This window comes from Streptomyces sp. ME19-01-6 (assembly GCF_033793745.1).
GTDB lineage: Bacteria > Actinomycetota > Actinomycetes > Streptomycetales > Streptomycetaceae > Streptomyces.
The window spans coordinates 1-115,292 of the sequence record NZ_JARAXF010000036.1 but is presented as its reverse complement, the minus strand read 5'-3'; the positions used below and the strand labels follow the sequence as shown (position 1 = coordinate 115,292).

The 115,292-nt window shown below is 72.3% G+C and carries 90 protein-coding genes; 25 read left to right on the top strand and 65 right to left on the bottom strand.

What is annotated here, in order from left to right; translation table 11 throughout:
- The 10 genes from PV419_RS44370 to PV419_RS44325 form a co-directional block, all read right to left on the bottom strand.
- Positions 1 to 182 (bottom strand): flavodoxin-dependent (E)-4-hydroxy-3-methylbut-2-enyl-diphosphate synthase (locus PV419_RS44370; protein WP_319698856.1); only part of this gene is annotated, 182 nt, incomplete at its 3' end.
- A gap of 4 nt (positions 183 to 186) precedes the next feature.
- A complete protein-coding gene (hpnH, locus tag PV419_RS44365; RefSeq protein ID WP_319698854.1) occupies positions 187 to 1,212 on the bottom strand; it encodes an adenosyl-hopene transferase HpnH in 1,026 nt (341 codons plus the stop codon).
- On the bottom strand, positions 1,139 to 1,894 hold the full coding sequence (locus PV419_RS44360; protein ID WP_319698852.1) for a 1-hydroxy-2-methyl-2-butenyl 4-diphosphate reductase: 756 nt from the start codon (positions 1,892 to 1,894) through the stop codon (positions 1,139 to 1,141). Before PV419_RS44360 ends, hpnH begins: the two co-directional genes overlap by 74 nt.
- On the bottom strand, positions 1,894 to 3,834 hold the full coding sequence (shc, locus tag PV419_RS44355; protein ID WP_319698850.1) for a squalene--hopene cyclase: 1,941 nt from the start codon (positions 3,832 to 3,834) through the stop codon (positions 1,894 to 1,896). Before shc ends, PV419_RS44360 begins: the two co-directional genes overlap by 1 nt.
- A 108-nt stretch (positions 3,835 to 3,942) precedes the next feature.
- A complete protein-coding gene (locus PV419_RS44350) occupies positions 3,943 to 5,040 on the bottom strand; it encodes a polyprenyl synthetase family protein (RefSeq protein WP_319698848.1) in 1,098 nt (365 codons plus the stop codon).
- Positions 5,037 to 6,449 (bottom strand): hydroxysqualene dehydroxylase HpnE, encoded by a 1,413-nt coding sequence (gene hpnE, locus PV419_RS44345; RefSeq protein WP_319698846.1) that lies wholly within the window; start codon positions 6,447 to 6,449, stop codon positions 5,037 to 5,039. The genes PV419_RS44350 and hpnE overlap by 4 nt, the downstream gene beginning before the upstream one ends.
- A 203-nt stretch (positions 6,450 to 6,652) precedes the next feature.
- Positions 6,653 to 7,615 carry a presqualene diphosphate synthase HpnD gene (hpnD, locus tag PV419_RS44340; RefSeq protein WP_319698845.1) on the bottom strand — a complete coding sequence of 321 codons (963 nt, stop codon included), beginning with the start codon at positions 7,613 to 7,615 and terminating at the stop codon, positions 6,653 to 6,655.
- Positions 7,612 to 8,577 (bottom strand): squalene synthase HpnC, encoded by a 966-nt coding sequence (gene hpnC / locus PV419_RS44335; RefSeq protein WP_319698865.1) that lies wholly within the window; start codon positions 8,575 to 8,577, stop codon positions 7,612 to 7,614. Before hpnC ends, hpnD begins: the two co-directional genes overlap by 4 nt.
- A gap of 342 nt (positions 8,578 to 8,919) precedes the next feature.
- Positions 8,920 to 9,663: a TetR/AcrR family transcriptional regulator gene (locus PV419_RS44330; protein ID WP_319698843.1), complete on the bottom strand. Its 744-nt coding sequence runs from the start codon at positions 9,661 to 9,663 to the stop codon at positions 8,920 to 8,922.
- A 116-nt stretch (positions 9,664 to 9,779) separates the two neighbouring features.
- Positions 9,780 to 10,109 carry a non-heme iron oxygenase ferredoxin subunit gene (locus PV419_RS44325; protein WP_319698841.1) on the bottom strand — a complete coding sequence of 110 codons (330 nt, stop codon included), beginning with the start codon at positions 10,107 to 10,109 and terminating at the stop codon, positions 9,780 to 9,782.
- Between the two features lie 360 nt (positions 10,110 to 10,469).
- Here PV419_RS44325 and PV419_RS44320 point away from each other — a divergent pair, with 360 nt between their 5' ends.
- The gene (locus PV419_RS44320; protein WP_319698864.1) at positions 10,470 to 11,210 is read left to right on the top strand and encodes a sigma-70 family RNA polymerase sigma factor; all 741 of its coding nucleotides are present in this window, start codon (positions 10,470 to 10,472) and stop codon (positions 11,208 to 11,210) included.
- Between the two features lie 166 nt (positions 11,211 to 11,376).
- Here PV419_RS44320 and fabD read toward each other — a convergent pair whose 3' ends face one another.
- The 12 genes from fabD to PV419_RS44260 all read right to left on the bottom strand — a co-directional run bounded on the left by fabD (position 11,377) and on the right by PV419_RS44260 (position 22,667).
- Positions 11,377 to 12,351: an ACP S-malonyltransferase gene (fabD, locus tag PV419_RS44315; protein ID WP_319698839.1), complete on the bottom strand. Its 975-nt coding sequence runs from the start codon at positions 12,349 to 12,351 to the stop codon at positions 11,377 to 11,379.
- Positions 12,352 to 12,439: 88 nt separating this feature from the next.
- Positions 12,440 to 12,937, bottom strand: a complete 498-nt coding sequence (locus tag PV419_RS44310; protein WP_319698837.1) for a flavin reductase family protein — start codon at positions 12,935 to 12,937, stop codon at positions 12,440 to 12,442.
- 73 nt (positions 12,938 to 13,010) lie between these two features.
- The gene (locus PV419_RS44305) at positions 13,011 to 14,090 is read right to left on the bottom strand and encodes a 3-oxoacyl-ACP synthase III family protein (protein ID WP_319698836.1); all 1,080 of its coding nucleotides are present in this window, start codon (positions 14,088 to 14,090) and stop codon (positions 13,011 to 13,013) included.
- 10 nt (positions 14,091 to 14,100) lie between these two features.
- Positions 14,101 to 14,514, bottom strand: coding sequence for an acyl carrier protein (locus PV419_RS44300; protein WP_319698834.1), 414 nt, complete (start codon positions 14,512 to 14,514; stop codon positions 14,101 to 14,103).
- A 167-nt stretch (positions 14,515 to 14,681) separates the two neighbouring features.
- Positions 14,682 to 15,452 (bottom strand): 3-oxoacyl-ACP reductase family protein, encoded by a 771-nt coding sequence (locus tag PV419_RS44295; RefSeq protein WP_319698831.1) that lies wholly within the window; start codon positions 15,450 to 15,452, stop codon positions 14,682 to 14,684.
- On the bottom strand, positions 15,449 to 17,869 hold the full coding sequence (locus PV419_RS44290; protein WP_319698829.1) for a beta-ketoacyl-[acyl-carrier-protein] synthase family protein: 2,421 nt from the start codon (positions 17,867 to 17,869) through the stop codon (positions 15,449 to 15,451). The genes PV419_RS44295 and PV419_RS44290 overlap by 4 nt, the downstream gene beginning before the upstream one ends.
- A 98-nt stretch (positions 17,870 to 17,967) precedes the next feature.
- A complete protein-coding gene (locus tag PV419_RS44285) occupies positions 17,968 to 19,254 on the bottom strand; it encodes a beta-ketoacyl-[acyl-carrier-protein] synthase family protein (protein WP_319698828.1) in 1,287 nt (428 codons plus the stop codon).
- The gene (locus tag PV419_RS44280) at positions 19,251 to 19,667 is read right to left on the bottom strand and encodes a hydroxymyristoyl-ACP dehydratase (protein ID WP_319698826.1); all 417 of its coding nucleotides are present in this window, start codon (positions 19,665 to 19,667) and stop codon (positions 19,251 to 19,253) included. Before PV419_RS44280 ends, PV419_RS44285 begins: the two co-directional genes overlap by 4 nt.
- Positions 19,664 to 20,971: a beta-ketoacyl-[acyl-carrier-protein] synthase family protein gene (locus tag PV419_RS44275; RefSeq protein WP_319698825.1), complete on the bottom strand. Its 1,308-nt coding sequence runs from the start codon at positions 20,969 to 20,971 to the stop codon at positions 19,664 to 19,666. Before PV419_RS44275 ends, PV419_RS44280 begins: the two co-directional genes overlap by 4 nt.
- Positions 20,968 to 21,447 carry a hotdog domain-containing protein gene (locus PV419_RS44270; protein ID WP_319698823.1) on the bottom strand — a complete coding sequence of 160 codons (480 nt, stop codon included), beginning with the start codon at positions 21,445 to 21,447 and terminating at the stop codon, positions 20,968 to 20,970. Before PV419_RS44270 ends, PV419_RS44275 begins: the two co-directional genes overlap by 4 nt.
- Before the next feature lie 12 nt (positions 21,448 to 21,459).
- Complete coding sequence (acpS, locus tag PV419_RS44265; protein ID WP_319698821.1) at positions 21,460 to 21,909, bottom strand: holo-ACP synthase; 450 nt, start codon at positions 21,907 to 21,909, stop codon at positions 21,460 to 21,462.
- Positions 21,910 to 22,055: 146 nt separating this feature from the next.
- Positions 22,056 to 22,667 (bottom strand): TetR/AcrR family transcriptional regulator, encoded by a 612-nt coding sequence (locus PV419_RS44260; protein WP_319698820.1) that lies wholly within the window; start codon positions 22,665 to 22,667, stop codon positions 22,056 to 22,058.
- A 56-nt stretch (positions 22,668 to 22,723) separates the two neighbouring features.
- Here PV419_RS44260 and PV419_RS44255 point away from each other — a divergent pair, with 56 nt between their 5' ends.
- Positions 22,724 to 23,158, top strand: a complete 435-nt coding sequence (locus PV419_RS44255; protein WP_319698818.1) for a DUF6463 family protein — start codon at positions 22,724 to 22,726, stop codon at positions 23,156 to 23,158.
- 76 nt (positions 23,159 to 23,234) lie between these two features.
- Here PV419_RS44255 and PV419_RS44250 read toward each other — a convergent pair whose 3' ends face one another.
- The 6 genes from PV419_RS44250 to PV419_RS44225 are packed head-to-tail and all read right to left on the bottom strand — an operon-like array spanning position 23,235 to position 31,824.
- Entirely contained in the window at positions 23,235 to 25,544 is a 2,310-nt protein-coding gene (locus tag PV419_RS44250; RefSeq protein WP_319698816.1) for an MMPL family transporter, read from the bottom strand.
- Between the two features lie 11 nt (positions 25,545 to 25,555).
- Positions 25,556 to 26,293, bottom strand: a complete 738-nt coding sequence (locus PV419_RS44245) for a hypothetical protein (protein ID WP_319698814.1) — start codon at positions 26,291 to 26,293, stop codon at positions 25,556 to 25,558.
- Positions 26,290 to 27,435: an ester cyclase gene (locus PV419_RS44240; RefSeq protein ID WP_319698813.1), complete on the bottom strand. Its 1,146-nt coding sequence runs from the start codon at positions 27,433 to 27,435 to the stop codon at positions 26,290 to 26,292. Before PV419_RS44240 ends, PV419_RS44245 begins: the two co-directional genes overlap by 4 nt.
- Positions 27,432 to 28,892, bottom strand: a complete 1,461-nt coding sequence (locus PV419_RS44235) for a cytochrome P450 (protein WP_319698811.1) — start codon at positions 28,890 to 28,892, stop codon at positions 27,432 to 27,434. The genes PV419_RS44240 and PV419_RS44235 overlap by 4 nt, the downstream gene beginning before the upstream one ends.
- Positions 28,889 to 30,247, bottom strand: coding sequence for a cytochrome P450 (locus tag PV419_RS44230; protein WP_319698810.1), 1,359 nt, complete (start codon positions 30,245 to 30,247; stop codon positions 28,889 to 28,891). Before PV419_RS44230 ends, PV419_RS44235 begins: the two co-directional genes overlap by 4 nt.
- 14 nt (positions 30,248 to 30,261) lie before the next feature.
- Positions 30,262 to 31,824 carry an NAD(P)/FAD-dependent oxidoreductase gene (locus PV419_RS44225; protein WP_319698809.1) on the bottom strand — a complete coding sequence of 521 codons (1,563 nt, stop codon included), beginning with the start codon at positions 31,822 to 31,824 and terminating at the stop codon, positions 30,262 to 30,264.
- Positions 31,825 to 32,000: 176 nt separating this feature from the next.
- Between PV419_RS44225 and PV419_RS44220 the strand changes: the two genes are divergently transcribed.
- On the top strand, positions 32,001 to 32,681 hold the full coding sequence (locus PV419_RS44220; RefSeq protein WP_319698808.1) for a class I SAM-dependent methyltransferase: 681 nt from the start codon (positions 32,001 to 32,003) through the stop codon (positions 32,679 to 32,681).
- A gap of 111 nt (positions 32,682 to 32,792) precedes the next feature.
- Here the strand turns inward: PV419_RS44220 and PV419_RS44215 are convergent, their stop codons facing one another.
- From PV419_RS44215 to PV419_RS44185, 7 genes are all read right to left on the bottom strand, one after another.
- A complete protein-coding gene (locus PV419_RS44215) occupies positions 32,793 to 33,626 on the bottom strand; it encodes an ABC transporter ATP-binding protein (RefSeq protein WP_415925517.1) in 834 nt (277 codons plus the stop codon).
- Positions 33,619 to 34,551, bottom strand: a complete 933-nt coding sequence (locus PV419_RS44210; RefSeq protein WP_319698806.1) for an ABC transporter permease — start codon at positions 34,549 to 34,551, stop codon at positions 33,619 to 33,621. The genes PV419_RS44215 and PV419_RS44210 overlap by 8 nt, the downstream gene beginning before the upstream one ends.
- 83 nt (positions 34,552 to 34,634) lie before the next feature.
- Positions 34,635 to 35,519, bottom strand: coding sequence for a glycosyltransferase family 2 protein (locus PV419_RS44205; RefSeq protein ID WP_319698804.1), 885 nt, complete (start codon positions 35,517 to 35,519; stop codon positions 34,635 to 34,637).
- Positions 35,519 to 36,310 carry a CDP-alcohol phosphatidyltransferase family protein gene (locus PV419_RS44200; RefSeq protein ID WP_319698801.1) on the bottom strand — a complete coding sequence of 264 codons (792 nt, stop codon included), beginning with the start codon at positions 36,308 to 36,310 and terminating at the stop codon, positions 35,519 to 35,521. Before PV419_RS44200 ends, PV419_RS44205 begins: the two co-directional genes overlap by 1 nt.
- Positions 36,276 to 37,349, bottom strand: coding sequence for an iron-containing alcohol dehydrogenase family protein (locus PV419_RS44195; protein WP_319698799.1), 1,074 nt, complete (start codon positions 37,347 to 37,349; stop codon positions 36,276 to 36,278). Before PV419_RS44195 ends, PV419_RS44200 begins: the two co-directional genes overlap by 35 nt.
- Positions 37,337 to 38,074 carry a phosphocholine cytidylyltransferase family protein gene (locus PV419_RS44190; RefSeq protein WP_319698798.1) on the bottom strand — a complete coding sequence of 246 codons (738 nt, stop codon included), beginning with the start codon at positions 38,072 to 38,074 and terminating at the stop codon, positions 37,337 to 37,339. The genes PV419_RS44195 and PV419_RS44190 overlap by 13 nt, the downstream gene beginning before the upstream one ends.
- Positions 38,071 to 39,963, bottom strand: coding sequence for a DUF5941 domain-containing protein (locus PV419_RS44185; protein WP_319698860.1), 1,893 nt, complete (start codon positions 39,961 to 39,963; stop codon positions 38,071 to 38,073). Before PV419_RS44185 ends, PV419_RS44190 begins: the two co-directional genes overlap by 4 nt.
- A 271-nt stretch (positions 39,964 to 40,234) precedes the next feature.
- Between PV419_RS44185 and galE the strand changes: the two genes are divergently transcribed.
- The 3 genes from galE to idi all read left to right on the top strand — a co-directional run bounded on the left by galE (position 40,235) and on the right by idi (position 42,986).
- Complete coding sequence (gene galE, locus PV419_RS44180; RefSeq protein ID WP_319698796.1) at positions 40,235 to 41,206, top strand: UDP-glucose 4-epimerase GalE; 972 nt, start codon at positions 40,235 to 40,237, stop codon at positions 41,204 to 41,206.
- Positions 41,207 to 41,385: 179 nt separating this feature from the next.
- Positions 41,386 to 42,309, top strand: a complete 924-nt coding sequence (locus tag PV419_RS44175) for a cation diffusion facilitator family transporter (RefSeq protein ID WP_319698795.1) — start codon at positions 41,386 to 41,388, stop codon at positions 42,307 to 42,309.
- A 56-nt stretch (positions 42,310 to 42,365) separates the two neighbouring features.
- The gene (idi, locus tag PV419_RS44170; protein ID WP_319698793.1) at positions 42,366 to 42,986 is read left to right on the top strand and encodes an isopentenyl-diphosphate Delta-isomerase; all 621 of its coding nucleotides are present in this window, start codon (positions 42,366 to 42,368) and stop codon (positions 42,984 to 42,986) included.
- Here the strand turns inward: idi and PV419_RS44165 are convergent.
- Entirely contained in the window at positions 42,961 to 43,476 is a 516-nt protein-coding gene (locus PV419_RS44165) for an ATP-binding protein (RefSeq protein WP_319698791.1), read from the bottom strand. The two genes, idi and PV419_RS44165, sit on opposite strands and share 26 nt — an antisense overlap.
- A gap of 209 nt (positions 43,477 to 43,685) precedes the next feature.
- Between PV419_RS44165 and PV419_RS44160 the strand changes: the two genes are divergently transcribed.
- The 4 genes from PV419_RS44160 (at position 43,686) to PV419_RS44145 (ending at position 48,293) form a co-directional block, all read left to right on the top strand.
- Complete coding sequence (locus PV419_RS44160) at positions 43,686 to 44,465, top strand: enoyl-CoA hydratase/isomerase family protein (RefSeq protein ID WP_319698789.1); 780 nt, start codon at positions 43,686 to 43,688, stop codon at positions 44,463 to 44,465.
- 102 nt (positions 44,466 to 44,567) lie between these two features.
- Positions 44,568 to 45,431, top strand: a complete 864-nt coding sequence (locus PV419_RS44155) for an SCO6745 family protein (protein ID WP_319698787.1) — start codon at positions 44,568 to 44,570, stop codon at positions 45,429 to 45,431.
- Between the two features lie 227 nt (positions 45,432 to 45,658).
- Entirely contained in the window at positions 45,659 to 45,796 is a 138-nt protein-coding gene (locus PV419_RS44150) for an LPFR motif small protein (RefSeq protein WP_319698786.1), read from the top strand.
- Between the two features lie 100 nt (positions 45,797 to 45,896).
- Complete coding sequence (locus PV419_RS44145; RefSeq protein ID WP_319698784.1) at positions 45,897 to 48,293, top strand: Tex family protein; 2,397 nt, start codon at positions 45,897 to 45,899, stop codon at positions 48,291 to 48,293.
- A 91-nt stretch (positions 48,294 to 48,384) separates the two neighbouring features.
- Here the strand turns inward: PV419_RS44145 and PV419_RS44140 are convergent, their stop codons facing one another.
- Both PV419_RS44140 and PV419_RS44135 read right to left on the bottom strand, forming a co-directional pair.
- Complete coding sequence (locus PV419_RS44140) at positions 48,385 to 50,022, bottom strand: ABC-F family ATP-binding cassette domain-containing protein (protein ID WP_319698782.1); 1,638 nt, start codon at positions 50,020 to 50,022, stop codon at positions 48,385 to 48,387.
- A gap of 128 nt (positions 50,023 to 50,150) precedes the next feature.
- Positions 50,151 to 51,167: an oxidoreductase gene (locus tag PV419_RS44135; RefSeq protein ID WP_319698781.1), complete on the bottom strand. Its 1,017-nt coding sequence runs from the start codon at positions 51,165 to 51,167 to the stop codon at positions 50,151 to 50,153.
- A gap of 65 nt (positions 51,168 to 51,232) precedes the next feature.
- Between PV419_RS44135 and PV419_RS44130 the strand changes: the two genes are divergently transcribed.
- Complete coding sequence (locus PV419_RS44130) at positions 51,233 to 52,189, top strand: FAD-dependent oxidoreductase (RefSeq protein WP_319698780.1); 957 nt, start codon at positions 51,233 to 51,235, stop codon at positions 52,187 to 52,189.
- A gap of 43 nt (positions 52,190 to 52,232) precedes the next feature.
- Here PV419_RS44130 and PV419_RS44125 read toward each other — a convergent pair whose 3' ends face one another.
- On the bottom strand, positions 52,233 to 53,555 hold the full coding sequence (locus PV419_RS44125) for a M14 family metallocarboxypeptidase (RefSeq protein ID WP_319698778.1): 1,323 nt from the start codon (positions 53,553 to 53,555) through the stop codon (positions 52,233 to 52,235).
- Between the two features lie 106 nt (positions 53,556 to 53,661).
- Positions 53,662 to 55,641, bottom strand: coding sequence for a Xaa-Pro dipeptidyl-peptidase (locus PV419_RS44120; RefSeq protein ID WP_319698858.1), 1,980 nt, complete (start codon positions 55,639 to 55,641; stop codon positions 53,662 to 53,664).
- A gap of 206 nt (positions 55,642 to 55,847) precedes the next feature.
- Here PV419_RS44120 and PV419_RS44115 point away from each other — a divergent pair, with 206 nt between their 5' ends.
- Positions 55,848 to 57,383 carry a M1 family metallopeptidase gene (locus PV419_RS44115; RefSeq protein ID WP_319698776.1) on the top strand — a complete coding sequence of 512 codons (1,536 nt, stop codon included), beginning with the start codon at positions 55,848 to 55,850 and terminating at the stop codon, positions 57,381 to 57,383.
- Here the strand turns inward: PV419_RS44115 and PV419_RS44110 are convergent.
- The 4 genes from PV419_RS44110 to PV419_RS44095 all read right to left on the bottom strand — a co-directional run bounded on the left by PV419_RS44110 (position 57,289) and on the right by PV419_RS44095 (position 62,199).
- Entirely contained in the window at positions 57,289 to 58,293 is a 1,005-nt protein-coding gene (locus PV419_RS44110; RefSeq protein ID WP_319698774.1) for an oxygenase MpaB family protein, read from the bottom strand. The two genes, PV419_RS44115 and PV419_RS44110, sit on opposite strands and share 95 nt — an antisense overlap.
- 25 nt (positions 58,294 to 58,318) lie before the next feature.
- Entirely contained in the window at positions 58,319 to 59,854 is a 1,536-nt protein-coding gene (locus tag PV419_RS44105; RefSeq protein WP_319698772.1) for an ABC transporter substrate-binding protein, read from the bottom strand.
- Entirely contained in the window at positions 59,851 to 61,932 is a 2,082-nt protein-coding gene (locus PV419_RS44100) for an ATP-binding protein (RefSeq protein WP_319698770.1), read from the bottom strand. The genes PV419_RS44105 and PV419_RS44100 overlap by 4 nt, the downstream gene beginning before the upstream one ends.
- 81 nt (positions 61,933 to 62,013) lie before the next feature.
- On the bottom strand, positions 62,014 to 62,199 hold the full coding sequence (locus PV419_RS44095; RefSeq protein ID WP_319698769.1) for a hypothetical protein: 186 nt from the start codon (positions 62,197 to 62,199) through the stop codon (positions 62,014 to 62,016).
- Between the two features lie 79 nt (positions 62,200 to 62,278).
- Here PV419_RS44095 and PV419_RS44090 point away from each other — a divergent pair, with 79 nt between their 5' ends.
- Positions 62,279 to 63,058, top strand: coding sequence for a MerR family transcriptional regulator (locus PV419_RS44090; protein WP_319698767.1), 780 nt, complete (start codon positions 62,279 to 62,281; stop codon positions 63,056 to 63,058).
- Here PV419_RS44090 and PV419_RS44085 read toward each other — a convergent pair.
- The 5 genes from PV419_RS44085 to PV419_RS44065 all read right to left on the bottom strand — a co-directional run bounded on the left by PV419_RS44085 (position 63,048) and on the right by PV419_RS44065 (position 70,429).
- On the bottom strand, positions 63,048 to 65,258 hold the full coding sequence (locus tag PV419_RS44085; protein WP_319698766.1) for a 3-hydroxyacyl-CoA dehydrogenase NAD-binding domain-containing protein: 2,211 nt from the start codon (positions 65,256 to 65,258) through the stop codon (positions 63,048 to 63,050). The two genes, PV419_RS44090 and PV419_RS44085, sit on opposite strands and share 11 nt — an antisense overlap.
- A 212-nt stretch (positions 65,259 to 65,470) precedes the next feature.
- Positions 65,471 to 66,685, bottom strand: coding sequence for an acetyl-CoA C-acetyltransferase (locus tag PV419_RS44080; RefSeq protein ID WP_319698764.1), 1,215 nt, complete (start codon positions 66,683 to 66,685; stop codon positions 65,471 to 65,473).
- A gap of 54 nt (positions 66,686 to 66,739) precedes the next feature.
- Positions 66,740 to 67,873, bottom strand: a complete 1,134-nt coding sequence (locus PV419_RS44075) for a CaiB/BaiF CoA-transferase family protein (protein WP_319698763.1) — start codon at positions 67,871 to 67,873, stop codon at positions 66,740 to 66,742.
- A gap of 169 nt (positions 67,874 to 68,042) precedes the next feature.
- Entirely contained in the window at positions 68,043 to 69,440 is a 1,398-nt protein-coding gene (locus PV419_RS44070) for a sialate:H+ symport family MFS transporter (RefSeq protein WP_415925518.1), read from the bottom strand.
- A gap of 50 nt (positions 69,441 to 69,490) precedes the next feature.
- Positions 69,491 to 70,429, bottom strand: a complete 939-nt coding sequence (locus PV419_RS44065) for a dihydrodipicolinate synthase family protein (protein WP_319698759.1) — start codon at positions 70,427 to 70,429, stop codon at positions 69,491 to 69,493.
- Between the two features lie 199 nt (positions 70,430 to 70,628).
- Here PV419_RS44065 and PV419_RS44060 point away from each other — a divergent pair, with 199 nt between their 5' ends.
- The gene (locus PV419_RS44060) at positions 70,629 to 71,123 is read left to right on the top strand and encodes a DUF1203 domain-containing protein (RefSeq protein WP_319698758.1); all 495 of its coding nucleotides are present in this window, start codon (positions 70,629 to 70,631) and stop codon (positions 71,121 to 71,123) included.
- Between the two features lie 70 nt (positions 71,124 to 71,193).
- On the opposite strand, the gene PV419_RS44055 is transcribed toward PV419_RS44060, so the two are convergent.
- Positions 71,194 to 71,925 (bottom strand): endonuclease V, encoded by a 732-nt coding sequence (locus tag PV419_RS44055; RefSeq protein ID WP_319698756.1) that lies wholly within the window; start codon positions 71,923 to 71,925, stop codon positions 71,194 to 71,196.
- 30 nt (positions 71,926 to 71,955) lie between these two features.
- Between PV419_RS44055 and PV419_RS44050 the strand changes: the two genes are divergently transcribed.
- Positions 71,956 to 72,255 (top strand): YciI family protein, encoded by a 300-nt coding sequence (locus PV419_RS44050; RefSeq protein WP_319698754.1) that lies wholly within the window; start codon positions 71,956 to 71,958, stop codon positions 72,253 to 72,255.
- A gap of 186 nt (positions 72,256 to 72,441) precedes the next feature.
- Here the strand turns inward: PV419_RS44050 and PV419_RS44045 are convergent, their stop codons facing one another.
- Positions 72,442 to 73,911, bottom strand: coding sequence for a zf-HC2 domain-containing protein (locus PV419_RS44045; protein ID WP_319698752.1), 1,470 nt, complete (start codon positions 73,909 to 73,911; stop codon positions 72,442 to 72,444).
- A gap of 229 nt (positions 73,912 to 74,140) precedes the next feature.
- Here PV419_RS44045 and PV419_RS44040 point away from each other — a divergent pair, with 229 nt between their 5' ends.
- Positions 74,141 to 74,557, top strand: coding sequence for an SsgA family sporulation/cell division regulator (locus tag PV419_RS44040; protein WP_319698750.1), 417 nt, complete (start codon positions 74,141 to 74,143; stop codon positions 74,555 to 74,557).
- Positions 74,558 to 74,617: 60 nt separating this feature from the next.
- Here PV419_RS44040 and PV419_RS44035 read toward each other — a convergent pair whose 3' ends face one another.
- Together PV419_RS44035 and PV419_RS44030 are read right to left on the bottom strand one after the other, a co-directional pair.
- On the bottom strand, positions 74,618 to 75,094 hold the full coding sequence (locus PV419_RS44035) for a GPP34 family phosphoprotein (protein ID WP_319698749.1): 477 nt from the start codon (positions 75,092 to 75,094) through the stop codon (positions 74,618 to 74,620).
- A 369-nt stretch (positions 75,095 to 75,463) separates the two neighbouring features.
- Positions 75,464 to 76,108 carry a hypothetical protein gene (locus PV419_RS44030; protein WP_319698748.1) on the bottom strand — a complete coding sequence of 215 codons (645 nt, stop codon included), beginning with the start codon at positions 76,106 to 76,108 and terminating at the stop codon, positions 75,464 to 75,466.
- A 279-nt stretch (positions 76,109 to 76,387) separates the two neighbouring features.
- On the opposite strand from PV419_RS44030, the gene PV419_RS44025 reads away from it, so the two are divergent.
- Positions 76,388 to 78,592 carry a helix-turn-helix domain-containing protein gene (locus PV419_RS44025; protein ID WP_319698746.1) on the top strand — a complete coding sequence of 735 codons (2,205 nt, stop codon included), beginning with the start codon at positions 76,388 to 76,390 and terminating at the stop codon, positions 78,590 to 78,592.
- A 43-nt stretch (positions 78,593 to 78,635) separates the two neighbouring features.
- Here PV419_RS44025 and PV419_RS44020 read toward each other — a convergent pair whose 3' ends face one another.
- Positions 78,636 to 82,061 carry a hypothetical protein gene (locus PV419_RS44020; RefSeq protein ID WP_319698744.1) on the bottom strand — a complete coding sequence of 1,142 codons (3,426 nt, stop codon included), beginning with the start codon at positions 82,059 to 82,061 and terminating at the stop codon, positions 78,636 to 78,638.
- A gap of 156 nt (positions 82,062 to 82,217) precedes the next feature.
- Here PV419_RS44020 and PV419_RS44015 point away from each other — a divergent pair, with 156 nt between their 5' ends.
- Positions 82,218 to 83,687 (top strand): aldehyde dehydrogenase family protein, encoded by a 1,470-nt coding sequence (locus PV419_RS44015; protein ID WP_319698743.1) that lies wholly within the window; start codon positions 82,218 to 82,220, stop codon positions 83,685 to 83,687.
- 419 nt (positions 83,688 to 84,106) lie between these two features.
- On the opposite strand, the gene PV419_RS44010 is transcribed toward PV419_RS44015, so the two are convergent.
- From PV419_RS44010 to PV419_RS44000, 3 genes are all read right to left on the bottom strand, one after another.
- Positions 84,107 to 85,108 (bottom strand): zinc-dependent alcohol dehydrogenase family protein, encoded by a 1,002-nt coding sequence (locus PV419_RS44010; protein WP_319698742.1) that lies wholly within the window; start codon positions 85,106 to 85,108, stop codon positions 84,107 to 84,109.
- 132 nt (positions 85,109 to 85,240) lie between these two features.
- Positions 85,241 to 86,230, bottom strand: a complete 990-nt coding sequence (locus PV419_RS44005) for a hypothetical protein (protein WP_319698741.1) — start codon at positions 86,228 to 86,230, stop codon at positions 85,241 to 85,243.
- A 36-nt stretch (positions 86,231 to 86,266) separates the two neighbouring features.
- A complete protein-coding gene (locus tag PV419_RS44000; RefSeq protein ID WP_319698740.1) occupies positions 86,267 to 87,058 on the bottom strand; it encodes an IclR family transcriptional regulator in 792 nt (263 codons plus the stop codon).
- 176 nt (positions 87,059 to 87,234) lie between these two features.
- On the opposite strand from PV419_RS44000, the gene PV419_RS43995 reads away from it, so the two are divergent.
- The 4 genes from PV419_RS43995 to PV419_RS43980 all read left to right on the top strand — a co-directional run bounded on the left by PV419_RS43995 (position 87,235) and on the right by PV419_RS43980 (position 92,819).
- Positions 87,235 to 88,545, top strand: coding sequence for a glucarate dehydratase family protein (locus tag PV419_RS43995; RefSeq protein ID WP_319698738.1), 1,311 nt, complete (start codon positions 87,235 to 87,237; stop codon positions 88,543 to 88,545).
- A 209-nt stretch (positions 88,546 to 88,754) separates the two neighbouring features.
- Positions 88,755 to 89,015, top strand: a complete 261-nt coding sequence (locus tag PV419_RS43990; protein ID WP_319698737.1) for a hypothetical protein — start codon at positions 88,755 to 88,757, stop codon at positions 89,013 to 89,015.
- A gap of 263 nt (positions 89,016 to 89,278) precedes the next feature.
- Complete coding sequence (locus tag PV419_RS43985; RefSeq protein WP_319698735.1) at positions 89,279 to 91,267, top strand: GDSL-type esterase/lipase family protein; 1,989 nt, start codon at positions 89,279 to 89,281, stop codon at positions 91,265 to 91,267.
- Between the two features lie 670 nt (positions 91,268 to 91,937).
- Positions 91,938 to 92,819, top strand: a complete 882-nt coding sequence (locus PV419_RS43980) for a peptidoglycan-binding protein (protein WP_319698733.1) — start codon at positions 91,938 to 91,940, stop codon at positions 92,817 to 92,819.
- A gap of 83 nt (positions 92,820 to 92,902) precedes the next feature.
- On the opposite strand, the gene PV419_RS43975 is transcribed toward PV419_RS43980, so the two are convergent.
- From PV419_RS43975 to PV419_RS43945, 7 genes are all read right to left on the bottom strand, one after another.
- Complete coding sequence (locus PV419_RS43975; RefSeq protein WP_319698731.1) at positions 92,903 to 93,331, bottom strand: lasso peptide biosynthesis B2 protein; 429 nt, start codon at positions 93,329 to 93,331, stop codon at positions 92,903 to 92,905.
- Entirely contained in the window at positions 93,328 to 93,591 is a 264-nt protein-coding gene (locus PV419_RS43970) for a lasso peptide biosynthesis PqqD family chaperone (RefSeq protein WP_319698729.1), read from the bottom strand. Before PV419_RS43970 ends, PV419_RS43975 begins: the two co-directional genes overlap by 4 nt.
- Entirely contained in the window at positions 93,591 to 95,255 is a 1,665-nt protein-coding gene (locus PV419_RS43965; RefSeq protein ID WP_319698727.1) for an asparagine synthase-related protein, read from the bottom strand. Before PV419_RS43965 ends, PV419_RS43970 begins: the two co-directional genes overlap by 1 nt.
- A 171-nt stretch (positions 95,256 to 95,426) precedes the next feature.
- The gene (locus PV419_RS43960) at positions 95,427 to 95,567 is read right to left on the bottom strand and encodes a lasso RiPP family leader peptide-containing protein (protein WP_014175268.1); all 141 of its coding nucleotides are present in this window, start codon (positions 95,565 to 95,567) and stop codon (positions 95,427 to 95,429) included.
- 127 nt (positions 95,568 to 95,694) lie between these two features.
- Positions 95,695 to 96,618, bottom strand: a complete 924-nt coding sequence (locus PV419_RS43955; protein WP_319698725.1) for an MBL fold metallo-hydrolase — start codon at positions 96,616 to 96,618, stop codon at positions 95,695 to 95,697.
- Positions 96,615 to 96,800, bottom strand: a complete 186-nt coding sequence (locus tag PV419_RS43950; protein WP_319698724.1) for a DUF397 domain-containing protein — start codon at positions 96,798 to 96,800, stop codon at positions 96,615 to 96,617. Before PV419_RS43950 ends, PV419_RS43955 begins: the two co-directional genes overlap by 4 nt.
- Positions 96,797 to 97,636, bottom strand: a complete 840-nt coding sequence (locus PV419_RS43945; protein ID WP_319698722.1) for a helix-turn-helix transcriptional regulator — start codon at positions 97,634 to 97,636, stop codon at positions 96,797 to 96,799. The genes PV419_RS43950 and PV419_RS43945 overlap by 4 nt, the downstream gene beginning before the upstream one ends.
- Before the next feature lie 163 nt (positions 97,637 to 97,799).
- Here PV419_RS43945 and PV419_RS43940 point away from each other — a divergent pair, with 163 nt between their 5' ends.
- The 3 genes from PV419_RS43940 to PV419_RS43930 all read left to right on the top strand — a co-directional run bounded on the left by PV419_RS43940 (position 97,800) and on the right by PV419_RS43930 (position 103,805).
- Positions 97,800 to 98,267, top strand: a complete 468-nt coding sequence (locus PV419_RS43940) for an ATP-binding protein (RefSeq protein WP_319698719.1) — start codon at positions 97,800 to 97,802, stop codon at positions 98,265 to 98,267.
- A gap of 479 nt (positions 98,268 to 98,746) precedes the next feature.
- Positions 98,747 to 100,648, top strand: coding sequence for an AfsR/SARP family transcriptional regulator (locus PV419_RS43935; RefSeq protein ID WP_319698717.1), 1,902 nt, complete (start codon positions 98,747 to 98,749; stop codon positions 100,646 to 100,648).
- Between the two features lie 73 nt (positions 100,649 to 100,721).
- Entirely contained in the window at positions 100,722 to 103,805 is a 3,084-nt protein-coding gene (locus PV419_RS43930; protein WP_319698715.1) for an AfsR/SARP family transcriptional regulator, read from the top strand.
- Here PV419_RS43930 and PV419_RS43925 read toward each other — a convergent pair.
- Positions 103,787 to 115,292: amino acid adenylation domain-containing protein (locus tag PV419_RS43925; protein WP_415925516.1), on the bottom strand; the 11,506-nt coding region annotated here is incomplete at its 5' end. The genes PV419_RS43930 and PV419_RS43925 overlap by 19 nt on opposite strands.

Below are 115,292 nucleotides of genomic sequence, written 5' to 3'. Positions count from 1 at the left end.
GCGATCTGCTGCAGCGTCGCACCCACATCCGCCGTCACCGTCGTCGTCATCGACTGCACCGACACCGGCGCGTCCCCGCCCACCGCCACCGACCCGACCCGCAGGCGCCGCGAGACACGGCGCGCCGCCAGAGGCCGGGGCGGCACCGAGGGAAGCCCCAGATCGATCCCCGCTGAGGTCATCACGTCACCCGCGACTTCCCGAGGCCGTCTCGCGGGCCGCGCGCAGCGACTCCTTGAGAGAGCCCATCGTGGCCAGCACGGCGGTCGGCTCATAGCCGCAGTGGGCCATGCAGTTGTCGCAGCGCGGGTCCTTGCCGCGGCCGTACTTCTCCCAGTCGGTCTCCTCGACGAGCTGACGGTAGGTGGGAACGTATCCGTCGGCCATCAGGTAGCAGGGGCGCTGCCAGCCGAAGAGCGAGTAGTTGGGGATGCCCCACGCGGTGCAGGGAAAGTCGGTCTTGCCCTCCAGGAAGTCCAGGAACAGCGGGCTGTGGTTGAGGCGCCAGCGCCGCCGGTTGCCACCCGCGAAGGCCTTCTTGAACAGCTCGCGGGTCTGCTCGACCCCGAGGAAGTGTTCCTGGTCGGGCGCCTTCTCGTAGGCGTAGGCGGGCGAGATCATCATCTCGTCCACCTTGAGCTCGTCGTTGAGGAAGTTGAGCACCTCGACGACGGTCTGCGGGGTGTCGGTATTGAAGAAGGTGGAATTGGTGGTCACCCGGAAGCCGCGCCGCTGCGCCTCCTTGATGGCCTCGACCGCCTCGTCGAACACCCCCTCCTTGGCGACCGACTCGTCGTGCCGCTCACGCAGCCCGTCGATGTGCACCGCGAAAGCGAAATAGGGAGAGGGCTTGAACTTGTGGATCTTCTTGCGCAGCAGCATGGCGTTGGTGCACAGGAAGACATATTTCCGGCGCTCCACCAGCTGCCGTACGATCTCGTCGATCTGCGGGTGCATCAGGGGCTCACCGCCCGCGATGGACACCATCGGCGCACCGGACTCCAGCACCGCGCCCACTGCCTGGGCGACCGGCATCCGCTGCTTCAGCACGCCGGCGGGGTGCTGGATCTTTCCGCATCCCTCGCATTTCAGGTTGCAGGCGTACAACGGCTCAAGCTCGACAATCAGCGGAAACTTGTCACGACGCTTGATCACTTTCTGGTCGAAGAGATATGTCGCGACCCGGATGGTCTGACGGAGCGGCATGGCCATCTAGCTCACCTCCTGGGAGCAGCGAAGAACGGTGCCAGGTAAAGAAAGCGGGAAGGATGGTGCGTAGTACGCGGAATGCCGATATTCCCCCGCGCAGTGTTCCGATACGGACGAGTTCATGTTCAGGAGCGTCCACGACCACTCGTACGGCCGCAACCGGACGTACCCCGGCCGCCACGGCGCTCCGGAGCGTCACGACGGATTCCATGTCCACCGCGATCGCGCCGGTGGCGTGCAGCCGGGCCCGCTCGGTGCCCCGTACGACATGACCGGAGCCGGCAAGCGGTCCGGTGTGGACGGCGCGCCCGGGTCCGGCCCGCGCCAGACGGGTGAGCGCGTCGGCGAGGACCGCGGTGCCGGTGCACGGCGTGCGGCCCGCACCGTCCCGGGTCTCGTCGGCCACCACCAGGTCGCCCGGGTGCATCCCGGGGGCGAGACCGGCGCAGAAGCCGGTGGCGATGACGGCGGCGCCGGCCGCGCCCCCGCCGCGCGGGCCGCTCTCGGCGAGCGCGCGTGTCACCGCCCGCTCGGCGGCCTGCGGCCCCATGCCGGTGCGCAGTACGGTCACCGGTCCGGCGGTCCCGCCGAAGTCGCCGCCGCGCAGGGCGAACCGCTCGATGCCGAGCGCACAGACGATCAGCAGCGGCGCCTGGCCCTGGTGCGGGGCCGGGCCGGGGGCCATCACGACCTCCGCGGCCGGGCCACGGCGGGCTCGCCGTTGACGTATCGTCCCAGCGCGGTGACCGGGAAGACCTGCCGGTACAGGTGGTAGTTGATGGAGAAGTCCCAGGGGAAGCCGGTGCCGGTGAAATACGGCTCGTCCCAGGACCCGTCGTCCTCTTGGGTCTCGGCCAGCCAGGTGACCCCGCGCTCGACCGCCTTGCTCTCCCGCTCCCCCGCCGCCAGCAGGGCCAACAGCGCCCATGCGGTCTGCGAGGCGGTGGACGCGCCCCGTCCGGCCCACTGCCGGTCGGGGTAGGAACGCTGGTCCTCGCCCCAGCCGCCGTCCTCGTTCTGGACGCTCTCCAGCCAGCGGACGGCGCGGCGGATCGCCGGGTGCGAGCCGGGAACCCCGGCGGCCACCAGCGCCGGGACGACGGAGCCGGTGCCGTAGACGTAGTTCGTCCCCCAGCGGCCGAACCAGGATCCGTCCGCCTCCTGCTCGGCCAGCAGCCAGGCGACGCCGCGCCGGGTGGCCGGGTCCTGGGCCCTGCCCTCGTGGGCGAGCATTTCGACGACATGCGCGGTGACATCGGCGGACGGCGGGTCGATGACCTCCCCGAAGTCGCAGAACGGCAGCCGGTTGGGCAGCCGGCTGGTGTTGTCGACGTCGAAGGCGCCCCACGCGCCGTCGCTGGACTGCATGCCGAGCGTCCAGCGCGTCCCGCGCCGTACGGCCGCCTCGACCCGCTCGGGGTCGGGGTGGCGCACCCGGCGCAGCGCCAGGATGACCTCGGCGGTGTCGTCGGTGTCGGGGTAGTTGTCGTTGTGGAATTCGAACGCCCAGCCGCCGGAGGGCAGCCCGGGGCGCCGCACCGACCAGTCGCCGGGCCGGGTGACCTGCTCGTCGAGCATCCAGTCCGCGGCCTTGACCAGCGCGGGGTGGTCCGGGGCCAGCCCGGCGTCGGCGAGCGCGATGGTGGCCAGACAGGTGTCCCAGACCGGTGACTGGCAGGCCTCGACCATCCGGCTGCCGTCCTCGCGCCACACCGCGAAGCGGTCCAGGGAGGCCAGCCCTGCGCGCATCACGGGGTGGTCGAGGTCGTAGCCGAGGAGGTGCAGGGCGATCAGGGAGTACACGGCGGGCGGCTGGATGCCGCCCCAGCAGCCGTCGTTCTCCTGCCGCTCGACGATCCAGCGCGCACAGGATCGCAGCGCGGCCCGGCGCAGCGGCCGGACCGCCACCTTGTGGTACGCGTGCAGCGCCCGGTCCAGGCGCTGGAAGGCGCCGTCCCAGGAGGCGAGGCGGGCGGGCCGGCGCGGGTTGGGCCGCCGGGGGTCGATGTGGAGTTCGTCGAGGGGGAAGGGCGCGGGCCGGACGGGGCGCTTGGCCGAGACGACGGTGAGCGGCACGATGGTCTGCCGCGCCCAGCAGCCGAAGTCGTAGATGTTGAGCGGCAGCCACTTCGGCAAGTAGATGATCTCCGGCGGCAGCTCGGGCAGGTCCTCCCACTTCCACCAGCCGAACAGCGCCAGCCAGATGCGGGTGAACACCCGGCTGCCGGCGATCCCACCGCGCTCGCGCACCCACGCGGAGGCGGCGGCCATATGGGGCGCGTCGGGCCGGTCTCCGGCCAGCCGCAGACCGACGTACGCCTCGATGGTGGCGGAGAGCTCCGGGGGGCCGCCGTGGAAGGTGGCCCAGGTGCCGTCCTCGCGCTGCTCGGAGCGGAGGTGGCGGGCGGCGGCCTCGAGCGTGGCCGGGTCCTGGATGGAGAGGAACTGGCGGAGCATCAGGTCTTCGGCGTCCATGGTGACATTGGTCTCCAGGTCGCCCTTCCACCAGCCCTGTTCGTCCTGACGGTCCAACAGGTGGCGGGTGGCCCGGGCCGTGGCCTCCCGGGCAAGGCTTAAGGTCGCGGGTTCGAGGGGCTCGGGCGGATGGACGGTTGTCGCTGTCATGGCTTCCCCTTTTGCAGTGTGAGATCTCTGCCGTCGTGGGGCTTCCGTCGGCCGGCACCCCGGCTGGGTGCCGGCCGGCGACTGCGAGCTATATGCGGTCGATAGCGATCATCTCTCTCGTACGACGACGAAATCGGCGAGCGCCACGAGCTGCGCCCGGACCCGATCCTCCATGTCCACCTGACTGAGCGCCGCGACAGCGGTGGCGTGCTGTCGGCGGGCCTCCTGCGAGGTCCAGTCGCGGCCGCCGGCCTGCTCGATCAAGGCCGCGCGGGCGGCGAACTCCTCCTCGTCGAAGTCGGCGAACTCGGCCTCGGTCTTCTTCGCGTCGGCCGCGAGCAGCCGGGCGAGGCGCTCGGAGGCCTCCCCGCCCGCGTCGAGGGCGGCCACCACCGGCAGCGACTTCTTGCGCTGGCGCAGGTCGCTCCAGGTCTGCTTGCCCGTGGCGTCCGGGTCGCCCCAGATGCCGAGCAGGTCGTCCACGGCCTGGAAGGCGAGCCCGAGGTGATAGCCGTACCGCTCCAGGGTGTCGGCGGTGCGGTCGTCGGCGCCACCGAGGACCGCACCGATGGAGGCGGCACAGGCGAGCAGCGCGCCGGTCTTGTTGCCCTCCATCTCCAGGCACTCGGCGACGGTGACCCGCTCGCGGTGCTCGTAGCTGATGTCCTGGGCCTGGCCGTCGATGAGCTTGCGGGTCGCGGAGGTGAGCCGGCGGGTGGCGCGCCCGGCCTCCACCGTGCCCAGTTCGAGCAGTATCTCGCCGGCCAGGGCGAACAGCGCGTCGCCGACGAGGATGGCCTGCGCCGGTCCGTGCACCTTCCAGACGGTGTCGCGGTGGCGGCGCTGCTCGTCGCCGTCCATCAGGTCGTCGTGCAGCAGCGAGAAGTTGTGCACCAGCTCCACCGCGACCGCGCCGGGTACCCCCACCTCGGCGGCCTGGCCCGCCACCTCGGCGGACAGCAGCGCGAGGGCGGGGCGGACGGCCTTGCCACCGTCACCCGCGGCCGGGCGGCCCTCGGCGTCGATCCAGCCGAAGTGGTAGGCGGCCACGGTGTCCATGGGCGGAGCCAGCCGGTCCACGGCAGCGCGCAGCATCGGCGTGGCAAGCGTGCGTCCGCGCTGGAGCAGCGCGATCACGCCTGCGGTGTCGACTGCTGGGATCGCCGGGGTCACGGTCTCTCCTTGGTTCTGTGTGGTGGTGCTCATGCCGCCTCCTTGGGGGTCCCCCGGCCGGAGGCGGGGGGCGGGTCGCGCTGCGGGCGGCCGAGGTCGGTCAGGGCCGTGCGGGCGGCGGACAGCCCGCTGCGCACGGCGCCCTCCATGGTCGCGGGCCAGCCGGTGGCGGTCCACGCACCGGCCAGGTACAGGCCGGGCGCGTTCGTGGGGGCGTCGGGACGCAGCCGCCCGACGCCGGGGGTGGGGGCGAAGGTCGCGGTGCGCTCCCGGGTGACGAAGAAGTCGCGCACCGCGGCGCCGCGGGCGGCGGGCAGCAGCCGCTCCAGCTCGGGCAGATAGCGGGCGCGCAGCTCGGCGGCCGGGAGCTCGATCTCCTGGTGCGCCGCGGACTGGGACAGCGCCAGGTACTGGCTGTCCCCCGCCCCGGGGAGCCTCGCCAGGCCGGAGGCGTCGGTACGGTCGAAGACCCATTGGACGGGGGTGCCGATCGCGGCGAAGAAGGGGCGGCGCATGACTTTGCGATCGTAAACCACATGGATGTTGAGGATCGGTGCGGTGCCGATGCGCAGCAGCCGGTCCGGGGCGTCCAGGGCGCCCTCGGGGAGCAGGGCGTGTGCCTCGCGCTGCGGTACGGCCAGCACCACCGCGTCCGCCTCCAGCGGCGCGCCGCCTGCCCTGTGCACACTCCAGCGGCCCTGGGCGGTGCGGCTGACGGCGGTCACCTTGGCGCGCAGCTCGCAGGCCACGCCCGCGGCGTCCAGGGCCGCGCGGGCCAGGGTGTCGTGCAGCTCGCCGAGCGGGGTGCGGGCCCAGCCGATGTCGGCCGCGCCGGGGCGGGAGAGCAGCCCGGTCTTGAAGACCATGGCGGCCAGGCCGAGCGAGACGTCGCGGGCGGTGGCGTTGAGCGTGGCGACCCCGACCAGGTCCCACAGCGCCTCCACGGCGCGCGGCGACTGTCCGTGGCGGCGCAGCCAGCCGGCGAAGTCCACCCCGTCCAGGGCCGGGTCGGCCGGGTCGAGCCGGCCGAGAGCGAGCGCGGCGCGCCCCACCTGGGCACGCTCGGCAAGGGAGAGGTGCGGGTAGGTGGCGAGGCTCGCGGCCAGGTGCAGCGGTACGGGGAGGGCCGCGCGGCGCAGCCGGCCGAGCCGCCGCCCCGGCCGCCCGTCGGCGTCCAGGACGGGCACCTCGAGCCTGTCCTGCAGCGGGGCGAGCCCGGAGCCGCCGACCCGGTCGAGAAACCACCGGTAGGCGGTGCAGCAGCGCAGATACACATGCTGGCCGTTGTCGACGGTCAGCTCGCCGACGGGGGACGGGCGGCGGAAGGAGAAGGCGAGCCCGCCCAGCCGGGGGCGGCCCTCCAGCACCGTCACGCGCAGCCCGGCGTCGGCGAGCGCGAGCGCCGCCGTGGTGCCCGCGAGCCCGCCGCCCACGACGGCCACGGAGCCCCGCGACCCGCCGCCGCCCGCGCCTGGACCGCCTGTCTGCTTCCGCGACGGCGCGGCCGCCCCGAGGGGGCGGCCTGCCGTCTCTCCACCCGGCCGGCCGGGGCCGGCCCGGTGGCCTGGTGCGGGGCCAGGGTCTGAGCTTGGGCGCGGGCTTGGGCTTGGGCGGCGTGGGTGCGGGTGCGGGTCCGCCGGGAGGGTCATGACCGTCCCCCGGCGGCGCGGCGTGCGGCGGCGCGGGCGTCGAGCCCGGCCAGGCCGCGGACGGCGACGTACGCCTTCTCGCGGCCGGAGAGCGAGACCCGGCCGCGCAGGACCGCCGTCGGGTCGCGGGCGATGCGTTCCAGGAGTCTGCGGTAGATGCCGGCCATGGCGGCCACGCAGGCGCCGCTGCGGCGGTCCAGCATCGGCAGCAGCTTGTAGCCCTCGGTGAACAGGGCCCTGGCCCGCCGGACCTCGAACTGCACCAGTCCGGTGAAGTCGGCGTCCGAGAGAGCGACGGAGGTGTGGATGCCCGCGGGGCAGCCGAACTTGGCGAGGTCGTCGGCGGGCAGATAGGTGCGGCCGCCGGCGGCGTCCTCGCGGATGTCCCGGAGGATGTTGGTGAGCTGCAGGGCCAGGCCGAGCGTATCGGCGTACTCGGCGGCGCGCTCGATCTCGCGCGCGCTCCCCCCGGGGGCGCTCACGGTGCCGAAGACGCCGAGGGAGAGCCGCCCGATGGCGCCGGCGACACAGCGGCAGTAGGCCTTGAGGTCGTCCCAGGTCTCATAGGTCTGGCCGGCCACGTCCATCTGGACGCCGTCGATCAGCTCGTCGAGCCCGCCGAGCGGGATCGGAAAGCGGCGCGCGGCATGGGCGAGCGCGACGGCGACCGGATCGGTGTCGTCCTCCTCGATCCCGCCGTTCCCGATGCGTTCGAGCACGGCCCGGGTCTCGGTGAGCCGCGCCCGCTTGGCGTCGGCGTCCAGGCGGCCGTCCCCGATGTCGTCGATACGGCGCGAGAAGGCGTAGAGCGCCGACATCGCCCGGCGCTTCTCGGTGGGCAGCAGCCTGATGCCGTACGCGAAGTTACGGGCCTGCTGCCCGGTCACGGCCTCGCAGTACCGGTACGCCGCGAGCACTGGTGCGGACGCGTGCGGAGCTCCGGTCACGGTCCGGCTCACCCCTCTCTTCGCAGTGTCGCCCCCACCTCGCGCAGCAGGCTGAGCTTGGTGGGTCTGGGCGGTCCAGGCAGTACGTCGTATCCCGCGGCCGCGACCGCCCTCAGGGCGGCCCGTCCCCCTGCCACGAACCCGGCGAGCAACCACTTGAGCCTGCCGTGGACGCTACCCACGAGGGGGGTCCCTTCATTCAGCAGGGTTTCGGCGCGGGCCGCCTCATGGGCGATCAGGGCGCGCACCGGGGCACCGGCCGTGGGGGCGGCGAGATCGGCCTCGGTCACACCGAAGCTCTTCATGTCCTCGGCGGGGAGGTAGACGCGGTCGCGGCGCAGGTCCTCGGCGACGTCCTGCAGATGTTCGACGATCTGGAGTGCGGTGCAGATCGCGTCGGAGCGGCGGACCCGCTCGGGGCTGGTGGTGCCGGTCACGCCGAGCACCAGGCGGCCCACGGGGTTGGCGGACAGCTCGCAGTAGCCGAGGAGGTCCTCGTAGGTGGCGTACCGGCGCACCCGCTGGTCCTGCCGGTTCGCCTCGATCAGGCCGAGGAACGGCTCGGGGGGCAGCCGGTGGCGGCGGACCGTGGGGCGCAGCGCGCGCAGCAGCGGATGGCGGGGGTCCGGGGACGCTCCGCCTGGGCCGGCTGCGCCGCCCGGGTTGCCGAAGACGCGCCACAGGTCGTTCTCGAACGCGTCGAGCATCGCGAGCGGGTCGCCGGCCCGGTCGCGGTGGAGGCCCAGCAGCTCGGCGTCGGAGCCACCGGGGGGAAGGTCACCGTCGCCGATGTCGTCGACCAGACGGGCGTAGCCGTAGATCGCCATGAGGTCGGCCCGCCAGGCGCGGGGAAGGAAGAAGGGGGCGACGGGGAAGTTCTCGTGCGCGGCCTTGTCGAGTACGGCCCGGGCGGCCGCCTGCCCGTCGAGGGGACCGCTGGACGTGCTATGGGACCCGCTGCGCTCGTCCTCCACGGTCACCGTGGACAGCCAGGCGTACGGGCAAGGACCAGGTCTCCGCCCGGGCCCGGGTGACCGGGCCCTGTGGGAGAGCTGGAGATGGGCCGGGTAGCCAATGCCGTCACATCCCCCGTTCTACACCGGTTGCCAGGGCCGACACGATGCGGACACGCCGCGCCCGCCACGTCAAGGGTGCTCGACGCCATATCCCACTCACAGGGGACAGCGACACAGGTTCGGCGCGTCCGGATGGACACCGGTACAGCTTACGCCTCCCGGTGTACAAATATGCCGCGGTGTACCCCGAGGCGGCCCTAGGTGATCCCCTAGGTGATCCACCGGGCGGCCCCTGGCTCCCTACGCCGTGTCCTCCTCGTAGAACTCCTCGATGTCCAGCATCAGGCACAGGTGGCGCAGCTCGAACTCGAAGAAGGACTTCCCCTCCGGCATGGCGAACGACATATGGCCGAGGGCCTCCATGGAGATCACCCCGTACAGCCGCACCCAGCAGCGGAGCATCACGGCGAGCGCGCCCGGGGGCATCTCGACGCCCTGGTCCTCGCTGAGCTCGACAAGCGCCCGTACGAGCCCGGGGTCGAGCTCCTCCTCCGCGGGGGCGGGGAAACCGCGCACCCGCCACAGGTCCGAGATCAGATCGGAGAACACCGAGCCGAAGACCCAGCCCATGTTCCGGTCGGGCTTGGTCTCCTCCCGGCCCAGGCCGGGGGCCCAGGGGCCGAGTATGAGCCCGAACTCATGGGGGTGCTTGATGGCCCAGACACGCAACGCTCTCGCCCCGCCGATCAGCCCGCGGCCGGGCTCCGACTCGGGAAGCCGCCCGATCACCCCGCGCATATAACGGGCCATCTCGGCGAAGATGTCCACGCGCAGCTGGAGGATCAGGGCGTCACGGCTGCTGAAGTAGCGGTAGACGGCGGGCGCGGTCATGCCCATCTCACGGGCGATGGCCCGGATCGTCACATTCTCCGGGCCCTCCTGAACCAGGAGCGTCCGGGCGACATCCTTGATCTCGCGGATGGTCGCGATGCGCAGCCGCTCGCGCCGTGAGTACGGTGCGACGTGCGCTTCCCCTGGCGACACGCGTCCCCCTCCCTGATACTCCCCTGATACTCCGCCGCTCGACAAGAAACCCGGCGTTCAGGCACACGATACAGCGCCTCCGTTTAGTGAACGCCGCCCGCGTCAGTTCCCCACGTTCACTGGCGAGAAAGGAACACCTCTCCGTCCACCACTCGGACCTCGTAGGCCTCCACGGGGTCCACCGCGGGCATCTCCAGCGCCTCGCCCGTGCGGAGGCAGAAGCTGCTGAAGTGCCAGGGGCAGACCACGGTCTCCCCCTCCAACTCGCCCTCCGACAGGGGGGCTTCCTCATGCGAGCAGCGGTCGCGCAGGGCACGGACCGTCCCCCCGACGTTCGCCAGGAGCACCCTGACACCTTCCACTTCCACCGTCGTCATCTCGCCAGGCTGCACATCCTCCAGGCGCGCGACACGGATCCCGCCTCGCTCGTTCACGGTCTCGCTCATCGTGTGGCTCCTCTCTGTCGTGGGCGGGCACGGTGGCCCCACTCCGCAGATAGCGGAATGTCAGCTTCAGATACATCGGACGCATATTCGAAAGGAAATCCGCACCGCGCCCGGATCGATGTATCGGACTCCGCGCCGAGGCGCGCACCCCGGCGCGTCCACCATAGACTGGCTACCCGCCAGTCAACCTTTCCACAACCCCCGGGAGACGGTTGACAGGCGCAGTCGCCGCCGCTCTATAGTAAACACTCGTAGCTGAGGTGAATTTGAGTTCCTGTCACCTCGCGGCGGACCGGCGGAATGGATGGCGATCGAACCCATTCAGCCGGGAGCCAAAAAAGAAAGTTCACGGGGGGATACGTGTACGCACGGTCATTGAACGATCTGGTGGACGGCTGTCTTGCCGGGGATCAGGACTGCTGGAATCAGATCGTGGAGCGGTATGCGCCGTTGATCTGGGCGATCGCCCGCTCGCACCGGCTGAGCCCGGCCGACTGCGGCGATGTAAGTCAGGCGACCTGGCTCCGCGTCGTTCAGCACCTGGACAAGCTCCGGTCGCCGGAGCGGCTGGCACAGTGGATTTCCACCTCGGCCCGCCGGGAGAGCCTGAAGCATCTGGAGAAGTCGGGGCGCAGCGTCCCGGTCGGCGGCACCGAGGCGTTCGACCGCCCGGAGGTCGCCGGGGAGCTGCCGGAGGATGTCGCGCTGGCCCGCGAGCGCGACGACGAGGTCCTGACGGCGTTCTGCGCGCTGTCGCCGAAGTGCCAGGCCCTTCTGGGGCTGCTGGTGACCGACCCGCCCATGTCGTACGACGAGATCAGCGAGACGCTCGGCATGCCGCGGGGCTCGCTGGGCCCGGTGCGTGCGCGCTGCCTGGCTCATTTGAAAAAGCTGTTACAGGATCAGGGTCGCGTCCACAAGAGCGACACCGTACTCGCCTCCCGCATCAGGGCGGCCGGTCTGCGGGCGTTCGCCGTGAGCCGGCGGTCTACGCAGGAGAAGCATGGGCCGTCCGGCTCTCGTGGGCCTGGTCCTTCCGGTCCACCGCCACGTCTTCCGAATCCGCGTCGGCATCACGATGGCGAGACGCGTTTTCTCTGAAGAGCGCTTGCGCGTTTTCCAGCACACTCTTCGGCACCGGACCGAGAGCATCGGACAGGCGTCCCAGCATTTCCGCTTGCTCGTGATCCATGGTTGCGACTCCTTCTCCCCTGGCGGCGGGCGCGCCCTAAAGGCGCGCCTGTCGACCACCGATAGATTCAGCGGTTCAATCTACAACAGGGAGTTCGGGTGCACCATTGCCCGTCAGGGCCTTTATGACCCGGTCGAGTTGGCGGGCGTCACGCGTGGCGTGCTGCGGAATCTCCGGCCGGGTCGCACGAGCGAAGCCGGTGAGCACTTTCCCCGGTCCGACTTCGACAAAGGCCGTGGCACCGTCCGCCGCCAGCCGCTCCAGGGTCTCCGTCCAGCGGACCGACCCGGCGAGCTGGCGGCGCAGCCCGTCCGCCGCCCCGTCAGCGCCACACACATATCCGGCGGTCACATTGGCCACGACCGGAATGCGCGGCTCATGGAAGGTGACCGCCTCCAGGTCGGCCCGGAAGGCGGCCTCGACATCCCGCATCAGACTGCAGTGGAAGGGCGCGCCCACATCGAGGATCACCACCTTCTGCGCGCCCGCCTCCTTCGCGGCGGCCGCCGTCGCCCGGACGGCGGCCGCGGTGCCCGAGATCACCAGTTGCCCGGGGTCGTTGTAGTTGGCCACCTCGACCACCCCGCCCTCCTCGGCGCCCACCGAGGCGCACAGCTTCTCCACGACCGGGGCTTCGAGCCCGATCACCGCGGCCATCGCGCCCGGGGTCCGTTCGTTGACCGCGGCCATGAGCTCGCCCCGCCGCCGGACCAGGCGCAGCGCGTCGCGCCAGTCGAGCACGCCCGCGCACACCAGGGCCGTGTACTCCCCCAGGCTGTGCCCGGCGACAAGCGTCGGCTCGATGCCGCGTGAGCGCAGCACATCCAGGGTGACAAGGCTGGTCAGAAAGACAGCGGGCTGGGTGACACGGGTGTCCCGCAGCTTTTCCAGTGGGCCTTCCCAGCACAGCCGGGAAAGCGGGAACCCCAGCAGTTCGTCCGCCGGCCGGTAGTAGCGGTCCAGCAGCTCCGGGTGGCGCGCGACGAGGTCATGTCCCATGCCCACGCGCTGGGAACCCTGGCCGGGAAAGAGAAAGGCGATCGCGCTCATGAGAACTCCTCAATCGATATGTGAGGTGTGACGCCGAGGCAAAGACACGGGGGCCGTGCGCGGTGTCCCGCACGGCCCCCGCGCTCTGTCAAGGAATGGTGAGAAAGCGCCCCTGATGAAAGGCGAGCGGGGGAATGTCCAGAAATTCCGGCCCCGCGCCGAGATCGAACACCTCGGCGATGAAGAGGGTGTGGTCCCCCGCAGTGACCGTCTCCCTGACCCGGCATTCGAGGTGCGCGAGCGTGCCGGCGAGGACCGGTGCGCCGCTCGCGCCCAGACGGTGCGGTATGCCGGCGAACGCCTCATGGCCCGACGGACGGCCGGAGGCCGCGAACCGAGCGCCGAGCTCGGCCTGGCCCCGGCTGAGGATGTTCACCGTGAACGCTCCGGCTGTCGCGACCACCGCGCCGGTGCGGGAGCCGGCCCGCAGACAGATCATGATCAGCGGAGGGTCGAGGGACAGCGAGGCGAATGAGTTGACGGTGGTGCCGTGCGGACCGTCCTCGGCCCGCGCCGTCACGATCGTGACACCGGTGAGGAACTGGCCCATGACATGCCGGAATTGCGGCTGGGTGATGGATCGCAATCCCGGCGATGCCGATGTGGTAGCCGATGCGGTCTCCATGGTGTCACGCCCCCTGTGTCGTCGGCTTGCGGTGTCAGGCCGGGGCCTCGGCTGTCCAGTCCACGACCGCGCCCGCGTAGATCCACTTGGTGCTCTCCACCCCGACCAGCATGATCCGGTCCCCGGGCTTGACCCGGCCCGTGCGCCATGCGTCGTCCAGGAAGAGCGGGACCGCGGCGCAGCCGACCGCCCCCATGGTGGAGAGGCTGTCGATGATCTTGCCGTCGAGGGCCTTCCACTCGGTGGTGTCCAGGCCCGCCTCCCGCAGCGAGTCGAGCATCCAGCCGACATTGCCCTCCGGCACCAGACACAGATCGACCGTGTCCACGGCCAGGCCGGCGCGGGCCAGCGTGGCGCTGATCGCCTCGGTCACCATCACCGGGGTGAAGTCGCCCGCCCCCACGACATCGACCTTCAGGTCGACCAGCCGCTTGGCCTTCAGCTGCTCATGGATCGGGGCGTGGGTGCCGCCCCCGACCGAGTGGATGCCCGGCTTGCGTCCGCCGCCGATGCACGCGGAGGCCGCACCGCGCAGCCCGCCGGGCCCGTCCTGCGCCCGCAGCACCATGGCTCCCGCCCCGTCGCCGAACATGTACAGCGGCATGCGGTCGCGCATCCGGATGGCTTCGGGGTCCTTGCCGAGGAAGATCGGAGCCAGCACCGGCGAGATCGCCTCGCTGCCGATGACCAGCGCGGTGGTGTGCACCCCGGCGGCCAGGTACATCCGCGCGATGTCCAGGGCCTGCACCACGCCCGCGCCGCCCGAGCGGATCTCCAGCGTCGCGCACCGCTCCAGCCCCAGACGGTCCTGGACGAAGTTGACCAGCGGTGGCAGCGGGTAGTCCGGGGTGCCGGTGGCCAGGATGATCAGGTCGATCTCGCCGGGCTCGATCCCCGCCGAGTCCAGGGCCCGCACGGCGGCCTTGTAGGCCATGTCCGAGTTGTTCTCCCGGTGTTCGCCGGTCGCGGGGTCGATCATCCAGTAACGGCGCTCGATGGACAGGCCCTGGAGGACATCCTCGGGCAGTGGGCCGGCGAGCCGGGCGATCTCGCTGGTGGGTATGGGATCGCCCGGCTGGTAGCCGCCGGTCCCGACGATGTGGATCGCGGTCACCGTGAGCCCCTCACGCCGCCGCGGTGGCGGCGGAGGCCTCGACCTGGGCGACCACCAGATCGACCAGGTTGTCCACCGTGAACAGGCCCATGACCTGGGTGGCCTGGAGCCGGCCGGACAGCTCGGCCATGTCGATCTGCGGCATCACACGCTTGAGCTGCGCCAGCCCGCGCTCGGTGATGATCTCGTTCTCGTCGCCGAACTCGTCGTCCGGGATGCCTCCCTGGACATACTCGGCGAGCTGAGCGGCCTGGATCTTGACGCCGATCGAGCGCTCCAGGCGGAAGAGGATGTCGAGCAGGTCGATCGACTCGGCCCCGAGCTCGTCGAGCAGGGTGGCCTCGGGGACGACCTCCTCCGGCTCGGCGCCCACCGCCTCGACGACGGCCTTCTGGACGGATTCGCTGATCTGGGTACGGTCCATGTGAGGGTCTCTCCTGTGCTGAATGACGAATGACGGTTGAGTGCTGTGGGTCAGCGCGGGGGACACGGGGCGGCCGGGCACCGCCTCGGCGCGGGCGCCCCCGCTCTCACACCCCTACAGATCCGCCGCGCTCCGGCCCGGATACACCCGGCCGGGAAGCATCTGGACTAACTGGGACGTCCGAGGCCCAGCGCGGTCATCGCCCCGCCGTCCACGGTGAGCAGCGAGCCGGTCATATAGCTCGACTCGGGACCCGCCAGAAAGCACACGACGTCGGCGATCTCCTCGACCGATCCGAACCTGCGCTGCGGTATCTGCCGGCGGATCCCCTTGCCGGTGGCCCCCTCCGTGAGCCCCGCCACCAGCTCGGTGGGCGAGAAGCCGGGCAGCACCGCGTTCACCCGGATGCCGAAGCGGGCCGATTCCATGGCGCAGCAGCGCGTGAAGGCATTGACCGCGCCCTTGGACGCGGCGTAGTTGGACTCCCCCACCCAGCCGCGCTCCCCCATCACCGAGGACACATTGACGATGACGCCCTCCCCCTTGGCCATGAAGTGCGGCAGGGCCGCCTGGGTGCAGTTGAAGACGCCGCCGAAGTTGATCCGCATGACGTCCAGCCAGTCGTCCGGCGCCATGTTGTAGATGAGAGCGTCCTTGGCGACCCCGGCGTTGTTCACCAGCACGTGCAGATCGCCCAGTTCCTCGGTGACCCGCCGTACCACCTCCGCGGCCTCGGCGTGCTCGGACACATCGCCGCGGACCGCCAGGGCGGTGCCGCCGGCCTCCTCGATGGAGCGGACCACGTCCTTGGCCTCGCCCTCGGAGGAGCGGTAGTTGACAGCGACCAAGGCCCCTTCCGCCGCGAGGCGGCGGCAGATCGCCGCACCGATGCCGCGGGAACCACCGGTCACCAGAGCGACCTGTCCTGAGAGCTTCACTGGGTTACTCCTTCGTCGTTGTCCGGGCCCCCGGGGTTACCGGTCCCGTGCGGGTCGCCCGCGGCGACCACCAGGGAGACATGACTGCCGCCGAGCGAGGAGCTGTTGACCACCGCGGGGGCGGCGGGCCGGGTGTCCCCCGCCCACAGGGACAGCGCGAGGCACAGCGCGCCACCCACCCCCATCGGCTCGCCCAGCACGCTCTTGGGCGCATGGCTCGGCGGCGGGGCGCCGATGCCGAACACCCGCTCCACGGCGGCGCACTCTGCCCGGTCGGCCGCGGTCAGCCCCGCGGCCGACAGCCACACCCCGCCCACGTCCCGTGGCTCGAGGCCTGCGTCAGCGAGCGCACGGCGTATGGCGAGCTCCACACCGCGGCCGCGCGGGTCCCACAGCCGGGCCCGGCTGGCGTCGGAGGCCATGCCGTGGCCCAGGACTTCGCCGAGCACCGTGGCGCCGCGCGCCCGGGCCGCCGAGAGCCGCTCCATGACCAGGGCCACGCTGCCCTCGGCGAGGGTGAAGCGGCCGTCGGCCGGTGCGCCGGGCGGGCGTGTGGAGGCCGCGCCGGTGGCCGTGTAGGCGCGGGCGACCTGCTCGGTGAGCGTGTCGGCGACCGTGCACACCAGCGCGTCCGCGTGTCCGGCGGCCAGCAGGTCCGCGGTGTACGCGACGGCGGCCGCGCCGGTGGCGTGGCCCACCGACAGGGTGGAGGTGGGGCCCCGCAGCCCGAGGTGGGTGGCCACCTGTCCGGCGGCCTGGTTGTAGACCGTGTTCGGGAAGACGCTCGGGTCGGCGGCCGCGGCGCCCTCCTCCAGCAGCGGAAGGACGAACTTCTCCATGGCCTCCATGGGGCCCGTGCCGGTGCCGAAGACCACCCCGACGCTCTCGTCGGCGGACAGCCCGGAGTCGGCCAGCGCCTTGGCGGTCGCCACGATGGAGAGCACCGCGAGCCGGTCCATCCGGCGGCGCTGGCGCCGTGTCAGATACGGGGCGATCTCCTCCTCGCCCAGCGCCACGCGGCCGAGCCTCAGCCCGCCCTCCAGGGAGCCCGCCTCCTGGCCGTCGCGCAGCGCGCGGCGCGCCGCCCGGACCCCGTCGCCGGCCGGCCCGAGCACGGACACGCCGGTGACCACCACACGGTCCCAGTCGGGGACGGGTGGGGTATGGGCGCCGGGGCGGGTGAGCACCAGGGCGGCGTTGGCCCCGGCGAAGGCGAAGTTGTTGGAGAGCGCGGCATCGGTGTGCAGCGGTCGCGCCGCGCCGGGCACATAGTCGAGCGGGCACTCCGGGGCCGCCCGGGTATATCCGGCGGTGGGCGGGGCCAGCCGCTCGTCCAGTGCGTGCGCGGTGACGATGGCCTCCACCGCCCCCGCCGCGCCGAGCAGATGCCCGATGACGGACTTGGTGCTGCTGACCGGGATATGCGCGGCGCTCTCACCGAGCGCCCGGGCGATGGCCGCGGACTCCGCCGGGTCGTTCTTGGGCGTGCCGGTGCCATGGCCGTTGACATAGCCGATGTCCTCGGGTGCGACACCGGACCGGCGCAGCGCCGAGCCGATCGCCCGGGCCGCTCCGGCGCCCTCCGGGTGTGGCGCGGTGACGTGATAGCCGTCGGCGGACAGGCCGTAGCCGGCCACTTCGGCCAGCGGGCGCAGTCCGTGCGCCGCCGCGAACTCGGTGGAGACCAGCAGCACCATGCCGCTGCCCTCGCCCAGCGAGAGGCCCTGGCGGTCGGCCGAGTACGGCGCGGCGGGCTCGGGCGACAGCGACTCCAAGGCGTTGAACCCGGCGAAGACGACATCCGAGAAGGCGTCGGTGCCCCCCGCCAGCACCGCGTCCGCCCGGCCCTGTCGCACCAGGTCCGCGCCGAGCCCGATGGCGTTCGCCCCGGAGGCGCAGGCGGTGTTGACCGCGAGCACCGGGCCGCGCAGTCCGTATGCCGCGGCCACCGACTCGGCGAGTGCCTGGGGCGTGGCCAGCAGCGGCAGCCTGGGGTCGGGGTCCGCGCCCTGGCGCGCCGCGTCCAGCCAGGCCCGCGCGGAGAGCAGCCCGGCGTTGCAGGTGCCCAGCACCAGCCCGAACCGGGTCGGTGCCACCGCTCCCTTGGGCAGCTCCGCCAGGGCGGCAAGCGCCTCCTCGGCGGCGGCCAGGGCCAAATCGAGCGCCCGCTCGCGGTGGCCCTCGGGCCTGCGATAGCCGCGGGGCGCGGACCGCGCCCCCTCGACCTCGCCGCCCAGCTTGGTGGCGAGCCCCCGCATGTCGATCTGCTGGACGGGCCTGATGGCGACCCGTCCGGCCCGCGCGCCTTCCCACAGGGCCGCCGCTCCCGCCCCCTGGGAGGTCAGCGCCCCGGTGCCCACCACGGCCACCGTGGTGACGGCCCTCGTCACGGGTCCCCGTTTGTTCCGCTTGGCCACCGGCACCTCTCCTTTGTCTGCTGTGCGGCTGCCCGCTGTACGGCTCTGTGTTGTGCGGCTGTCCGCTGTGCTGCCGACGCGGTCGTCGGCTCGGCTCCTCACCGGTCCCCCGGGGCGGTGAGTGCCAGGGCGACCTGCTGTCCTTCCAGGCCGCGCGCCAGCGCCAGCGCATGGCGCACCGGCAGTTCGCGGGCGTGTCCGGGGACCCAGTCCAGCCCCTGGCAGGCCGGGTCGGGCCGGTCGAGATGGAGCGTCGGGGGCACCGCGCCCCCGTCGATGGCCAGCGCACACACCGCGGCGTTCAGCGCACCGGCGGCGGCGACCAGATGGCCGGTCGCGGGCTTGACGCTGCTGGCCACCGGCCGGTGTTCCGGCGCGGTGAAGGTCCGCCGCAGGGCGCGCGCCTCGCTGGCGTCGCCCAGTCGGGTGGCACAGCCGTGCGTGGCGACGTAGTCCACGTCCTCGGGCGGCGTCCGTGCCTCCCCCAGGGCGTGGCTCATCGCCGCGGCGAGCGGCGCCCCGTCCTCGACGGGGGCGAGCAGCCGGGCACTGTCCAGCGTGGAGCCGAAGCCGCGGATCTCGGCGTAGAGGTGGGCGCCGCGGCGGCGCGCCGCCTCACGCTCCTCCAGCACCAGGAAGGCGGCCCCCTCGCCGAGCACGGAGCCGGACCGCTCCGCGTCGTACGGCCGGAAGGCCTGGGCGCCCAGGTCATTGCGGGTGCTGAGCACTCCCAGGCCGTCCATCTTGGAGGTCACCCACCATGAGGCCGCGTCATCGCAGCCGCCGGCGAGCGCCACCTGTGACTCGCCGCGCCGGATGGACCGGTAGGCGCGCCCGATTGCGGTGGCGCCGGCGTCCGCCGTCCCGTGGAAGTAGGCGTTCGGCCCCTTGAGGCCGTATGCGGCCGAGAGGTGGTACAGCGCGGCGGATTGGAGCCCTTCCACGTAGTACAGCGGGTAGAAGGCGGACGAGGCCCGCTCGCCCAGCAGGGCGAGGTCGGCCCGGCCGTCGGGCCTGCGGGCGGCCAGGCTGCCGGTCAGCAGGTGCTCGGGGTTGGAGATTTCCTTGTTGCCGCCGACGAAGGCCGCGGCCCGTTCTGGGTCGTACTCGGCGAAGTCCAGGCCCGAGTCCCGGACGGCGAGGGCCGCACCGGCGATGGCGAGCCGGTCGTTGCGGGTCGTGGTGCGCAGGGCGCGCCGGTGGGCGTATTCGGTGGGCTGGAAGTCCTCGATCTCCGCGGCCAGCCGGGTGCGGAAGGAGGCCGGGTCGAAGCCCCGGATGGGCGCGATGCCGGTCCGTCCCTCCAGCAGCCCCCGCCAGGTCTCCCGATGCCCCTTGCCGAGCGCCGTGAGCAGCCCGACGCCGGTGATCACAACGCGCTTCACGCCGGTGTCCCCTCGCTCGTGGCCGGGGCGCCTTGCGGGTCGCGGCGCGCCATGCGCAGGACGCGCACGGTGGTGACCGGACGGCCGTCCACCCGCACGGTGCCGGTGCACAGCGCGGTGTCCCCGGTGACCTCGGCAATGTCCACCGTGGTCTCCATCCGGTCGCCGGGGGTGACGTAGTGGCGGAAGCGGATCCGCCGCGCCTCCGCGAGCCCCCATCGCTCCGGACCCTCGCCGGCCGCCCCGAGGGCCACGGCGGCGACCTGGGCGAGGGTGTCGAGGATCAGAACTCCGGGGAGCACGGGAAACCGTGGGAAGTGGGTGTCGAGGAGGGGGAGCGTATGCGGGACGCTGGTGAATGCCGTGGCCCGCAGCCCCGGGAACACCTCGACGATCTCGTCGAGCGCGGTCATGCGGCTGTCCTGCCTTCCTGTTCGGACCGTGTGCCGCCGCGGGGGCGCGCGTCGCCGGGGCCGAGGACGAAGGACGCGTTGGTGCCGCCGAAAGCGAAGGCGTTCACCAGCGCGGCCCGCACCGGGCGGCGGCGCGCCACGTTCGGCACATAGTCGAGGTCGAGCTTGGGGTCGGGGTGGTCGAGATTGACCGTGGGCGGTACCACGCCCTCGCGCAGCGCGCCGAGCGCGGCGATGAGGTTCACCCCGGCCGCGGCCGAGGTGAGGTGTCCGGTCATGGACTTGGGCGAGCTGACCGACAGCTCCCGGGCGTGCGAGCCGAACACCTTCTTGATGGCGGTGGTCTCACTGATGTCGTTCCCCGGGGTGCCCGTGCCGTGAGCGGCCACATAGTCGACGGCGGACGGGTCGAGGCGCGATTCGGTGAGGGCGTCCTGCATGGCTCCGATGGCTCCGCCGCCGTCGGGCGGGGAGTCGGTGATGCGGTAGGCGTTGAGCGTGGAGCCGTAGCCGAGGAGCTCGGCGTGGATGCGGGCGCCGCGCGCCCGGGCGCTCTCCCAGTCCTCCAGGACGGCGATGACCGCGCCTTCGCCCAGGACGAAGCCGGAGCGCTGGGCGTCGAAGGGCCGGGAGGCGCGCCGCGGGTCATGGTTCCAGCGGTCGGTCACGGCGCCCAGGAGGGAGAATCCCACCACGTCCATCCAGGTGGTCAGCGCGTCGAAGCCGCCGGCGAGCATCATCCGGCACTCGCCCTCCTGGATCCGGCGGAAGGCCTCGCCGATGGCGTGGGCCGACCCGGCGCACGCGGTGCTCACGCTGATCAGCGGGCCCTGGCAGCCGCCGGCGCGGGCGACGGCCACCGCGCCCACGTTCTGATCGCGGAGCAGGACGTCGCCGGGAGCCTGGCGGTAGAACTCCCGCTGCCCGGTGGACTCCAGCAGGTGGGACATGTCCACCAGCTCCTGCAGCTCGGGCCGGCCCACCGTGCCGCCGACGGCCGCGCCGCGCCGGTACGGATCGGTGTCCTGCCAGCCGTCTCCGGCGTCGCGCAGCGCCTCGCGAGTCGCGGCGAGCGCGAACAGGGCGGCCCGGGACAGATGCCTGCGCTCGCGCGGGTCGGGCAGCGCCCGCTCCGGCACAAACCCCTTGACCTGACCGGCGATCCGGACCGGGAAGGTGCTCGCGTCGAAGGTCTCCAGGCGGCTCACGCCGCTGCGCCCGGCGGCGAGGGCGGACCAGGTGGCGGTCGCGTCCAGGCCGACGGGGGTGACCGCGCCGATGCCGGTGATCGCCACGCGCCTCATGCGGCGGCCTCCTTCAGCGCGCCGCCGGTGATCCGGGCGCCGCGCGTCAGCCGGTCGTACATCCGCCGTACGTCCTGCGGGTCCTCCAGGTCCTCGGTGGGGATGAGGGCGCACATGATCGCGTCGGCGCTCAGCACGGTGTGGCCGCCGGCCGTGACCGTGCCGCTGAGCACGGCGGTGTCGTCCCCGAACGACTCCACCCGGCCGGACATGACCAGGACGTCTCCGGGGCGCACGGCCCCCTGGAAGGAGACGGAGTCGGCGGACAGCAGCGCGGCCCGGCGGCGCAGCCCGGTGGATCCCATGATCAGCCAGGTGCCTGCCTGGCACAGGGCCTCCAGGACCAGCGGGGCCGGCATCTCGGGGCCGCGCCCCTCGTCGCGCCAGAAATCCTCCTGGTGGGAGGTCAGCTTGCGGGCGGTGACCGCGCGGTGGGCTTCGAGAACGTCGATGCGGTCGATCAGATGGAAGCGCATGGTGTTCCTTCGTCAGTGGCCGGTCCGGCGCGTGGCCGGCGGGTCGGCGGCCGGCGGGAGCAGGAGAATCGCCTGCGCCATGGCGTAGTCATCGGTGTGGGTCAGGGAGATCTCGGCCGACCAGCTGCCGGGCGCCCCGGCCGCCTCCGCGGCGGTGCCGTGCAGCCGCAGCCTGGGCCGGCCCAGGGGCTCATTGACCACCTCGACGTCGGTCCACCGCATGCGCGGGCCGAGGCCGGTGCCCAGCGCCTTCAGGGCGGCCTCCTTGGCGGCGAACCTGGCCGCCAGGCGGGCGTACCGATTGCGCTTGCCCGCGCAGTAGCGGATTTCCCTGGTGGTGAAGAGCTCTGTCTCGGCCGCGGGATTGTCCTCCAACAGCGACCGGACGCGGGCGACCTCGACCAGGTCGACGCCGACGGCGACGCGCGGACCCGCGGCCCCTGGCGTCCTGTGTTCCTCCACGAATCCCGCTCCCCCTCCGCAGGCCGCGGCGGCAGTGTGCCGCCTTCCACCCCCACAGATCCGCGGGCGGGCGCGGCGGATACACCGCGGCGGGGAAGAAGGGCGGAGGAAGAGGCGGAAACCGTCGGGAGCGGGCGCGGGGCCGCTCAGGTGGTGGCGCTCCCGGTGGCGTGCCCGCCGTGGCCGACCGCCTGGTCCTCGAGGCGGAGTGTGTCGGCGACCGTGCGGCCCAGCCGCTCGGCCAGGCCGTCCGGACGGCGGCGCTGCAGATACAGAGTGGCGAAGACCGGGCCGGCGAGCAGCGCGTGGGCGAGGTCGACGTCCGGGGGCGCGCCGAGTTCGCCGCGGGCCACCGCCCGGCCCATCAGTTCGGCGACCACCGCCCGCTGGCTGGTGACGAAGCTCGCGTGGAAGCGGTCGGCGAGACCGGAGGACGCCCCGAGGTCGGCGAGCAGGCCGAGGACGGCCGAGGAGGCCGCCGGGTTGCCGAGGGTGGCGACGATGTCCTCGACCAGCCGGGTGAGGTCACCCCGGAGGCTGCCCGTGTCGGGCGGCGCCGCCAGGACGGGACGGTGCACCGCGGCGGCGAACACCATCTCCTGTTTGGTGGCGTAGCGGCGGTAAATGGCCGCCTTTCCGATGCCGGCGTGCTCGGCGACCGCGTCCACCGTCAGACCGGCGTATCCGTTGCGCGCCAGCAGTTCGCGGGTCGCGGCCAGGATCGCCTCGTCCACCCGGGTATCCCTCGGTCTTCCCATGGGCTCATGTTATGGTACCGACAGTTCCGAAACTATTAGTTTCGAAAGGGGCCGCCATGAGGACGCTCTGGGCGGGACGAAGCTTGGTCGTTCTGGGCATCGGGCACCTGGTGGGAATGGGGGCGCAGAACACGGGACACATGGACGACTGGTTCCGCGGGGACTTGTGGGGTCTGCCGCGTGAGCAGTTCGCCCACCCCAGCGGGGCCAACGGCGCGTTCTGGATCGTGCTCGCCAGTTTCGCCGTGCCGCTGCTGCTGCTCGGCGTCCTGGTCTGCCATCTGGCCCGGCTCGGCGTCGTGGTGCCGCAGTCCATCGGCTGGGGGCTGGCCGCGTGGAGCGTGGTGGGCGCGGCCATCCTGGAGCCGACCCCGCTGCTGCTGGGGCTGGTTCCCGCCGTGCTGCTGATCCGGGAAGCCCGCCGCGCCCCTGCCGCCATGGCCGCCGGGGCGGAGCCGGACGAGGTGCGCGAGGGGGCGGCACGGCTGTGAGGCTCGGGCGGCGAACCTGAGGCGTGGGCAAGCCGGCCGGGCCGGGCATCACGGTCATGCCCGGCCCGGGTGTGTCTCAGGAACCGGCCGCCGCCGACACATCGGGCTCCTTCGCCACCGAAGGAGCCTTCGCCGTGCGGCCCTCGCCCGTCCTGCCCGGCGCCTCGCTGAGCCCGAACCTCCGGTGCACCCGGCGCAGCGGACCCGGGGCCCACCAGTTGGCCGAGCCCGCGAGCCGCATAAAGGCGGGCAGCAGCAGGCCGCGGACGACCAGGGTGTCCACCACGAGGGCGACGGTCAGACCGAGGCCGAGCATCTTCTGGAAGGTGATCTGTGCGGTGAACATGCTCACCACCATCACCACGCCCAGCAGCAGTGCCGCCGCCGTCACCAGCCGGCCGGTCAGCTCCAGGCCGCGCGCGACGGCGGCGGGGTTGTCCCCGGTGCGCTCGTACTCCTCCTTGATCCGGGAAAGCATGAACACCTCATAGTCCATCGAGAGGCCGAACATCAGGCAGAACATCAGGATGGGGGTGAGAGTGATCAAGGACCCGGTCACCGTGGCGTCCAACGCCCCCGCCAGGTGGCCCTCCTGGAAGATCCACACCACGGCACCGAAGGTCGCACTCAGACTCAGCGCGTTCAGGACCAGTGCCTTCAGCGGCAACAGCAGACTGCCGGTGAACAAGAAGAGCAGGACGAACGTGGAGAGCATCATGAAACCCAGCACCGTGGGCATCCGGTCGCCGAGCGCGTCCTTGGTGTCGACCAGTGCGGGGCCACTGCCCGCCACCTTCACCGGCCAGGGGGAGTCGGCGCCGCGGATGTCGTGCACCAGCCGCTCACCGGCGGCGGAGAACGGCTCGACCTCCGGGGAGACCCGCAGATAGGTGGCGGACTTCGCGGCCAGTGAAGCGGTGGCGGGTCCGGGCGGCGCCACCCGCGCGCCGCGCGCGAACACACCGGCGGACGAGGCCACCGACTCCACGCCGTCGAGCTTCGAAATCCGCTCCGCGTACGCGCCGATCGCCGCGGTCTGCCGTTTCGGGTCCCCGACCCCGGTGGCCACGATCGCGATCACATCGGCCTCCCGGGAGACGAAGTCCTCGCGGATGACGTCCCCGACCTGGCGGCTCTGCGCCGTCTTCGGCAGCTGACGGTCGTCCGGCAGGCTGTATTTGGCGCCCAGGAACGGAAGTCCGAGGAACAGCAGAGCCGCGGTCGCCACCACGGCGACCGGCGCGGCGAAACGCATCACGAAGGTGGCCAGCCGATGCCACACGCCGCGCTCCAGCTCGGCCCGCGGCCGGGGCGGACGGCCGAGCAGACGCCGCACGCCCTTCCGCAGATCCAGGCTGTCGATTTTCGCGCCGAACAGCGCGAGCAGCATCGGCATCACGATGGTGGCCGCCAGCGCGGCGAACAGCATCACACCGATACCCGCTACGGCGATCGAGCGCAGGAACAGCAGTGGGAAGAGCGCGAGGGCGGCCATGGAGAGCATCACCGTGACGGCGGAGAACACCACGGTGCGCCCGGCCGTGCGCACCGCGGCCACGATCGCCGCGGACCGCACCTCCTTGTCCGTCAGATCGCCGCCACGGTCCCTGATCTCCTCCCGGTACCGGGTCACGATGAACAGGCTGTAGTCGATGGCGATGCCGAGTCCGATGATGGTCGTCACGTTCAGCGCGAAGACCGACACATCGGTGAACAGCGTGATGGTGCGGAGCATGAGCAGCGTGCCGAGCAGCAGCGGAAGGACCATCAGCAGGGGCAGCAGCGCCGAGACCAGACTGCCGAACACCAGCACCAGGATGACGAAAAGCACCGGAAAGGCGATCGCCTCCATCTTCTGGAGGTCCTTTTGGACCGTGTGGTCGGTGTCGAAGCCCATGGCGGTGCTGCCGCCGAGCTTCACGTCCAAGGACCCCTGCCGGCCGGCGAACTCCTCGCGCAGCCCCTCGACACGGTCCGCGGCGGCGTTCTCACCGCCGCCGATGTGCCCGATGACCATCGCATACCGGGAGTCCTCGCTGCGCAGCCGCTGGTCTCTGCCCTGGCTCCAGTAGGAGCCGACCTGGGAGATCCCGGGCTCGGCCGCAAGCCGCCGGGTCAGGGCGGCACCGTCCTCGGCGGCCGCGCCCGAGTCGACCGAGCCGGGTGCCCGGACCAGCAGCACCAGGTTGGAGTCCTTCACCCCGAAGTGCTGATCCAGGGCCTGCTTCGCCAGGCTGGACTCCGACTTCGGGTCCTCGAACCCGCCGTTGACGAGCTTGCCGACGACGGGCCCGCCCAAGGGGCCGGCGATCAGCATGAAGCCGAGGACCGCGATGAGGAACGCCCTGGGGCGCCGGACGATGGCCCGGGCCAAGCGATCGAGCATGGACTTTCTCCTTACCGAGTCTTCGTCAGTGCGTAGTCGTGAATGTCGGCCCAGATGAGCACGGGGCGCGGCATCGCTCCCCCGGCCCGCGGGCGCCTCGGCATCACCCGGCGGCGGGAGGCGTACGGGACGCCGTCGGCGTCCCGGTACTCGCTGGTGAGATGGCAGGCGTGCGCCCAGCTGCGGCCGAAGACCTCGGCGGTGTACTCGTGCTCGGTGACCAGGCCGGTGGCCGGGTCGAGCCGGAAGCGCTGCTGTGGGCAGTGGGTGGCCAGGTGCTCGGGGAAGCGCGCCAGGAGGGCATCGGGGCCGTCGGCGCGCCAGCTCATGTCCTCACGGAGCAGCAGTGCGGGAAAGGCGAGGTAGTTCCACAAGGCGTAGCCCAGGAAATACATCATGTCCAACGAATCCCAGCGCAGCAGGCGGCGGCCACCGGGGAACGGAGCGCGGGCGTTTGTGCGCCGCGCGGCGACCGCGCCGTCCCGCTCCAGCCGCACCTCGTGCCCTTCCAGCACTCCGTCGAAGGGGCCGTCGAAGCCGTGGAACCGGATCCGCTGCCTCGCCACGTCCGCGGTGACGCGCATCCGGTCCAAGGTCCCGGCGCTGCCGCGCTTCCAGCGGAAGAGCAGACCGCCGCAGGAGAGCTCCGCTTCGATCCGCTCGGCGGACGCCCAGCGGCCCGCGCCGCCGTACGTCGCGAGGGTGCGGCCGAGGACCGCCGCGTCGGCCGTCTCACGGGCCCCGGTCATGCCCTCGCCCCCTTGTGTGCGGCGGCGATCCGGCGCGGGGCGGTGGCCAGTGTCGCGGCGAGCCGGGCGAACCACAGGAGATAGCCGGCGGAGCCGGACCCGGGCCGGGGCACCACCCCGAAGCCCAGCATCAGCCCCAGTGCGTCGATCTCCTGCCAGCTCTCCACGATTTTGCCGTCCTCGATGCGGCAGATCACGATCTGCCCGAGGGTGAACGGCCGGCCGGTGGGCGGCAGTCCGCGGTAAGGGCCCAGGTGGGTGCCGGTCATCCGGACCCGGCAGGCGACCCGGTCGCCGACCGGGATCAGGTCCTCGATGGTCGCCTTGGCATCGGGGAAGCCGGTCAGGATCCCGCGGATGAAGCGCTCGTAGCCCTTGGGGCCGCGCAGCGGCTCGGGCTCGGCGTGGGGCGGGGAGTGGCCTCGATAGGTCTCGTGGAAGATCTCCTGGCAGATGTGCACGGCCTGTTCGTTGACGCATTCCGCGATCCAGCGCCGCAGCGGCAGGACATTGGCCTCGAGCAGGTCGGCGGAGGCCGGGGCGGTGCCCGACAGGGCGCCGCGGAATGCGGCGGTGTGCTGCCGGTCGGTGCCCCGCCATGGCCACGGCTGGTCCTGCGGTACGCGATGGTGGGCCCGGTGGTGCGCCGCCGCGATGGCCCAGCCCAGCGCGCGCAGCGCGCTGGTGGTGCCCAGCGGCGGCGCGGCGCCCAGGGTGATCAGGGTGCCCAGCGCATCCGCCTCCTGCCACATCTCGGCGATCCGGCCGCCCGGGCCGTCCTCGACGCGGAAGATCAGCGTCTGCGAGAACTCCACCTCTCGCCCGGTGGCGGGGACGCCCAGCCAGGGCCCTCGGTGGGTCCCCCGGTGGGTGAGCCGGGCCACGACCCGGTCACCGGCGCCGAAGAGGTCATCGACCTCGGCACGCAGGTCGGGGAACGCGCGGTGCAGCAGGACGAGATGGTCCCGGACGCCGGCCGCGCCGCGACCGTCCGGGCCGAGCCAGGGCGGATTGTGCAGCCGGGCCTCCCGGGTCACCAGCCGGTCGGCCAGCGCGTGCTGCCGGGCGCCCACGCATTCATGTAGATAGGCCCATACGGTCTCCAGGCCCGCCCGCAGGGCGGGTTCGGTGGCGAGCGTCATCGCGCTCCACCTCCGTGCACCGGGCAGCCCGCGGCGGCCGCGGCGGCTGCGACGGCCTCGGGGTCCGCGACCGGAAGGGCGCGGGGCGCGGCGGTCGGCGCCTTCTCGCGCAGCGCGACAGTGGCGATCACGCCATGTTCCTGTCCGAGGGTGATCCCGGGGCGTGGGATCACGGGGTGGCCGGGCGCGAGCCGGATCCGTACCCGCTGCGCCATCATGGCCAGCACCAACTTCATCTCCTGCAGGCCGAAGACATCCCCGATGCACTTGCGGGGACCGCCGGAGAACGGCCACCAGGCGTAGCGGTGCGGGCCCTGCTCGCCCAGCGGGATCCAGCGATCGGGGTCGAAGCCCTCGGGGTTGGGCCAGAAGTCCGGGTGTCGATGGGTCACATAGGAGGAGAGCAGCACCATCGAACCCTTGGGGATGTCGTAGCCCTGCACGGTGTCGTCCTGCAGCGGGGTGCGCGAGATGAGCGACACCGGGGGGTAGAGCCGCAGCGACTCACGCACCACCCGGTCCACATAGGGCAGTCGGGGCAGATCCTCGACTCCGGGGAGGCGGCCGCCCAGAGCCTCGTCCACCTCGGTCTCCAGCCGCGCGGCGATCTCGGGGTGGCGGGAGAGCAGATACAGCGCCCAGGTCAGCCCGGAGGCGACGGTCTCATGACCGCCGAACATAAAGGTCATGACCTCGTTGCGGACCTGCTCGACGGTCATGCCCGAGCCGTCGTCCTCGGTGGCGGTCATCAGCGCTTCGAGCAGATCGTCGGGGTGCGGCCCCCGGTCGGCCTGCCGGTCCTCGATGACGCGGTAGATGATCCGGTCGAGCTGCTTCCTGGCCCTGGCGAACCTCAGGTTGGCCGGGGTCGGCACGCTCTCCGGCAGGCTGACGAACTTACCGAACTTCTTGTACGCCTCGCCGATGGCCACCTCGACGGCGTGGGCCATGACCTCGGAGTCCTGCCGCCAGTTGGCGCCGAACAGGGCGCCGCCCAGGACACTCAGCGCCAGCCGGGTCATGTCGAGGGTGACATCCACCTCGCGGTGCGCGCGCGCCGCGACCTCCCAACGGTCCAGCAGCTCGGCGGTGACCTCGGTCATCCCGGTGGCGAAGCTGGTGATCAGGCGGCGGTGGAAGGCGGGCTGGCAGAGCCTGCGCTGCCGCTTCCACAGCTCGCCCTCGCTGCAGATGAGGCCGTCGCCCACCAGGGCCCGCCAGCGGTCGCTGACGAAGGGCGTCTTGGGGAAGTTGCGGTGCTTGTCCTGCAGGATCTCCTTGACCCCGTCGGGGTGGCCGACGAAGAACACCGGGAAGAGCGGGCCGATGCCCTCGAACCGCACGATATCGCCGTACTCCCGGCGCCCCCGCTGCAGGGCCTGCAGGATGTCGGCCTGAAAGGCCCGTGCGTTGCCGAGGACGGGCTCGCCCTTGCGGCCTGGCGCTTGACGGGTCATCGGGAAACCTCCTCAGCGGGCCGAAGCCACATCCACATGGGGTCCCGGGGGCGCAGGGAGATCGCCGGCTCCGGGAAGACTTGCTGGCCCTCCACCAGGTCCAGCCGGAACCGCTGCGCCACCATGGCGACCACCAGGGGCATCTGCAGCATCGCGAACGAGTCGCCGATGCACTTGCGCGGTCCCGCGCCGAACGGGAGATACGCCATCCGATGGCGTCCCGCGCTGTTCTCGGTGGTGAACCGCTCGGGTTCGAAGCCCTCCGGGTTGTCCCAGAACTCGGGGTGGCGGTGCGTCACATAGGGGCAGACCACCACCCAGCGCCCGGCGGGCACGTGATAGCCGCCGATTTCGTCGTCCCGCGCGGCGCAGCGCATATAGACGAAGATCGGCGGATACAGACGCATGGCCTCCTGGAGCACCATGGTCGTGTACGTGAGCTTCGGCAGGTCGTCGACGGTCGGGACGCGCCCGGCCAGCGTCCGGTCCACCTCGTCCTGGAGCCGGCGCCTGCTCTCGGGGTTGAGCGAGAGCAGATACCAGGTCCAGGTGAGCGCGGTGGAGACCGTCTCATGACCGGCCACGAAGAAACCGCTCACCTCGTCCCTGATCTGCTCGTCGGTGAACGCCTCACCGGAGGCGGGGTCCTTGGCGTCGATGAGCATGCTGACCAGGTCGTCCTCGCCGCCCTCCCGGCGACGCGCGACGATCATCGGATAGAGCACGGAATTGATCGTCCCGAGCGCGTCCCGGAAGCGCCCCCGGGCCTTGGAGGGGATGCGCAGCGGGTCCACGGGAGAGGTCATCCGGCGGTGGGTGAAGCTCAGCGCTCCCTGGACGGCCGGCTCGATCCTGGCGATGACGTCGGTGAGATCCGCCTTGAAGAGCGCCCGGGCCAGATTGGCCAGGCTCAGATGCATCATCTCCGACTTGATGTCCAGCGGCCGGCCCTGGCCGCGCCGCCGCTCCCAGTCGTCCAGCATCTCGGAGGTGGCGCGGGTGAAGGTCTCCCCGAAGCGGCGGAGGATGTCGCGGTGGAAGGCGGGCTGGGTGAGCCGCCGGGACCGGAGCCAGGAGCCGCCCTCGGCGGCGACCAGCCCGTCCCCGACGATCGTGCTCAGGCAGCCCTGCACCTTGCGCGGCCGCGGATAGTGCTTGTGCTGGTCGCGCAGCACATGCTGGACATGGTCCGGGTGGGCCAGCAGATTGATCCTCAGCGGGCCGCGGAAGTTGACGATGTCGCCGTGGTGCCGGAACGCGTGCATGAACGCCGACACGTTGTCCCGCTGGATCTCGCGGATGCTGCCGAGCACGGGGTGTCCCCGGGGGCCGGGTGGCACGAATACGGTGGTCATGGGGGGGCTGCCTTTCACCTGTCCAGCGCCGGCTGCGGCACGTCGTCGGGTTTGAAGGTGGGCACGTCCAGACCGGTGCCGAGGTGGCCGAGCACCTCACGGGCGGTGTTCATGCCGGAGAGGACCACCCGGAAGGACGCCGGACCTTCCTCGGTCCAGTGGCCGGAGAGAAACAGACCGGGCACCGGCGTCTCATGGGCGAGCCGCTTTCCTCCGATCTGGTGAGGGCTCAGCGCCCAGCCATAGGTGGCGCCCTCGTGATTGCGCGTGTAGCGCTCGATGGTCACGGGCGTGCCCGCCTGCAGGAACGTCAGATGGTTCCGCAGGCCGGGGATCACGGACTCGAACTCGGCGAGCAGGGAGTCGGCGAACTGGTCCTTGTGCTGCTGCCACGGCCTGTCGCCGGGCAGCCGGTAGGGCGCCACGGCAGTGCCGATCAGCAGATGCTCGCCCGGCGGAGCGAGCCCGGGATCGAGCATCGTCATCACGGACAGCGACATCCCGCCCGGCCGACCGCCCACCAGGTCCCGCCAGGTCTCCTCGTGGTCCCAGTGGTTGTACTTGAAGGTCTCGTGCGCGACGCCGAGGGCGGGCACGTCCTGCGTGGTCGCCGCGTACACGACGCAGGCGGACATCGACGGCCGGAGCCGCCGCAGCCGCCGGGCGTAGGGCGGGGGCAGATGCTCGGCGCCGACCAACTCCTCGAAGGTCTGGCGGGCGTCCGCGTTCGAGATGACCACCGGGGCGGTGCACACATCCCCCTCCGCCGTGCGCACCCCCACGACCCGGCCGTCCTGCAGCAGGATCCGCTCGACGGGGGTGCCGGTGAGGACCTGGCCCCCGTGCCGCTCGACCGCGGTGACAAAGGCGTCCACCAGGTTCTGGAAGCTGCCCTTGCAGTAGTACGGGCCGTCGATGAGCACCCCGATGAACTGGGCGTAGGCGAAGAACGACAGCTGAGAGGGCGGCGCCCCCATATACGGCCACAGGGCCGAGCACATGGCCTTCAGCCGCGGGTCGCGCAGATACTCGTCCATGACCTGCGCGAGCGTCGCCGTCCGGTACTTCATCAGCGTCGGCAGCAGCTCCTCCAGCTGCCCGAGGGCCGACGGGTCGGTCACCCGCATGGGCGCCTGCGCCGTCTCCCAGAACATCTGGCGGCGCAGCTGGAAGAAGGCGCGGATGCCCTCCGCCTCGCCCGGGAAGAGCCGGATGTGGGCCTCCATGAACTCCTCCAGGCCCGTGGGCGCGAAGACGCTCATCCCCGGGAACTCCGCCTGGTAGAGATGGTCGATGACGGTCAGCTCGCACCGGTCCTGGACGCCCAGCCAGTCCAGCAGCCCGAGCACCATCTCGCCCTCGGCCAGCACCCGGATCGCCGAGTCGAAGGTCCGCCCGTCCCGGGTGAAGGCGTGCGCGAGCCCGCCAAGACCTTCGCCCTGCTCACAGACGAGAACCCGCAGCCCCGAGCGCGCCAGGACGGCCGCGGCCGAGACGCCTCCGAGCCCGCTGCCCACGACGATGGCGTCCCACTCCGTGCTTATGACGACGGGCCTGCTGGTGACGGGCTGGCTCATCTGATCTTTCCTCCGCTCGGTATCCGTACTGCCCAACAGATCCGGCGCCGCGTCACGCGGATACATCCCTTGCGCGTGTATCCACCGGCCGCCGGCCGGGATCTGTAAAAGGGAGGAAGGCTGTGCCCTGCACAGGTTCAGAAAGTCCGAGCAGGCCCGGGAAGGGAGCCGATCGTATGGGAGACCAGCGTGACCGCGAGCGTGACAAGGCAAGCGCCGCCGCCGCCGCGGCTGCCGTCTACTCGCGGCCCCTGCTCGCCCTGTACGACACGCTCGTCCTGGGCGCGGTGTGCCGCGCGGTGTGGCGCTGCCCGCCCGAGGAGATGCTCGCCCTCTACGACCGGCATGTATCCGGCCGCCATCTGGACATCGGTCCGGGCACCGGCTACTTCCTCGACCGGTGCCGCTTCCCCAGCCGCCTGCCGGAGATCACCCTGGTCGACCTCAACCCGACGGTGCTGGCGACCGCACAGCGCCGGATCGCGCGCTACGGCCCCACGGCGCTGCGCCGTGATGTGCTGCGCCCGATGGAACTGGACGGGCGGCGCTTCACCTCAGCCGCGTTGAACTTCGTGCTGCACTGCCTGCCGTCGGGATCGCCGGCGAAGTTCGCGGTCTTCGACCATCTGCTGCCGCATCTCGAGCCGGGGGCCCAGGTGTTCGGCAGCACCGTGCTGGCGCACGGAGTGCGCCATACGGCCGTCTCCCGCCTCCACCAGCGCGAGTGTGTGAGGCGCGGGGTGCTCAACAACTCGGCGGACTCGCTGGAGCTGCTGGACGAGGCGCTCGGGTCCCGGTTCGGGCGCCATCACATCCGCGTGCGCGGCACCGTCGCGCTCTTCGACGCCACCGCCTGAGCGCCACCCGTATGAGCCGACAAGCACATGAGCCGACAAGCGCCGCAGGCCCCGCCGGACGGTATCCGGCGGGGCCTGCTGGTGCGCTGGTGGTCTGCGTGCGGAAGTCGGCTACTTGCCGGTCTCCTTCTCGTACGCCTTGATGACCTCGTCCGTCGGGCCGTCCATCAGCAGCTCGCCCTTCTCCAGCCACAGCACCCGGTCACAGGTGTCCCGGATCGACTTGTTGTTGTGGCTGACCAGGAAGACCGTGCCGGCGTCCTTGCGCAGCTCGCGGATGCGGGCCTCCGAGCGCTTCTGGAACTTCCGGTCGCCGGTGGCCAGCGCCTCGTCGATCATCAGCACATCGTGGTCCTTGGCCGCGGCGATCGAGAACCGCAGCCTGGCCGCCATACCGGAGGAGTAGGTGCGCATCGGCAGCGTGATGAAGTCGCCCTTCTCGTTGATGCCCGAGAAGTCGACGATTCCCTCGTAGCGCTCGCGGATCTGCTCTCGCGACATCCCCATGGCCAGTCCGCCGAGGATGACGTTCCGCTCGCCCGTCAAATCGTTCATCAGCGCCGCGTTCACGCCGAGCAGCGACGGCTGGCCGTCGGTGTAGACCTTGCCGCGTTCGGTGGGCAGCAGCCCCGCGACGGCCTTGAGCAGCGTCGACTTGCCGGAGCCGTTGGAGCCGATCAGGCCGATCGACTCGCCGCGGTAGGCCACGAAGGTGACCCCGCGCACGGCGTGCACCTCGCGCATGCCCGGGGCGTTCTTGCGGCCGAGGATGCGGCTGAGGGCGGCGGTGGCGCTGCCGCGGCCACGGGGGCCGCCGTTGACGCGGTAGACGATGTGCACATCGTCGGCGATGACGGTCGGGATGCGCCCCGCGGCCGGGGCCGCCTGAGCGGCCTGGTCCGCCTTGAGCGCCTGGGAGGTCTCGTCAAGGGTCTGCTCAGCCACGGCCGTACTGCTCCTCTGCCTTCCAGAAGTACACGAAGCCGCCGGCGCCGAAGAGCACCGCCCAGCCCAGGGCCAGCGCCCACACGTGCGGAGGCAGGTACGTGTGGCCGTAGCCGTCGATCAGCGCGTACCGCATCAGGTCCATGTAGACGGCCGCCGGGTTCCCCAGCATGACGTCGGAGACCCAGCCGCTCGCCCCCGCCCGCTTGAGCGTGGTCGCCAGCGGGTACATCACACCGGACGCGTACATCCACGTCCGCAGAATGAACGGCAACAGCTGGGCGAGGTCCGGGGTCTTGGCCCCGAGCCGGGCCATGATCAGCGAGAGACCGGTGTTGAAGACGAACTGCAGTGCCAGCACCGGGAGGATCAGCAGCCAGGCCGGGGCCGGGTAGTGCCCGAAGCCGAGCAGGACGATGACCAGCACGATCATCGAGAACATCAGCTGCTGGAGCTGCTGCAGCGAGAAGGAGATGGGGAGCGAGGCGCGGGGGAAGTGCAGGGCCCGCACCAGACCCAGATTCCCCGAGATCGCGCGCACACCCGACATCGCCGAGTTCTGCGTGAACGTGAAGACGAAGACTCCCGTCACCAGGAACGGGATGTACGTGTCATGCTCCATGCCCCTGTTGCTCTTCAGGAGCAGGCCGAAGATGAAGAAGTACACCGCCGCGTTCAGCAACGGTGTGGCCACCTGCCACAGCTGGCCGAGCTTGGCCTGGCTGTACTGGGCGGTGAGCTTGGCCTGCGAAAAAGCCAGAATGAAGTGGCGCCTGCCCCACATCTGCCGGACGTACCCGGACAGGCTCACCCGGGCGCCGCTCACCGACAGCCCGTACTTCGCCGCCAGCTCTGCCGGGGCCAGGCCGTCATCCGGCGACGGCGGGGCGCTGGCGACCGCACTGTTGTGCGTAGTCTCGCTCACAGTTGACACTTTCGTCCTCATCAGGGGTGCGCTGACGGGGGCCGCGCCCCGGGTCGCGCCCGATGCTCTCAGATACGAGCTTGTCAGATGACAGGCGGTCGGCCCAGTCGGGTCAGGCGCCATACCGTACGCCACTTCATGGGGCGGCGTGCACCACACGGAGTCTTCCAGCCTTCCCGGAACCCGCCCAGCCAGGCACGGAGAGCGGCTTTCGAGGGTCGCCGGGCCAAGGTGAGCAGCAGCCAGACGCCGAGATAGACGGGGATGAGCGGGATGGGGAGATTGCGCCGCGCCAGCCAGACCCGGTTGCGGGCGACCATGCGGTGGTAGACCGCGTGCCTGCTCGGCGCGGTGGCCGGGTGGTGCAGCACCATGTCCGACCGGTAATCGATCATCCAGCCGGCGTTCAGGGCGCGCCAGGCGAGGTCGGTCTCCTCATGGGCGTAGAAGAAGTCGTCCGGCAACCCGCCGACCTGCGTGAAGACCTTCGTACGGACCGCGTTGGCACCGCCGAGGAAGGTGGTCACCCGCGAGGACCGCATGGGGTCGGAGGCGCGCAGCCGGGGTACATGGCGGCGCTGTGTGGTGCCGGTCTCGGGGTCGGCGATGCGGAACGAGACGATGCCGAGCTCGGGGTCGGCGGCGAAGGCCTGACGGCACAGCTCGGCGGTGTCCGTGTGGGGCAGCAGGCCGTCGTCGTCGAGGAAGAGCAGTACATCGACCTCGGCGCCGCCGGGGCCGAACGCCTCGATGCCGACGTTGCGCCCCGCCGGGATGCCCACGTTCTCCGGGAGCTCGACGGTGCGCACCCCGTCCGGGAGCTCGGGCAGCGGTGAGCCGTTGCCCACGACGACCACCTCGATCCGGTCGCCGTCCTGCTTGGCGACCGAGTCGAGCAGCGCGCGCAGCTCGTCGGGGCGGTTGCCCATCGTCAGGACGACCGCGCCGACCTTGAGTGTGTCCGTCATCACTTCAACCTGCTCGACGCGAGGATGGACACCAGGTGAAGAAGAGTTTGCAGAAGGGCGATGCCCGCGAGTACGGCGACGCCGAGTCGGGTGAAGAACAGGTCGCCCCGCATCGAGTCCAGCACCGCCAGGACCAGGATCAGCAAGGACGCCTCTATCCCGAGCACCAGCCGGTGGAACTTGAGCGCCGCGGCGGCCCTGCGGGCCATCGCCATGCCGGAGGAGCGCGGCTCGGACGCCGCCTCCTTGACCGGCGGCAGCCCGCCCTGGTGGCGGGCGACGCCGACGAGGTCGGTCTCGGCCTTGATCAGGATCGCGCCGAGGGCGGCCAGGGTGCCCAGGAAGGCCCAGAGCCAGTCGATCCGCCCGCTGCCCCACAGATCGGCGGCGCGCAGGCCGAAGCCGACGAGCACCGCGGCGTCGGTCAGATAGGCGCCGACCCGGTCCAGGTAGACCCCGCCGAGCGAGAATTGCTGCCGCCAGCGCGCGATCTCGCCGTCGACGCAGTCGAGCAGCAGATAGAGCTGAACCATCAGCACGCCGAGCACGGCGCCCGCGATCCCCGGCACCAGCAGGGCCGGGGTCGCGAGCACGCCGCAGACGGTCATCAGGTACGTGAGCTGGTTGGGCGTGACCCGCGTGTTCACCAGGTGCCGGTCCACCCGCAGCGAGATCTCCCGCATGTACAGGCGTCCCCCCCAGTGCTCACCGCTCCGCCGGTCCTTCACACCCGCGGGGTGGACGACCGGGCGGAGTTCAGCCACCGATGGTTTGACTGACTGCTTTGGCATAGTCGGCGTATGCGTCCCTGATCGCGTCGGAGGAGAGGTCAAGGTGCTCGAGGATCGTGTAGCGCCCGGGGCGGGTCTGCGGCGCGTACTCCACCGCCTTGACGAACTCGTCCTCGCTGAATCCGATTTCGGTCGGCAGGACGGGCAGGCCGTGCCGCCGCAGTACGTCGACCATCAGCGCGGATTCCTCGTGCGAGCCCCGCAGGTGCATCGCGAAGGCGGCGCCGAGGCCGACCTGCTCCCCGTGGAGCGCGGAGCGCTTGGGGTAGAGCAGGTCGAAGGCGTGGCTGATCTCATGGCAGGCGCCGGAGGACGGCCGGGTGTGACCGGCGATCGACATGGCGATGCCGGACAGCACCAGGCCCTCTGACAGCACGGTCAGGAAGTCGTCGTCCCCGCAGCCGCCGGGGTGCCGGAGCACCGACTCGCCCGCCGTACGGGCCATGGCCGCCGCGAGGCCGTCGATCGGCTCGCCCGTCTCGCGGTGCGACAGCTCCCAGTCCGCGATCGCGGAGATGTTGGAGACGGCGTCGCCGACGCCGGAGCGGACGAAGCGCACCGGGGCGTCGCGGATCACATCGAGGTCGATGACCAGCGCGATCGGGGTCGGCACACCGTATGAGCCACGGCCCGCGTCGTTGTCCAGGATGGACACCGGCGAGCAGATGCCGTCGTGCGACAGGTTCGTCGCGACGGCGACCATCGGCAGGCCGATGCGCGCGGCGGCGTACTTGGCGGCGTCGATGATCTTCCCGCCGCCCAGGCCGACGACCGCGTCGTAGTGCCCCGACTTCATGGCGTCCGCCAGCTGGATGGCGCCGTCGATGGTGCCGTCGGCCAGCTCGAACCAGTCGGCGCCCGGCAGCACCGGGGCCAGCCGGTCGCGCAGTACGGCGCCGGAGCCGCCGCTGATCGCGACCGCCAGCTTGCCGGAGGCCGAGATGCGCTGGTCGGCCAGCAGGCCCGCCAAGTCGTCCAGGGCCCCGGCGTTGATGTCGACCGAGACGGGAGACGGGATGAGGCGGGTCAGTACTGGCATGCGATCTCACGGCCCTTCGCGAGGTCGTCGTGGTTGTCGATCTCGACCCACTTGATGTCGCCGATCGGGGCCACGTCGACCTTGAAGCCGCGGTTGACCAGCTCCTGGTAGCCGTCCTCGTAGTACAGGTCGGGGTCGCGCTCGAAGGTGGTCTTCAGCGCGTCCGCCAGCTCCGCGGCGGCCTCGCCCTCGATGAGGGTGACGCCGATGTACTCGCCGGTCGCCTCCGCCGGGTCCATGAGCTTGGTGATCTTCTGGACGCCCTTCTCGGGGTCCACGACGACCTTCATCTCCTCGTCGGCGAGCTGCTTGACCGTGTCCAGGGCGAGGATGATCTTCTGGCCGTTGCCCTGGGCGGCGAGCAGGGTCTTCTCGACGGAGACCGGGTGCACGGTGTCGCCGTTGGCGAGGATCACGGTGTGCTGGATCGCGTCACGGGCGCACCACAGGGAGTAGGCGTTGTTCCACTCCTCGGCCTTGTCGTTGTCGATGAGGGTGAGCTTGAGGCCGTACTTCGCCTCCAGCGCCTCCTTGCGCTCGTACACGGCCTCCTTGCGGTAACCGACCACGATCGCGACCTCGGTCAGGCCCACCTCCGCGAAGTTGCCGAGGGTCAGGTCGAGGACGGTGGTATCACCGTCGACGGGTACCAGGGCCTTGGGAAGGGTGTCGGTGTAAGGGCGCAGACGCCTTCCGGCGCCGGCCGCCAGCACGAGGCCGATCATGCGGGTTCTCCTGTTTCGTCGTGTACAGCGGGTGCTCCGGAGGACACCCAGAAGCGGATGCTCTCGCTGAGCACGGCCAGCGCGAGGGCCGCCGCGAGAGCGGTCAGCGCGATGGTGAAGCCTTGGTTCTGCTCGTACAGCAGGGCGGCGGCGACCGTGACCGCCAGGGTCCGCCCCTCGTGCCCGCCGATCGCCCGCACCAGCCAGTGCGGGGGCGCGCCGGTGCCGCCGCGGATGCGGTACACCGTGTCGTAGTGATGGTAGGCGACCGCTGACACCAGCCCGAAAGCGGCGGGCAAGGCCCCGTTCACCCCCGAGTCGGCTGCCAGGACCAGGATGGTGCCGTATTCCGCGGCACGGAAGACCGGCGGCACGAGCCAGTCGAGCGGGCCCTTCAGCGGACGGGCCACGGCCAGTCCCGAGGTGAGCGCGTAGCCCGCGGCGGCGGCGACCGCCCAGGGGCTGCCGAAGGACGTGAGCGCCGCCACGGCGACCACGACGGCCGCTCCGAGCAGGGCGAGAGCGGGGGCGGCCAGGGCCGGGAGCCGGCGCGCGGCCCCGCGGAGGGCCGCGGCGAAGCCCTGGGCGAGCGGGCCCGGGTCGGCGAGGTCCGCGAGGGCGAGCGCCGCGCGGTCCGTGCGCCGCGCCTTGCGGGTCAGCGACCGCAGCACCCGGCCCGCGGTGGTGTAGCAGGCGGCCAGCGCGCAGCCGATGAGCAGGACGTAGAAGGTGATACGGGGCGTGGTGCACGCGGTGAGCACCGCGATCATCGCCCAGCGCTCGCCGATCGGCAGCACGATCATCCGGCGCAGCCAGACCGTCCAGCCGACGCTGTCGAGGCGGTTGGAGAGGGCGGCGGTGGGACTGGTGTTGCCGGTGGCGTCGTGGTTCGCCTCGTTGAAGGAGAAGTCGACGACGTGGCGGCAGGTCTGCAGCACCATCGCGCCGAGCGCGAGCGCCCATACGTCATCCCCGCCCCCGTCGGCGCGCGCGGCGCCCAACGCGAGCCCCGCGTAGTACGCGTACTCCTTGGCCCGGTCGAACGTCGCGTCCAGCCAGGCGCCGAGCGTGGAGTACTGGAGGGAGTAGCGGGCGAGCTGGCCGTCGGTGCAGTCCAGGACGAAGGAGGCGATCAGCAGCAGCCCGGCCGCGATGAACCCGGGGCGGGTGCCGGTGGCCGCACAGCCCGCCGCGATGAGGGCGGTGAGCAGGGAGGCGGTGGTGACCTGGTTGGGCGTCAGCCCGCGACGGGCGCACCAGCGGGCGATGTAGCGCGAGTAGGGGCTGATGCAGAAGGTCGTGAAGAAGCCGTCCCGCGCCTTGACGGCGCTGCGCAGCCGCACCTTCTCGTCGTCCACCGCCCGGGTGCGGGCCAGCGCCTCGGCGCGCCCCGGCGCGTCCTCGGGTACGTCGGCGACGAGCACCCCCAGCTCGGGCCGGTGCACGGCGACGTCCTCGGCACCCAGGGCGTCGGCGAGGGCGTCGGGCAGCACGGCGGAGCCGTCCGGGGCCGGCAGGTGCACGTCCGCCCCAGGGGCCGCCGTGGCGCCCGCCACTGCGAGGGCGCCGCGCCCGGGCGCCGCCGCCCCCGGCGCGTACACCGTCAGCGCGCGGGTGAGCGCCGCGCGGGCCTCCGGCTGGGCGGTGAGGGCGCCGTGGACCGCGGCGGCCGGGAAGCGCGGATCGGTCAGGGCCAGGCGCAGCGCGTGGACGTGGCCGACGAAGCGCGGGTCGACCAGGGCCACCCGCTCACGCGCCGGGGCGGCCGCGAGCTCCCTCGCGACCCCGGCGGCGTCGGCTGCCGTGCGCACGTCGAACCCCAGCGACCGCAGGTCGTCCTCAAGGGACGACCCCGCGACCGCGGGACCGGTGAGAATGGCGGTCGACAGACGAACTCACTCCTTGGCAGCTGGCACGGTGGCCGCGCCGGACAGGGATCGGCCGGGGGCCGCCGTCCGGACAGCGGGCGTCACACACCCCGGGCCCCGCGAGGGGCGGGCGGCACGTCGGCAGAGGCTATCGGATGCAAGGAAGCGTCCGTTCACCGCACATTCATCACCCGCTCGGGGGAACGACGGCTTCCGCTGCCGCGATCATCATGGTGGATGGCGGTGCTCCGGGACAAACGCCGCCCGCCCCGGCTGTGGATAAGGTGCGGTCATGACGTGGCTGATCACAGGTGGTGCCGGATATATCGGGGCGCATGTCGTGCGGGTCATGGCGGAGGCCGGGGAGCGTGTCGCCGTGCTCGACGATCTGTCCAGTGGTGTCGCCGAGCGGCTGCCGGACGGCGTCCCTCTGGTACAGGGCTCCGCGCTCGACCGTGAGCTGCTGGACCGCACCTTCGCCGATCTCGGCGTGACCGGGGTGGTGCACCTGGCGGCGAAGAAGCAGGTCGGGGAGTCCGTCGAGCAGCCGCTGCGCTACTACCGCGAGAATGTGCACGGCCTGACGGTGCTGCTGGAGGCGGTGGTCGCGGCCGGGGTCGGCAGCTTCCTCTTCTCCTCCTCCGCCGCCGTCTACGGGATGCCGGATGTGGAACTCGTCACCGAGGACACCCCCTGTCGGCCGATGAACCCGTACGGAGAGACGAAGCTGGCCGGAGAGTGGCTGGTCAGGGCCACGGGCGCGGCCCACTCGATCTCTACGGCCTGTCTGCGCTACTTCAATGTGGCGGGCGCCAGCCGCCCCGGGCTGGCCGACACCGGAGTGTTCAACATCATCCCGATGATGTTCGAGCGAATCACCCAGGGGGAGGCGCCCCGGATCTTCGGTGACGACTATCCGACGCCGGACGGCTCCTGCATCCGTGACTACATCCATGTCGAGGACCTGGCCTCCGCCCACCTCGCCGCGGCCCGCCGGCTGGCCGAGCGGCCGGGAGGGGGCGATCTGACGGTGAACATCGGCACCGGCCGGGGCGTCTCCGTGCGCGAGATGGCACGGCTGATCGGCGAGGTGACCGGCCACCCGGAGCTCGCCCCGGTGGTCGAGGCGCGCCGCGCCGGCGATCCGGCCCGGGTCGTCGGATCGGCCGAGCTGATCGCCAGGGAGCTGGGCTGGAGCGCGCGGCACGGGGTGGAGGCGATGGTGCGGTCGGCCTGGGAGGGCTGGCGCCTGCACCACGCCTAGACCGTCCGGCGGTCGGGCCCGAGACCGCCCGGCAGCGGCGCACGCGACGCCGCGGGCCCCGCTGCCGGACGGTCTCGGGCCCGGCGCGGCTGACCGCGCCGTGGGGCGCCGCCGTAGTTCACTGGGCCGTAGGCAGCTGGCGCGCCCGGGCAGTGGCGGCGCGCGGGAGGAGGCCGTACATGGGCGCAGGCCACGACCACGGCGGCGGCCTCGGCACGGTGGGCGCCGCGCATCAGTGGCGGCTGCGGGCCGCCCTCGGCATCACGCTCACGGTGACGGCCGTGGAGGTGGTCGGCGGTGTGCTCGCCGGTTCGCTCGCGCTGCTCGCGGACGCCGGCCACATGGCAACCGACGCCCTCGGGCTCGCCATGGCGCTGCTGGCGATCCACTTCGCGAACCGCCCGCCGAGCCCGCGCCGCACCTACGGCTACGCGCGGGCCGAGATCCTGTCCGCGCTGGCGAACTGCCTGCTGCTGCTCGGCGTGGGCGGCTACATCCTGTACGAGGCGGTGGTTCGGTTCATCACCCCGAGCCCCAGCCACGGCGGGCTGACGATCCTGTTCGGCGCCGTGGGCCTGGCCGCGAACGTGGTGTCGCTGGCGGTGCTCAGAGGCGGGCAGCGGGAGAGCCTCAACGTCCGCGGGGCGTTCCTGGAGGTGCTGGCGGACGCGCTGGGTTCGGTCGCGGTCCTCGTATCGGCGGGGATCATCGTGACCACCGGCTGGCAGGCGGCGGATCCCATCGCCTCCCTGCTGATCGGCCTCATGATCGTGCCGCGGACGTTCCGGCTGCTGCGGGACACGCTGAACGTCCTGCTGGAGGCGGCGCCACAGGATGTGGACATGGATCAGGTACGGGCCCACATCCTCGCCCTCCCCGGCGTCGAGGGGCTGCATGATCTGCATGTATGGACCATCACCTCGGGCATGCCGGTACTCTCCGCACACGTGGTCGTCAGCAGGCGGGCGCTGGACGCGGTCGGCCATGAGCGGATGCTGCACGACCTGCAGGGCTGTCTGGGGGAACACTTCGACGTGACCCATTGCACGTTCCAGCTGGAGCCGGGCGGACATGCTGAGCACGAGGCCAAACTTTGCCACTGACACATGGCACAGGTGCGGCAGACTTGAAGGTTCCGAGACGGACGATGAGGACGGTCATGCCAATCACACCCGCCAACGGCCGCACCACCGACACCGCCAGGCCCTCCGCGCCGGGCGCGCCGACCGGTTCCGCGGAGGCGATCATGCTGGAGCTGGTCGACGAGGACGGCAGGACCATCGGCACCGCGGAGAAGCTCTCCGCCCACCTCGCCCCCGGCCGGCTGCATCGGGCCTTCTCCGTCTTCCTCTTCGACGACGACGGGCGACTGCTGCTCCAGCGCCGGGCCCTGGGCAAATACCACTCCCCCGGCGTCTGGTCGAACACCTGCTGCGGCCACCCCTACCCCGGCGAGCCGCCGTTCGTGGCCGCGGCCCGGCGTACGGGTGAGGAGCTGGGGGTGGCGCCCGCGCTGCTGCGCGAGGCGGGCACGGTGCGCTACAACCACCCGGATCCGGTGTCGGGCCTGGTGGAGCAGGAGTACAACCACCTGTTCGCGGGGGTGGTGCGGGCACAGCCGCAGCCGGATCCGCAGGAGATCGGCGAGACCGCCTTCGTCACCCCCGAGGAGCTGACCCGGCTGCTCGAGCGGAACCCCTTCTCGGCCTGGTTCATGACCGTGCTGGACGCGGCCCGGCCGGCGATCCGGGAGGTCACCGGAGCGGCGGCAGGCTGGTAGCGGTCAGGCCGGCCCGGGCGGCCGCGAGCGGCAGCGCGGCCCAGACCACCTTGCCGCCGCTCGCCGTGTGCTGGACGTCGTAGACCCCGCCCTCCTCCTCGGCGATCGTCTGGACCAGTAACAGCCCGCGCCCGCCGGTCCGGCCCTGGTCGGCCATCAGCGCCTTGGGCCGGTAGGGGTGGTTGTCCTCGACCGCGACCCGCACCCAGTCCGGACCGATGGACACCTCCACGGCGATCTCCGGGGAGAGCAGCGCCGCGTGCCGCACGGCGTTGGTGACCAGTTCGGAGACGATCAGCAGGAGGTTCTGTACGAGGTCGTCAGGGGCGGGGACCCGCTGGTGGGCCAGCAGGTCCCGCACCGCGTGCCGGGCCTGTGGAACCGAGGTGTCGAGGGCGGGGGCGGTGAAGCGCCAGACGCCCTCGTAGGCGACCGGCCCGCGAGGCGGGGCCGCGCCCGGTTCAGGAGGGACGCTCCCGACGATCTCCATGTCCGATCCCCACCCATCGCCGCAGCCCGACCACTCGTCATCGAGTGTTGGGAACGTGTTGGTACGGACCGGCTAACTGAGCGCAAGTCGCCCCCTATCGACGGTTTTTGACCGCGTGCGTATGCCAGAGTCACTCGCTCGACTGTTCCTGCCCGGCTTGCTTCCGGCGATGCCGACAGTCGCTCGAGCGGCCGGATACGATCCGCGACATGGAGCCCTGCCTGCAGCACGACGTCACCGATGGCATAGCGACCGTCGTGATCCGCAATCCCGCCAAGCACAACGCGCTGACCCCCGGCATGTGGCGCGCGCTGCCCCCGCTGCTCGAGCGGCTGGCCGCCGACCCGGCCGTGCGGGCGCTGGTACTCACCGGGGAGGGGGACACCTTCAGCACGGGCGCGGACATCGGCTCGCTCGGCACGACCTACGAGGAGACGACGGCGCTGGCACTGCCCGCGGAAGAGGCCCTGGCCGGCTTCCCCAGGCCGACGCTCGCCGCGGTGCGCGGCTACTGCGTGGGGGGCGGCTGCCAGTTGGCCGCCGCCTGCGATCTGCGGTTCGCCGAGCAGGGCGCCCGCTTCGGGATCACCCCGGCCAGGCTCGGGATCGTCTACGCGCCCTCGTCCACCCGGCGGCTGATGGACCTGGTCGGCCCGGCGACCGCCAAATACCTGCTGCTCTCCGGCGAGCTGATCGGCACCGAGCGGGCGCTGCGGACGGGGCTGGTGGACGAGGTGCTGCCGCCGGACGGGCTGGGCGAGCGGGTGGCGGAGTTCACGCGGGTGCTGCTGTCCCGGTCCGCGCTCACCCAGACGGCGGCCAAGGAGTTCACGTCCGGGCCCGTCGACCCGGCGCGCCTGGAGTACTGGCGGGACCAGGTGCGCGGCAGCGACGAGATCGGGGAGGGCATCGCCGCCTTCCTCGAACGGCGCGCCCCGCGCTTCGGCTGGACGCCCCCGACGCCGGCCGACGCCGGTGCCCCGGTGTAGCACCTCGTCCCCTACGCCACGTCCTGCGCGACCACGTCCCTGTACGACCACGGCGCCCCCGGGCCCGGCGCGCCCACTTGTACCCGTAAGTAACATACGATCATGACCTCACTTCCCGAGCGTGCCGCGCGGCGCTGCCACGCCGTCGTCAACCCCATCCACTCGACCGTCTACTTCGCGCCCGACTTCACGCGAGAGCTCCAGCGGCTGGGGGTCGAGGACCGGGGCGCCGACTACTTCGTCAACCGCGCGGCGGCGTTCGGCCGCGTCGGGGCCGGGACCGTCTCCGCGACCTTCTTCAACTTCAAGCACGACCTCATCGCCCGGCACCTCCCCGCCGTCTGGGACGTGATCTCCCCCGAGGCCGCGCTGGCGGCCCGGCTGCGCGCGGCCGACAGCGTGCTGCGGCGGCTGCTCGGCGACGACGCGGTGTCCTCGAAGGAGATGGCCGAGGCCGCGGAGCTGGCGCTGCGCGCCACGCAGGCGTGTTCCCGCGCCGCCCGCCCCCTGTATGCCGCGCACGCCGACCTCCCCGTCCCCGACGCCCCGCACCTGGCCTACTGGCACGCCGCCACGCTGCTGCGCGAGCACCGCGGCGACGGCCATCTGATGACCCTCCTGGGCGCCGGGCTCGATCCCGTGGAGGCGCTGGCCAGCCATACGGCGAGCGGCAGGGGCATGTCCCCGAAGTGGATCCTGCGGTCGAGGGGCTGGTCGGCCGAGGAGTGGGCGGCCGCGCAGGAGCGGCTGCGGGAGCGCGGACTGCTGGCGGCCGACGGGGAGTTGACGCCGGCGGGCACAGAGCTGCGCAAGGCCCTCGAGGACGAGACGGACCGGCTGGACCGGGCCCCGTACGAGCACCTCGGGGCGGCGGGTGTGGCGCGGCTGACGGAGCTGGCGGGCGCCTTCACCCAGACCGCGATCGAGGCGGGCGGGTTCCCCGCGGACCTCATCGGTAAGCGCTGAGCGGCATCGGCCGGCGCTGAGCGGCGGCGACAAGCGCTGAGCGACGGCGGGCGGTTTGCCGACGGCATGTTGGGATACCCGCCCGTCGAGGACGATCGGCGGCCCGCCAAGGCGCTCAACCGCGCGCCGCGCACGCCGGCGACAAGCCCGTGTCCCGCGCTGCGTACGGCGCCCGGCGGCGGCTGCCGACCGTGTACCCGTCCGAAGACCGACCAAGAGGAGGTCTCGTGTTCCGCGCGATCGCCGATGTGCTCCGCGCCATCGGATCGACACTCGCAGCCGTGGTGACGCTCCCCTTCCGTGCCCTCGCCCGCCTCTTCGGCGGGGCCTCACGGGCCGGAACGAGCCGCCGCAGGCACGTCTGATCACCCGCCCCGCGGCCGGGACGCGCCGGTCGCGCCCGCTTGTGTCAGTGCCACCTGCCACAATGCAGATCGCAGCGCAGACAGAAAGCGGAGCGTGATCGTGACGACGTCCATCGAAGGCAGGATCGCCGAGGAGCTCGGCGTACGGGAGCGGCAGGTGAGGGCCGCCGTCGAGCTGCTCGACGGCGGCTCGACCGTGCCCTTCATCGCGCGCTACCGCAAGGAAGCGACCGAGATGCTCGACGACGCGCAGCTGCGCACCCTCGAGGAGCGGCTGCGCTATCTGCGGGAGCTGGAGGAGCGGCGCGCCGCGATCCTGGAGTCGGTCAGGTCCCAGGGCAAGCTCGACGAGGCCCTGGAGGCACAGATCCTGGCCGCGGACTCCAAGGCCCGGCTGGAGGACATCTACCTCCCCTTCAAGCCGAAGCGCCGTACGAAGGCGCAGATCGCGCGGGAGGCCGGGCTCGAGCCGCTGGCCGAGGGGCTGCTCGGCGACCCCTCCGTGGATCCGCTGGCCGCCGCGGCCGCCTTCGTCGACGCGGAGAAGGGGGTCGCGGACCCCGCCGCCGCGCTGGAGGGCGCGCGGGCCATCCTCACCGAGCGGTTCAGCGAGGACGCGGACCTCATCGGCGAGCTCCGCGAGCGCATGTGGACGCGGGGGCGGGCGGCCACCAAGGTGCGGGAGGGCAAGGAGGAGGCGGGCGCGAAGTTCGCCGACTACTTCGACTTCGCCGAGCCGTTCACGGAGCTGCCCTCGCACCGGGTGCTGGCGATGTTCCGCGGCGAGAAGGAGGAGGTCCTCGATCTCGCCCTGGAGCCGGAGGAGCCCTCCGAGGAGGCGGGCCCCACCTCGTACGAGCGCAGCATCGCGCAGCGCTTCGGCATCGCCGACCGGGGCCGCCCGGCCGACAAGTGGCTGGCCGACACGGTGCGCTGGGCCTGGCGCACGCGGGTCCTGGTGCACCTCGGCATCGACCTGCGGTTGCGGCTGCGGCAGGCCGCCGAGGACGAGGCGGTGCGCGTCTTCGCCGCCAACCTGCGCGATCTCCTCCTCGCCGCCCCGGCCGGCACCCGCGCCACGATGGGCCTGGACCCCGGCTTCCGTACGGGGGTGAAGGTGGCCGTGGTCGACGCGACGGGCAAGGTGGCCGCGACCGACACGATCTACCCGCACGTCCCGCAGAACAAGTGGGACGAGTCCCTCGCCAAGCTGGCGCGACTGGCGCGCGAGCACGACGTCGACCTCATCGCGATCGGCAACGGCACGGCGTCCCGCGAGACCGACAAGCTCGCGGGCGAGCTGTGCGGCAAGCACCCGGAGCTGAAGCTCACCAAGGTGATGGTCTCGGAGGCCGGCGCCTCCGTGTACTCCGCCTCGGCCTTCGCCTCCCAGGAGCTGCCCGGCCTGGATGTCTCGCTGCGCGGCGCCGTGTCCATCGCCCGGCGGCTGCAGGACCCGCTCGCCGAGCTGGTCAAGATCGACCCGAAGTCGATCGGCGTCGGCCAGTACCAGCACGACCTGTCCGAGGTGAAGCTCTCCCGCTCACTCGACGCGGTCGTCGAGGACTGTGTGAACGGCGTCGGGGTCGACGTCAACACCGCCTCCGCGCCGCTGCTCAGCCGGGTCTCGGGCATCGGCGGCGGGCTCGCGGAGAACATCGTCGCCCACCGCGACGCCCATGGCCCCTTCCGCAGCCGCAAGGCGCTCAAGGACGTGCCCCGGCTCGGCCCCAAGGCATATGAGCAGTGCGCGGGCTTCTTGCGCATCCGCGGCGGCGACGACCCGCTGGACGCCTCCAGCGTGCACCCGGAGGCGTATCCGGTGGTGCGGTCGATGGCCTCCTCGGCGGGCGACGAAGTGGCCTCGCTCATCGGCAACACGGCCGTGCTGCGCAGGCTCAGGCCGGAGCAGTTCGTGGACGACACCTTCGGTCTGCCCACGGTCACCGACATCCTGAAGGAGCTGGAGAAGCCCGGCCGCGACCCGCGGCCCGCGTTCAAGACCGCGACCTTCAAGGAGGGCGTCGAGAAGATCGGCGACCTGGCCTCCGGGATGATCCTGGAGGGCGTGGTCACCAATGTGGCCGCGTTCGGCGCGTTCGTCGACGTCGGTGTGCACCAGGACGGCCTCGTGCATGTCTCCGCGATGTCCAAGACGTTCGTCAAGGACCCGCGGGACGTGGTGAAGCCGGGAGACATCGTGCGGGTGAAGGTCCTGGACGTGGACATCCCGCGCAAGCGGATCTCACTGACGCTGAGGCTGGACGACGAGGCGGGCGCGGGGTCGGGCGGAGGCCGGGACCGCAACCGGGACCGCTCCGCCCAGGACGCCCGCGGTCCCCGCGACGGCGGCGGCCGCCGCGGCGCCCCTCAGCAGCGTCAGGGCGGTGGCCGAGGGCAGCGTGGCGGATCCGGAGGCCGCGACGCGGCCCCGGCCAACGGCGCGATGGCGGACGCGCTGCGGCGGGCGGGGCTGCTGGACCCCAAGAAGCGGTAGGCCTGCCGGCGAAGTCGGGCGACGGGACGGGGCCGCCTCCGGGCGGCCCCGTCCCCCACCGTGCGTCAGGGGCAGCTCAGGGGTTCGCCGGTCAGACCTCGGTGACGTGGCCGTCCACGACCTGGAGGCGGCGGGTGGTGCGCACCGCGTCGAGCATCCGGCGGTCATGGGTGACCAGCAGGAGCGTGCCGGTGTAGGAGGCCAGCGCGGACTCCAGTTGCTCGATGGCGGGCAGGTCCAGGTGGTTGGTGGGCTCGTCCAGGACGAGCAGGTTGACGCCGCGGGCCTGGAGCAGGGCGAGCGCCGCGCGGGTGCGTTCACCCGGGGACAGGGTGGACGCGGGCCGCAGCACATGGTCGGCCTTGAGGCCGAACTTCGCCAGCAGCGTGCGCACCTCGGCCGGCTGCAGCTCCGGCACCGCCGCGCCGAAGGCGTCCATCAGCGATTCTCCGCCGAAGAACAGGGCACGCGCCTGGTCGATCTCGCCGACCACCACGCCCGGTCCGAGCGCCGCCGCGCCCGCGTCCAGCGGGAGGCGGCCGAGCAGCGCGGCCAGCAGCGTGGACTTGCCGGAGCCGTTGGCTCCGGTGACCGCGACCCGGTCCGCCCAGTCGATCTGGAGGTCGACGGGGCCGAAGTGGAATGCGCCGCGCCGCACCTGAGCACCGCGCAGGGTCGCCACCACCGCGCCCGAGCGCGGCGCGGCGGCGATCTCCATCCGCAGCTCCCACTCCTTGCGCGGCTCCTCGACCACGTCCAGCCGCTCGATCATCCGGTCGGTCTGACGCGCCTTGGCGGCCTGCTTCTCGGTGGCCTCGACCCGGGCGTTCCGCCCGATCTTGTCGCCGTCGGTGGCCTTGCGGCGGGCGTTCTTGACGCCCTTCTCCATCCAGGCGCGCTGGGTGCGGGCCCGGGTCTCCAGGGTGGCGCGGGTGTTCGCGTACTCCTCGAAGCGCTCGCGGGCGTGACGGCGAGCGGTCTCGCGCTCCTCCAGATAGGAGGCGTAGCCACCGCCGTAGAAATTCACCTGCTGCTGGGCGAGGTCGAGTTCGAGGACCTTGTCGACCGTGCAGGCGAGGAACTCGCGGTCGTGGCTGACCAGCACCGTGCCGGCGCGCAGTCCCTGGACGAAGCTCTCCAGGCGTCGCAGCCCGTCCAGGTCCAGGTCGTTCGTCGGCTCGTCGAGCAGGAAGACGTCGTAACGGCTGAGCAGCAGCGAGGCGAGCCCGGCGCGCGCCGCCTGCCCGCCCGACAGGGCGGTCATCGGCCGGTCCAGGGAGATGTCGAGCCCCAGCGAGGCCGCGACCTCGTCGGCGCGCTCGTCCAGGTCGGCGGCGCCGAGCCCGAGCCAGCGCTCCAGGGCCGTGGCGTAGGTGTCGTCGGCGCCGGGCGCGCCGTCGACCAGCGCCTGGGTGGCGGCGTCCAGCGCGGCCTGGGCGGCGGCCACGCCCGTGCGCCTGGCCAGGAAGTCCCGTACGGTCTCGGCCGGCCGCCGCTCGGGCTCCTGCGGCAGATGGCCCACGGTCGCATGCGGCGGGCTGAGCCGCACGGCCCCGTGCTCGGGGTCGCTCAGCCCGGCCAGCAGCCGCAGCAGCGTGGACTTTCCGGCGCCGTTGGCACCGACGAGACCGATCACCTCCCCGGGCGCCACGACCAGGTCGAGGCCGGAGAAGAGGGTGCGGTCGCCGTGGCCCGCGGCGAGGTCCTTGGCGACGAGAGTGGCAGTCATCAGAGCGCCGATCCTAACCGGAGCGGTGCGGTGGCTGTCGCGCGGTTTTCCGGGAGCGGGCGCCGGGAGGCGGTGCCGGGGACGGCTGCCGGGAGCGGGGTCGGGGCGCCGGGGGCGGCGGCTGCCGGTCAGCGGGCAACCGGGGTCACCGGGGTCACGAGGACGGTGCTGGAGGTGCGGGCGACCACGAAGGCGTCCCCGCGCACGGCCCGCGCGTCCAGGGGGATGCGGTGGGTGCCCGGCTCCAGCTGTTCGTCGAACAGGGCGTGGGTGCGCGGGCGGCCGAGCCGGCCGAGGCGGTGGGCGAGGAGCCGCACCCGGCACGGGGAGACGACATCGAGCAGCACCTGGGCGCCCTCGGCCCTGAGCCCGGCCAGCCGCCGCTGGTCCTGGGGGGAGCGGTCAAGGGCCTGTTCGATCCGGGCGACGAGGAGGGGGACGATCGGGGCCGACTCGGCGACGAAGACCGCGTCGGAGCCCGCCGCCGCGAACGCATCGCGCACGGCCGCGCGCTCCTCGGGGCCTACCGACCGGCCGAAGGCCACGGCGCCGTATCCGCGCAGCTCGTCGGCGTGGGCGGCCGCCGCGTCCCGGGTGACCTCGGCGCCGATGCCGATGGTGCGCAGCGCCGCGGCGAGCTTGGCGAGGAAGGCGACGCGCTGCCCCACGAGCAGCACCCGGCGCCCCGCCGGGGCCTCGCGTGCGAGCAGCCGCTCCAGCTCGGCGCGGTACTGCCCGCCGCGGAAGCGGTACGGACCGACGTCGGGGTAGAGGTCGGGGGTGTCGTCGGTCTGCCAGGCGAAGTCGCGCCAGACGACGTCCGGCCCGTCGCGCTCGATGACCGCCGTGACCACACCGCACTCCAGGCCCTCGCACTCGGGGCAGCCGTAGATGACACGGCGGCCGGCGGGCAGCGGCGCCTCGGTCTCCAGCAGCAGGCCGCGCACATGGGCGGTGAAGATGGTGGGGCCGAGGTCGGCGGCGAGCGGTGAGACCGCGTCGAGGTCGGCGAGGCGCGACAGCAGCGGTCTGCCGTCGACGATGAAGTCCAGGAAATCGCGGTGTATCCGGTACGCGCCCTTGGACAGCACGCCGCCGGCGCGCATCGCCGGCCCGAGGCCGAAGGTCGCGTACTGGGAGATCATGCCCCAAGTATTCCCATATCGGGGCACGGTCAGCGCGCAGCGCGCCCTGTCGGTAACCTCCGGGCATGACGAGCGATGCGGTAGTCGTCGGGGCCGGGGTCATCGGTCTGACCAGTGCCATCGTGCTGGCCGAGAGGGGCCGGCGGGTAGCGGTGTGGAGCCGGGATCCGGCCGGGGCCACCACCTCGGCGGTGGCCGGCGGGCTGTGGTGGCCGTACCGCGTCCAGCCGTCGGAGAAGGTGGGCGCCTGGTCCCTGCGTACGCTCGGCGTGTTGGCCGAACTGGCCGCCCGGCCCGAGGAGACCGGCGTCCGGATGGTCGACGGGACGCAGGCGGGCATCGGCCTCGGGGACCTCGGCCCCTGGGCCACCGAGGTGCCGGGGCTGCGCCCGGCGCGCCGCGAGGAGCTGCCGGAGGGTTGGACCCACGGCCTGCGGGCGCGGATTCCGGTGGTCGACATGTCGACCCATCTCGGCTATCTGCGGCGGCGGCTCGAGGCGGCGGGCGGCAGCGTCGAGCAGCGCGCCGTGGCCGATCTGGCCGAGGCCGCCCGGGAAGCGCCGCTCGTCGTCAACTGCACCGGCCTCGGCGCCCGCGACCTGGTGCCGGACGCCGAGGTGCGCCCGGTGCAGGGCCAGTTGGTGATCGTCGAGAACCCGGGCATCGACGAGTGGTTCGTGGCCGCCGACCCGGGCTCGGCGGACACGCTGTACGTACTGCCCCAGCCGTACGGGGTGATCCTCGGCGGCACCGCCCGGGAGGACGTCTGGGACCTGACGCCCGACCCGGCGACGGCCGAGGCCATCGTGGCCCGCTGCGCCCGCGTTCACTCGCGGCTGGCCGGCGCGCGTGTCATCGGGCACCGGGTGGGGCTGCGCCCGGCCCGGTCGCGGGTGCGGCTGGAGGCGGACACCGCGGCGGGCGGCGTCGGACTTCCCCGGCTCCTGCACAACTACGGACACGGCGGGGCGGGTGTCACCGTCGCCTGGGGTTGCGCGGAGGAGGCCGCGGGGCTGGGATGAGGAAACGAGCCCGGCAGCAGGTATCAGCGGGCGTCAGCGGCTGTCAGCAGGAATCGACCGGTCGCCCCTCGGTCAGGTGATAGGTGGCGCGGCCGTCGAGGAGCAGCGGCACCAGCGCGCGCAGCGACTGGCGCAGCGGTACGAAGGCGCCGTCATCGCCGCCGTGCCGGGGCCGCGCCGTGACGCCGTGCAGTGCGAGTTCGTCCTTCACCTGCGCGTACTGTCCGGCGTCCAGCAGATAGCCGCACGGCGGGTCGGCCAGGGTCTCGTCCGCGCCCGCCGGATCGTTGTCGCCGCCGCCGAGATAGACCGGGCCGCGGTCGGCGTAGCCGGCCAGCCGGGCGCGGGTGGTGGCGGCCTCGATGCGCCCGCGTCGCTCGTCGGTGAAGGCGAAGGCGCCGTCGAGCGCGGCGAGCTGGGAGCTGACCCGGCGCCGGTTGTTGACCACGGGGTCGGCCTTTTCGGCGTCGGTGAGCGGGTCGACCCGCGTCTCGACGAGGAGGCCGACGGAGTTCTTGACCCCGGCGGTGTTGCGCAGGATCCGCTCCTGGCCGTCGCCCGCGACCTGCTTGATGGGATTGCCGGTTTCCGGGTCGGTCCAGATACCGTAAACGCCGGTGCTGAAGCCCGCGTGCTCGGCGTGCGGCCGGACGTATGAGTCGGAGAGCGTGCGTGCCTCCTGGTGCACGGCGTCCGCGGTGTTGAGGTTGCGCGGCCACAGCGCCAGCAGGTCCTTCATGTAGTACGGGACGGTGGCCCCGTACTCGTGGAGGTCGTAGACGGTGTCGGGCCGCCAGTCGCGGAGGACGGCGGCCGCCGCGCGGGACTCCGCGGTCTTGAGGGCGATGTGGTCGCGGTTGATGTCGACGCCCTCGGAGTTCTCGCGGGTGTCGGCGGCGCGGCCGTCGGGGTTCGCGGTAGGGATGACGAGGACGTTGGTGCGCTCCAGGAAGCGCTTGGTCCGCGCGTCCTTGGCGTAGCCGAGGTCGCGGACGGTGGACAGACATGCCTCGCGGCCGGACGGCTCGTCGCCGTGCTGTGAGCAGATGAGCAGCAGCGAGTTGGCGCCCCCGGTGCGGGCCGGGGCGGCGGGCGCGCCGATCCGCACCAGGCGCAGCGGGCGGCCCTGCGCGGTGGTGCCGATGCGGTCGACGGCGACGCGCGCGCTCGCGGCGTCGACCGCGGCGAGGAAGCGCTCCTCCTCCGGCTCGGTGGTCCAGCGCGCGCCGTGGCTGGCCTCGAAGCCGGTACGGGGCTTGGGAGTTCCGGCGTGTGCGGGCGCGCTGAGGAACGACGTGGTCAGCAGCGCGACGGCGCCGACCGCCGCGGCGCGGATCAGGGGGATGCGGGAGAACGCGGGTGTCACGGAGTCGGGTCTCCTTGCAGGAATCGGATCAAGGGGTGCGGGGCCGGGAGTGTCCAGGGGGTGTCCGGTGGGTCGCCGCGGCGCCGGGGAGCCCCGTCGGACACCCCTAGGGCAGCCGGGCCGTCCGGCGCGGTTCGGCGACGCCCTTCAGCGGGGCGGCGTCGGGCGAGGCGGTGGCGGCGTCGGCCGGGGGGCCCGCGGTGGCCCGGGCGAGCGCCGGGGCGCCACCGGTCAGGGGCAGCCGGGCCCGGGTGCGGGCCAGGTCGACCGTGACCGTGGGCGTGGTGTCCGCCGGTTCGATCAGGCCCGCGTCCGTACCGGCGACGATGAGGGCCAGCCGATGGCCCGCGGGGACGGTGTGGTCCGTGGCGGCGAGGTCGAGGGTGATGGTGTAGGGCTTGCCGGGGGTCAGCGGGCGGCCCTTGCCGTCGTTCGCCCAGTGGCCGAGGTCGGCCCAGCCGCGGCTGAGGACGGTGTAGTCGACGCTCGCCGTGTCCGCCTCGGTCCGCTTGAAGCAGGCGCTGTCGCCCGCCGTGCCGCTGCCCCAGCAGGTCCGGTCGGCGAGGGTGCGGATGCCCTCGCCGTCGCCGGTGTAGTTCCTGATGGTGTCCGGGCCGAGGTCCACCACGACCGCGGACAGATGCGCGGAGGAGGTGGAGGAGGTCGCGGTGACCGTGACCGTGCCCGAGCCCGCGAGCCGCAGGTCCTTCTTCAGCGGCGCGGTGGCGAACCCTGCCTTGGCGGCCGTCGGCTGGTCGATGTGCGCGGCCCAGTCGGCCTCGTTCAGACTCGGGTCGTCGGTGAACGTCTCGGTGGCGCCTGGCTCGGCCGGCTCGGTGCCGAGGACGCCGACGCCGGGGGTCTGGCCGGAGCGCGGCCGCAGCGTGGCCGGGCGGGTGCCGGCGGGCGGCCAGGAGCGGTCGGTGGACCAGCGGTCGGGGGCGCGTTCGACGTCGGCCATGGGCTCGCGCTCGATGCCGTTGTCGATGCCGAGCAGATAGTGGTCGAACCAGCGGTGCAGGGTGCGCACCCAGTCCGCGCGGCGGAAGTCGAAGGGGTCGACGTGCCCGGTCTGCGAGAGCCAGATCTTGCGCTCCACACCGGCGTCGGCGAGCGCGTTCCACCACTGACCGAGGTGTTTGGTGCGGACGTTGAGGTCCTGCATCCCGTGAACGGCGAAGACGCTGGCCCGCACCTTGCCGGCGCTGGGGACGTAGTCGCGCCCGGTCCACAGGCCGGTCCAGTCGCCGTTGCGCGGGGCGCCGTCGACGAGCTGTCGCTGTACGGCGGCGCAGCGCGCGTGTGCGCCGCCGCTCTCGACGGCGTCCGCGAGGCCGTCGGGGCCACTGTCGAAGAGCGGTGCGCCCTTGGCGAAGTAGTAGTCGTACCAGGAGGAGATGGCGCCGATCGGCACGATGGTCTTCAGGCCCTTGACGCCGGTGGCCGCGACGCCGTTGGCGACGGTCCCGTCGTAGCTCTTTCCGATCATGCCGGTGGCGCCGTTGGACCAGCCGGCCGTGACGGTCATGCCGCCGGTGCGGGTGGTGTAGCCGGTGCCGCGGCCGTTCAGCCAGTCGACGACGGCCTTGGCGGACTGGATGTCGGAGCGGCCGCCTATGTCCACACAGCCGTCGGAGCGGTTGGTCCCGGCGAGGTCGACCAGGACGGTGGCGTAGCCGCGCGGCACGAAGTAGTTGTCGTAGAAGAGCGGGAAGAGGACGGGCTTGCCGGCCGCGTCATAGGTCTTCTTCTGGCTCTCGTTGCCGCGTCCGCAGCACGAGTAGTACGGACTCGCATCCATGATCACGGGGATGCGGCGGCCCTGCCGGGCGGGTTCGCTCGGCCGCACGATGTCGACGGCGACCCGGTCGGTCTTCCCATCCGAGTCGCCGTCCAATCCGGTGTCCACCCATACGGATTCACGGATGGCATTGTCGTATGAGTAGACCGGTCTGCTCTCCCACTCGGCGGCCTGGGCGGCCGGTGGGCCGAGGGGCGGTATGAGCGTCGCGGCGAGGGCCGCCAGGGCGGCGGCCGCGAGCGGTCGGAGCGCTATCCGTGTTCTTGCGCGGCGGGGCTTCCGCATACGTAGCAGCACGGGCGGACCGTAGCGCGAGTCAACTCCCGTGCAGAAGAGGGCACTCGGATCTCCGCAGGGCCAAGGTGACCACCGATGTCGACCGGATGTCGATCGTGTGTCGTCCAAGGTGATGGACAGGAGGGGCCTCGGCGAGTACCTAGGGTCTGCAGTGATCGTTCTCCCCGACTTCTCCCCGACGAGTTGGAGGATCCGTGCGCCACAGACTCACCGTCCCGAGCGCGGCCGCCGCGTGCCTGCTGCTGGCGGTCCCGGCCTCGGCGGCCGACGCCACCCCGGGCGCGCCCGGTATCGGGGACTCGTACTACCCCAGCTACGGCAACGGCGGGTACGACGTCTCCCACTACGACCTGCGGCTGACATACCAGCCGGCCACCGACCGCCTGGAGGGCACGGCGACGGTCGTGGCCACCGCCACCCAGGACCTGTCCCGCTTCAACCTCGACTTCGCCCTCGAGGTGAGCGAAGTGCTGGTGGGCGGCAAGAAGGCGGCGTTCGCGGCGAAGGGCGACCACGAACTGGAGATCACCCCGGCCGCCCCGCTCGACTCCGGCCGCCCCTTCACCGTCGTCGTGCGCTACCGCGGCACGCCCTCCAAGGTGCAGGTGGGCGGGTATACGGCCTGGCTGCGCACCCCGGACGGCGGGGTCGCGGCGAATGAGCCGGAGGCGGCGTGGTGGTGGTTCCCGAGCAATGACCACCCGCTCGACAAGGCCACCTACGACGTGTCGGTCGCGGTGCCCGACGGGACACAGGCGATCAGCAACGGCACGCTGCAGTCCACCACTTCACGGCTGGGCTGGACGCGCTACAGCTGGCGCTCCAACAGGCCCCAGGCCACCTATCTCGCCACCCTCGCCGTCGGCAGGTTCGACATCACCACCGACACCACCGCGAACGGCCTGCCGGTCATCAACGCGTACAGCAAGGACCTGGGCGACAACGCGGGCGCGGCGCGCGCGAGCGTCGAGCGGACGGCCGAGGTCGCGGACTGGCTCAGCGGGATCTTCGGCCCCTATCCCTTCAACGCGCTCGGCGGCTATGTGCCCAATGTGCAGACGGGGTACGCGCTGGAGACCCAGACCCGTCCGTTCTACAGCCCCCGGCAGTTCGGAGGCGGCTCGAACGTCTCGGTGGTGGTCCATGAGCTCGCCCACCAGTGGTACGGCGACAGCGTTTCGATGAAGGACTGGCGCGACATCTGGGTCAACGAGGGCTTCGCGCGCTACGCGCAGTGGCTGTGGTCGGAGAAGGAGGGCGAGGGCACGGCGCAGGAGCTCGCGGACTACGTGTACGCGCAGCATCCGGCCGAGGACGCGTTCTGGACGGTCAAGCCGGGGGACCCGGGGCCGGACAACCAGTTCCACTCCGCGGTGTACGACCGCGGGGCGATCGCGCTGCAGGCGCTGCGGAGCGAGGTCGGCGACGACGACTTCTTCACGATCCTCAAGGGGTGGCCGACGGAGCGGCGCTACGGGAACGGGTCGGTGCGCGACTTCGAGACGTACGCCGAGAAGGTCTCGGGCCGGCCGCTCGGAGACCTCTTCGACACCTGGCTGTTCACGCCGTCCAAGCCGGGCGCACCGGCCGCGCGGGCGAACGGGATCGGGGCGGACGGGATCGGGGCGGACGCGGCTACGGACGCGGGTGCGGGCGTGGCCGTGGCGCGGCCGAAGTCGTGGAAGGCGATCCATGCGACGGACACCGTCCACGGCGGTGGGAGCCGCTGACGCTCCCCAGGCGAGGCCCCTGCCGGGGCCTCGCCCCTCGGCGCCGCGCCTCGCGGCGGGCCTCGCGGGCGAGAGGGAGGTAGCGCAGGCGCTCGGGAAGGAACGGGACCAGCAGGCTGACGGCCCGGCCGAAGCGGCGCAGCCTGCGCTCCTGCGCCGCGCTCCACGGCAGACCGATCGCCCGGCGCGCCTCCGGCGGGATGAGGCCGACGGTCAGGAAGGAACGGAAGCGGGCGAAGGGCGGGAGCAGCAGGGGCCAGGCGGCGCGCAGCGCGAGCCGCAGCGGGCGCGGGCCGACGTCGGGCGGGGGCAGGGAGCCGTCGGGCGCGGTGAGCTCGCGGGCGACCGGCGTGGCCTCGAGGTCGTGGGCCAGCACACCCCGGTAGTACGGCCAGAAGTCCTCGGCCGTGCGCGGCACGTCGCGGTCGTCGATGCCCAGGACGCGGCCGATCCTCAGCCACTCCGCGTACAGCTCCAGCTCCTCGGCCCGGGTGAACGGGCGGCGGCCGAGCACGCGCTGGGCGTGCAGATAGACCGGGTAGCCGGACGCGTGCACCCACAGATAGCAGGCGGGGTCCAGCGCCCGGTAGGGGCGGCCGTCGGCGTCCACGCCCCGGACGGCCCGGTGCAGCTCGCGCAGCCTGCGGCCCTCCGCCGCCGCCCGCTCCCCGCCGTACACCCACAGCTGCATCGAGCGCAGCGAGCGCTCGCCGCGCCCCCAGGGGTCGGTGCGGAAGACGGAGTGCTGGTCCACGCCCGCGCCCACCCCCGGATGCGCCACCTGCATGGCCATGGCGGCGGGGAGGGCGAGGACGCTGCGCAGCTCGCCCTGGAGGGACCACAGGATGCCGCCGCCGGGCGGCGGCTCGGGGCCGCCCGGCGTCGTACGGCTGTCCCTGGCGGTGGCCACACCTCCAGTATGTTCCGCGCCGCCGCTACGGGGAGACGGTGCCGCGGTACACGTAGTGGGCGCCCTCGGCGGGGCTGAGCTCCACCAGGGCCATGGGTTTACCCTTCGGATTCCCCCGCTCGTCGAAGGCGATCAGGCCGCTGAGGCCGGGCAGCTCGGACCGCTTCCCGACCTGCAACAGCATGTTCCGCACCCCTGCCGCGTCCACCGCCTCCTTCCCCTGCGGGGCCTCCGCGAGGCGGGCGGCCTTGCCCAGGCAGAGCACCGCGTCGTGCCCCATCATCGCCTGGCCGTTCTGCAGCTCCTGGTCGCCGCCGAATCCGACGTCGTGGTAGGCCTTCCGGAAGGCGGGATAGGGGTTGTCGCCGCGGCGGGGATAGATCTTCGCCGCGGCGTCGGGATGGGCGTAGGCGGTGTAGAGGACCTTGATGCGGCTGTGCTTCCAGCGGGTGAGCACATCACCGGCGACCGCGAGCCCGTCCTTCGCCGTGGGGTCGAAGAAGACACCTATGGCGCTGGAGCCGGAGAGCACCGTGAGATCGCACCGCCTCCCGGGCGCCGTGAGGGCCTGGAGGAAGTACTTCAGCTCCCGTCCGCGACCGGCGAAGTAGACGGCCTTGACCGACCGTTCCGGAAGGCAGATGGTCTCGGCGATCGAGGCGAGGGCGGTTTCGGTCGAGGTGCTGCCGGAGACGAAGGAGTGTCCTTCCTCGGTCACCAGCTTCACCCCCTCGGCGCGCCGCGCCCGGTCGAAGTCCTGGTCGAGGGTCTCGTTGTACGAGTCGTCGTGCTTGATGTCCTTGACGACCTCGACCCGGAAGCGCGGGTCGTCGTCCTGCCGGCCCTTCAGATATTTGGCGGCGATGGCGGTCTGGTCCCGGTTGGGCGAGGACACCCGGAAGAACACCGGCTTCTCGGCGGACAGCCCGTCGGCCGCGACCGTCGCGCCGACCATCGGGATCTCCGCCTCGCGCAGCGCGTCCACGGCGGACTTCGTGGTCTCCAGGCTCTGCCCGAAGCCCGCGACCCCCACCAGATTCTCTTCCTTGGACATCCTGATCAGCTGGTCCACGAGCGGCCGCCACTGCTCTCCGCCCTGTCCGCTGTTGGCGAGCAGCAGCTTGATCTGCGGGGTGCGGCCGTGGCCGCTTTCGGGGTCGTTGAGCTCGCGCTGCGCCAGATACGCGCCCTCGATGGCCTCCCGGACCACCTCCGGCCCGCGGTCGTTGGCGCGCGGCCCGCCCTTTCTGCTCGTCATGGACTCGGTGTAGGCGACCGCGACCCAGGGGTCGCCCGACTTCTCCACCCTGCGGTTCTCGGCGCGGATCTGCTCACTGACCTTCCCGAGCTCGGGGCTGAAGACGTACGAGCCGTCGCTCACTCCGACGCACTCGTCGCCCGGCCCTCGCTTCCAGACTCCCTCGGCACAGCGCGCGGGCCCGGGGTCGCGGAGCAGCCAGACGCCCGCCAGGACGAGGCAGGCGACGACGGCCAGGGCCACCACGGCCCACAGGCCGCGCCGGGACGGGGGTCTCGGTGGCACGTACACTCTGCCGCTCACCACGGTTTCCCTTCGTACTGCGCCGCCTTCGCCAGCAGCGTGCGGTCCCAGCTCACGCTCTCCGTGTGCGCCGCCAGTGTCCTGAAGCGGGCGGCGATCTCCCCGTACAGCTCGGCGTACAGGTCGCCGAGCGGATCGCGGTACGGGTCCCCGACCCGGTCGGTGGTGGGGGCCGGCCGTGGCTCGGGGCTGATCCAGCTCGCCGCCAGCAGGCGGGTGACGGTGCGCAGCCGGCTCTCGATCTCGCCTTCGTTGAGGAAGTCGACGAGCGCCTCGTAGCGCTCCCAGGGCGGCCGGTGGGGGGCGTCGGGGCCGAGCGGGCGCAGCGGTGCCCGGCGCAGCCGGCACAGCTCCGCGCACCAGTCCTCCGCGGCGATCAGGCCGAAGCGCTCGTTCAAGTAGCCCGCCGCGGCGGGCAGATCGCCCAGGGCGAGCGCGTGGTAGGCGGCCAGGCCGGGCTTTCCGGCCTCCTGGGCCTGGGCGCGCAGCGCGGCGTGCGTCGCGTCCCAGCCGTCCGGGCCGGTTTCGCCCCGCGCGGGGTCCAGCGCGGCGAGCTTGCGCAGCAGCAACCGGCGCAGCACCGGGTGGAGCGTCTCGGTCCGTCCGTCGGCGGCCCGGTCGCCGGTGTCGAGGTGCATCGTGCACAGCACATCCGCGCAGAAGTCGTCGAACTCCTTCTGCACCGCCGCGTTGGCCTCGCCCCACAGCTGTCCGGCGACTCCCGCGTGCGCCAGGTCGACGGACGCGGCCGCGCGGGTGAGCGCCCGGATCAGCTCTCTGCTCGCGTCGATGGGCAGCAGCCGGCCCAGGAGGCCGTCCACCAGTTCCCCGGACGGATCGAGAACCTGCCGCAGCCGCTCGTCCCAGTCCGTGGTGGTGCCGCGGCCGAGCAGCGCCTCCAGCAGCGCGGCGGTGGCGGCGGGCTGCCCCCGGGTCAGCTCGTACGCCGCCCAGCCGAGCCACTTGACGCCGCTGTCGACCCGCGGCGCCCGTACGTCGCGCCCGGCCGCCCGCAGCACCTCCTTGGCCTGCCGCTCGACCTCTAGCCGGCGCAGATCGCGCAGCTGTCCGACGCACAGCCCTCTGACGACCTGGGCCGGCCGGAACTCCTCACCGCTGTCCCAGCGCCCCGGGTACGCGCCGGGCTGGGGCGCCCCGCCCCACGCGTGGTCCTCGAACACCCTGGGGTAGCTGCCCGCCGCGGCCACGACCACCAGCGGGTCCGGATCGTCGGCCTCCCGGCGCGCCTCCAGCAGGTGCTCGAGGAAGTCGCTGCCGAGAGTGGAGTCGACGTTGTCCAGCAGCACCAGGCAGCGCGAAGTGCGCCGCCGGTCACCGCCGCGGGTCCGGTAGGCCCGGCGCAGGTCGTCCAGAAAGGCCGCGAAGAGCACCGCCTCGGCCCGCTTGCGCTCCTCGTCCTCGCCGGCGCCGTAGCGCTGGTTGAGTTCGAGGAGAAAGGTGTCATGAGACTGCTGCGGCGCGGTGCGGCGGGTCCGGCGGAGCCGCTGGCGGGTGCGCAGCCGCCCCCAGCCGCGCTGCCACTCGGGCAGCAGCGGCAGGGCGGCGCCGACCAGCCCGGGCGCGCCGACGGCAGTGGCCACGGCGTCCGCGAGCCGGCCCAGCACCTCCAGGCGGCGGCTCTCCGGACCGGCCAGCGCATCCGCCATGTCCCGTACGGCGGTGTCCCGGTCGATTCCGTCCACCTCGGCGGCCACGGCCATGACCAGCAGGCCGAACGAGGGGAAGGCCAGCTTGGGGAAGTCGGCCTTGCGCGCGTTGAGCCGGAAGACCAGACCGGTGAGCGCGTCGATCGGCTTGCCGCCCTTCTGGCCCAGGTCGGCCAGGTCGAGGCGGGCGACGGGCGCGCGCTCGGCCCATCGCTCCAGGTGGCGCAGCAGGGTGGTCTTGCCGCTGCCGCGCGGGCCGAGCAGCAGGGTGGCGTCGAGCTGTGGGCCGGGTGCGCGGGCCCGGCCGAGGCCGGGCCCGCGCCCGCCGTCACTCTCGCGCCTCAGCCTCGCTTCGACATAGGCCTCCACGGCCCGGTCCCGCTCGGACTCCCCCGCCCACTCGCGGCGCATGGCACTCCCCCGTCCCCCCGGTGCCGTGTTCGCACATGTGTCTTCCTACGAAAGCGCCCATCGAGCGGAGATACAAGACGTTCATTCGTTCGGCACATCCTCCTTCCCGGTGAGCGGACGCAGCGTCAGGGTGTAGTCGTACGGCTGGTCGGCCTTGCCGTCCCGCCGCGGGCCGCTTTTGTTCTCTTCCGCGCGCGGGATCTCGACCTCGGCCCGCAGGGTCGCGTCCCGAGGTACGAACCGGCGTCGCCGACGGAGGGGCTTCACACCGATGGTGAGACAGCAATACTGGACAACCGACCGAGAACCCCGATCATGCACCAGGGCGGAGAGTGAGGCGCGGCACATGGCGACCCCCGACACGGCCACCACCGGCACCGAGGAACCGACGCTCACCGTCGACGAGTTGGCGGCCCGCGCCGGGGTGACGGTCCGTACGGTGCGCTTCTACGGCACGCGCGGGCTGCTGCCGCCGCCCGTGCTCGGCCCGCGCCGCGTCGGCCGCTACGGCCCCGAACATCTCTCCCGCCTCGCGCTGATCGAGGAGCTCCAGCACCACGGCATGACCCTGTCCGCCATCGAGCGCTATCTGCGGCAGCTGCCGCCCGACCTCAGCGCGGACGACCTGGCCGTCCACCGCGCCCTGGTGGCCTCCTGGGCGCCCGAAGCGCCGGAGGAGGCGTCCCGGGAGCAGCTGGCCCGGCGGGCCGGGCACCCGCTGTCGGAGCAGGACATCGACCGGCTGGCCGCGCTGAACGTGCTGGAGCGCACCGATGACCCGGACGTCTTCCGTATCGACCCCGGCGTGCTGCACCTGGGCATGCGGCTGCTGGAGGTGCCCATCGCGCTGGAGACCATTCTCGCGGCCCAGACGGTCGTCCTCGAACACACCCGGTCCGCGGCCCGCGAGCTGAGCAGGCTCTTCCGCGACGAGGTGTGGGGGCCGGACCACGAGAGCGGGTCCGGCCCGTCCGGCCCCGAGCGGGTGAAGGCCAAGAAGTCGCTGTCCGCGCATATGCAGCCGCTGGTGGTGCAGGCGCTGGTGATCGCCTTCCAGCGGTCGATGAAGAGCGAGCTGCGCGGCTGGTACGGGCAGGACGAGCCGGAAGCCCCCATCAGTCCGTGAACCGCTCGCCCTTCCCCGCCTTGTCCAGCAGCAGCTCCGGGGGCGCGAAGCGGTCGCCGTACCGGTCCTGGAGCTCGCGGGCGCGCGCCACGAAACCGGGCAGCCCGCCCTCGTAGCCGTTGATGTACTGCAGCACGCCGCCGGTCCAGCCGGGGAAGCCGATGCCCAGGATCGAGCCGATGTTCGCGTCGGCGACCGAGGTCAGCACGCCCTCCTCCAGGAGCCGGACCGTGTCGAGCGCCTCGGAGAAGAGCATCCGCTCCTTCATGTCCTCGAACGGCACCGCGACATCCGGCTGGGTGAAGTGCTCGCGCAGGCCGGGCCAGAGACCGGCGCGCTCGCCCGTCGCCTCGTCATAGACGTAGAACCCGGCGCCCCCGGCGCGGCCCGGACGCCCGAACTCCTCGACCATCCGGTCGATGACCCCGTCGGCGGGGTGCGGCCGCCAGGTGCCGCCCGCCTCCTCGACGGCCCGCCGCGTCTCCTCGCGGATCTTGCGCGGCAGGGTCAGGGTCAGCTCGTCCATCAGCGCCAGCACCTTGGCGGGGTAGCCGGCCTGGGCGGCGGCCTGTTCGACGGACGCCGGGTCGACGCCCTCCCCCACCATCGCCACGCCCTCGTTCATGAACTGGCTGATGACGCGCGAGGTGAAGAAGCCGCGCGAGTCGTTGACCACGATCGGGGTCTTGCGGATCTGCCGCACCAGGTCGAAGGCGCGGGCCAGGGCCTCGTCGCCGGTCCGCTCGCCCTTGATGATCTCCACCAGCGGCATCTTGTCGACGGGCGAGAAGAAGTGCAGCCCGATGAAGTCGCCGGGGCGCTGGACGCCCTCCGCGAGCAGGGTGATGGGGAGGGTGGAGGTGTTGGAGCACAGCAGGGGGTACCCCCGAACGGAGTTTGGGGGAGCGTCGGGCGCGACGATGCCCTCGATCTCCTGGAAGACCTTGTGCTTGAGCGCCGGGTCCTCGAAGACCGCCTCGATGACCGCTTCACAGCCGGCCAGATCGCCCGGGTCGGCGGTGGGGGTGATGCGGGCGAGCAGCGTGTCCCGCTCGGCCTCGGTCGTACGGCCCTTGGCGAGGGCTTTGTCGAGCAGCCCCTCGGCATAGGCCTTGCCCTTGGCGGCGGCCTCCTGCGACACGTCCTTCAGGACGACGTCGATGCCCGCCTTGGCGCAGGAGTAGGCGATGCCCGCGCCCATCATCCCGGCGCCCAGCACGCCCACCCTGCGGACCTGGCGCGGCGCGACGCCCTCGGGCCGGCTGGCACCGGAGTTGACCGCCTGCAGATCGAAGAAGAACGCCTGGATCATGTTCTTCGAGGTCTGGCCGGTGACCAGGTCCACGAAGTACCGGGCCTCGATGATCTGCGCGGTCTCGAAGTCGACCTGGGCCCCCTCGACGGCGGCGGCCAGGATATTGCGGGGCGCCGGGTAGGGGGCGCCGTTCAGCTGCTTCCGCAGATTGGCGGGGTAGGCGGGCAGGTCGGCGGCGAACTTCGGGTGCGCGGGGGTGCCGCCGGGGATCTTGTAGCCCTTGACGTCCCAGGGCTGCTGCGATGCGGGGTGGGCGTCGATGAAGGCGCGGGCCTTGGCCAGCATCTCCTCCGGGGAGTCCGCGACCTCGTGCACCAGGCCCGCCTCCAGCGCCCGCCGCGGGGCGTACTGCCGGCCCTCGAGCAGGACCGTGAGCAGCGCGTCGGCGACGCCGAGCAGCCGGACCGTACGGGCGACGCCGCCGCCGGCCGGGAGCAGGCCCAGGGTCACCTCGGGGCAGCCGATCTTGGAGCCGCGGGCGTCGAGGGCGACGCGGTGGTGGCAGGCCAGGGCGATCTCGAAGCCGCCGCCGAGGGCGGCGCCGTTGATCGCGGCGACGACCGGCTTGCCGAGGGTCTCGATGCGGCGCAGGCCGCGCTTGATCTCCATGCTCGTGTCGTACGCCCGCTGGGCGTCGCCCGGCCCGAGCTTGATCATGTCCTTGACGTCGCCACCCGCGAAGAAGGTCTTCTTGGCGGAGGTGACGACGATGCCGCGGATCGAGTCCCGCTCGGCCTCCAGGCGGTCGGCGACCGCGGTGAGGGAGGAGACGAAGGCGGCGTTCATGGTGTTGGCCGACTGATGGGGGTCGTCCAGGACGAGGGTCACGATGCCGTCGTCGCCGCTCTCCCAGCGGATGGCGGACGCGGTGGTGGGGCTGCTCATGGTTCGGGGTCTCCCTGGAAGTCGTGGCGTGCGGGCCGACGGCTGGGGCCTAGTGCCCCGTCAGCCAAGGTTTGCCCCGCTCGCCGCCCTGGCACGGCCATCTGCTGCGTTGCCGAATCAGCCGAGTAGGCCCACTACGAGGCCGATCCGGCGCCTTGCAGCTGACCGCACCAGGACGCCTCGCTACCGGGCAAACCTTGACTGACGCGGCACTAGAGTCGTTCGACAACCGTCGCGATGCCCATGCCGCCGCCGACGCACAGCGTGGCCAGCCCGTAGCGCTGCCCGCGCCGCTCCAGCTCGTCGACGAGCGTGCCCAGGATCATCGCCCCGGTGGCGCCGAGCGGATGCCCCATGGCGATCGCTCCGCCATTGACGTTGATCTTGTCCAGGCTGAGCCCCATATCCTTGGCGAAGCGCAGCACGACGGCCGCGAAGGCCTCGTTGATCTCGACCAGGTCGATGTCGTCGATCGTCAGCCCCGCCTTGGCGAGCGCCTTGCGGGTGGCGGGCGCGGGTCCGGTCAGCATGATGGTCGGGTCGGCGCCGGAGACGGCGGCGGAGACGATACGGGCGCGGGGAGTGAGGCCGTAGCGCTCGCCGACTTCAGCGCTGCCGATGGCGACGAGGGCCGCGCCGTCCACCATGCCGGAGGAGTTTCCGGCGTGGTGGACATGGTCGATGGCCTCGATCCAGTGGTACTTCTGCAGCGCCACGGCGTCGAACCCGCCCGCCGCGCCGATCGTGGCGAAGGACGGCTTCAGTCCCGCCAGGGATTCGGGCGTCGTCCCCGGGCGGATGTGCTCGTCGCGGTCGAGGACCGTGAGGCCCGAGCGGTCGAGGACCGGGACGACGGAGCGGTCGAAGCGTCCCTCCTTCCACGCGAGCGCGGCACGCTCCTGCGAGAGCGCGGCGAACGAGTCGACGTCATGGCGGGAGAAGCCCTCGACGGTCGCGATGAGGTCGGCGCCGACTCCCTGGGGGACGAATCCGGTCTCGTAGTTGGTCATCGGGTCGGCGAACCAGGCCCCGCCGTCGGAGCCCATCTTGACCCGCGACATCGACTCGACGCCGCCCGCCAGCACCAGGTCCTCCCAGCCGGAGCGGACCTTGGCCGCCGCCAGGTTGACGGCTTCGAGGCCCGAGGCACAGAAGCGGTTCTCCTGGACTCCCGCGACCGTCTCGGGGAGCCCGGCGGCGATGGCCGCGACCTTCGCGATGTCGGAACCCTGGTCTCCGAGGGGGCTGACGACCCCGAGCACGACATCGTCGATCGCCGCCGGATCCAGCCCCGGCAGGCGCCGCTGCATCTCGTGGATGAGGCCCACGACGAGGTCCACCGGCTTGGTGCCGTGCAGGGCCCCGTCGGCCTTGCCGCGCCCGCGCGGGGTGCGGATGGCCTCGTATACGTACGCTTCGGTGCTCATGTCAGCAGCCTTTCGGGGGGTCGGACAGGCGGAGACAGGCAGAGAGCACGTGCGTCACGAGGGGCTCTCCTGCGGGAAGGGCGGCACGCCCCAGTCGCGGGCCACTTCGGCGGCGTCCGCCCCGGGCCGGGCGGGCGGGCGGCGCACCGCGCCCGGGGTGGCGGAGAACCGCGGGGCGGGGGCGGGCTGGGTGATACCGCCGTGGTCGACGAAGGTGGCGCGGGCGGCCAGGTGCGGATGGCCGGGGGCCTCGCGGAGGGAGAGGACGGGGGCGACACAGGCGTCGGACGAGGCGAAGACGGCCGTCCACTCCTCGCGGGTGCGCTGCTTGAAGCGGGCGGCGATGAGGGCGCGCAGCTCGTCCCAGCGGTCGAAGTCACGGCGGCCCGGCGCCTGGTCCGCGATCCCGAGGAGCTCGATGAACTCGGCGTAGAACCTCGGTTCGAGGGCGCCGACGGCCATATGGCCCCCGTCCGCGGTCTCATACGTGCCGTAGAAGGGGGAGCCGCCGTCGAGGAGGTTGGCGCCGCGCCGGTCCTGCCAGCCGCCCGCCGCCATCATGCCGTGGATCACGGCGGTCAGATGGGCCGTGCCGTCCACGATCGCGGCGTCGACGACCTGGCCGTCGCCGGAGGTGCGGGCGTGCTCGAGGGCGGCGAGGACGCCGATCACCAGATACAACGCGCCGCCCGCGTAGTCCCCGAGGAGATTGGCGGGGACCGCGGGCGGGCCGTCCGGCGCGCCGATCATGCCGAGCGCGCCGGTGACCGCGATATAGCCGATGTCGTGGCCGGCGGTGTCGGCGAGCGGGCCCTGCTGGCCCCAGCCGGTCATCCGCCCGTAGACCAGCCGGGGGTTGCGGGCCAGGCACGCGTCGGGGCCCACTCCCAGGCGCTCGGCGACGCCGGGGCGGTATCCCTCGATGAGGATGTCGGCGCGCTCGGCGAGGTCCAGCACGGCCGCCTGACCCGGCTCGGTCTTGAGGTCGAGCAGCACGGAGCGCTTGTTGCGGTTGGCCAGGTCGTAGGCCGGGTCGACCTTCAGCCCCCCGGTGCCGCCGGGCCGGTCGACACGGACGACGTCGGCGCCGAGGTCGGCGAGGAGCATGGCGGCGAACGGGCCCGGCCCGATCCCCGCGAGTTCCACCACGCGCACCCCCGCCAGCGGGCCGTGCTCTGTCGCCGCCATGCCGTCCCCAAACCGTATGACACTACTGCTGTAACACCGCTGATGCTAAGAATGCGCCCGGCATTCCACAAGCCCCCACGGCGGGCCTGTGGATAACCGGACGGGCGCTCAAAGCACCTGGCTCACCGCGCATTTGACCGGCGCCGGACAAGGCGCGGGCCGCCGGTCCTCAGCCGGCCCTCTCCACGCTAGCGGCAGACCCCGACAACGGCCGCTCCGGCACGAGGTGGTCATCGGGTCCATCCGGGTCGGTGAGCCGGCCAAGACGCTGGGGGACATTGCCGCCGACCAGCACGATCACCACCAGGGTGAGCCCGAAGGTGAGCACCGCCAGCGCCCGTCCGAGGGACATGCCCTCCGCCAGGTGGGCGCCCAGCACCGGCGCCACCGCGCCGCCGAGCGCCCCCGTGTTGTAGACGAAGCCGAGCGAGGCGGCCCGGGTCTCGGTCGGGAAGTGGCTCGCGATGTACTTGGGCAGGATCCCGGATATCCCCTGGTTGAGGGCGAGCAGGAAGAAGAGCAGCACCCCGAGCCCGACCAGGCTGTTCTGCACCGCGAACACCGGGAAGACGAAGACGAGCGAGGCCAGGAGGGTCCAGGCGTACGCGCGCCGGGTGCCCAGCCAGTCGCCCATGAACCCGGCGAGCCAGCAGCCGGCCATGGTGCCGAACCCGGCGTAGAACATCATGTCCGTGACCTCGCCCGGCGCGTAGCCCAGTTCCTTCTTCAGATAGGTGGGCAGCAGCGCCTGGATGGGCCAGCTGTAGAGGAACGCGCAGAACACGGTGCACATCAGCGCCACGCACAGCACCCAGCGCCGCCGCCCGCCGAGCTGCGCGGCGAAGGCGAACAGACAGCCCGCCGCCACCAGCGCCAGCGGCCACACCATCCCCTCGCCCACCGGGGTGAAGACGCAGAACAGCGCGACGCTCGCGGCCACGGCCAGCGCCGTGTTCAGCGAGGCCCTGCGGCGCCCGGCGAACAGCGGCCGGAACGGGTTGGGGCGCGGCCCGCCGCCGGTCGCCTCACTCCAGTCCTCGGCCTCCGGAAGCGCGCGCCGCACCCACAGCGCCACGAACACCGGCAGCACCCCGATCCAGAACAGCCAGCGCCAGCCCCAGTGGGGCACCACCCACTTGTAGAGCTCGGCGGCGATGATCGAGCCGCCCGCGAACCCCGAGATCAGAAAGCCGGAGGCGCGGTTGCGCAGCCGGGCCGGCCAGCTCTCCAGGACATAGGTCGCGCTCGCGCTGTACTCCCCCGCCATCCCCATGCCGATCAGCAGCCGGGCGGTGAACAGGCTGAAGTAGTTCCACGCGAAGCCGCAGGCGAAGGTGCCCAGCGAGTAGAGCAGAATGCTGACGATCATGGCGGGTTTACGCCCGTAGCGGTCGCCCAGCGCACCGAGCAGCGCGCCGCCGAGCCAGCGGGTGATGAACGCCCCGGAGACCAGGGAGGCGGCCGACGCGTCGCTCAGCTCGAACTCGTCGGCTATCTCCGTCAGGACCAGCGTGATCAGGACGAAGTCGAAGCCGTCGAGCAGATAGCCGATCCAGGCGGCGAACATCGCCTTCCACTGCCGGAGGGAGACTTCCCGGTACCAGGGCAGGGGTTTTATCACGACAAGAGCCCTCCGGTTTCCAGAAGCTGACGGACGGACTTCACAGCGGCGTCGCCCAACGGCACCTGGGGAGGGGCGGTGGCCGGGCAGTCGATGACGCCCAGCAGGTGCAGGGCGGTCTTGAAGGCGCCGAGCGCGGATGAGCTGCCTCCCATGGCGGCCGGGTCGCCGACCTCGGTGATGGCGAAGAGGGCGGCCAGCCGGTCCTGCTCGGCCGCCGCCTGCTCCCAGCGGCCCGCCCGCGCGTGCTCGTACAGCCGTACGTAGCCCGCCGGGTCGACGTTCCCCAGGCCCGGGACGACGCCGTGCGCCCCTGCCAGCAGGGCGCCGTCCACGGCCAGCTCGGAGCCGGTGAGCACCGAGAAGGAGGTGTGCAGCCCGCGCCGGCGCACCTCGACCAGGAGGCGGCGCAGCGCGCCGTCGTCGCCGCTGCTGTCCTTGAGCCCGGCCAGCGTGCCCTCGACGGCGAGCGGGAGGACGGTGGCCAGGGTGAGCTTGATGTGGACGGAGGCCGGGATGTCGTACGCGAAAAGGGGCAGCCCGGCGCCGTCGCGGATACGCCGGAAGTGGTCGGCGATCTCCACCGGATGGGTGCGGGTGTAGAACGGAGCGGTGGCGACGAGGCCGTCCACGCCCGCCTCCACCGCCGTACGGGCGTGGTCGAGCACCCGCTCGGTGGTCATGTCGATCACCCCGGCGAGCACCGGCACCCGCCCGGCCGCGGCCTCGGTCACGGTCTCCAGGACGGCGCGCCGCCGACGGTCGCTCAGATAGGCGGCCTCGCCGCTGGACCCGAGGACGAACAGGCCGCCGACCCCGGCGCCGATCAGCCGCTCGGCGAGCGCGGCGAGGGAGCGAGTGTCGACCTCGCCGGTGGGGGTGAGCGGGGTGCACAGGGGCGGGACGACACCGGTGAGCGGAGTCGGCAGACTCATCGAGACCTGACTTTCTGACGATCGCATGGATATTTCGGTCATTCGGGACGTCGGACGTCCCATGTTCGCGGCTGAATCTGACGGAGCGCCACCCCGGTGTCAAGCCCCCGTACGCGTCGGCGTCGGTCCGGCGCGCCGTCCGAGTGCGCCGTCCGAATCCCGCCAGTGCCGGCCCGCCCCGGCGATCAGCATGGACGGCATGAGCGAGAACTACGAGATCCGGGCCATCGCGCCCGAGGTGCTGAAGCAGCTGCGGATCAGCGACGACGCGGGCAACCCGCCGCGCATGGTGGTCGACGGGGAGGGCGACAACCCGCTGCGCTGCTGCCTGGGACGCAGCCGACAGGGCGAGACGATCGCGCTCGTCTCGTACGCCCCGCTGCGCCGCTGGGCGCTCGAGACGGGAGCCACGCCTGGCCCGTACAGCGAGATGGGCCCGGTCTTCATCCACGCCGAGGACTGCGGCGGCTGGCCGGGCGGCGGCTACCCGGACGCCATGCGGGGCGAGCGGCGGGTGCTGCGGGCGTACTCCGCCAAGGGCGACATCATCGGCGGGCTGCTGCTGAACGGCGGGGATCTGACGATCGAGGAAGGGCTTGCGGAGGTCTACCGCAATCCGGAGGTGGCCGCGGTGCACGTACGGGCCGTGGAGTACGGCTGCTTCCACGCGGAGACGCGGCGGACGGCCGACTGAGCGGCGCCGCGTGCGTACGGGGGTCGCGCGCGGATGGCGCATGCGCCCGAGTGCGCCTTGTGCGCACGGCTCACGCGCCCACCAGCGCCTGGCGGCACAGCGCGTCGGCCCGCCGCGTGGTCTCGGGCAGCCGGTAGTCGCGGGCCAGGTGCAGCGCGTACGCGCAGGCGACCGCGAGAGTCACCCGGTGGCCGACGGAGACGAAGACCGGCTTCACGCCGTCCTGAGTGCGCAGCGCGCGGCCCACCTCCTCCGCCCCGTCCAGGAGCGATGACCACTGCCCGCGGCGCCGGCCGGGGGCCTCGTGGGTGAAGGTGAAGGGGTTCTTGGCCACGCCGATGGTGGGCAGCCCGGTGAGCACCCCCAGATGGCTGGCCAGCCCGAAGCGGCGGGGGTGGGCGAGGCCGTAGCCGTCGCACACCACCACCTCGGGGCGGTGGCCGAGGCGGTGCAGGGTGCCCAGCGCGTCGAGGACGGCCGGGATCTCACGGAACGCCAACAGGCCGGGCACATACGGGAAGGTGACCCGGCCGACCGCCGTGGCCTCCCCCACGACCGCGAGGCCGCGCGGGTCGAGCGCGACGGCGGCCGCCGCGACCACACCCCGCTCGTCGTCGTACGCGACGTCCACCCCCACGACGGCACCCGTGCCGCTGCCCGGCGCGGGCAGGTCCCCGCCCACCAGGACGGAGCCGCGCAGCCGCTCCTGGACGGCGGTCGCCTGGGCCTCGGCCGTGGGCCAGCCGGACGGAAGCTCATAGGTGGGCTCGGCGCCGGGCCCGTGGTCGAATGCGCTGGTCATGGTGTGCCCCACGCTACTAGCCTCGCGATCATGTTCGTACTGGAGCTGACCTACACCGCCCCCATCGAGCGCGTCGAAGCCGCGCTCCCCGACCATGTGGCCTGGCTGCAGGGGCTCTACGCCTCCGGCGACATCATCGCCTCCGGCCGCAAGGTCCCCCGGGACGGCGGGATCATCCTGGCGGTCGGCGACGACCGGGCCCGGGTCGAGCGGCTGGTGACGACCGACCCGTTCTCGGTCGCGGGCCTGTGCGAGTACCGGATCACCGAGTTCCTGGCCACGAAGACCGCTCCCGAGCTGGACGCCTACCGCCAGCAGCCGCCGTCCTGACTCACCCCTGCCCGGCTTGGGAAAACGCCTTGCACGGACGAGTGACGCCGGACGCCGAATCGCGGGACCGGTTTGGGCTCGGGCCAGATCCACGTCCGCGGCGACCTCCGGATGCGGCGCCGCCCCGGAGGCCACCCGCCCCGGCTAGCGGCATACCGGCCGAGAACGAACCGTCGCAGCCGGGCCTCAGCCGTTGTCCCAGCCGTCGCCGCCGCTCCGGCCGGGCGCCGAGGGCTGGTCGGTCGGCTTGGCCGACTCGGACGGCGTGGTCGATTGGCTCGGCTCCGCGGCCGGCGACTCGGTCGACGTCGCGGTCGGCTCGGGAGTCGCGGTCTGGTCCTGGCTCTGGGTCGGCTTGGGGGTGGCGCTCTGCGTCCGCGTCGGGGTCGGCTGGGTGACCGGGGTCCGGGTGGGGGTCTTCGTCGGGGCCTTCCCGCCGCCTCCTGTCCCCTTGGAGGGCACCGCCGGCGCCGACGTGCTCCTCGGCGCGCCAGGCGTGCCGGGCGCGGACGACGCCGAGGAGGACGGCAGGGGCAAGGACGGCGACTGGTCGTCGGCGCCGCTGGAGGGAGCGCCCTCGGCGGAGCGCCCGGAGGAAGCGTCGTTCGACGCCCCGTGTCCCGCCGTGTCCGACCGTGCCGACTCCTCCCCCCACGGCGGTGAGGCCACCCCCGAGGACGGCTCCGACGAGGGCACCGAAGCCGCCGTGCGCTGCTCCGGTCCGGTCGAGTCGCCGCCCGTGAGCACCAGCCCGGCCGCGACCGCCGCCCCCGCGAGGGCCAGCGCGCCGGCCCCGGTCATGACCGCGACCGGCCGGCCGGCCCGGGTCGCCCGCCGGCGCGCCCGGTGGCGTGGGGAGCGGGCCGCGGATGTCCCGGCCGGGAGTTTCAGCGTGTCGGCCGCCGGGCCCGCGTGGGCGCCGCCCGACGGCAAGGGGGACAGGGCGGCCACCGCGCCGCCCGCGCGGGCCAGCGGCACCAGGTAACCGGCGGTCCCCCGGGCCAGGAGAGCCATCAGGGCCGGGCCCACCAGCGCGGACAGCCGGGCATCGGCCGCCATCAGCCGCTCCACCCGCCCCCGGCAGTCCGCACAGCCGGCCACATGGACCGCGACCTGCTCCGCCTGGGTCGGCGAGTCCGCGCCCCGTACGTGCTCGGGCAGCCGCTCCCAGCACCACTCGCAGGCCGGGTCGGCCGGGCTGCCGGGCTGGGCCCGCAGGAAGTGCTGGCGCATGCCGTCCCGGGCCCGCTCCAGCGCGGCGGCGGGGCTCGCACCCGCCTCCGCCCGGCGGCCCGTCTCCGCCACCGGCGGCTGCCGCTCCGCTTCCGCCTGCCACAGCGCCTTGGCCCATCGCTGCGGCAGATCCTCGATGACACGCGCGAGCAGGTCGACGTACGAGACGCGCTGCGCGCGGTCACGGCTCGCCGCGGACATGGCAAGGTCGCGCACGGTGGCCTTCAGGGCGGCCGGGACATCACCGACGGCCTCACCGGACCGCAGCCGCCGCCACACGAGAAAGTACGCCTCGGCGACCGCGTCCTCGGCCGGCCATGGAGTGCCGATGAGGGTGCGCGCGTAGGCGACGAGGTGTGGATGGTGGTCTTGGTGGAGCCGGATGTAGGTATCCGCGTCCAGCGATGCGGGACCTTCGGTCATGGTGGAACAACCCCTGAAGTGATGCCTCGCCGGAGCCGCGGTTTTGTAACAGCTCAGCACGGCACCTGAGACTTTGCGTGGATTCCGCAAGCCTAAATGTCGCATCTCCACCCGAAAATATGGTCGTGACACACGTCACGTCCGCCGCGGGTGCACTGGGGTCATCGCCCAGACGTCTTAAAGGCGTAGAGAGGCAAGGACCCGCACCGATCGCAAGGGAGCAGGCGTTGTGACCACCACAGTCATCGATCAAGCCGTCCAGGCCCGCCTCATCGCGTCGACGCCCGAGGCACGCGCCATCCCCGCATGCCTGCGCTACGAACGCGAGGACCCGTTCGCCGTGCGCGTCTCCTTCCCGCCCACCGCGTCCCTGGACGGGGAGGCGGTGGAGTGGACCTTCGGGCGTGAGCTGCTGACCGCCGGGCTGCGGGGCCCGGCGGGGAGCGGCGACGTGCAGGTGTGGCCCTGCGGCCCGCACCGCACCGTCCTGGAGTTCCACGCCCCCGAGGGCATGGCCATGGTCCAGTTCGACACCGACGATCTCCAGCTCTTCCTCGACCGCTCGTACGCCCTCGTACCCGAGGGCAGCGAGAGCGCGCGGCTGGACCTCGACCACGACCTGGCCGTGCTGCTGCGGGAGGCCTGAGGGGGCAGGGCGACCGGCGGTGCCCGCCGCGCCCGGCGCCGCTCCTCAGCCGGCCGCCTCTCAGCCGGCCGCCGCCATCGTGCCCGACAGTGCCACCCCGGTGACCGCGACCGCCACCGCCGACCGCACCTGACCGATCGCCTTCTCCAAGGCGGGCCCCACCTGGCCGCTGCGCCGCGCCAGCTCGGCGATCCGCGTCTTGTGCGCCCTGGCGTCGGCGGCCGTCACGACGGTCCGCAGCTCGCCCGCCGCCGCAAGGGCGACGAGCGCCGCGTCCCCGGCGGACACCTCCGACACGCCCTGCCCGCCGCGCAGCAGCCGCACCGCGTCCTCCCGCATCCCCGCCACCGCGTCCGCGTCGGCGACCGGCAGCGCCACGCCGTCCTCATCGGCCAGCATCCCGCACTGCGTGAGCTCGGTGAGGGCCCCGGCCCGCACCAGATACGGCAGATGGTCGGGGTCGGCGGGCAGGCCGGTCCGGGGGTCCCAGGCCAGCAGATAGAGCTTGGCGGCGAGTGAGAGGGAGCCGTTGGGCACGGGGAGCCTCCGGGGATCTGCGACCGTGAATCGGCACCCGCGGTTCGGCGTCTACGGTTCGGCGTCCGCGGGCCGCGTCGAGGCGGGTGCGTACGCACTGCCTCGACGACCACGACCTCCTCAGTACCCCCAGGCATCCCTGCACGACACCCCCACTCACCGGCTCGTACCGCGAGCGCACCACGCCGCACGCCCGGAGGCGCCCGCCTCCCGAGAACCGTGGGCGGCGACGGCCGTCACCGCACTCACCAGCGTGCCGACGACGCGCGCCCCCCTTGCGCGCGCGTAGCCGGCACAGCCGGACACGGTCCCCTTGATGCGCGGTGCCTCCGGGCGAGCGCCGCTTGCGGTGGCTGCTCCCCCTGAGCGCTACTCCTGGTAGAGCTTGACGACCGCGGTCGTCGTGGTCCGCTTGAAGTCGGCCACCGGGGCCTGGTCATAGCCGCCCATCTCGCCCCACCGCACGATGGTCACGGTCCGTCCGTCGCGGCCCACCCCGAAGAGGTGGATGCCCGGCTCCGAATCCGGGTACGAGGTGTGGACGCCGTAGACATGGGCCCCGTCCTCGGCCTGGACCGCTCCGTAGTCCCGCCAGGAGGCGGTGCCCTCCGGGTGGGCCCGCTCCCAGTCGGCGGCGCAGTTCCGGATCTTCTTCTCGGCGGCCGCGGCGAGCTTGCGGGCGGCGTCCACGGTCCCGGTCCTGACGACGACCTGGCTCGCGTTCGTGTCGTACTCGGTCCAGAACGTCCGGTGGGTGGCCCCCGCCGAAGGCAGCGTGTGCTCGGCGCAGAACGGACCGTTCTCCGGCAGACCCTTGGTGACGTCGCTCGCGTACCAGTCCGACGTCGGGTGCGGTGGCAGTTCCTTGGGCACCAGGTGGGCCGGAACCGCCTGGACGCTCGCCTGGGCCGGTCCGGTCCCGACGAAGGCCACGGCGGCCGCGGTGACCGCGCCGAGGGCGGCGAGGGCGCCGAGGCCGGCGGGGCGGGAGCGCTTGTGCTTGTGCCTGTGCATGAGGTGTTTCCCGTCTCTTCGGCCCGTGTCTGTGCGGACCGGATCTGCGCGGACCGGGTCAGTGCGGTCCGAGTCTGTGGCGCGCCACGGCAGTCGCGGCGGCTGGTTCCCAGCGTGGGGGCCGCCGTGCACGGCCGCTACGGGTGGCGTGGCATCCGGGACGCTGGAATGCCTACACGTACGCTGACTTGGGGGAATGACAAAGGCCTGGAACGCGCTCGCGGGACGGTGGAACCTGAGCGCGGGTGGCGGTGTATGAAATCGTGGGGGGTGGTTCAGGTGAGCAGCGGGGAAGAGATCACGGAGTTCGCGGAGAATCTGCGCGGGCTGAAGGACCGTGCGGGCCGCAGCTACGGCATGCTGGCCGCGCGACTGCACGTCAGCACGTCGACGCTGCACCGTTATTGCAACGGCGACGCGGTGCCGGCGGAGTACGCGGCGGTGGAGCGCTTCGCGCGGCTGTGCGAAGCGACGCCGGAGGAGCTGATCGCCTTGCACCGCCGGTGGATCCTGGCGGACGCGGCGAGACGGTCGGCCTCCGGCCGGGGCGGGACCGGGCGAGCGACCGCGCCGGACGGCGCGTCGGGGCATGCCGCCGCCAGGCGCGGCCCGGCGGCGCAGGCCGTCGGGACACCCGGTCCGGCGGGACGGGTCGTCGGCCCTCCCGCCCCGGCGACGCAGGCCGCCGGAGCCCGCGAGGCGGCAGGGTCCACCGCCGACGCCCGCGAGGCGGGTCAGGCCGCCGATCCGCGCCACCACGCGACACAGGCCGCCCGCACCCCCGACCCCGCGGGGCAGGCCGACACACAGCAGAACGCGGCGGGGCTCGCCGCCGACCACCACGACGCGGCGGGTCAGGCAGCCGCTGCAGGCGGCGATGAGGGGCGGCTATCGGCGGCCGGCACCCGCGGCGAGCCGTGCGGGGCGGAGCGAGCGGGCGCGGCCGACGGTCCGGCGGACGGCCCGGCGATGCCCGCTGGGCGACGGGACCCCTCGTCCCCAACGGCGGCCGATTCGTCGCGGGCCCGCCGGAGCGATGCGGGGGACGCGGTGGGGGACGCCACCGTGGGGACAGACGCTTCCCGGGGCTGTACCGCGGTGGCCTTCGCCGCCGAGGGCGCGGCCGACGTCGGCCGCGACGAGCCCGGAGAGACTCCGCATCCCCTCGCCCCAGCAGACCACCCCCTCGGAGAAGGCACACCCCGAGACCGCACCAACGCGGCCCTCACCGCCAACGGCGCGGCAGCGGGGGAGTCCGCGGGCGGTGTCGGCCCGGGGGCGGCGGCGCGCGAGGGTGATGATCCGTCGGTCGAGCGGCGGCGGTCGGGTGTCGACGGCGGACGGCGTGCGGAGGGGGATGACGCGGCGCGGACCGATCGGCAGGGCGGCCGCGTCGCGCCCGATGGTCCGGGCGGCCGAGCGACAGGGACTGCGGGAAGGACCCGGGGCGCGGCGGGGCGCGGACCGTTGCGGCCCGTGCCGGCGGCGGATGACGCCGGGAGGCGGCCGGTCGGGCTCCGCGCATTACGGAGCCGACCGTGGGGGCTGATGCTCGGGGCGGCCGCGGCAGCCGTTCTCGCCCTCACTGCCGTGGAGGTGCGGTCGACCACCGGGGGCGAGCGGGAGGAGGCCGCCACGTCCCCTTCGTCCCCCGCGTCCCCCGCGCCCTCCGCGTCCGGCACCGCACCGTCGGCCCGGCCCACCGCGCGGGGCGAGCTCAAGAAGGACGATTCGGCAGCCGGACGTGAGTCGGCCTCGCCCGGGGGCGGCGGGCGGCGCGGCGGCGCGTCCGCCTCCGCGTCGCCGAGGCAGGGCGGATCCAGCGACGGCGGCTCCGGCGGCGGCCGGGACGACAAGCCGGGCAGCGGCACCCCGCTCACCGTCAGCACCCGCTCCCACGTCTGGGAGAACGGCTGCGATCACCGCTACCTCATCAATCGCTCCCCGTCCCAGGTCGCCCCGCCGCCCGTCGAGCAGGACGCCGCGGCCTGGGCGTCCGCCCATGGCGCGGTGCACGGCGGTACCACGAACGTCGAGATGACGGTGAAGGGCCGCTCCGAGTCTGCCGTCGTGCTGCAGGCCCTGCACGTCCGGGTGGTGGGGCGGCGCACCCCACTGCCCTGGACTTCCTTCGCGATGGAGAACGGCTGCGGCGGCTCCCTGACCCCGCGCGCCTTCTCCGTCAACCTGGACGCCGCCCGCCCCTTGGCCGTTCCGACGGACGGCAACGACGCGGGCGAGCCGATCCCCGCTGTCCGCTTTCCGTATCGCGTGTCCGACACGGACCCGGAGGTGCTGTTGGTCAACGCCCGGACGTCCGGCTGCGCCTGCAGCTGGTATCTGGAGCTCGACTGGACCAGCGGCGACCGCGAGGGGACGATACGGATCGACGACCACGGCGCGCCGTTCCGCACCAGCGGCGTCAAGGGGCGGCCGGAGTACGGCTATCAGTTCGAGGAACAGGTCTGGCGCCGGAATGATTAGGCGTCATGCTCGTGAGCGCTCACTCCCGCACGGCCGCCGTCCCTTATTCCTGCGCGGTCGCCAGGGACAGCGCGGCATCGCGGACATCCGGCTGCGGGTGTCGGCGCAGCGCGCGCAGCCGGATCCGCCAGGGCTCCGCCCATTCCGTCCGCGCGCCGCCCACGTCGGTGAGGGTGACGGCGAACAGCCCGGAGGCGAGTGCCCCGTCGTCGCCGAGGTCCCGCGCGGCCCGCAGCAGGGCCTCGCCCCGGCCGGGCCGCGCGGCGGTGCGCAGCCTCTGGTGCAGGGCGTCGGCGGTATGGGCCGCGAGCGCGGGCCGGGTGGCGTGCAGGCGGGCCAGCCGGGCGAGTGCGGCGGTGAGTACACCGGGCTCGGCGTCCAGATCGACGGCGTTGACGAGCACATGGGCGGCGTCCATGACGAAGGGCTCGTAGCCCGCGAGGAGTTCGGCCGCCGCGGTCGCCACGGGCCGCATCGTGCCCGGCCGCATCCGGCTGTGCTGGGCCAGCCTGGCGGTGATGCGCCGGATGCGGCGGCGGGCGGGGCGGTCGCGGTCCGGTTCGGCGTCGGGCGCCTGCGGGTGGGCGTCGGTGGCGGCGAGGGCCGCGAGGACCCAGGCCAGGGGGTTGTCCTCGGGCATGCCGTCGGGGACGGCGGCCATCAGGTCGATCAGCGCGTCGGCGGCGGACTGCCAGCCGGCCCGGTCGTCCAGGTCGGTGGCGGCGGCCACCAGCACCGCCGCCGCGTCCGGCGCCCAGGGGGACCAGGTGGCGAGCGCGGCGTGGCCCGCCCGGGCGACCTCGGGGTCGTCGGTGTCGCACACGTCCCGTACGAGGCGGGCGTAGCGGACCCGGTGGAGTTCGGGCAGGTCCAGCGGGCGGGTGCGCAGCACGGCCCACCGCAGCTCGCGCCGCCCGCGAGCGGCGGCCGACAGCAGCTCCCAGGCGGACTCGTGGCCGAGCAGCCCGGTCGCGAAGGCCACGCAGGCCGCCCGCACGTCACGGTGCTGGCCCGGCGCGTCGTACGCGTCGGCGAGCAGCGCGGCGGCGTCGGGGGTCGGCAGCCGGGTGGCGGCCAGCCGCGCGGCCTCCTTCCGGCTGGTGACCTTCGCGGGCACGGCTGCGCCCGCGGCGCCCGTTCCCTCCCCCGGCGCGAGCACCCCGCGCAGCAGCCCCTCCAGTCGCGACGGCGCCACATACTGGGACGCCCTCGTGCCCGCGTAGACCGCCACCCGCGCCCGGTCGCCGCCCGCGTGGGCGAGCAGCAGGGGAAGGTGGTCACCCGGGCGGTCGGTCCAGGCCAGGGCGGCGAGGGCGGCCTCCGCCAGAATCACGTCGTCGGAGTCGGTCCAGGCCAGGGCGGCCTCGGTGCCGTAGTCGGGGATGCGCGCGGCGGCGGCGATCGCCGCCGTGCGCTGGTCCGTGCGCAGCGAGCCGTCGGCGGCGGCGCGGGCGAGGATCCGGGCCGCGGCGGCTCGCTGGCGGGGCAGCCAGCGGCCGGTGCCGTGGTCGACCGGGGGTGTCCAGTGGCTGTCGGGCGTCAGAAAGCGGCCGTAGGGAGGGGTGTCGTCCAGCACGAGGTCCAGCAGGTCGGTCCGGCGGTGCGTCAGCACCGCGAGGACGGGCGGCAGCACGGCCGCCGAGGGCTCCAGCGCGAGCAGTTCGGCGACCCGCTCGTCACGCCGCGCGGGGTCGTCCAGCCACAGCCCCACGGCCGTGCGGATCGTCGCGTTGCTGCCGAACTGAATGGCCTGCCGCAGCAGTTCCTGCAGCTCCGGCATGGCGTGCGCACGGCGCCCGAGCGAGCGGGCGAGGGCGAAGGTCAGCTCGTGGTCGACCCGGTCGGCGCCCGCCTCCAGCCATGGCCGCAGCGCCTCGAAGACCGCCTGCTCCTGGCCGCGCCGCAGGGTGTGGTCGAGCCGGCCCAGGTCGGTGCGGCCGACGTTTCCGGCGAGCCGGGTTACGGTGCGCAGCGCCCAGCCGATCAGCTCCCGTCGGCCGGAGACCGCGTGTTCCCGCAGGAGGGCGACGGCCAAGAGGCGCAGGGCCTGCCGGGTCGCGGGCGAGGAGTCGCGTGCCTCGATGGCGTCGGTGGCGATCCGGTCCAGGTGTTCCGCGGCGGCGTCGAGGAAGAGGGAGGGGTGCGTTCCGGCCAGTGCGCGCAGCGCGGTCGACCGCACCGGGTCCTGCTCGTTGCGCAGCCGCTCCAGCAGGGCCAGCAGCGAGGTGACCGCGTCCGGGTCGCCGGAGCGGGCGGTGTTGCGTACGAGGAGCGGGTAGGCCAGCGCGCGGTCTTCGGCCGAGGAGCGACGGACGGCCCGCAGCAGTTCGTCGCGCGCCTCCTCGACCGGCAGATACGCGACCGACTCCAGCACCGTGGTCCACGGCGCGCCGCGCTCACGCGCCTGCGTGGCCATCCGGCGCGCCTCCGCCTCCCGGCGCGGCCGGGGCAGCACCTCGAGCAGGGCGGGCTCCACATCGGCGCGGCTCAGGTCGCGTTCGGCGACGGCCGCGTCGAAGAAGCCGGGGCGGCGGGCGGGCGGCAGGGCGGCCAGCAGCCGGGACAGGGCCTGGGCGTCGTGGCCCAGCGCCCGGGCCAGGTCGGCCAGTTCGGGCGGGTCCGCGCGGACAAGGCGCCGCAGCGCGGCCCGCTCCAGGCCCCGCCCGCGCAGGACTCCGGCGTGTTCGGATGCCAGGAGGAGCCGTATCGTACGGCCGGGCTCGGCGGCGGCCAGCGCGCCCAGCCGGTGCCGCACGGGAAGCGGCAGCGCGCTGTGGCACAGCCGTTCCAGCAGCCCGAGGACCCGCTGCGGCTCGGCGGGCGCCGCGAGCGCGACGCAGGGGGCGTGGCGGAACCACCAGTCGCCGCGCAGCGCCTCGGGGAGCGCGGCCAGCTGCCGCTCGGCCTCCTCGAGCACCGCCGCGGGGTGGCGGGAGGCGAGAGCGCGCCAGCTGCCGACGGCGTGGAAGAGGCCCGGGAGCAGCCGGGCGACGGTCTCGGGCCCGCAGGCGGGCAGCAGCCGGGCCGCCTCGGCGTCGCCCCACCGCTCCCGCAGGGGGTCGACGAGCCGGTCGGCGAGCGCGGTGCGCCGCCCGGCGACGACGGTACGGGCCAGCTGGCGCCGCACGGCAGCGGGGGCGTCCTCGAAGGCCGCCTCCAGCGCGGCGTCCGTGAGCTGTCCGCGGCGCGCGGCCTTGAGGGCGTGGCCGCGTACGACGGGGTCGGGATCGGCCAGCCGTCGATCCAGATAGTCGGTTCGGCCGCCGACCGCGGCGGCCACCGCGGCCAGCGCCCGCTCGTACCGGCCGCGCCCCGACAGTTCTTCGAGCAGCCCCGCCAGTTGTCCGTGCGCGCTCGCCGCCCTCGCCCGCAGGGCCAACTCCCGCATCCGGCGCGGGTAGGGCAGCGGATCGAGGGCGGCGAGCAGCTCGTCGGCGAGGGCGTGCGGGGTTTGCGGATCACGGACCATGGCAGGGATTGTGGTGTACGCGTACACCACCCAGGCCGGGCGGGATGCCCATCACACATTGTGCGAGGCCGGGAGGCGCCGCTTAGGCTCGGTATGTACGGGTTATGTGCCCCGCCGCGGGTATGCGCACCGTCCCTCCGAGTCCGGAGGCATCCCATGCCGGACCTGTTCATCGGTGGCCAGTGGACCGCCGCTCTCGACGGACACGTGCGGGAGATCCACTCCCCCGCGGACGGCACGCTGGTCGGCACGGTCGACGAGGCCGGACCGAAGGACGCCTTTGCCGCGGTGGAGGCCGCCCGGGACGCGTTCGACCGCGGCCCGTGGCCCCGGGCCCCCGCCGCGGAGCGGGGCGGGCTGCTGCTGCGCGTCGCCGACCTGCTGCTGCGTGACAAGGCCGAGCTGGCCCGCGCCGAGTCGATGGACACCGGAAAGCGGCTGGTCGAGAGCGAGTACGACCTCGACGATGTCGCCGCCTGCTTCCGCTGGTTCGGTGATCTGGCGGCGGCCGACGGGGCGGACCGGGTCGTCGAGGCGGGCCGCCCCGAGATCGACAGCAGGATCGTGCACGAGCCGGTCGGCGTCTGCTCCTTGATCACCCCCTGGAACTACCCGCTGCTGCAAACCGGCTGGAAGGTCGCCCCCGCGCTCGCCGCCGGCGACACCTTCGTCCTCAAGCCCAGCGAACTGACCCCGCACTCCGCGATCGGCCTGATGCGGCTGCTGGCAGAGGCCGGGCTGCCGGCGGGCGCCGCCAATCTCGTACTGGGCGCCGGGTCGATGGTGGGCGCGCCCCTGGCCACGGACGAACGGGTGGACATGGTGTCGTTCACCGGCGGCGTGCTCACCGGGCGGTGGATCATGGCCGCCGCCGCGCCCACGGTCAAGAAGCTCGCCCTGGAGCTGGGCGGCAAGAACCCCAATGTGGTGTTCGCCGACGCCGATTTCGACGCCGCCGTCGACCACGCCCTGACCGGCGTTTTTCTGCACTCCGGACAGGTCTGTTCGGCCGGCGCCCGGCTCCTCGTCCAGCAGGAACTGCACGACGCCTTCGTCGACGAGGTCGTCCACCGCGCCCGCAGGATCCGGCTCGGCGGCCCGTTCGACGAGAACACCCGCGCCGGCCCGCTGATCTCCGCCGAGCACCGCGAGAAGGTCGCGATGTATGTGGCGGCCGGGCTGGACGAGGGCGCGGTGCTGCGCTGCGGCGGCACGCCACCGGCCGACCCGACCCTGGAGGACGGCTACTACTACCTGCCGACCGTGCTGGACGACTGCACCCCGGACATGTCCGTCGTCCAGGAGGAGTCGTTCGGCCCGGTGCTGACGGTCGAGCGGTTCCGCGACGAGGACGAGGCGCTCGCGCTGGCCAATGACACCGTCTACGGCCTGGCCGCGGCCGTGTGGACACAGGACGCGGCCAGGGCGCACCGGATGGCGCAGCGGCTGCGCGCCGGGACGGTGTGGGTCAACGACTTCCACCCCTATGTCGCTCAGGCCGAGTGGGGCGGAATGAAGCAGTCCGGCATGGGGCGGGAGTTGGGCCGGACGGGACTGGCCGAGTACCAGGAGACCAAGCACATCTGGCGCAACACGGCGCCGAGCCCGCAGCGCTGGTTCGAGTGACCGCCGCCGAGGGCTCACCTGCCGTACGGATGGTGCTGTGCCGGGACCGGGTCCTGCCCGACGCCGTGGTCGAGGCCGCGATCAAGCACCCCGACACCTACACCCGCGGCTTCTTCGCGCGCGATCCACACGTGGATCCCGCCCCAGCGGGTACGGCTGATAGCCGATCCGGAATGGTTCGTCCGCGCCCACCTGCTGCGCAGCTTCCTGGAGTACACCGGCCACGGGCGCGAGCGCCTCCCCACCCGACCGAACTTCCCGACCACCGGGCTGGCGGTCCACGCCGGCCCACGGAGACCCCGCAGTCCGAGCGCTGACCGCCCGTGACCCCCAGGCCACCCCGGCGACCGTCAATCCACGCACTGGTATCGGCATACGGACGCCGGGCGTGACCGCTGAGGCCGCCGGTGGATGAGCCGTCAGTGATCGACGGTGACGACGATCTTGCCCACCTGCGCGCCCGCCTCCATGTACCGGTGCGCTTCGACGATCTCGTCCAGCGCGAAGGTGCGGTCCACGACGGGCTGGAAGGCCCCAGTGCGCAGGCCGGAGGAGACGAATGCCTCTGCCCGGCGCAGCCGCTCCGGGTCCGCCGTCAGCTCACGGGTGACGGTGTACGTGCGCATGTTGAGCGCGGGCATGCCGAGGTCGAACCCCGGATAGGGGGTCGCCTCGCCGCTCAGCGCCCCGTACAGAAAGAGCGTGCCGCCGGGGGCGACCGCCCTGGCCAGGTCCACCACGCCCGGACCGGCGACGGCGTCGAAGACGAACTCGGCGCCACGCCCTCCGGTCAGGCCGCGGACGCGATCAGCGATGTCCTCCTCGCCAGTGACAATCACTTCGGCCGCCCCCGCCTTGAGCAGTGCGTCCTTCTTGGCGCTGCTGCGCGTGGTGGCGATGGGCACTGCCCCGACGCGCCGGGCGATCTGGATCGCGGCCAGGCCCACGCTGCTGGAGGCCGCGGTCAGCACGACCGTGTCGCCCGCACGCATCCCGCCGACGTCCACCAGCGCCCCATAGGCCGTCAGATACGGCATCCACACCGCCGCGCCCGCCACCGCGTCGAGCCCATCAGGGCGGTGCACCACCGCGGCCGCGGGGACGATCGCGCGCTCGGCGTAGACGCCATAGTCATTCATCGAGAACGCGGGCACCACGCTGACCGACTGGCCGATCTCAAACCCCGTCACCCGCGCGCCGACAGCCTCGACCACTCCCGCGGCCTCGGTGCCGAGCCGGGCGGGGAACTCCTTGACGGGCTCGATGTAGTGGTCGCCGCGGAAGAGCCCTTCGGCGCGGTTGAGACCGATCGCGTCCACGCGGATCAACAGCTCTCCCGGGCCGGGGTCGCCAACCTCCACGTCCTCCAGCCGCAGCACCTCGGGCCCGCCATATTCATGGAACCGCACTGTTCTGGCCACCGCACATCCCCGTTCCGATCGGCGATGGCGACGCGAGGCCGCGCCGCCGGGTCCCACCCAAGCGGAAGGTACGACGACTGTCAAACTTCGACACGCATCGAAACTTGATGCGCGTCCCAGCCCTGCGGCTGGCTACTCAGGAGCACCGCAGAAACACACACGGCCGTCGATCCGGAGTGGGCGTCCTGGCGGAAGCGGCGACTCCCACCGCTCGTCCACCGGGATACCGGACCAGTCGATGCGCACGGGCTTGCCGCCCGGCTCGGCTCGCGTTCGAGCGTTCAGGTCGTACTCGGCGATGCGCTGCCCGGGCCGATGAATCTGCAAGAGCGTCTGCTTCGCCCCCTCGTCCTCGCCCTCGTCCTCGTCCCATTCCTCCTCGTCCAATTCCCCCTCGTCCCACTCCTCTTCGTCCCCGTGATCCGGGAGGGGGAGAGAGCCCATGAACTTCTCATCGACGTGAGCACGCGCCTCAGCGACAGAGCTGAACAGCAGAAAGCCGGTGTCCCAGTCGTTGTTGGAAATCCACAAGCCCCAACGCAGCAAGGCAAAATCATGACGCCCGTGGCTCATCCCGCTCGGCGACGGCCGACGGCCATGCGCCGCTTCGAGGTACCTCAGGTTGGACCGCGCACATCGATCCCCAGGATCCCGACGTATCGCCTCCTCGTAGGCCGCGACGGCACCGTCGCGATCCCCCGACCAGGTGAGCGCATGCCCCAGGTACAACGGCACGAGGGGATCCGCGGGGTCGGCGTCGAGGGCCGCTCGCGCCGCCTGGATCGCCTGCGTGGCGAGGGGGCCGCTCACGCCGGCCTTGTCGTACTTCCCCATACCGCCCAGCAAAGTGCCGTCGACATCATCGAAATCACACGCCACCGTGAACAACGCGGCATGCCGCAGGGCGAACGTCGCGGCGATCGAGCGCAGGATGGCAAGGGTGGCGGCGGCTTCCTCATCTCCGGGGGCCGCCGCTTCCTCGGCCTCGCCGCAGCAGTGCCCGGCATCGGCCAGCAATCCGGGAATCTCCCGCTCGCCGTCAGAATGCCTGAGGTAATACTCACAGGTGGCCAGTAAACTATTGGCGCGCAGCAATGGGGCGTTCGGATTTCCCGCAGTCATGAGGCGGCAGCCTACCGGCCGGGGAAAAGGGCACGGCTAACGCCACTGAGGGGCCGCCCCCGCGGCGCCGGGCGCCGCGGCTTCGATCCGGCCGCGGATCTCGCGCATGACGGTGACGATCCGCCGCTCGTGCTCCTCGGTCAGCCGGGCCGTCGGCACCGAGCAGCTGATCGCGTCGACGGCGGGCGAGTCGTACCGCAGGGTGAAGCCGAAGCCCGCGATGCCCACCACGCCCTCCTCCCGGTCGATCGCGTAGCCCCGCTCCCGCACTTGCGCCAGGTCCGCGGCCAGCGAAGCGCGGTCGGTGTGGGTGTTGGGCGTCAGCCGTTCCCAGGGGCCGTCGGGCAGGGGGAGCTCGCGCTCCGCCCGCTCGGCGAGGAGGGCCTTGCCGAGCGCCCCGGCGTACGCGGGGAGCCTGCGGCCGACCCGGCTGAAAGAGCGCAGGTACTCATGCGACTCGCGGGTGGCGAGATAGACGACGTCGCCACCATCGAGCCGGGCGAAGTGGATGGTCTCGCCGAGCGCGTCGGACGCCTCGTCGAGGTAGGGCCGCGCGGTGCGCACGCGCGGGTCGCTGTCGAGGTAGTTGGTGCCGGTGAGCAGGGCGCGGATGCCGATGCCGTAGAGCGAGCCGGTGGCGTCGGTGCGCACCCAGCCGCGGTCGATCAGCGTCTGCAGGAGCGCGTACATGCTGCTGCGCGGCACGCCGAGCTCGTCGGCGAGCTCACGCAGCCGGGCCGGGCGGTCGCCGCGCGCGGCGAGCAGTTCCAGCAGCTCCACAGCGCGGGCCGCGGACTTCACTTCGCGTACGCCGCCGGTATCGGACATGGGTCAGATCGTAAACGGCGCATCGCGCGCGCACGACGCGGCCACCGCTGCCGCGAAGCCTCGCGGGTGTCGCGGGTGTCGCGGGTGTCGCGGGTATTGACGCCCCCCTGCCCCTCTCTCTAGCCTCTCCCTCACTCCATCTTCATACGTAGATGACATCCACATAGGGAGACGCCATGACGGCCCCCACGACCGACACACCGGACCTGACCATCAGCGAGGTCCGGCTGACACCGGTCCTGGTGGCCGACCCGCCGCTGCTGAACACCCAGGGCGTGCACCAGCCGTACACACCCCGGCTGATCATCCAAGTGGTCACGGCCGGCGGAGTGACGGGCCTCGGCGAGACGTACGGCGACAGCAAGTATCTGGCGCTGGCACGGCCGCTGGCCGACAAGCTCCAAGGGCGCGCGGTCAATGATCTGAACGCGCTGTTCACGCTGGCCGACGAGGTCGCGGTGGACTCCGCCCAGGTCGAGAACGCGGTGGACGTCGGCGGGCAGCGCGGGGTGCAGACCGCGGACAAGCTGCGGCTGTCGATCCTCTCCGGGTTCGAGGTGGCGTGCCTGGACGCGTGGGGGCAGTCCGTCGGAATGCCGGTGCACGCGCTGCTGGGCGGCAAGGTCCGCGACCGCGTCGAGTACAGCGCGTATCTGTTCTACCGCTGGGCCGAGCACCCGGGCGGCGCGGGCGAGCCGGACGACTGGGGCGCGGCGCTCGACCCGGCGGGCGTGGTCGCGCAGGCCGAGCGCTTCGCCCGGGACTACGGCTTCGCCTCCTTCAAGCTCAAGGGCGGGGTGTTCGAGCCGGACCAGGAAATCGCCGCGATCCGGGCGCTGGCCGAGCGGTTCCCCGGGCAGCCGCTGCGACTCGACCCCAACGGCGCCTGGTCGGTGGAGACCTCCCTGAAGGTCGCCGGGGCGCTGGGCGATGTCCTGGAATACCTCGAGGACCCGACCACGGGCACCGGCCGGATGGCCGAGGTCGCCGCCGCGGCCGGGGTGCCGCTGGCCACCAACATGTGCGTGACCACGTTCGGCGAGATCCGCGAGGCCTTCGCCCGGAACGCGGTCCAGGTGGTGCTCTCCGACCACCATTACTGGGGCGGGCTGCGCAACACCCGCGAACTGGCCGCGATCTGCCGTACGTTCGGGGTGGGTCTGTCCATGCACTCCAACACCCACCTGGGCATCAGCCTGGCCGCCATGACCCACGTGGCCTCGACGGTGGCCAACCTGGACTACGCCTGCGACAGCCACTACCCCTGGCAGACCGAGGACGTCGTCACCGAGCGGCTCACCTTCCTCGACGGCGGACTGGACGTGTCCGACGCACCGGGCCTGGGCATCGCACTCGACCGGGACAGGCTCGCCGCCCTCCACCAGCGGTGGCTGGACGACGACGGCACCATGCGCGACCGCGACGACGCCGCGGCCATGCGTGTCGTCGACCCCGGCTGGGTCACTCCGTCCTTCCCGCGCTGGTAGCACCCGCCGCATGGCTCCGCGGCCGCCGCCCCGGTCAGCGGCGGCGGCAGGAGCGGGCGACGGCGGACGGCCCACGAGCCGAAACCGGTCGAAGCACGACGTGGGTTGTCGCTTATCGCATGACGGCTGCGTCCACCGGGATGAGGCGGGACACTCTCAGTCCGAGGAACGGGACCGTATGTGAGTCACGGGACCAGCGGAGGACGTTCATGCACTCACCGCAGGACGCGAGCGAGGCGGTCGGCCTGATGTGGGACCTGGTCACCGCCCTGGAGAACGGCGAGCGGGACTATGTCGACCGTGGGGCCGAGCTCGTACAGCTCGCCTTCGTGCGACAGCCGCACATGATGCGAGAGGCACTGGCCGAGTTCGAGCGCCAGGTGGCGCTTGATCCGGCCCCCGCGGGGGCGGTGCCGGAGATCGTCGAGACCGTCCGGGACGTCATCGGCAGTCCTGACGAAACTTTTTGACGGTCTTTCGGCTGGAACTTTCGACGGGAATTTTCGAACCTGACCGCTCCTCTTGACGTTGAACCGATTCAACGCTTCCATCGTGGGCGCGCCCGCGATGGGAGCGCTCCCGAGGAGGTTCCCGGGCCGGTACCCGCACCCGCCCACAGAGAGGACGGCCACCCATGCCGCCGACCGCACCCCCCACCAGAAGTACCAGGGCCACCAGGAGAACCCCCGCCCGCACGGCCGCACAGGCGGCACGCGCGATGCTTCTGCTTGTCATGACCACATCCCTGCTGGTCTGGGGGCTGAGCCTGGGCGGCGCCCGGGCCCACGCCGCCCAGGCTCAGCCCGCCACGGCTCTGGGCAACGGCTCGGTGACCGACCCGAACATCTCCTACGTCGGCCGCTGGGACGTGAGCTCGGGCACCGCCGCCGTGCCCAACTGGACCGGCGGCTACCTCCAGACGGCGTTCACCGGGACGACCGTGAAGGTCAAGGCCCGCAACGCGGTGAACTTCTACGTCAGCGTCGACGGCGGCGCCGACGTCTTCTACGCGGGTGTCAAGGGCACCGTCAACCTCACCCCGCGGCCCCTCTCCCAGGGAAACCACACCCTCCGGATCTCCTACCGCTCGGGCGACACCGTCTTCCAGGGCCTCGTCCTGGACTCGGGCGCGGGCACGATCGGCCAGCAAGTCCCGTCAAAGCTCATCGAGTTCGTCGGGGACTCCATCACCGCCGGCGCCCTGACCGACCGGCTCGCGCTCGACTCGTACGGCTGGAAGACCGGCGAGAAACTGGGCATGCGGCACACCCAGATCGCCCGCTCGGGCTACTGCCTGGTCGGCAAGGACGGCTGCACGGGGCTGGCCACCCAGTTCTTCAAGACCGCCTCCACCGGTGACCAGAACTGGGACTTCTCCCGCTACCAGGCGAACGCCGTCGTCATCAACCTCGGCACCAACGACATCGGGCACGGCGTCACGGGCGCCGAGTTCCAGGCGGCGTACACCAACCTCCTGCGCGACATCCGCGCCAAGTACCCGAACGCGTTCCTCTTCGCGCTCCAGACCCTCAAGAAGCGCTATGTGACCGAGACCAAGGCCGCCGTCAGCGCCCGTACCAGCGCCGGGGACGCCAAGGTCACCTACGTCGACACCACGGGCTGGCTCACCGACGGCACGGACTACGAGGACGGCAACGGGCACCCCAACGAGTCCGGCCACACCAAGTTCGCAAACCGCCTCGCCCCGATCGTCTCCGCGAAGCTGGGCGCCGCCACCACCAACGCCTCCGCCACCAACGCCGCCGCCACCAAGACCGCGGCCGCCGCACCCGGGGCTCCGGGCGACCCCAACGTCAAATTCTACGGCCGCTGGGACACCAAGAGCTCCACCACCGCCTACACCCCCTACTGGGCGGGCGCGTACTTCCGTACCGGCTTCACCGGCCGCACCGTCAAGCTCAAGCAGCGCAACGCGATCGACCTGTGGGCCAGCATCGACGGCGGCCCCGCCAGGTTCTTCGACGAGGCCAAGGGCACGGTGAACCTGACCCCGACCCCGCTGTCCGCCGGAAACCACACCCTGCAGGTCAACTACCAGGTGGTCGCGGGCTCCTACCACGGTGACGCGGTCTTCCAGGGGCTGACCCTGGACAGCGGAGCCACCACCTTCACACCGCCCACCCCGAAGAAACTGATCGAATTCGTCGGCGACTCGATCACGGTCGGCACCACGACCTCTCAGAACGCGCGCACCGCGTACGGCTGGCTGATCGGCGAGCGCCTCGGCGCCGACCACACCCAGATCGCCCAGGGCGGCGCCGCACTCGTGGACACGGCGGACGACCGTATGAGCCTGGAGCAGCAGTTCACCAAGCTGAACCCGAACGCCGCCACGCCCGGCTGGGACTTCTCCCGCTACCAGGCGAACGCGGTGGTCATCAACCTCGGCACCAACGACGTGGGCCGCGGCGTGACCTCGGCGCAGTTCCAGGCCGCCTACTCCAGCCTGCTGCGCAAGGTCCGCGCCGCCTATCCGAACGCCTGGATCTTCGCCCTGGAGACCTTCCGCGGCCGCTTCGTCCCCGAGACCCAGGCGGCCGTGACCGCCGCCACCGGCGGCGGCGACACCAAGGTCTCCTTCGTCGACACCACGGGCTGGCTCGCCTCCGACGAGCTCTCCGACTCCGTCCACCCCAACGACAAGGGCCACCGCACCATCGCCGACCGCCTGGCGCCCATCATCTCCGCCAAGCTCGGCTAGGCGCTTTCGTAGCCCTGCACGCACGCACCACGCCCGCGGGCCTCCGGTCGCCGACCGGGGGCCCGCATGCCGTTCGCGGGTGCGCTATCCCCCGTTCCGCCGGACCGCAAATCGGCGCGCCGAGGCGTCCGCTCATTCGGCTCGTTCCCGCCGCAGCCGCCGCGCCCGCTTGATTCTTGATCGCGAATTGGCGCGGCATTTCCGCAGGGCAATGCCTTGTTCGAGGTGGAAGCGAGGCAAAACGATCTAGAATTCCGGAATCGGCGAAATGACCGGAACACCGGCTTGCCCCGCCTTGACGTGGGGAAAGAAACTCAATGAGCACTCATGCGTCAGGAGTCGCAAGCCATGCGCTGGGCCTTGCGACACCGATTTCGCGAGGGTGCGCGACGGGGGAAGCGTTGGAGAAAGTGTGCGCGCCGCGATGACGCGTTCGCGTACCCTTCACTTCTTCCCCTCGTCTCTTGATGAGCTCAGAGAATGGAGGGGGAATGCCGACGCACGCGGGCTGTCCTCCTCCTTCGCGGCCTGCTCCTCGGTCTCGCTGCTTACCGGTGGCCGGAGAACCAGTTGTACCGGACGAAGCCGCAGGCCGGGTCCGGGGCCGGTTTGAGCCCCGCGCCCACGACGTCCGTACATCACCACGTACCCCCTTTGAAGGAGCACAACGATGGCCACTCCCCTGACCGCCGACCGCCTCCTCAAGGCCCTGCGCGACGAGGGACTGGAAGTCCACGAGTACCGCAGCTGGCGCACCCACAACCGCAACTCGAAGGGCCCCTGGGGCCCGGTGAACGGGGTGATGATCCACCACACCGTGACCAAGGGCACGGACTCCTCCGTGGCGCTGTGCTACGACGGGCACTCGGCCCTGCCCGGACCGCTGTGCCACGGCGTCATCGACAAGTCGGGCGCGGTCCACCTGGTCGGCAACGGCCGCGCCAACCACGCCGGCCTCGGCGACGGCGACGTGCTCAACGCCGTGATCAACGAGACCGCGCTGCCCCGCGACAACGAGGCCGACACGGATGGCAACCGCCACTTCTACGGCTTCGAGTGCATCAACCTCGGCGACGGCGAGGACCCCTGGCCGGAGGCGCAGAAGCTGGCCATCGAGAAGGTGTCCGCGGCCATCTGCCGCGCCCATGGCTGGACCCAGCGGTCGGTGATCGGCCACCTGGAGTGGCAGCCGGGCAAGGTGGACCCGCGCGGCTTCTCGATGGACACCATGCGCTCGCGCATCGCCAAGCGCCTGGGCGCCAAGCCGGACGGCCCCGCCCCGCAGCAGCCCAAGCCGCCCGCGACGTACGAGCCCTTCCCGGGCTCGGCGTTCTTCCGGAACGGCCGCGAGAGCAAGATCATCACGGCGATGGGCAAGCGTCTGGTCGCCGAGGGCTGCGGGCGGTACGAGGAGGGGCCGAGCCCGGAGTGGACCGAGGCGGACCGCAAGTCGTACGCGGCGTGGCAGCGCAAGCTGGGGTACTCCGGCGACGACGCGGACGGCACCCCGGGCCGCAAGAGCTGGGACAAGCTGCGGGTGCCGAACGTGTAGCTCCAAGCCGCCCCTTTGTGGTGAGTATGAGACAGCGACACGCCGACGTCATGGCGTGTCGCTGTCTCATACTCACCACAAACTCACGACCGCCCCCGGGCCACCGGGGCGACGGACAGCAGCGGCCGGTAGTGCCCCGCCGGGTAGGGCTCTCCGACGGGCCGGCCCGCGACCTCGATCCAGGCGTGCGCCTCGAACGGGCTGGTGCGCACGCCCGTGCACCAGGTCGGCCACACGCCCCGGCTCCGGCACAGCAGAGCCGCCGCGATGGACCGCTGCAGGCAGGCCTGGCCCGCACAGCGCAGGCTCACCGCCACCACGGCCCGCCGGGCGGCGAGGGCCTGTTCGGCGGTGGCGGGCCGGGCGCCACGGCGCCAGAACTCCAGCACCGCGCGCACCCGGGCCGGCTTGGCGCGCGCGAGCAGCCGGGCCACGGCCACGGCGAGCCATGGCATCACCCGCCGGTGCAGCGGCAGCCGGTCCCGGTCGGCCAGGGCCATGGGAGCGCTCATCGGGGCTCGTCAAGCAGACGGGCGGCGCGCAGCTGTGTCACCAGCCGGGACACGTCGCGCCGCGCCGCCTCGGAGTCGAGGCGGTGGCGGGCGGCGAGCTCGTCCGCGGCCTGGTCGTCGGTGCGGCCGTCGAGCAGGGTCTTCAGGACCAGCACACCGGTGGGGTTGAGCTGCCAGTAGCGGCCGGTGCGCTGATGGAGCAGGACGGCGCCGTCGTCGGTCTCGGCCATGGACACGTCCTGATGCAGCGTCAGGGACATCATCGCTTCCCAAGAGGTTGAAGTTTGAGTGCCGCGCGGGCCCAGGTCTCACAGCCCAGAAGCTTCTCGGTGGTGATGTCCCTGGAGATGTCGGCATGCGGTGTCAGCAGGTATGCGCGCAGCGCCTCGGGAGACACCAGGCCCATGTCGGCCAGGACCGAGTCGGAGAACACCTCCAGCAGCGCGGACAGGTTGCGCTGCCGCCCGGCCCGTACGTCGGCGCTGAAGTCACCCTTGGTGGTACGGCCCAGCACCACCTCCGGCACCAGCCCCCGCATGCACTCCGCCAGGAGCGGCTTGTACCGCCAGGGCGTGACGCGCTCATGCAGCCGCACCGCCAGCGCCGCCTCCACCACCCGGTCGTCCAGGTACGGCTGGTGCAGTGCCACACCCGCCGCCCCGAACAGCCGGGACACCTGCCGGTACGCGGGCGCGGTGATCCGCAGTGCGGTGAGGTACTGGTGCTGGCCCCGGTCCTCGGCGAACGGGGCGGCGTGCTCGGCGGTGGCGCGCAGCGCCTCACGTGCGGCGGCCACGGCGTCGTCGGTCGCCCAGACCGGGGCGCGCAGCGGGGAAAGACCCCAGCCCAGCGCGGGGGCCCTGCGCGGCGGGGGCGGACTGGTCAGCTGCTCGGCCTGGGTCAGCCACCATTGGGCGGGGCTGCTCGCCCGTACCAGCTGGGCGAGGACGGCGGCGCGCGGCCAGCGGCTGAGCGCGCGGTGTCCGCGCAGGTGGCGGATCGCGGTCAGGGGGTGGCGGCGGGCCAGCCGGTGCAGATAGCCGGGGAACGCGCTGAAGAGCTCGTCGGCTCCGTGCCCGGCCAGATGCCCTCGGGACCCGTGCTCGGCGAGCAGCCGCGCGGTGTACCGCACCCGCGCCAGCGTGCGCGGGAACAAATACGGCCGTTCGGCGTCGGCCAGGCCCCCGGGATCGGTGAAGATCGGTGGCAGCTCGTCCTGAGCCACCACCAGATGGTGTGCGTCGGGCAGCGAGCCTGCGGCCTGCACGGCGAAGTGGGCGTCGTCGTTGCCCGCCTCGGCTTCGGCCCAACGGAAGGTCAGTAGCTCGGGGGTGTGGCGTGCGGCCAGGAAGCTTAGTGAGGTCGAGTCCATGCCGCCGGACAGGTCCGCGCTGAGCCCGCCCTCTGGGCGCCACCGCCCGTCCACGGCGTTGATCAGCGCGCTTCGCAGAGCCGCCGCGCCCGCCTCCAGGCCGCGTTCGGGATCGGGGGCCCGCCACCACCGCGCCTCGCGCGCCCGGCCCGGCTCCAGCAGCAGACAGTGGTCGGGCGCCACCGTGGACACGCCCGCCCACACGCTCCGGTCGCCGAGCGGTGGCGGCAGCATGCCACCACACACGACACGGGCGGCCAGCGCCCCCGCGTCGATTCCGGCCCCGGTCATCACCGCGAGCAGATCGGCCCGGTCGGCGGCGATCGGCACCTCGCCCAGCCGGGTGTGGAACACCTGGCGCAGGCCCGTCACGCTCCCCTGGACACGTGTCGTGGCATCGTCGGCGGCGATCAGATGGAAGCTCCCCGACAGGGCCCGTGCCACGGCGTCCACGTCGGTCAGCGTACGCACCCGTCGGCACAGCTCCTCGAGCCGGCCGGTGGTGACCGGGCAGAACCCGATCACCACCAGTCGCACGGGCCCGGTCGCCACCTGACGGATCTCATCCGGCTCCCACCGCCCCACCAGCCATGGTCGGCCTGACGGGTGCGGTATGGAACGAGGAGCCTCAAAGGGATACGTATCAAACGAAAGCTCTGTATCCGGTACGTCCGGAAGGACGACAAACCCGGCGCTCATCTCAAACAGTCCGGAGGGTTACCCTCACCCCCAGCCCTGCTCACCGAGCACGTCCTCGTACCGGTGGCCGAACCCCAGCGTGTCCTCCGAGAACTCGCCCACGGCCACCAGGGCCGGCGGCTCGTAGCTCTCGACGGTCTCGTCCGATCTCGCCTGCATCTCCATGGGTTTCCTCCAGGGATAGGTCCAGTGAATCGACCCCGAGGTCGCCCACTGATTACCCTCCCTCCGAAGAACCATGCGATGCGGCTGCCCCAGTTGCCACCATTCGACAGCTTCCTGACGCATCCGCTCAGACCCGTGTCGGCAGCGGCCCTCCGTTGTAGGCGATCGCGTCGGCGAACGTCGCGAAGGGGTCGAAGTCGCCACCGACGCGATCCGCGTACGCACGGTGCAGGTTGAGGACGATGCGCTCGGCGTCGGGCAGATCGGCGAACCCGCCGAGCGAGCACGCGCGCGCCGCCTCCAGCGGGGTCAGCCCGTCGCGCAGGCCCGCCTCTGCGGTGTCCAGCACCAACTGGTAGTAACGCCGGTGGGTGTCCAGCACCTCGGGCAGCGTGGTCGCGTCGATGAGCGGACCGTGCCCGGGTACGACGTGCTCGGGCTCGAACGCCGCGATCCAGTCGAGCGAGCGCAGCGCGCCCTCCACGGAACCCATGAACACCAGCGGATTGACCTGGTGGAAGAGAAGATCCCCGACGAACAGAACACGCTCCTCGGGAAGCCACGCGACGGCATCCCCCGGGGTGTGCGCGGCATACCCGGGGTGATGCAACTCGATCCGCCGCTCCCCCACATGCAGCGTCAGCGCCGTACGGAAGGTCACCCCGGGCGCCCGGCGGGTCACCCCGCCCCAGTCCGGGACGGGATGCCAGGCGGGCGGACACCCGTCGATCACGGTGTCGGCGAGGATCCCCTCGCGGGTCGCCTCATGCGCGACGATCACCGTGGTCTCGGGCAGCAGGCTGTTGCCATGGGTGTGGTCACCGTGCAGATGCGTGTTGACCGCGTACCGCACCGGCGCCCCGTCGGTGGCCTCATCGACCGCGCGGAGCAGATTCCGGGTGCGGCGCTCGGTGGCGCAGGTGTCGACGAGCACGACCCCGTCGTCCGTGGCCACGACGCCCGCGTTGTTGACCCACCACGACCCGTCCGGCTGGATCCAGCCGTACACGCCGTCGGCCACGGGCTGCAGGGTGCCGGTCTCTGCGGTCATCGGTGCGCGGCGAACCGTACGAACTGGGTCCAGCCGTCAGGGCTGACGGTGAAGTGGGGACGGGTCACATCCTTGGAGTCCCGCACGTGGATGGCCTCCTCGGTGACGGCCACCTCGACGCAGCTGTCCCCCTGAGTGCCGCTGTAGCTGGACTTGAACCAAGTGAGTTCCGCGCTACTCATAGCTCTCCTCGCAGTCGCTCCAGCAGGCCCCACGAGTCTTTGGGGTTCAGGGCCTGCGAGCGCAGTGTGTCATAGCGCTGGTGCAGGAGGCTCACCTCCTTTGAGTCAGCAATCAGTCGCCCGTTCTGCTGCCCCTCGGAGTATGCAAGCCGTCGCCCCTCCGGGGTCTCCAACAGCTGCAAAGGCCCATCCAGACACGCATGGACCTCCGCCTCCAGCGGCACGAGTTGAAGGAACACGTTGCGCGGCGCACTGAGCTCCAGCACATGATCGAGCAAGCCTCGCATCACGTCCACGCCGCCGAGCCTCCGCCGGAAGACGGACTCCTCCACGATGAAGCTGAACGGGACGCTCGGCCGCTCGCGCAGCATCTCCTGCCGCTCCAGCCGGGCCGTGACCTGGGCCTCCAACTGGGCGTTCGTCAGCAGCGGGATACTGTTGTCGAACACCGCCCGCACGTACCCCTCCGACTGCAACAACCCCGGCACCAGCCTGCACTCATACATGCACAGACTCACCGCCACCCGCTCCAGCCGGGCCCAGCGACGGAACCACGCCGCCAGCCCCGGCTCGCCCCGGGTCAGATGCCGGGCCGCCTTCCGCAGCGCACCCGTGTTCCCCAGCACCCCCTCCGCCCGCTCCACGAACGACTCGTCGGGCATCCGCCGCCCCAGCTCCACCGACTCCACGGTGTGCTTCGAGAACCGGACCAGCTCCCCGAACTGAGCCCGGCTGAGACCCGCGTGCTCGCGCAGGGCCTGGACGACGGCCCCGAAGGCCCGCAAACTGTCCGAAGGGTCGGGCTCCCGCTCCCATTCGCCATTGTCGGTCGTCATACGCGGCCACCTCCAGCTATTCGTAGGTGTGAGGCCCCCGCGCTCAACCCACCCAGAATGGCCGACCGATCACCGTACCGTCCACCGAAAGTGTCCGTACGCTGACGCTGCGTACGGGGCGCGCCTCTCGCGAAGTCCGCCGCGCACCCATCATCGTGACCCCATGAACCAAGGCACGACGTCCCAACTCCCCGCCGCGATCAACACCTTCACCCAGCGCCTGTCCTCCACCCGGCGCGGGGCCCGGCTTGCCCGACTACTCGCCGTCGAGCAGCTGCGCACCTGGCCGGTGTCACCCGATGTCGCCGAACGCGCCGAGCTGATCGTGGCCGAGCTGGCATCCAACGCGGCGCTGCACGGGCGCGTCCCGGGCCGGGACTTCCGGCTCACCCTCACCCTCGACAACATCACCGGAACCCTCCGCATCGAGGTCACGGACACCCGGGGTGAGAAACTGCCCACCCTCCAGCCGACCCCACCTCCAGACCGCGAATCCGGGCGCGGCCTGCTCCTGGTGGCCACGCTCGCCGACCGTTGGGAAACGGAGCCGCATCAGCCCGTTGGCAAAACCGTGTGGGCCGAACTGGACACCGGCCGGAGGGGCGCTGCTGTGGGCGAAGATCCGCGCTGAGGCGGCCTGGCCAGCATCCGACGCGGAGCGATCTTCGCACCGCTGGCCTTCCGGTGGGTCGACATCTCCTCCCCCGACGATGGCATGAAGGTCATCAGCGCCTTGGTCACCGCGTTCGCGATGCTCACCGTCCTCATACGCAGCGTCCGCGCCGCGCCCTCGGGTCCGAAGGTGTGCCAACCGAGCGACGGCATGTTTCACCGCGCAACCTGTGCGACGGTGAGGGCGTCAACTATTCCAGTGGCTCCTGCGCGCCCGCGGCTGGTTCGCCGCTGGCTGAAGATCGTCGATCCCTGCTCATCCCGATCAGTCCACACCCCGGCGATCGGGTTTTTCTCGATCTTTTTGACGGCGGCGCGCAAGGCGGGCTTAGGGTCGATGAAGTGCGATCTTGATATCACCCCTGGAGTCGGGGTAGGCAGAGACGAGGGGGATCTTGAGTGGTTCGCAAGGAACGAGGTCCAGCGGCTGACAGCGCGGTGCCCGACACCGGGAAGTCGAAAGTCCGGTTCCGTTTACTGGGGTCACTCCAAGTACATCGGGGTGAATGCGCGGTTCCCGTCACGGCCGCCAAGCAGCGCTCGCTGATCGCGGCCTTGCTGTTGCGCGCCAACCAACCCGTTTCGATCGACGAGTTGGCTCAGAGTGCTTGGTCAGAGGATGTCCCGCGGCGAATGGTCTCCGCGCTGCGCGTGTATGTCATGCGGTTGCGGCAGGTGCTGGGCGAGCCGCGGCTGATCGGAACGACGTCGACCGGGTACGTGCTGCGGCTCCCGGACCAGGACCTCGACCTGGGACGGTTCGAGTGCCTGGCCGCACGGGGACTGGCCGCTTCCGCGGCGGGCGAGCTGGACACCGCCGAGGCGTCATTCGGCCAGGCGCTGGCCGAGTGGCGTGGTCCCGCGTTGGCGGATGTCGAATCGGAGTTCCTGCACCGGGTGGAAGTCCCGCAACTTCAAGAACGCAAGCTGGACATCGAGGCCGCGAGAAATGATGTGGTATTACGCAAGGGCGGGCACCGCGGCCTGATCGCCCCACTGCGTCAGCTGACGGAGCAGTATCCGTTTCGTGAAAAGATATGGGCTCAGCTCATGCTCGCCCTCTATCGGTCCGGCAGATGGACCGAGGCCATGGATGCCTATGGCGCCGTGCGCGACCTTCTCGCCGACCGGCTGGGAATCGACCCCGGGCAGGAGGTGGAATCCCTTTACTCGGCCATACTCTCCCGCGACCCCTCTCTCGATTTCACCGCGGAAGCCCGGGATTCGTCAACCGTGACGACGCCTTCTCAGGTCGCCCCCCTGGTACCCGATTTCGTGGGCCGAGCCGCAGAAGCGGATGTCATCGGCGAATTGCTGGTCGCGCGGGACACGGATGTGGCCATGCCCGTGGTGACGCTGTGCGGGCCGCCCGGGGTCGGGAAGACCTCGCTGGCGGCCTTCGTCGCCCGGCAGCTGCGCGCGCGGTTTCCCGACGGCCAGCTGTTCGCCGATCTGCGGGGCTGCTCGGAGCAGGCGCCACGGCCCATGACGCGCGTACTGGCCGGCTTCCTGCGCGCGCTCGGCGTCCCGCCCGCACAGGTCCCGACGGAGCAGGACGAGCAGGCCGCGGTCTACCGGGCACTCCTGGACGGTAGGCAGGTGCTGGTGGTGCTGGACGACGCGGCCAGTGCCGAGCAGGTCAGGCCACTGTTGCCGGGCAGCCCCGGCAGCGCGGTGATCGTCACCAGCCGGCATGAGCTGCGCAGCCTGATCGTGACGAACGACGCACACCTGGTGCCCCTGGGGGTTCTTCCCCCGGACGCGGCCCTCGACCTCCTGGCTCGGCTCCTGGGCGAGGACGTGGTCGCAGGGCAGCTCGACGCGGTCCACCGGCTGGCGGAGCTGTGCGGCCATCTGCCGCTGGCGCTGCGCATCGCAGCCGCCAATCTGGTCAGCGGGAGCCAGCTTGATGTGGAGTCCTACGTCCGGAAGTTCCGCTCCGGCAATCTGCTGGACTCGCTGGCCGCCGAGGGCGACGAGGTGACGGCGAGGGCGTCGTTCGACCTGTCGTACGCGAAGCTTCCGCCGACGGTTCAGCGGACATTCCACATGGCGGGACTCGTCCCCGGCCCGGATTTCACGCCGGAGGCGGTGGCGGTGTTGATGCGGGTACCGGTCCCCCTTACGGCCCGGAATCTGGAGAGCCTCGCCACAGCCAATTTCGTCCAGCGCAGGCCCGGCGGGCGCTATCAGCTCCACGACTTGTTACAGCAGTACGCGCTGCTGCGCCGACGCGAGCAGATGAGCGCAGATGAGACCGAAGCCACGGCGGCAGACCTGATGGCAGAGAGCAGAGAGCAGAGCGCGCAGACGGGGATAGGCGCCGACGACATCCGATGACATCCCATGACATTCGATGCCATGGGCGGGCCTGTTCGGTACGGAAGAAATCGCGACAACGGGGGTCTCAACGATGCACGCTCCACTGGAATTCGGTCTGCTGGGACCATTGGAGGCCTACCACGCGGGAGAGTTGGTCCCGGTCAGCGCTCCCAAGCTGCGGGTTGTGCTGGCGACGCTGCTGTTGCGGGCGAACCAGGACGTGTCGCTGCGTGAGCTGGCGGACACGGTCTGGGGCAGCGAGGGCCCCGCCCGCCCCCGCGCGGCCCTGCGGGTGTTCCTGATGCGTGTGCGCCAACTGTTCGACGCGGACCTCATCCGCACGATGCCGGACGGATACCGGTTGGAGATCGCCGACGAGGCCGTCGACCTGTGCCGTTTCAACAGCCTGGTGGACCAGGGAATGTCGCTGTCGGCCGAGGGCGAGCTCGAACGAGCCGAGGAACTGCTGGATCGCGCCATGGGGCTCTGGCGCGCGGAAGCCTTGGCGGACGTGCCGTCGGAGGCGCTTCAACTCGAGGCCGCCCGCCTTGAGGAGCTGCGTCTGCGGGCGGAGCACCTGCGGTTCGAGGTGAAACTCCGCAGGGGCCTCCACCATGACGTGATCGGCCCGCTGCGTGAGCTCACGGCGGAGAATCCGCTGCGCGAGGACCTTTGGGCACATCTCCTGCTCGCTCTGTACCGCGCCGACCGGCAGGCCGAGGCGCTGGCCGCATATCAGGAGATCTCCGTCAACCTCGCGCGCGAGCTCCAGGTGTTCCCCGGCCAGGCGCTGCGTGAGCTGCACCAGTCGATCTTGGTGGGGGATCCGGCCATCGCATCACCTCACACCTCGTCGGCGCGGAGCGCAGCCGTGGTGAGCGAACCACCGCGCGCGGGGTCGCAGTTGCCCCCGGCGATCAGGAACTTCGTCGGCCGGCGCGCCGAGACGGAACGAATCGTCGCGCTTCTGAAATCCGAGGGAGAGGTTCCTGTGGTCACCGTCTCCGGGCCTCCCGGGGTCGGCAAGACCGCGCTGGCCGTACGCGTGGCCCATCGGATGCGCACGGCCTTTCCTGACGGGCAGTTCTATGTGGACCTCCACACCCACTCGATGGCCCGGCGGCCCTCGACGCCGATGGTGCTGGCCCGTTTGCTGCGCGCGCTCGGCCACTCCGCCGAGCACATGCCCATGGACCAGGACGAGCTGGTCGCCGCGTACCGGACGGCGCTGCGCGGCAGACGTGTGCTGATCACAGCGGACAACGTCGGGGCGACGAGCCAGGTCCGCCCGCTGATCCCGAGCGAACCCGGCTGCGCCATAGTGGTCACCAGCCGCAACGAACTGACCGCACTCACCGCGCGGGACGGCGCGCGCGGCATCCGGCTCGACATGCTCGCCGAACGGGAGTCGGTCTCTCTGCTCGGCGCGGTCCTCGGCGAGGACGTCACGGCGCGGCAGGCCGAGGCGACCGCGCGACTCGCCGACCTGTGCGGGCACCTTCCCCTGGCCCTGAGGATCGCCGCGAGCAATCTCGCCGGCTCTCACCGGCCCGACATCGGCGCCTACATCGAACGCTTTCTGGAGGGGCGCCGCGTGCAGGCGCTCGCCATGGACGACGATCAGCACATCGCCGTCAGCCGGGCGTTCGACCTGTCCTACGTCGCCCTGCCGTCCGAGGCCCGCGCGCTGTTCCGGCTGCTGGCGCTGTTCCCCGGAGCGGACATCACCGGCGAGGCGACGGCCGTACTGGCGGACGTCGCCCCACCGGAGGCGGCGAAGGCCCTGGAGCAACTGGCCGCCGCGAATCTGGTCCAGCGTCTGCCCGGCGACCGTTACCAACTGCACGATCTGCTCTCCGAGTACGCCGCGGAGCGCGCGCGGACCGAGGACTTGGCCGGTTACCGCGCCGAGGCCAGGGACCGGCTCTTCGACTGGTATCTGCGCGGCGTCAAGAGGGCCGCGGCCGTGCTGTATCCGGAACTGGTGGCGGCGACCCGGTCGAGGTCCGAGGCCGAGCCGGCCGTCGGCCCGGCCGCCGCGCACGAGCGGTCCGAGGCGCTCCACTGGCTGGAGACGGAACGCGCGAACCTCATCGCGGTGATCGAGTTCTGCGCGGAGCAGGGCCCCGGGCCCATGGCATGGCAGCTCGCCGAGGCGATGGGCTGGTATCTGGGCATCAGCGGACACCACTCCGAGTACGTCGCGGCGGCGAGCGCCGGACTGCGGGCCGCGCGGAGCGCCGGGGATCCGGCCGCCGAGAGCGCCATGGTGGGCTGCCTGGTCTGGGAGTACCGGAACCTGGGCGATCTCGACACCGCGCTGCGCTATCTCACGGAGGTCCTTCAAACCAGCGGCCCCGACTCGTCCGGCCGGACGCTGCTGACCGTCTGGCACGGTTCCGTGCGGCTGGAGCTCGGCCATCTGGAGCGGGCGCGGGCGTGTTTCGTCGAGGTCGCCGACCTCGTGTCCGGACAGACCGCGCCGTCGTTCCTCTCCGTCGCGGCGTCCCTGGGGCTGGGCGCGGTCGACTTCTGGGCCGGCCACTGCGAGCAGGCGCTGCCGCGGATGGAGGAGGCGCTCGCCGCGGCGTCGCGAGGAGGGGCGACCGTGGAGCGCGTCGAATGCCTCATGGTGCTCGGCCGCTGTCTGCTGGAGATGGGCAGGACCGAGCGCGCGGCCGATCTGCTGCGTACGGCTGCCGAGGAGTCCTCCGCCCTGCGCAACGGATACCACCAGGCGGACTGTTTCGCTCACTTGGCGCTGGCGCTGGCCGAGCTGGGCGACCTGGACGCCGCGTCCGAGGCCGCGCACCGCGCGCGGAACCGGTCCCGGGATCTCCACAACCGGTGCATCACCGCCACCGTATGGCAGGCCCTGGGCGCGGTGCACCGCGCCCGGGGCGAGGGTGGCAAGGCCGTTGAGGCGTATCGGCAGGCCCTGGCAGCGACCACGCAGGGCACCGTGCACCCCTACCGGATGTGCGAGTCCCTGCTCGGGCTGGCCCGCGCCCACACGGTCCTCGGCCGGCCCCGCGAGGCGGCTGAGCACGCGCGCCTGGCACGGGACACGGCTCGCGAGTACGGATTCGGCTCCCTCGAAGCGCGGGCGCGGCAGCTGCTCATGGACGGCGAACCGGCTCCCCGACGGGCATCCGCTCATCTCCCTCCGGGCTGATGCGGGCCGAGGGCACCGGCCTCGCCCTCCTGGGTCGCACCGGCCGGTGTCCGCGGGTCGGCGGCGAACCGCCGCAGGATCCGGGCGAACCGGTCCGCGATCCCCTCGACGGTCTCCCGGTCGTACAGGTGCCGCTGGTACTGCACGCCCGCCCTCAGATGCGGGTCCTCGAACGCCGCCACGCCCAGCGGATAGTGGGAGCCGCTCGTGATGCCGACGCCGGTGAGGGCGACTCCCGCGGCGGTGTTCGCGTCCCTGATACCGGCGCGGTCGATCGGGTAGGACTCGAACACGAGCAGGGTGTCGAAGAGGCTGCTGACGCCCATGGCTTGCTCGATGTCGGTCAGCCGGTGTTGATGGTGGTCGAGCAGCGTGCCCTGCCGCTCGTGCAGCCCGGTCGTCAGCTCGGCGAGGGTGGCGTCCGGGGAGCAGCGCACCCGTACCGGCACATTGTTGATGAACAGCCCGATCATCGAGTCGACGTCCGGCACCTGGGGAGGGCGGCCGGAGACCGTCGCGCCGAACACCACGTCCCGCCGGCCCGTCAACTGGCCGAGCACCACGCCCCAGGCCACCTGGACGACGGTGTTCAGCGTGACGCCGAGTCCGGCCGCGCGCCGCGCCAGTTCGCGCGCCGTGTCCACCGAGAGCGGGACGTCGACCACGCCGAAGCCCGCCCATTCCCTCGGGGAAGCCGCTGGGGAAGCCGCCGAGGAAGCCGCCCGGGGTGCGAGCAGCGTGGGCTCGACGCCGTCCAGCTCCGCCGCCCACGCCCGTGCCGAGGCGTCCTGGTCCTGTGCCGACAGCCACATCAGATAGTCGTGGTACGCGGGGGCCGGCGCCATCGCCGACGGATCGCCGCCGGAGCCGTAGAGCTGGAGCAGTTCCCGCAGCAGCAGCGGCCCCGACCAGCCGTCCAGCAGCACGTGGTGCACGGAGAACACCAGCTCCGAAGAGTCGGGGCCGGTCCGTATCAGCGTCATCCGCAGCATGGGCGGCGTGGCCGGATGGAAGTGGGTGTCCCGGTCCTCGGCGAGATGCCGCTGGAGCGCCTCGTCGCGTGCCGCCTGCTCCAGGGCACCGAGGTCGATGTGGCGCCAGGGCAACGCGACGCCGTCCACGGCCAGCTGGACCGGCTCCCCGGCCCCGGTGGTGAGAAACGCCGTGCCGAGATTGGGGTAGCGGTCCAGCAGGGCCTGCCCCGCGGCGCGCATCCGGGCCGAATCCACCTGCCCGGACAGATGGAGCACCAACTGCATGTGGTATGCGTCGAAGGCGGCGTGGTCCGAGGTGTGGACCAGCAGCCCCGCCTGGAGCGGAGCCAGCGGCCATACGCCCGCCAGTCCCGGGTAGCGGTCCCGCCACGCCTCCAGTTCGCTCGGGGCCACCGGCACCGGTCGGCCCCCGGTCGCACCGGGTTCGGCCAGATCCAGTTCGGTGACGCACCGGGCCAGCTCCTCCAGCGCCGCCGCCCACAACTCCACCAGCTGGGAAGCCTCGCCGGCGGACAGCACTCCCGTGGGGAAGGCCACCCTCGCGCTGAGCCGCGGCCCCTGCTCGCCGTCCGCGACGTGGGCGTTCACGTCCAGTACGGCGGTCACCGGCGTCCCGGAATCGGGCTCGGCGAACAGATCGGCCGCGTCAGGGGCCTCGGTCCAGCCCCGCCCCCGCAGCTCCTCAGGCATGTCGGCGGCGGAGAACCTGCCCAGGTAGTTGAAGGCGATCTGCCCCGTGGAGCAGGGTTCCAGCTCCGCCGCGGTCTCCGGGTTCGCGTAGCGCAGCAGCCCGTAGCCGATGCCCTTGTCGGGAAGAGCCCGCAACTGTTCCCTGATCCGCCTGATCACCTCTCCGGCGGCCCGACTGTCCTTGAGGACCTTCTGCGGGTCGGCCCCGCCGATGTCGAGGCGCACCGGGAACGCGCTGGTGAACCAGCCGACGGTGCGGGAGACGTCCGCTCCCGGCACCACCTGTTCCTCCCGGCCGTGCCCCTCGACCCGCAGCAGCACCGAGGAGTCGTCGGCGATACCGCGCCGCCGTCGCCAGCCGACGACGGCGAGCGTCAGCGCGGCCAGCAGGCCGTCGTCGACCCCGCCGCCGAACGCCCTGGGCAGCTGGGTCAGCAGCGCTTCGGTGAGCGGCTCCGGCAGCCGCAGCCACACGCTGTCCACGGTGGACATGACGTCCACGGCGGGATCCAGCGGGCGGGCCCCCAGCAGCGGGTCAGGGCCTTCCACCATCGACCGCCACAGCGGCAGCTCCGCGACCCGCTCCGGGCGGGCCGCCTCCACGGCGAGCGCGTGCGCCCACCGCCGCATCGACGTGCCCACCCGGGGCAGCTGTGGTGTCTTCCGGGCCCGCACCCCCTCCCAGGCGGCGGCGAGGTCCGGGAGCAGGATCCGCCACGAGACCCCGTCCACGACCAGGTGGTGGAGGACGATCAGCAGCCGGCCCGCTCCCCCGTCCTCGGGTGCGAACCAGACGAACCGCGCCATGACGCCGTCGGCGGGTGCCAGACGTCCGCCCGCCGCGTGCAGTTCGGCGGCGGCCTCCTCTCGCCACCGCTCGTCCCAGCGGCCGTCGCACTCGACGCGCCGGATCAGCCCCGCGGCGTCGACCCAGCCCCGCGGGACCACCTCCAGGCTCCCGGCCCCGGCGGTCAGCAGCCGGGACCGCAGCATGTCGTGGTGGTCGAGCACCGCGTTCAGCGTCGCGGTGAGCCCGGCGTGATCGATGCCCTGGGGCAGCTCGACCATCATGGCCTGGGAGAGGCGGTCGAACCCCGTCTCCAGCTCCCGGAACCAGCGCGCCAGGGGCAGCAGGGGCATCGTTCCGACACCGCCCCCCTCGAACTCCTCCAGGTGCGCACCCGCGCCGGTACGGCCGCCCACCACCTCGGCCAGTCCGGCGACCGTCCGGTGCTCGAAGATGTCCCGGGGGCTGATCTCCACCCCGTGCGCCCGTGCCCGCGACACCACCTGGATGGACTGGATGCTGTCCCCGCTGGAGGCGAAGAAGTCGTCGTCGATGCCGACCTTCTCCAGGCCCAGCACTTCGGCGAACACCGTGGCCAGCGCCTCTTCCACGGGGTTCCGCGGCGCCCGGTAGCTCTCTTTGAGGTGGTCCGGGTCGGGCAGCGCGCCCCGGTCGACCTTCCCGTTGGGGGTCATCGGCAGCCGGTCCAGTACGACGATCGCCGACGGGACCATGAACTCCGGCAGCCGTCCGGAGAGGAACGCCCTCAGCTCTCCCTGCGACACGCCGGCGCTCAGGTCGAAGTCGCCGTCGCCGAGCCCCTCGGAGCCGCCGGTCCCCAGGACGCCGACGGGCACCACGTAGCCGACGAGCCGCATGGTGCCGCTCGTCCCCGAGCCCTCGCGGACGGTCACCACGGCCTGCGCCACCCTCGGGTGCGCCAGCAGGGCGGACTCGATCTCCTCCGGCTCGATCCGGTAGCCGCGCAGCTTCACCTGTGTGTCGGCCCGCCCGACGAACTCCAGCTCGCCATCGGCGTTCCACCGGACCAGGTCGCCGGTGCGGTACATCCGTTCGCCGGGGGTGCCGAACGGGCAGGCGACGAAGCGTCCGGCGGTCAGCCCCGCCCGGCCCAGGTAGCCGCGCGCCAGCCCGGCTCCGGCCACGTACAGCTCGCCCGCGACACCCTTGGGGACCGGACGCAGCAGCGCGTCCAGGACATAGAGCCGGGCGTTGGGGATCGGGCGGCCGATCGACGGCATGCTCCCGTCGCCGGGCAGCGCCTCGCACAGGGACGGGCACACCGTGGTCTCCGTCGGGCCGTACGCGTTGGCCATGCGTCGGCCCTTCGCCCAGAGCGCCGCCAGCTCCGGTGAGATCGGCTCGCCGGCGACCGTCAGGGTGGTGACGGTGGGCAGCGATCCGGGCGGCAGGGCCGCCAGCACCGAGGGCGTCAGCAGTACGTGCGTCACCCGGTTCTCGTTGACCGTCTCCACCAGCGGCTCGCCCGCGGCCAGCTCGTCCTGGCCCGCCAGAACGAACGCGGCGCCGGAGAAGAGCGCCATGCACATTTCCCACACCGAGGAGTCGAAGCTCGGCGAGTTGAACTGCAGCACCCGGCTGTGAGGCGTCACCTCCAGCCGTTCGACGTGCGCCGCGAGCAGGCTGGCCAGCCCGACGTGGGTGACCGCGACGCCCTTGGGGAGCCCGGTGGATCCGGACGTGTAGATGACGTAGGCGGCGTTGGCCGTCGACAGCGGGTGGTGTCGTTCGGTCTGCTCCACCGGGCCCGCGGCGGCGTCGGCCAGCGCCCCGAGGACTTCCGGGTCGTCCAGGCGGATCACGGGCGCGGAGAGCTCCTGGAGGCATCCGGCGGTCGCCGCGTTTCCGATCACCAGGCGCGCCTCGGAGTCCTTGACCATGAACTCGATCCGCTCGGCAGGATAGGCGGGATCCACCGGCAGATACGCGCCGCCGGCCTTCGTCACCGCCAGCGCCGCGGTCCACAGCTCCGGCGACCTCGGCAGGCACACCGCGACCACCGACTCCGGGCGTACGCCGTCCGCGATCAGCAGCCGTGCCAGGCGGTTGGCGCGGGAGTCGAGCTCCCGGTACGTCAGCTCCGCGCCCTCGAACACCACCGCGGTGGCGTCCGGCCGCTGGTCCACCTGGCGCTCGAACAGCTCGGGGATCGTCCCGACCCGCACCGGGGCCGCCGTGTCGTTCACCTCCGACAGCAGCCAGTCGCGCTCCGCCGGGTCCAGGACGTCCACCGAGCCGATGGGCGTGCCGGGCTCGGCCACGAGCTGCCGCACGACGCGCACCAGACGCCTCGCCATGGCCTCGACCGTGGCCTGCTCGAACAGGTCCGTGGCGTAGTCGATACGGCCTCGGATGCCCTGCCCGGGGAAGTCGAACATGGTGACTTCCAGGTCGAACCTCGCGCCGCCGGTCGCGACCGGTTCGAGGGTCGCGCTCAGCCCCTCGAAGTCGAAGTCCTCCCACCCGATGTTCTGCCAGGCGAACGCCACCTGGAAGAGGGGGTGGTAGGCGGTGGAGCGCTCGGGGTTGAGCAGTTCGACCAGTCGCTCGAACGGGGCGTCCTGGTTGTTGTAGGCGGCGAGTGCCGCCTCCCGGACCCGGCCGAGCAGCTTCTCGAACGAGGGATTCCCGGACACATCGGCCCGCAGCACCCAAGTGTTGACGAAGAAGCCCACCAGGTCCGCGAGGTCGTCGTCGGTGCGGTTGGCGATCGGGGAGCCGATGGTCAGGTCCTCCCTGCCGGTCAGCTGGTGGAGCAGCACCGCGAGCGCGGACTGGAGCACCATCGCCACGGTCATCCCGTGCGCGCGGGCCAGTTCCTCGGCCGCCGCCAGCACCTCGGGGTCCATGGTGAACTCGGCCATGTCGCCGTTGCGGCTGGCGACGGGCGGGCGGGGGCAGTCGGTGGGCAGGGGAAGGGGCTGGACCACTCCGGCCAGCGCCTGACGCCAGTACCCGAACTGCTGAGCCGCCACGCTCGCCGGATCGCTCTCGTCACCCAGCACTTCCCGCTGCCACAACGTGTAGTCCCCGTACTGCACCGGCAACTCCGACCACCCCGGCGCCCGCCCTGCCACCCTCGCCCGATACGCCTCCGACAGATCCCGCACCAACGGCGCCATCGACTCCCCGTCCACCGCGATGTGATGGATCAACAGCACCAGCACATGCTCACGCGCCCCGCACCGGAACACCGAGGCACGCAACGGAATCTCCGCCGCCAGATCGAAGGCATACCGCACCGCCCCCGCCACCACGCCCTCAAGCTCCTCCGGCCCCGCCTCCACCACCGGAACCCGCACCTCCACCTCCTCCAACGGCACCACCCGCTGGAACGGCACACCCCCCTCATCCTCGACAACCACCGTCCGCAGACTCTCGTGCCGACCCACCACATCCCGCACCGCCAACCCCAACGCACCCACATCCAGCCCACCCCTCAACCGCACCCGGAGCGGGGAGTTGTAGGTGACGGACGGCCCCTCGAAACGGTGGATGAACCACATCCGCCGCTGCGCGAAGGACAGGGGCAGGCGGTCCGGCCGTACCTCGGCGCGCCGGAGTTTCGGGCGCACCCGCAGGCCGGTCGACAACAGCTTCGCCAGTGCGGCCACGGTCCCGGAGTCGAACACCGACGTGACGGCGATCTCGACGTTCAGCTCGGCGCGGATCCTGCGGACGAGCTTGGTGGCCAGCAGCGAATGGCCGCCGAGGGCGAAGAAGTTGTCGTCGACACCGACCCGTTCCAGCCCCAACACCTCGGCGAACAGCCCGCACAGGACCTCTTCCTGGGGCGTGCGCGGCTCCTTGCCGTCGGCCGCTCCGCCGTAGTCGGGCGCCGGAAGCGCCCGCTTGTCCAGCTTGCCGCTCGGGGTCAGGGGCACCTCGGAGACGACCATCACGGCCGAGGGCACCATGTACGCGGGCAGCAGCTTTGCCACGTGGTCGCGCAGTGCGGTGGCCGCGGTTCCGGCCTCCCGCGTCCCCGCGGGGTCGTTCGTCAGGGTCCGGCCGGGACGCCCCGAAGGGAGGAATCCTCCGGTCAGTACCCGGCCGTCCCGGCGGCCGTCGGGGAAGACGATCACGTCGAAGCACTCGACCGCGTTGGTCGACCAGGTCACCGTTGCGTCCCAGCCCTGCTGGGCCGCCCAGGCGCACAGCTCGTGCGGGTCGACGGACCGGTGAGCGGTCGTCGGCGCGTTGACCAGCGAGGCCGCGGCGGCTGCCGCGGCCTCGCCGGTCAGCCTGGCATTCGGGATCCGGGCGATCCGTACCGGTGTATCGCCCTGGGCGCGGCGGAACTCGGCTATTCCGGCCAGGTCTCCCAGCTGCTCGCCCCACAGCCAGGTGGGGATGTCACGCAGCGGCACGGCGTCCACCGGCGTCTTGTGCAGGACGACCTCGTAACGGTGCCGGGTGAGTTCATTGTGCGCCGGTCCGGGCTTCAGGCGGACATCGAGCGCGCCGACGCCATGCCTGTCGGCCCAGCGGGTGAACCACTCCGGGTCGATGAGCAGTTCCTTCTCCGCCCGTATCGCCCGGGCGACCGCGGCACGCACCACCGAGGGCGAGGCGTCCGGGTGCCGCGCCCGGTGCACACCGGCCCGGAACAGCCGCAGGGACCCCGCGTTCCGTACGTCCCCGACCACGATCCGGCCGCCCGGCGCGAGGAGTTCCATCGCCTGCCGCAGCACGCGGTCCAGGTAGACGGCGTCAGGGAAGTACTGCACGACGGAGTTCAGCACGACCGTGTCGAAGTGCCCGCGCGGCAGCCCGGTCACGTCGTCCGCCGTCCGGCAGCGAAGCCGCACCCGCTCGGCGTACCCCGCCTGTGCGACCTGTTCGCGCAGGCGGTCCGTGACCGAGGCCGAGAGGTCCGTCGCCCAGTACTCCTCCACCGTGGGGACGACCTTCGCCATCAGCAGCCCGGCGCCCACGCCGATCTCCAGGAGCCGCCGGGGGGACCAGGAGAGGATCTGTTCCACCGCCGCGTCGCGCCATGCGGTCATCTCCTGAAGGGGAATCGGCTCACCGGTGTACCGGGAGTCCCACCCGCTGAAGTCCTCTCCCCACGGCGCGCCGGGGGTCGCGTACACCCGGTCGTGGACCTGCCGCCACGCGTCGATCTTGTCAGCGGCACCGCCGAGACCGGCCCCGTCCGCGCTGAGCACCGCGTAGGCGACCAGCCGCTGGTCGCCGGCGGGGTCCTCGTCCGTGACGACCGCGGCCTGTGCGATGCCGGGGTGCGAGGTCAGGGCCGCCTCGACCTCTCCGGGCTCGATCCGGAACCCGCGGATCTTGGTCTGGGCGTCCGTGCGGCCGACGTACTCCAGTTGCCCGTCGGCGTTCCAGCGGACCAGGTCCCCGGTGCGGTACATGCGTTCGCCCGGCTCGCCGAACGGGCAGGCCACGAAGCGCTCCGCGGTCAGCGCCACCCGGTGCGCATAGCCCCGCGCCAGGGCGGGCCCCGCCACGTACAGCTCGCCCGGCACGCCCGGCGGCACCGGCCGCAGCCCGGCGTCCAGCACGAAGATCCGTACGTTGGTCACCGGCCCGCCGATGGACGGCACACGGCCATCCCCCATCAGGGGCGGGCTCATCGTGGCGCACACCGTGGTCTCGGTCGGGCCGTACGCGTTGATCACGCGGCGGCCGTCGCACCAGGCCGCCACCAGGTCCGGTGCGGCCGCGTCCCCCGCGACGACCAGCGTCTCGACCGTCGGCAACGCTCCCTTCGACAGCGTCGCCAGCACCGGCGGCGGAAGCGTCACATGCGTCACCCGCTGCTCGCTGATCGTCCTCTCCAACGGCGCACCGGGCGCCAGCGCATGCTTGTCCGCCAGGACGAGGGTGGCGCCGGACAGCACGCCCATGCACAGCTCCCACACGGAGGCATCGAAACTGGGCGAGGCGAACTGGAGGACCCGGCTCTCGGGCCCGACTTCCAGCCGCTCCAGGTGCGTCGCCAGCAGGCTCGCCAGTCCGGCGTGGGTGACGGCGACACCCTTGGGACGGCCGGTGGATCCGGAGGTGTAGATGACGTAGGCGGTGTTGGCCGCCGACACCGGGCCCAGCCGTTCCGCGTCCGTGGGCGCCGCAGGATCGGCGCCGGCCGGCGCATCGGCGGTGTGCGGGTCGTCGAGGCGCAGCACCGGGACCGGCAGCTCGGGGAGCTCGTCGGCCGTCGTCGCGTCCGCGAGCATCAGGCAGGCCCCGGAGTCCTCCACCATGAACCCGATCCGGTCGGCCGGGTAGGCCGGGTCCACCGGGAGATACGCGCCGCCGGCCTTCATCACCGCCAGCACCGCCACCACCCATTCCGGCGACCTCGGCAGCGCCACCCCCACCACCGACTCGGGCCCCACACCACGGCCCACCAACACCCGCGCCAACCGGTTCGCCCGCCCGTCCAGCTCCCCGTACGACACCGACTCCCCACCACACACCAACGCAACCGACCCAGGCCGCGCCGCCACCTGACGCTCGAACAGCCCGGGGAAGGTGTCCGCCTCCACCGGGGCCGCGGCCGTGTCGTTCAGGCCGGACAGCAGCCAGCGCCGCTCCGCGGCATCCAGCACGTCCGTCACGCCGACCGGTACCCCCGGGTCCGCCGCCACCTGGCGCAGCACCCGGGCGAACCGGGCCGCGATCACCTCCACCGCCTCCCGGTCGAACCTGTCCTGGTGGTACTGCACGGCGAGCCGCAGGTGTGGGTCCTCAAGGGCCAGCACGGCCAGCGGGTAGTGAGTACCGCCCGATGTCCTGACGCCGGTGGTCGCGAGGCCGGCGGCGGTGCTCGCCTCCTCGATGCCTGCGCGGTCGAACGGGTACGACTCGAATCCGATGATGGTGTCGAACAGGGTGGCCAGTCCTGTTGTCCGCTGGATGTCGGCCAGCCCGCAGTGGTGGTGGTCCAGCAGCGCCGCCTGCCGGTTCTGCAACTCGGTCATCAGCTCGGCGAGGGTGATGTCCGGGGAGCACCGCACCCGCACCGGCACGGTGTTGATGAAGAGGCCGACCATGGAGTCGACGTCCGGTACGGCGGGCGGCCGTCCGGAGACCGTGGCGCCGAACGCCACGTCCTGCCGGCCGGTCAGCCGCCCCAGCAGCACCCCCCACGCCGCCTGGACGACGGTGTTCAGGGTGACACCGAGGTCGGCGGCGCGCCGCGCCAGTTCGCGCGCGGTGTCCAGCGGGAGCGGGACGTCCACCAGGCCGAGGCCCGCCGCCCGGTCCTCCTGCCCCTTCCCGGCGGCCAGCAGGGTGGGCTCGTCGACCCCGTCCAGCTCCGCCGCCCATGCCCGTGCCGACGCGTCCTGATCCTGCTCGGCCAGCCATGCCAGGTAGTTGCGGAAAGCGGGGGCCGCGGGCAGCGCCGCCGGGGCACCGCCGGACTCGTAGAGCCGCAGCAGGTCCTGCAACAGCAGCGGCACGGACCACCCGTCGAACAGCACGTGATGCGCGGTGACGACCAGTTCCGACCGCTCCTGGTCCAGTGTGACCAGCGCGATCCGCAGCATCGGCGGGGCGGCCGGGTCGAAGGCGGCGTCGCGGTCCTCCGCCAGGAACCGTCGCAGCGCCTCGTCGCGCCCGGCTTCGCCGAGTCCGCCGAGATCGATGTGGCGCCAGGGCAGCCGGACACCGTCGACGACCAACTGCACCGGGTCTCCGGACTCGGTGTTGACGAACGCGCTCCGCAGATTGGCGTGCCGGTCGAGCAGGGCCTGCCCCGCCACACACAGCCGGTCCGGATCCACCTGTCCGGACAGATGGACCACGAACTGCAGCTGGTACGCGTCGAAGGCGGCATCGGCCAGCATCGCGTGGAACAGCAGCCCCTCCTGGAGCGGAGCCAGCGGCCATACGTCCGCCAGGCCCGGATAACGGCCCCGCCACGCCTCCAGCTCGCGGGAACCGACCGGCACCAGTGGGGCATCCGTCGGGCGCGGTGCGCCCGCGCGAGGCCGGGTCCCGGGCGCGTGCCCCGCGGCGCCGCCACCGCCGTTCACCGCCTCGGCCAGCCTGGCGACCGTCCGGTGCTCGAAGACGTCCCGGGCGCTGAGCTCCACCCCGCGCGCCCGCGCCCGCGACACGATCTGGACGGACCGGATGCTGTCTCCGCCCGCGCCGAAGAAGTCGTCGTCGATGCCGACCCGGTCCACTCCCAGCACCTGGGAGAAGACCGCGGCCAGAGTCTCCTCCAGCGGGTTCCTCGGCGCGCGGTACACCGAACCGGTGAGCTCCGGGTCGGGTAGGGCCCCCCGGTCCACCTTGCCGCTCGACGTCAGGGGCAGCCGCCCCAGCACCACGAACGCCGACGGCACCATGAACTCCGGCAACCGCTCCGACAAGAACCGTCGCAGCTCGTTCGCCGACAGCCCGGCGCCGAGGTCGAAGTCGAAGTCGCGCAGGTCTTCCACATCGCCGAAGCCGGCCTCGTCCGCGCCGGCGGGCACGACATAGCCCACCAGTTGCCTGCTCCCGCCGGTCCCCGCGGCCCCCGCGGCCTCCCGGGTGACCACCACGGCCTGTGCCACCCTCGGGTGCGATACGAGGGCCGCCTCGACTTCCCCCGGCTCGATCCGGAACCCGCGCACCTTCACCTGCGCGTCGGCCCGCCCCTGGAACACGAGTTGGCCGTCCGGCGTCCACGCCACGACATCGCCGGTGCGGTACATGCGTTCGCCCGGCTCGCCGAACGGGCAGGCCACGAAGCGCTCCGCGGTCAGCGCCGCCCGGCGCACATAGCCCCGCGCCAGGGCCGGCCCCGCCACGTACAGCTCGCCCGGCACGCCCGGCGGCACCGGCCGCAGCCCGGCGTCCAGCACGAAGATCCGTACGTTGGTCACCGGCCCGCCGATGGACGGCACACGACCATCCCCCACCAGGGGCGGGCTCATCGACGCGATCACGGTCGTCTCGGTCGGACCGTACGCGTTCACCATCCGCCGACCCGGGGACCAAGCCGCCACC

Excerpts from the sequence above, each read along its gene's own strand:
- PV419_RS44085 (WP_319698766.1), bottom strand. The coding sequence starts at position 65,258 with ATGAGCAGCCCCACCACCGCGTCCGCCATCCGCTGGGAGAGCGGCGAC.
- PV419_RS43960 (WP_014175268.1), bottom strand. The coding sequence starts at position 95,567 with ATGGAGATGCAGGCGAGATCGGACGAGACCGTCGAGAGCTACGAGCCG.
- PV419_RS44165 (WP_319698791.1), bottom strand. The coding sequence starts at position 43,476 with ATGGAGATCGTCGGGAGCGTCCCTCCTGAACCGGGCGCGGCCCCGCCT.
- PV419_RS44100 (WP_319698770.1), bottom strand. The coding sequence starts at position 61,932 with ATGCGCCGCGAGTGGGCGGGGGAGTCCGAGCGGGACCGGGCCGTGGAG.
- PV419_RS44155 (WP_319698787.1), top strand. The coding sequence starts at position 44,568 with ATGACCTCACTTCCCGAGCGTGCCGCGCGGCGCTGCCACGCCGTCGTC.
- PV419_RS44045 (WP_319698752.1), bottom strand. The coding sequence starts at position 73,911 with ATGACCGAAGGTCCCGCATCGCTGGACGCGGATACCTACATCCGGCTC.
- PV419_RS44205 (WP_319698804.1), bottom strand. The coding sequence starts at position 35,519 with ATGACGGACACACTCAAGGTCGGCGCGGTCGTCCTGACGATGGGCAAC.
- PV419_RS44030 (WP_319698748.1), bottom strand. The coding sequence starts at position 76,108 with ATGCACAGGCACAAGCACAAGCGCTCCCGCCCCGCCGGCCTCGGCGCC.
- PV419_RS44200 (WP_319698801.1), bottom strand. The coding sequence starts at position 36,310 with ATGCCAAAGCAGTCAGTCAAACCATCGGTGGCTGAACTCCGCCCGGTC.
- PV419_RS43985 (WP_319698735.1), top strand. The coding sequence starts at position 89,279 with ATGACCACATCCCTGCTGGTCTGGGGGCTGAGCCTGGGCGGCGCCCGG.
- idi (WP_319698793.1), top strand. The coding sequence starts at position 42,366 with ATGCCAATCACACCCGCCAACGGCCGCACCACCGACACCGCCAGGCCC.
- PV419_RS44005 (WP_319698741.1), bottom strand. The coding sequence starts at position 86,230 with ATGACTGCGGGAAATCCGAACGCCCCATTGCTGCGCGCCAATAGTTTA.
- PV419_RS44360 (WP_319698852.1), bottom strand. The coding sequence starts at position 1,894 with ATGGCCCCCGGCCCGGCCCCGCACCAGGGCCAGGCGCCGCTGCTGATC.
- PV419_RS44245 (WP_319698814.1), bottom strand. The coding sequence starts at position 26,293 with ATGACCGGGGCCCGTGAGACGGCCGACGCGGCGGTCCTCGGCCGCACC.
- PV419_RS44055 (WP_319698756.1), bottom strand. The coding sequence starts at position 71,925 with ATGACCAGCGCATTCGACCACGGGCCCGGCGCCGAGCCCACCTATGAG.
- PV419_RS44250 (WP_319698816.1), bottom strand. The coding sequence starts at position 25,544 with ATGCTCGATCGCTTGGCCCGGGCCATCGTCCGGCGCCCCAGGGCGTTC.
- hpnH (WP_319698854.1), bottom strand. The coding sequence starts at position 1,212 with ATGGCCATGCCGCTCCGTCAGACCATCCGGGTCGCGACATATCTCTTC.
- PV419_RS44120 (WP_319698858.1), bottom strand. The coding sequence starts at position 55,641 with ATGCGGAAGCCCCGCCGCGCAAGAACACGGATAGCGCTCCGACCGCTC.
- PV419_RS43975 (WP_319698731.1), bottom strand. The coding sequence starts at position 93,331 with ATGAGCGCTCCCATGGCCCTGGCCGACCGGGACCGGCTGCCGCTGCAC.
- PV419_RS43945 (WP_319698722.1), bottom strand. The coding sequence starts at position 97,636 with ATGACGACCGACAATGGCGAATGGGAGCGGGAGCCCGACCCTTCGGAC.
- PV419_RS43990 (WP_319698737.1), top strand. The coding sequence starts at position 88,755 with ATGCACTCACCGCAGGACGCGAGCGAGGCGGTCGGCCTGATGTGGGAC.
- PV419_RS43950 (WP_319698724.1), bottom strand. The coding sequence starts at position 96,800 with ATGAGTAGCGCGGAACTCACTTGGTTCAAGTCCAGCTACAGCGGCACT.
- fabD (WP_319698839.1), bottom strand. The coding sequence starts at position 12,351 with ATGAGCGCGATCGCCTTTCTCTTTCCCGGCCAGGGTTCCCAGCGCGTG.
- PV419_RS44020 (WP_319698744.1), bottom strand. The coding sequence starts at position 82,061 with ATGGTCCGTGATCCGCAAACCCCGCACGCCCTCGCCGACGAGCTGCTC.
- PV419_RS44080 (WP_319698764.1), bottom strand. The coding sequence starts at position 66,685 with ATGAGCACCGAAGCGTACGTATACGAGGCCATCCGCACCCCGCGCGGG.
- PV419_RS44240 (WP_319698813.1), bottom strand. The coding sequence starts at position 27,435 with ATGACGCTCGCCACCGAACCCGCCCTGCGGGCGGGCCTGGAGACCGTA.
- PV419_RS44225 (WP_319698809.1), bottom strand. The coding sequence starts at position 31,824 with ATGAGCCAGCCCGTCACCAGCAGGCCCGTCGTCATAAGCACGGAGTGG.
- PV419_RS43970 (WP_319698729.1), bottom strand. The coding sequence starts at position 93,591 with ATGTCCCTGACGCTGCATCAGGACGTGTCCATGGCCGAGACCGACGAC.
- PV419_RS44350 (WP_319698848.1), bottom strand. The coding sequence starts at position 5,040 with ATGAGCACCACCACACAGAACCAAGGAGAGACCGTGACCCCGGCGATC.
- PV419_RS44060 (WP_319698758.1), top strand. The coding sequence starts at position 70,629 with ATGAGCGAGAACTACGAGATCCGGGCCATCGCGCCCGAGGTGCTGAAG.
- PV419_RS44275 (WP_319698825.1), bottom strand. The coding sequence starts at position 20,971 with ATGAGGCGCGTGGCGATCACCGGCATCGGCGCGGTCACCCCCGTCGGC.
- PV419_RS44070 (WP_415925518.1), bottom strand. The coding sequence starts at position 69,440 with ATGTTCGCCGCCTGGATCGGCTATCTGCTCGACGGCTTCGACTTCGTC.
- PV419_RS43930 (WP_319698715.1), top strand. The coding sequence starts at position 100,722 with ATGCACGCTCCACTGGAATTCGGTCTGCTGGGACCATTGGAGGCCTAC.
- PV419_RS44160 (WP_319698789.1), top strand. The coding sequence starts at position 43,686 with ATGGAGCCCTGCCTGCAGCACGACGTCACCGATGGCATAGCGACCGTC.
- PV419_RS44230 (WP_319698810.1), bottom strand. The coding sequence starts at position 30,247 with ATGACCACCGTATTCGTGCCACCCGGCCCCCGGGGACACCCCGTGCTC.
- PV419_RS43940 (WP_319698719.1), top strand. The coding sequence starts at position 97,800 with ATGAACCAAGGCACGACGTCCCAACTCCCCGCCGCGATCAACACCTTC.
- galE (WP_319698796.1), top strand. The coding sequence starts at position 40,235 with ATGACGTGGCTGATCACAGGTGGTGCCGGATATATCGGGGCGCATGTC.
- PV419_RS44130 (WP_319698780.1), top strand. The coding sequence starts at position 51,233 with ATGACGAGCGATGCGGTAGTCGTCGGGGCCGGGGTCATCGGTCTGACC.
- PV419_RS44140 (WP_319698782.1), bottom strand. The coding sequence starts at position 50,022 with ATGACTGCCACTCTCGTCGCCAAGGACCTCGCCGCGGGCCACGGCGAC.
- PV419_RS44065 (WP_319698759.1), bottom strand. The coding sequence starts at position 70,429 with ATGAGTCTGCCGACTCCGCTCACCGGTGTCGTCCCGCCCCTGTGCACC.
- PV419_RS44195 (WP_319698799.1), bottom strand. The coding sequence starts at position 37,349 with ATGCCAGTACTGACCCGCCTCATCCCGTCTCCCGTCTCGGTCGACATC.
- PV419_RS43980 (WP_319698733.1), top strand. The coding sequence starts at position 91,938 with ATGGCCACTCCCCTGACCGCCGACCGCCTCCTCAAGGCCCTGCGCGAC.
- PV419_RS44000 (WP_319698740.1), bottom strand. The coding sequence starts at position 87,058 with ATGTCCGATACCGGCGGCGTACGCGAAGTGAAGTCCGCGGCCCGCGCT.
- PV419_RS44050 (WP_319698754.1), top strand. The coding sequence starts at position 71,956 with ATGTTCGTACTGGAGCTGACCTACACCGCCCCCATCGAGCGCGTCGAA.
- PV419_RS44220 (WP_319698808.1), top strand. The coding sequence starts at position 32,001 with ATGGGAGACCAGCGTGACCGCGAGCGTGACAAGGCAAGCGCCGCCGCC.
- PV419_RS44235 (WP_319698811.1), bottom strand. The coding sequence starts at position 28,892 with ATGACCCGTCAAGCGCCAGGCCGCAAGGGCGAGCCCGTCCTCGGCAAC.
- PV419_RS44280 (WP_319698826.1), bottom strand. The coding sequence starts at position 19,667 with ATGACCGCGCTCGACGAGATCGTCGAGGTGTTCCCGGGGCTGCGGGCC.
- PV419_RS43995 (WP_319698738.1), top strand. The coding sequence starts at position 87,235 with ATGACGGCCCCCACGACCGACACACCGGACCTGACCATCAGCGAGGTC.
- PV419_RS44075 (WP_319698763.1), bottom strand. The coding sequence starts at position 67,873 with ATGGCGGCGACAGAGCACGGCCCGCTGGCGGGGGTGCGCGTGGTGGAA.
- PV419_RS44270 (WP_319698823.1), bottom strand. The coding sequence starts at position 21,447 with ATGCGCTTCCATCTGATCGACCGCATCGACGTTCTCGAAGCCCACCGC.
- PV419_RS44260 (WP_319698820.1), bottom strand. The coding sequence starts at position 22,667 with ATGGGAAGACCGAGGGATACCCGGGTGGACGAGGCGATCCTGGCCGCG.
- PV419_RS44325 (WP_319698841.1), bottom strand. The coding sequence starts at position 10,109 with ATGAGCGAGACCGTGAACGAGCGAGGCGGGATCCGTGTCGCGCGCCTG.
- PV419_RS44175 (WP_319698795.1), top strand. The coding sequence starts at position 41,386 with ATGGGCGCAGGCCACGACCACGGCGGCGGCCTCGGCACGGTGGGCGCC.
- PV419_RS44090 (WP_319698767.1), top strand. The coding sequence starts at position 62,279 with ATGGCGACCCCCGACACGGCCACCACCGGCACCGAGGAACCGACGCTC.
- PV419_RS44190 (WP_319698798.1), bottom strand. The coding sequence starts at position 38,074 with ATGATCGGCCTCGTGCTGGCGGCCGGCGCCGGAAGGCGTCTGCGCCCT.
- PV419_RS44255 (WP_319698818.1), top strand. The coding sequence starts at position 22,724 with ATGAGGACGCTCTGGGCGGGACGAAGCTTGGTCGTTCTGGGCATCGGG.
- PV419_RS44300 (WP_319698834.1), bottom strand. The coding sequence starts at position 14,514 with ATGGACCGTACCCAGATCAGCGAATCCGTCCAGAAGGCCGTCGTCGAG.
- shc (WP_319698850.1), bottom strand. The coding sequence starts at position 3,834 with ATGACAGCGACAACCGTCCATCCGCCCGAGCCCCTCGAACCCGCGACC.
- PV419_RS43955 (WP_319698725.1), bottom strand. The coding sequence starts at position 96,618 with ATGACCGCAGAGACCGGCACCCTGCAGCCCGTGGCCGACGGCGTGTAC.
- PV419_RS44015 (WP_319698743.1), top strand. The coding sequence starts at position 82,218 with ATGCCGGACCTGTTCATCGGTGGCCAGTGGACCGCCGCTCTCGACGGA.
- PV419_RS44135 (WP_319698781.1), bottom strand. The coding sequence starts at position 51,167 with ATGATCTCCCAGTACGCGACCTTCGGCCTCGGGCCGGCGATGCGCGCC.